80 protein-coding genes, 3 tRNA genes and 9 pseudogenes (1 of these 92 running past the window's edge) are annotated in these 92,730 nt (G+C 69.2%); 34 read left to right on the plus strand and 58 right to left on the minus strand.

The genetic code is table 11. The features are described from left to right. The 7 genes from BTZ20_RS25555 to BTZ20_RS25595 all read right to left on the minus strand — a co-directional run. Positions 1-43, minus strand: partial view of a hypothetical protein gene (locus BTZ20_RS25555; protein ID WP_145982418.1) — the beginning only. The gene continues 689 nt to the left of window position 1, outside the view; 43 of the gene's 732 nt are visible here — the first part of the coding sequence; its start codon is at positions 41-43; the stop codon falls past the left edge of the window. After that, entirely contained in the window at positions 43-753 is a 711-nt protein-coding gene (locus BTZ20_RS25565; RefSeq protein ID WP_145982419.1) for a hypothetical protein, read from the minus strand. The genes BTZ20_RS25555 and BTZ20_RS25565 overlap by 1 nt, the downstream gene beginning before the upstream one ends. A gap of 202 nt (positions 754-955) precedes the next feature. Continuing rightward, entirely contained in the window at positions 956-1,270 is a 315-nt protein-coding gene (locus tag BTZ20_RS25570) for a hypothetical protein (RefSeq protein WP_077043286.1), read from the minus strand. A gap of 87 nt (positions 1,271-1,357) precedes the next feature. Beyond that, positions 1,358-1,669: a hypothetical protein gene (locus BTZ20_RS25575; protein WP_077043287.1), complete on the minus strand. Its 312-nt coding sequence runs from the start codon at positions 1,667-1,669 to the stop codon at positions 1,358-1,360. A gap of 255 nt (positions 1,670-1,924) precedes the next feature. After that, positions 1,925-2,209: a hypothetical protein gene (locus tag BTZ20_RS25580; RefSeq protein WP_145982420.1), complete on the minus strand. Its 285-nt coding sequence runs from the start codon at positions 2,207-2,209 to the stop codon at positions 1,925-1,927. 607 nt (positions 2,210-2,816) lie between these two features. Further along, positions 2,817-3,122 (minus strand): hypothetical protein, encoded by a 306-nt coding sequence (locus tag BTZ20_RS25590; protein WP_077043290.1) that lies wholly within the window; start codon positions 3,120-3,122, stop codon positions 2,817-2,819. A gap of 70 nt (positions 3,123-3,192) precedes the next feature. Continuing rightward, complete coding sequence (locus tag BTZ20_RS25595; RefSeq protein ID WP_077043291.1) at positions 3,193-3,432, minus strand: hypothetical protein; 240 nt, start codon at positions 3,430-3,432, stop codon at positions 3,193-3,195. A 276-nt stretch (positions 3,433-3,708) separates the two neighbouring features. Here BTZ20_RS25595 and BTZ20_RS25600 point away from each other — a divergent pair, with 276 nt between their 5' ends. Further along, positions 3,709-4,476, plus strand: coding sequence for an SDR family NAD(P)-dependent oxidoreductase (locus BTZ20_RS25600; protein WP_077043292.1), 768 nt, complete (start codon positions 3,709-3,711; stop codon positions 4,474-4,476). A gap of 150 nt (positions 4,477-4,626) precedes the next feature. On the opposite strand, the gene BTZ20_RS25605 is transcribed toward BTZ20_RS25600, so the two are convergent. Both BTZ20_RS25605 and BTZ20_RS25610 read right to left on the minus strand, forming a co-directional pair. Then, complete coding sequence (locus BTZ20_RS25605) at positions 4,627-4,821, minus strand: hypothetical protein (RefSeq protein ID WP_077043293.1); 195 nt, start codon at positions 4,819-4,821, stop codon at positions 4,627-4,629. Positions 4,822-5,104: 283 nt separating this feature from the next. After that, on the minus strand, positions 5,105-6,667 hold the full coding sequence (locus BTZ20_RS25610; protein ID WP_077044008.1) for a TM0106 family RecB-like putative nuclease: 1,563 nt from the start codon (positions 6,665-6,667) through the stop codon (positions 5,105-5,107). Between the two features lie 237 nt (positions 6,668-6,904). On the opposite strand from BTZ20_RS25610, the gene BTZ20_RS25615 reads away from it, so the two are divergent. From BTZ20_RS25615 to BTZ20_RS25640, 7 genes are all read left to right on the plus strand, one after another. Then, on the plus strand, positions 6,905-7,522 hold the full coding sequence (locus tag BTZ20_RS25615) for a DUF6474 family protein (RefSeq protein WP_077043294.1): 618 nt from the start codon (positions 6,905-6,907) through the stop codon (positions 7,520-7,522). A gap of 54 nt (positions 7,523-7,576) precedes the next feature. Further along, a complete protein-coding gene (locus BTZ20_RS26440; protein ID WP_083742854.1) occupies positions 7,577-7,843 on the plus strand; it encodes a hypothetical protein in 267 nt (88 codons plus the stop codon). Between the two features lie 2 nt (positions 7,844-7,845). Continuing rightward, positions 7,846-8,076: a hypothetical protein gene (locus tag BTZ20_RS26445; RefSeq protein ID WP_083742855.1), complete on the plus strand. Its 231-nt coding sequence runs from the start codon at positions 7,846-7,848 to the stop codon at positions 8,074-8,076. Positions 8,077-8,123: 47 nt separating this feature from the next. Then, complete coding sequence (locus tag BTZ20_RS25625; RefSeq protein WP_077043295.1) at positions 8,124-8,786, plus strand: YcnI family protein; 663 nt, start codon at positions 8,124-8,126, stop codon at positions 8,784-8,786. Further along, entirely contained in the window at positions 8,783-9,313 is a 531-nt protein-coding gene (locus BTZ20_RS25630) for a copper resistance protein CopC (RefSeq protein ID WP_077043296.1), read from the plus strand. The genes BTZ20_RS25625 and BTZ20_RS25630 overlap by 4 nt, the downstream gene beginning before the upstream one ends. Before the next feature lie 92 nt (positions 9,314-9,405). Continuing rightward, a complete protein-coding gene (locus tag BTZ20_RS25635) occupies positions 9,406-10,281 on the plus strand; it encodes a CopD family protein (protein ID WP_083743008.1) in 876 nt (291 codons plus the stop codon). 38 nt (positions 10,282-10,319) lie between these two features. Then, a complete protein-coding gene (locus tag BTZ20_RS25640) occupies positions 10,320-10,679 on the plus strand; it encodes an MmcQ/YjbR family DNA-binding protein (protein WP_077043297.1) in 360 nt (119 codons plus the stop codon). Here the strand turns inward: BTZ20_RS25640 and BTZ20_RS25645 are convergent. From BTZ20_RS25645 to BTZ20_RS25665, 5 genes are all read right to left on the minus strand, one after another. Next, positions 10,676-12,313, minus strand: a complete 1,638-nt coding sequence (locus BTZ20_RS25645) for a DHA2 family efflux MFS transporter permease subunit (RefSeq protein WP_077043298.1) — start codon at positions 12,311-12,313, stop codon at positions 10,676-10,678. The genes BTZ20_RS25640 and BTZ20_RS25645 overlap by 4 nt on opposite strands. 155 nt (positions 12,314-12,468) lie before the next feature. Next, positions 12,469-12,924 carry an SRPBCC family protein gene (locus BTZ20_RS25650; RefSeq protein WP_077043299.1) on the minus strand — a complete coding sequence of 152 codons (456 nt, stop codon included), beginning with the start codon at positions 12,922-12,924 and terminating at the stop codon, positions 12,469-12,471. 4 nt (positions 12,925-12,928) lie between these two features. Continuing rightward, positions 12,929-14,482 carry a succinic semialdehyde dehydrogenase gene (locus tag BTZ20_RS25655; protein WP_077043300.1) on the minus strand — a complete coding sequence of 518 codons (1,554 nt, stop codon included), beginning with the start codon at positions 14,480-14,482 and terminating at the stop codon, positions 12,929-12,931. A gap of 81 nt (positions 14,483-14,563) precedes the next feature. Then, positions 14,564-16,153 (minus strand): acyl-CoA synthetase, encoded by a 1,590-nt coding sequence (locus BTZ20_RS25660; protein ID WP_077043301.1) that lies wholly within the window; start codon positions 16,151-16,153, stop codon positions 14,564-14,566. A 100-nt stretch (positions 16,154-16,253) separates the two neighbouring features. Next, a complete protein-coding gene (locus BTZ20_RS25665) occupies positions 16,254-17,123 on the minus strand; it encodes a class I SAM-dependent methyltransferase (protein ID WP_077043302.1) in 870 nt (289 codons plus the stop codon). Between the two features lie 47 nt (positions 17,124-17,170). On the opposite strand from BTZ20_RS25665, the gene BTZ20_RS25670 reads away from it, so the two are divergent. The 3 genes and pseudogenes from BTZ20_RS25670 to BTZ20_RS25680 all read left to right on the plus strand — a co-directional run bounded on the left by BTZ20_RS25670 (position 17,171) and on the right by BTZ20_RS25680 (position 20,870). Continuing rightward, positions 17,171-17,767, plus strand: a complete 597-nt coding sequence (locus tag BTZ20_RS25670) for a helix-turn-helix domain-containing protein (RefSeq protein ID WP_077043303.1) — start codon at positions 17,171-17,173, stop codon at positions 17,765-17,767. Positions 17,768-17,836: 69 nt separating this feature from the next. After that, positions 17,837-19,350 (plus strand): annotated as a pseudogene (locus tag BTZ20_RS25675) (adenylate/guanylate cyclase domain-containing protein). Between the two features lie 77 nt (positions 19,351-19,427). Then, on the plus strand, positions 19,428-20,870 hold the full coding sequence (locus tag BTZ20_RS25680) for an adenylate/guanylate cyclase domain-containing protein (protein WP_223263528.1): 1,443 nt from the start codon (positions 19,428-19,430) through the stop codon (positions 20,868-20,870). A gap of 11 nt (positions 20,871-20,881) precedes the next feature. Here BTZ20_RS25680 and BTZ20_RS25685 read toward each other — a convergent pair whose 3' ends face one another. From BTZ20_RS25685 to BTZ20_RS25695, 3 genes are read right to left on the minus strand one after another with little or no spacing between them, the layout of a single operon-like run. Next, the gene (locus tag BTZ20_RS25685) at positions 20,882-21,163 is read right to left on the minus strand and encodes a hypothetical protein (RefSeq protein ID WP_077043304.1); all 282 of its coding nucleotides are present in this window, start codon (positions 21,161-21,163) and stop codon (positions 20,882-20,884) included. A gap of 6 nt (positions 21,164-21,169) precedes the next feature. Continuing rightward, positions 21,170-21,916, minus strand: a complete 747-nt coding sequence (locus tag BTZ20_RS25690; protein ID WP_077043305.1) for a hypothetical protein — start codon at positions 21,914-21,916, stop codon at positions 21,170-21,172. A gap of 36 nt (positions 21,917-21,952) precedes the next feature. Further along, positions 21,953-23,119 (minus strand): hypothetical protein, encoded by a 1,167-nt coding sequence (locus BTZ20_RS25695; protein WP_077043306.1) that lies wholly within the window; start codon positions 23,117-23,119, stop codon positions 21,953-21,955. Positions 23,120-23,628: 509 nt separating this feature from the next. Between BTZ20_RS25695 and BTZ20_RS25700 the strand changes: the two genes are divergently transcribed. Beyond that, the gene (locus BTZ20_RS25700; RefSeq protein ID WP_077044011.1) at positions 23,629-24,027 is read left to right on the plus strand and encodes a DUF5313 family protein; all 399 of its coding nucleotides are present in this window, start codon (positions 23,629-23,631) and stop codon (positions 24,025-24,027) included. Positions 24,028-24,061: 34 nt separating this feature from the next. Further along, a complete protein-coding gene (gene rraA, locus BTZ20_RS25705) occupies positions 24,062-24,541 on the plus strand; it encodes a ribonuclease E activity regulator RraA (RefSeq protein WP_077043307.1) in 480 nt (159 codons plus the stop codon). A gap of 60 nt (positions 24,542-24,601) precedes the next feature. Here rraA and BTZ20_RS25710 read toward each other — a convergent pair. The 3 genes and pseudogenes from BTZ20_RS25710 to BTZ20_RS25720 form a co-directional block, all read right to left on the minus strand. After that, positions 24,602-25,006 (minus strand): annotated as a pseudogene (locus BTZ20_RS25710) (L,D-transpeptidase); the annotation flags it as partial. Between the two features lie 278 nt (positions 25,007-25,284). Next, the gene (locus tag BTZ20_RS25715; protein ID WP_077044012.1) at positions 25,285-26,712 is read right to left on the minus strand and encodes an alkaline phosphatase PhoX; all 1,428 of its coding nucleotides are present in this window, start codon (positions 26,710-26,712) and stop codon (positions 25,285-25,287) included. Between the two features lie 259 nt (positions 26,713-26,971). Beyond that, complete coding sequence (locus tag BTZ20_RS25720; protein WP_145982421.1) at positions 26,972-27,562, minus strand: TetR/AcrR family transcriptional regulator; 591 nt, start codon at positions 27,560-27,562, stop codon at positions 26,972-26,974. 95 nt (positions 27,563-27,657) lie between these two features. Between BTZ20_RS25720 and BTZ20_RS25725 the strand changes: the two genes are divergently transcribed. Next, complete coding sequence (locus BTZ20_RS25725; protein ID WP_077043309.1) at positions 27,658-28,065, plus strand: VOC family protein; 408 nt, start codon at positions 27,658-27,660, stop codon at positions 28,063-28,065. 245 nt (positions 28,066-28,310) lie between these two features. Beyond that, positions 28,311-29,102 (plus strand): methyltransferase, encoded by a 792-nt coding sequence (locus BTZ20_RS25730; RefSeq protein ID WP_077043310.1) that lies wholly within the window; start codon positions 28,311-28,313, stop codon positions 29,100-29,102. Between the two features lie 12 nt (positions 29,103-29,114). On the opposite strand, the gene BTZ20_RS25735 is transcribed toward BTZ20_RS25730, so the two are convergent. Beyond that, the gene (locus tag BTZ20_RS25735) at positions 29,115-29,333 is read right to left on the minus strand and encodes an RNA-binding S4 domain-containing protein (RefSeq protein WP_077043311.1); all 219 of its coding nucleotides are present in this window, start codon (positions 29,331-29,333) and stop codon (positions 29,115-29,117) included. Positions 29,334-29,380: 47 nt separating this feature from the next. Here BTZ20_RS25735 and lysX point away from each other — a divergent pair, with 47 nt between their 5' ends. The 4 genes from lysX to BTZ20_RS25755 are packed head-to-tail and all read left to right on the plus strand — an operon-like array spanning position 29,381 to position 34,868. After that, entirely contained in the window at positions 29,381-32,737 is a 3,357-nt protein-coding gene (lysX, locus tag BTZ20_RS25740; RefSeq protein ID WP_077043312.1) for a bifunctional lysylphosphatidylglycerol synthetase/lysine--tRNA ligase LysX, read from the plus strand. Continuing rightward, positions 32,734-33,435, plus strand: coding sequence for a DUF998 domain-containing protein (locus BTZ20_RS25745; RefSeq protein WP_223263529.1), 702 nt, complete (start codon positions 32,734-32,736; stop codon positions 33,433-33,435). Before lysX ends, BTZ20_RS25745 begins: the two co-directional genes overlap by 4 nt. Continuing rightward, the gene (locus tag BTZ20_RS25750; RefSeq protein WP_223263530.1) at positions 33,432-34,196 is read left to right on the plus strand and encodes an alpha/beta fold hydrolase; all 765 of its coding nucleotides are present in this window, start codon (positions 33,432-33,434) and stop codon (positions 34,194-34,196) included. Before BTZ20_RS25745 ends, BTZ20_RS25750 begins: the two co-directional genes overlap by 4 nt. Before the next feature lie 57 nt (positions 34,197-34,253). Further along, a complete protein-coding gene (locus BTZ20_RS25755; protein WP_077043313.1) occupies positions 34,254-34,868 on the plus strand; it encodes a histidine phosphatase family protein in 615 nt (204 codons plus the stop codon). Between the two features lie 22 nt (positions 34,869-34,890). Here the strand turns inward: BTZ20_RS25755 and BTZ20_RS25760 are convergent, their stop codons facing one another. Then, positions 34,891-35,187 (minus strand): putative quinol monooxygenase, encoded by a 297-nt coding sequence (locus tag BTZ20_RS25760; RefSeq protein WP_077043314.1) that lies wholly within the window; start codon positions 35,185-35,187, stop codon positions 34,891-34,893. 296 nt (positions 35,188-35,483) lie between these two features. On the opposite strand from BTZ20_RS25760, the gene BTZ20_RS25765 reads away from it, so the two are divergent. Then, positions 35,484-36,569 carry an alpha/beta hydrolase gene (locus BTZ20_RS25765; protein ID WP_223263531.1) on the plus strand — a complete coding sequence of 362 codons (1,086 nt, stop codon included), beginning with the start codon at positions 35,484-35,486 and terminating at the stop codon, positions 36,567-36,569. Here BTZ20_RS25765 and BTZ20_RS25770 read toward each other — a convergent pair. Then, positions 36,566-37,855: a PucR family transcriptional regulator gene (locus tag BTZ20_RS25770; protein ID WP_083742857.1), complete on the minus strand. Its 1,290-nt coding sequence runs from the start codon at positions 37,853-37,855 to the stop codon at positions 36,566-36,568. The genes BTZ20_RS25765 and BTZ20_RS25770 overlap by 4 nt on opposite strands. Positions 37,856-38,044: 189 nt before the next feature. Next, positions 38,045-38,964 (minus strand): annotated as a pseudogene (locus BTZ20_RS25775) (cutinase family protein). Positions 38,965-39,159: 195 nt separating this feature from the next. Between BTZ20_RS25775 and BTZ20_RS25780 the strand changes: the two are divergent. After that, positions 39,160-39,342, plus strand: a complete 183-nt coding sequence (locus tag BTZ20_RS25780; RefSeq protein WP_077043316.1) for a hypothetical protein — start codon at positions 39,160-39,162, stop codon at positions 39,340-39,342. Positions 39,343-39,418: 76 nt separating this feature from the next. On the opposite strand, the gene BTZ20_RS28755 is transcribed toward BTZ20_RS25780, so the two are convergent. The 6 genes from BTZ20_RS28755 to BTZ20_RS25805 all read right to left on the minus strand — a co-directional run bounded on the left by BTZ20_RS28755 (position 39,419) and on the right by BTZ20_RS25805 (position 50,133). Further along, on the minus strand, positions 39,419-39,946 hold the full coding sequence (locus tag BTZ20_RS28755; protein ID WP_223263532.1) for an Ig-like domain-containing protein: 528 nt from the start codon (positions 39,944-39,946) through the stop codon (positions 39,419-39,421). After that, positions 39,943-41,133, minus strand: a complete 1,191-nt coding sequence (locus BTZ20_RS25785; RefSeq protein ID WP_223263533.1) for an Ig-like domain-containing protein — start codon at positions 41,131-41,133, stop codon at positions 39,943-39,945. Before BTZ20_RS25785 ends, BTZ20_RS28755 begins: the two co-directional genes overlap by 4 nt. Before the next feature lie 91 nt (positions 41,134-41,224). Then, the gene (locus tag BTZ20_RS25790; protein WP_223263534.1) at positions 41,225-43,003 is read right to left on the minus strand and encodes an Ig-like domain-containing protein; all 1,779 of its coding nucleotides are present in this window, start codon (positions 43,001-43,003) and stop codon (positions 41,225-41,227) included. 225 nt (positions 43,004-43,228) lie between these two features. Next, positions 43,229-44,680 (minus strand): glutamate synthase subunit beta, encoded by a 1,452-nt coding sequence (locus tag BTZ20_RS25795; RefSeq protein WP_077043318.1) that lies wholly within the window; start codon positions 44,678-44,680, stop codon positions 43,229-43,231. Beyond that, complete coding sequence (gltB, locus tag BTZ20_RS25800; RefSeq protein ID WP_077043319.1) at positions 44,673-49,274, minus strand: glutamate synthase large subunit; 4,602 nt, start codon at positions 49,272-49,274, stop codon at positions 44,673-44,675. The genes BTZ20_RS25795 and gltB overlap by 8 nt, the downstream gene beginning before the upstream one ends. A gap of 286 nt (positions 49,275-49,560) precedes the next feature. Beyond that, positions 49,561-50,133 carry a TetR/AcrR family transcriptional regulator gene (locus tag BTZ20_RS25805; RefSeq protein ID WP_077043320.1) on the minus strand — a complete coding sequence of 191 codons (573 nt, stop codon included), beginning with the start codon at positions 50,131-50,133 and terminating at the stop codon, positions 49,561-49,563. A gap of 54 nt (positions 50,134-50,187) precedes the next feature. Between BTZ20_RS25805 and BTZ20_RS25810 the strand changes: the two genes are divergently transcribed. Continuing rightward, the gene (locus BTZ20_RS25810) at positions 50,188-51,240 is read left to right on the plus strand and encodes an FAD-dependent monooxygenase (protein WP_077043321.1); all 1,053 of its coding nucleotides are present in this window, start codon (positions 50,188-50,190) and stop codon (positions 51,238-51,240) included. Positions 51,241-51,672: 432 nt separating this feature from the next. Here the strand turns inward: BTZ20_RS25810 and BTZ20_RS25820 are convergent. Next, positions 51,673-51,755: transfer RNA gene (locus tag BTZ20_RS25820), tRNA-Leu, on the minus strand. Positions 51,756-51,917: 162 nt separating this feature from the next. On the opposite strand from BTZ20_RS25820, the gene BTZ20_RS25825 reads away from it, so the two are divergent. The 7 genes and pseudogenes from BTZ20_RS25825 (at position 51,918) to pknB (ending at position 61,446) form a co-directional block, all read left to right on the plus strand. Then, positions 51,918-53,135 carry a DUF3662 and FHA domain-containing protein gene (locus BTZ20_RS25825; protein ID WP_077043323.1) on the plus strand — a complete coding sequence of 406 codons (1,218 nt, stop codon included), beginning with the start codon at positions 51,918-51,920 and terminating at the stop codon, positions 53,133-53,135. A gap of 166 nt (positions 53,136-53,301) precedes the next feature. Next, positions 53,302-53,766 (plus strand): FHA domain-containing protein FhaB, encoded by a 465-nt coding sequence (locus BTZ20_RS25830; RefSeq protein WP_077044015.1) that lies wholly within the window; start codon positions 53,302-53,304, stop codon positions 53,764-53,766. Then, positions 53,763-55,220: a protein phosphatase 2C domain-containing protein gene (locus tag BTZ20_RS25835; RefSeq protein ID WP_077043324.1), complete on the plus strand. Its 1,458-nt coding sequence runs from the start codon at positions 53,763-53,765 to the stop codon at positions 55,218-55,220. The genes BTZ20_RS25830 and BTZ20_RS25835 overlap by 4 nt, the downstream gene beginning before the upstream one ends. Further along, positions 55,220-56,674: an FtsW/RodA/SpoVE family cell cycle protein gene (locus BTZ20_RS25840; protein ID WP_077043325.1), complete on the plus strand. Its 1,455-nt coding sequence runs from the start codon at positions 55,220-55,222 to the stop codon at positions 56,672-56,674. The genes BTZ20_RS25835 and BTZ20_RS25840 overlap by 1 nt, the downstream gene beginning before the upstream one ends. Beyond that, a complete protein-coding gene (locus BTZ20_RS25845; RefSeq protein WP_077043326.1) occupies positions 56,671-58,164 on the plus strand; it encodes a peptidoglycan D,D-transpeptidase FtsI family protein in 1,494 nt (497 codons plus the stop codon). The genes BTZ20_RS25840 and BTZ20_RS25845 overlap by 4 nt, the downstream gene beginning before the upstream one ends. Continuing rightward, on the plus strand, positions 58,164-59,525 hold the full coding sequence (locus BTZ20_RS25850) for a serine/threonine-protein kinase (protein ID WP_077043327.1): 1,362 nt from the start codon (positions 58,164-58,166) through the stop codon (positions 59,523-59,525). Before BTZ20_RS25845 ends, BTZ20_RS25850 begins: the two co-directional genes overlap by 1 nt. Then, positions 59,522-61,446: pseudogene (pknB, locus tag BTZ20_RS25855) on the plus strand (Stk1 family PASTA domain-containing Ser/Thr kinase). The gene BTZ20_RS25850 and the pseudogene pknB overlap by 4 nt, the downstream one beginning before the upstream one ends. Positions 61,447-61,457: 11 nt before the next feature. Here the strand turns inward: pknB and BTZ20_RS25860 are convergent. After that, positions 61,458-62,351 carry an AraC family transcriptional regulator gene (locus tag BTZ20_RS25860; RefSeq protein WP_077043328.1) on the minus strand — a complete coding sequence of 298 codons (894 nt, stop codon included), beginning with the start codon at positions 62,349-62,351 and terminating at the stop codon, positions 61,458-61,460. Next, the gene (locus BTZ20_RS25865; RefSeq protein ID WP_077043329.1) at positions 62,348-63,016 is read right to left on the minus strand and encodes a TetR/AcrR family transcriptional regulator; all 669 of its coding nucleotides are present in this window, start codon (positions 63,014-63,016) and stop codon (positions 62,348-62,350) included. Before BTZ20_RS25865 ends, BTZ20_RS25860 begins: the two co-directional genes overlap by 4 nt. Positions 63,017-63,263: 247 nt before the next feature. Between BTZ20_RS25865 and BTZ20_RS25870 the strand changes: the two genes are divergently transcribed. Both BTZ20_RS25870 and BTZ20_RS25875 read left to right on the plus strand, forming a co-directional pair. Continuing rightward, positions 63,264-64,478: a cytochrome P450 gene (locus BTZ20_RS25870; RefSeq protein WP_077043330.1), complete on the plus strand. Its 1,215-nt coding sequence runs from the start codon at positions 63,264-63,266 to the stop codon at positions 64,476-64,478. A 34-nt stretch (positions 64,479-64,512) separates the two neighbouring features. Beyond that, a pseudogene (locus BTZ20_RS25875) lies at positions 64,513-64,889 on the plus strand (limonene-1,2-epoxide hydrolase family protein). Positions 64,890-64,906: 17 nt separating this feature from the next. Here the strand turns inward: BTZ20_RS25875 and BTZ20_RS25880 are convergent. The 3 genes and pseudogenes from BTZ20_RS25880 to BTZ20_RS25890 all read right to left on the minus strand — a co-directional run bounded on the left by BTZ20_RS25880 (position 64,907) and on the right by BTZ20_RS25890 (position 67,306). Beyond that, a pseudogene (locus BTZ20_RS25880) lies at positions 64,907-65,597 on the minus strand (alpha/beta hydrolase). Positions 65,598-65,807: 210 nt separating this feature from the next. Further along, positions 65,808-66,467, minus strand: a complete 660-nt coding sequence (locus BTZ20_RS25885; RefSeq protein WP_077043331.1) for an aminodeoxychorismate/anthranilate synthase component II — start codon at positions 66,465-66,467, stop codon at positions 65,808-65,810. A gap of 83 nt (positions 66,468-66,550) precedes the next feature. Then, the gene (locus BTZ20_RS25890; protein ID WP_083743011.1) at positions 66,551-67,306 is read right to left on the minus strand and encodes a DUF881 domain-containing protein; all 756 of its coding nucleotides are present in this window, start codon (positions 67,304-67,306) and stop codon (positions 66,551-66,553) included. 209 nt (positions 67,307-67,515) lie between these two features. Here BTZ20_RS25890 and crgA point away from each other — a divergent pair, with 209 nt between their 5' ends. Next, positions 67,516-67,779: a cell division protein CrgA gene (crgA, locus tag BTZ20_RS25895; protein ID WP_027502149.1), complete on the plus strand. Its 264-nt coding sequence runs from the start codon at positions 67,516-67,518 to the stop codon at positions 67,777-67,779. A 91-nt stretch (positions 67,780-67,870) separates the two neighbouring features. Beyond that, on the plus strand, positions 67,871-68,350 hold the full coding sequence (locus BTZ20_RS25900) for a PH domain-containing protein (RefSeq protein WP_223263535.1): 480 nt from the start codon (positions 67,871-67,873) through the stop codon (positions 68,348-68,350). Positions 68,351-68,362: 12 nt separating this feature from the next. On the opposite strand, the gene BTZ20_RS25905 is transcribed toward BTZ20_RS25900, so the two are convergent. Further along, entirely contained in the window at positions 68,363-69,283 is a 921-nt protein-coding gene (locus tag BTZ20_RS25905) for a rhomboid family intramembrane serine protease (protein WP_077043333.1), read from the minus strand. 13 nt (positions 69,284-69,296) lie between these two features. After that, complete coding sequence (locus BTZ20_RS25910) at positions 69,297-69,857, minus strand: peptidylprolyl isomerase (protein WP_189636554.1); 561 nt, start codon at positions 69,855-69,857, stop codon at positions 69,297-69,299. Positions 69,858-69,983: 126 nt separating this feature from the next. On the opposite strand from BTZ20_RS25910, the gene BTZ20_RS25915 reads away from it, so the two are divergent. Then, positions 69,984-70,361 carry a hypothetical protein gene (locus tag BTZ20_RS25915; protein ID WP_077043335.1) on the plus strand — a complete coding sequence of 126 codons (378 nt, stop codon included), beginning with the start codon at positions 69,984-69,986 and terminating at the stop codon, positions 70,359-70,361. On the opposite strand, the gene BTZ20_RS25920 is transcribed toward BTZ20_RS25915, so the two are convergent. The 20 genes and pseudogenes from BTZ20_RS25920 to dnaN all read right to left on the minus strand — a co-directional run bounded on the left by BTZ20_RS25920 (position 70,288) and on the right by dnaN (position 91,985). After that, entirely contained in the window at positions 70,288-71,097 is an 810-nt protein-coding gene (locus tag BTZ20_RS25920; RefSeq protein WP_083742859.1) for a CPBP family intramembrane glutamic endopeptidase, read from the minus strand. The genes BTZ20_RS25915 and BTZ20_RS25920 overlap by 74 nt on opposite strands. 81 nt (positions 71,098-71,178) lie before the next feature. Continuing rightward, positions 71,179-72,467: pseudogene (locus BTZ20_RS25925) on the minus strand (lipase family protein). Positions 72,468-72,787: 320 nt separating this feature from the next. After that, positions 72,788-73,444 carry a hypothetical protein gene (locus tag BTZ20_RS25930; RefSeq protein ID WP_077043337.1) on the minus strand — a complete coding sequence of 219 codons (657 nt, stop codon included), beginning with the start codon at positions 73,442-73,444 and terminating at the stop codon, positions 72,788-72,790. Between the two features lie 191 nt (positions 73,445-73,635). Then, positions 73,636-73,708, minus strand: a tRNA-Ala gene (locus BTZ20_RS25935). A gap of 7 nt (positions 73,709-73,715) precedes the next feature. Then, entirely contained in the window at positions 73,716-73,826 is a 111-nt protein-coding gene (locus BTZ20_RS28760) for a DLW-39 family protein (RefSeq protein ID WP_209927981.1), read from the minus strand. A 27-nt stretch (positions 73,827-73,853) separates the two neighbouring features. Continuing rightward, a tRNA-Ile gene (locus tag BTZ20_RS25940) sits at positions 73,854-73,927 on the minus strand. 112 nt (positions 73,928-74,039) lie between these two features. Continuing rightward, complete coding sequence (locus BTZ20_RS28765) at positions 74,040-74,570, minus strand: DUF3566 domain-containing protein (RefSeq protein ID WP_223263536.1); 531 nt, start codon at positions 74,568-74,570, stop codon at positions 74,040-74,042. An 832-nt stretch (positions 74,571-75,402) separates the two neighbouring features. Further along, complete coding sequence (gene gyrA, locus BTZ20_RS25950; RefSeq protein WP_077043338.1) at positions 75,403-77,916, minus strand: DNA gyrase subunit A; 2,514 nt, start codon at positions 77,914-77,916, stop codon at positions 75,403-75,405. 277 nt (positions 77,917-78,193) lie between these two features. After that, the gene (locus tag BTZ20_RS25955) at positions 78,194-78,745 is read right to left on the minus strand and encodes a GTP-binding protein (RefSeq protein ID WP_077043339.1); all 552 of its coding nucleotides are present in this window, start codon (positions 78,743-78,745) and stop codon (positions 78,194-78,196) included. 16 nt (positions 78,746-78,761) lie between these two features. After that, the gene (locus BTZ20_RS25960; protein WP_077044017.1) at positions 78,762-79,136 is read right to left on the minus strand and encodes a DUF742 domain-containing protein; all 375 of its coding nucleotides are present in this window, start codon (positions 79,134-79,136) and stop codon (positions 78,762-78,764) included. Between the two features lie 13 nt (positions 79,137-79,149). Further along, positions 79,150-79,560 (minus strand): roadblock/LC7 domain-containing protein, encoded by a 411-nt coding sequence (locus tag BTZ20_RS25965; protein WP_077044018.1) that lies wholly within the window; start codon positions 79,558-79,560, stop codon positions 79,150-79,152. A gap of 38 nt (positions 79,561-79,598) precedes the next feature. Further along, positions 79,599-82,442: an ATP-binding protein gene (locus tag BTZ20_RS25970; RefSeq protein WP_077043340.1), complete on the minus strand. Its 2,844-nt coding sequence runs from the start codon at positions 82,440-82,442 to the stop codon at positions 79,599-79,601. 312 nt (positions 82,443-82,754) lie between these two features. After that, entirely contained in the window at positions 82,755-84,764 is a 2,010-nt protein-coding gene (gene gyrB / locus BTZ20_RS25975; protein WP_077043341.1) for a DNA topoisomerase (ATP-hydrolyzing) subunit B, read from the minus strand. 175 nt (positions 84,765-84,939) lie between these two features. Then, a complete protein-coding gene (locus tag BTZ20_RS25980; protein ID WP_083742860.1) occupies positions 84,940-85,893 on the minus strand; it encodes an alpha/beta fold hydrolase in 954 nt (317 codons plus the stop codon). A 16-nt stretch (positions 85,894-85,909) separates the two neighbouring features. Continuing rightward, the gene (locus tag BTZ20_RS25985) at positions 85,910-87,007 is read right to left on the minus strand and encodes a PDR/VanB family oxidoreductase (protein WP_077044020.1); all 1,098 of its coding nucleotides are present in this window, start codon (positions 87,005-87,007) and stop codon (positions 85,910-85,912) included. A 16-nt stretch (positions 87,008-87,023) separates the two neighbouring features. Further along, positions 87,024-87,931 (minus strand): annotated as a pseudogene (locus BTZ20_RS25990) (metal-dependent hydrolase). A 104-nt stretch (positions 87,932-88,035) separates the two neighbouring features. Further along, a pseudogene (locus BTZ20_RS25995) lies at positions 88,036-88,622 on the minus strand (DUF721 family protein). 41 nt (positions 88,623-88,663) lie between these two features. Next, positions 88,664-89,854 (minus strand): DNA replication/repair protein RecF, encoded by a 1,191-nt coding sequence (recF, locus tag BTZ20_RS26000; RefSeq protein ID WP_077043342.1) that lies wholly within the window; start codon positions 89,852-89,854, stop codon positions 88,664-88,666. Then, positions 89,855-90,766 carry a phosphogluconate dehydrogenase (NAD(+)-dependent, decarboxylating) gene (gnd, locus tag BTZ20_RS26005; protein WP_317616064.1) on the minus strand — a complete coding sequence of 304 codons (912 nt, stop codon included), beginning with the start codon at positions 90,764-90,766 and terminating at the stop codon, positions 89,855-89,857. Between the two features lie 34 nt (positions 90,767-90,800). Then, the gene (dnaN, locus tag BTZ20_RS26010) at positions 90,801-91,985 is read right to left on the minus strand and encodes a DNA polymerase III subunit beta (protein ID WP_077043344.1); all 1,185 of its coding nucleotides are present in this window, start codon (positions 91,983-91,985) and stop codon (positions 90,801-90,803) included. Positions 91,986-92,730: the final 745 nt, after the last annotated feature.

Raw genomic sequence — 92,730 nt, forward strand, 5'->3', positions numbered from 1 at the left:
TGGCCGCCGCCGAATAACCGGAAGCGACCACCGCAAGGTTCATCAGGAACCGGAACTGCCGAAGGCATCCCCGTACGGGTTGTCGATTTCGGTCGACCCGAGCTGCGACCAGCCCTGGGTTCCCGTCAGCCCGGTCGCTTCGAATGTGACACCGGCGGTGACGAAACCGGGTCTGACGTTCAAGGGAACTCGGTAGGTGACACGCACCTCGAGTTCCGGACGGCTGGTGTCGGTCCGGCGCGGGATGGGCCACCCCTCGCCCGGAGGGGTGATGGTGACGGTCCCCGTGGTGGGATCCTGACCCACCTGGCCCACCTCGATCGGTGTGCGCTTGGGCACACCGTTGATCCACTCCACCAGATCGACCACCACGCCGGTCATCGCGTACCCGGGCGGTCCATTGCTGACGAGCTTCGTCAGATTCCTGGCTGGATCATTGCTCAGACTGAAGCTGTAGGTGTAGCTCATCAAGTCACCCGCCGTGGCCCCCGGCTTGTACCCCTGGACCACGTCGACATTCTCGACGGATCGGCTCAGATGTTCGGTGAACCACGAGCAGTACCGGCCAATCGACTCGACACCCAGCGGTTCCGTGATCGACTGGAGTCGCTCCAGGCCTCCGCTTGCGATGCAGGACGCACTCGCGGTACCCGCGCCGACTGTGAGTCCGCCGGCAACGACGGCCGCGGCGGCAAGGATCGATGCTCCGCGGCGCATCATGTTGTTGGACAAGGTGTTTCTCCACTTCGACATGTGATGACTGGGCGCCACAGCCACCCGACGCCCCCGACCGCGTCAGCATAGGAGGAATCGGTCAGTCCGGTAGTTCAAATGGGCAGATATTTCCGCAGGTCAAAGCGTTAAACACGACCCGGGTTGCAGCTCACTGCAGGAAAGACGGGCGCAGCTGCGAGGGCGCGAAGGCGCCCCTGCAACCATGCGATAGGTGCCTCGCCTAAATCGGGCAATCAATGGTGTTGGCATCACACCCAAATTTGACAGTGCCAGTGTCAATCAAGCCGTTGTTGATCCAGGCGTCCATCAACATTCCAGCGGTAATGAACACGGACCCGGTCGCCTCGGCCGACGCCGTGTTCACGTCGCGCAGCAGTGGGACATCCTCAGCCGACCCCGTACCAATACCGAGGGCCAGGCCGCTATTTGGGACTTCCTCAGCCGACGCCGTGCCCCCACCGAGGGCCAGACCGCCACCGAGCACAGCCGCGGCAATAAGGACGGACGCGCCACGGCGCGCCAGATTTCGCAACATGCAAACTCCTTCGTTCGAAGTGGTATGAGGGGCGACTACACCCGCCCGGAAACCCGAGCGGGCGGCGTCACGATCGAGTGGGTACGGCTACAGCGTGTGAGGATCGCGACCCTGCAACAGGGCGAGCAGGATCTCCGAAGGGGTGGGGAAATCGCAGTCCGCACCCTGTTTGGGGTTGCACCCAAAGGTGAGGTCGCCGACCGAGCCACCCGCCTGCCCCGCGGCGAGCACTCCCATGGCCACCCAATCGAGTGGGCTGCCGAACATTTCGGTCGAGCCACTCGCGCTGCCGGGGGCCTCCTCGGCCGATGCCGTGCCTGCGCCCAGGGCCAGACCGCCACCGAGCAGAGCCCCGGCGACGAGGACGGATGCGCCGGCGCGCACCAGATTTCGCAACATGCAGATTCCTTCGTTCGAGTGTGATGGCGGGACGAAGGCGCCAAGACGAACGCCCCCTCCGACCGCGCCAGCATAGGGTGAAACGACCCGACCTACAGCCGAACGGAAGCTCGACTCTTCGCAGGTCGAAGCGTTAAACCCCGACTGCAACGGGTGCGTGAACTCGACGCGCCGAACGTGCGCTGCGTCCCCAGCGCACGAAAACGCCCGCCCAGGATTCCTGGGCGGGCGGAATCACGGTCGACTGGGTGGCACCTAGAAGGTGATCGGGCACGGGGCGCCCTGCATGGCGTTGCACCCGGCGAAACCGACGCTGTCGGAATCCGACGAGCCGGCGAGAACCTTTGTCACACCGAAGAAGATCACCACGGGAGCACTGGTGACCGCGTTCAGAAGGTCGAAGGAGCCGCTGGCGAGACCCTCCACGCTGCCGGGAGTTTCCGCGGCCGACGCCGTGCCCCCACCGAGAACCAGACCACCACCGAGCAGAGCCGACGCCAGCAAGACGGACGCACCACGACGCACAAGATTTCGAGACATACAGATCCCCTCATTCGAAAGCGAAATGACGGGGCGCCACCATTCGAACGCCCCCGACCGCGTACAGCATCGGGCGAAACCACAACGCCGACAGCCGAACTGGAACTCGACCTTCCACTGGTCGAAGCGTTGAACGCGAAACACGCGTCAACACGCACTCACGTCGTACGGCACGAACACGTCGACCGGCCTATCAGCACATTCGGGCCTGTCCTTGACACCCACTGATGACGCTGTCGGTGTCAGACGAGTCGCCGAGAGCAGCCCCCACACCAATAAAGATCATGAAAGGGGCGCTGAGAACCGCGCTCAGGATTTCGTCGGACCCAATGGCCAGACCCTCCCCGCTGCCGGAAGCTTCTGCGGCCGACGCCGTGCCCCCACCGAGGGCCAGACCGCCGCCGAGCACAGCCGCGGCCAAAAGGAGGACGCGCCGCGGCGCGTCAGAGATCGCAACATGCAAATTCCTTCGTTCGAAGTGTGGTGACGGGACGGCTATACAATCGGGACGCCCCGATCGCTCCGGAATAGGCGGATCAGCCAGTCCGGTAGGGAATTGGACTTCGACATTTCGCAGCTGAGTCGTCAAACGCGAGAAGTGCCTCGCCTAAATCGGGCAATCATAGGTATTAGCGGTGCACGTGATCTCCCGGCTGCCGGTGTCAAACAAGCCGTTGTTGATCCAGGCGTCCATTAGATCTACACCGCTGATCAGCCCGGAGCCGGTCGCCGTGTTCAGGTCGCGCAACAGTGGGACATCCTCGGCCGACCCCGTACCAAGAGAACTGAGGTCCAGACTGCTGTTCTGGAGTTCCTCGGCCGACGCCGTGCCTCCACCGAGGGCCAGACCGCCGCCGAGCACAGCCGCGGCCAAAAGGAGGGACGCGCCGCGGCGCGTCAGATTTCGCAACATGCAAATTCCTTCGTTCGAAGTGTGATGACAGGGGCAACCACACCCAACCAGCGGACTGACGAGGTTCTTGTCAGGACCCGAGGCCCCGCAGCAGGGCCTTCACAAACTGGTTGGCCATTTGAACCTCACAGGGCGTTTCGCTTTGTACCGCATTGCAACCGACAGTGATCATGAATGGCTCGGCGGAGCCGCTCGCGTCGCCGGGTGCTTCCTCGGCCGACGCCGCGCCCCCGCCGAGGGCCAGACCGCCGCCGAGCAGAGCCCCGGCGACAAGCAAAGACGCGCCGCGGCGCGTCAGATTTCGCAGCATGCAAATTCCTTCGTTCGAAGTGTGATGACCGGGGCGGCCACACCCAACGGAACGCCCCCGACCGCGTCAGACTAGGGCCGGCCGGCCATCGCCGCAGCGAAATCGAGAATCGGCATCGTCGCAGGTCAACCGTTATACGCAACGACTACCGCCGGCTGGAGCAGCACAGCTGGCACACTGTTCGGTGAACCGTCGTTAACCAGACTCACGACCGGGCGCTATCGTTCAGGTCACTACCGGTCGGCCAACGGTGGCCGCCAGAAAAGAGGATCGACTGTGGAAATCCAGGGAACCGCGGCACTGGTCACCGGAGCTGCCTCCGGCCTCGGCGCTGCGACCGCCAAGCGCTTCGCCGACGCGGGCGCCACCGTCTTCGGGCTGGACCTGGCCCAGTCCATCGAGCGCGCGGGCGACAGCGTCCCCGCCGGCGTCACCCTCATCCCCACCGACGTCACCAGCGGCGACGAGGTCCAGGCCGCCGTCGAGCAGATCGTCGCGTCCGGCGTGCCGCTGCGCACCGTCGTCAACTGCGCGGGCGTCGGCTGGGCCGGCCGCATCCTGTCCAAGAACGGCCCGCACGATCTGGAGCTGTTCCGCACGGTCATCACCGTCAACCTGCTCGGCACGTTCAACGTGATGCGCCTGGCCGCCGACGCGATCGCCAAGACCGACACCGTCGACGAGTCCGGCCAGCGCGGCGTGGTCATCAACACCGCCTCGGTCGCCGCGTTCGAGGGCCAGATCGGCCAGATCGCCTACTCGGCCTCCAAGGGTGGCGTGCAGGGCATGACCGTGCCCGCCGCCCGCGACCTGGCGCAGTTCGGCATCCGCGTCAACACCATCGCCCCCGGCATCATCGACACCCCGATGCTCGCGGGCGTCACCGACGAGTACCGCAAGGGCCTCGAGGCTGGCGTGCCGTTCCCGTCCCGCCTGGGCAACCCCTCCGAGTACGCGCAGCTCGCGCAGATGATCGTCGAGCACGACTACCTCAACGGCGAGACGATCCGCATGGACGGCGCGCTGCGCATGGCGCCGCGGTAACGACCCGTTCACGGATTCGATCGGGCCCCCGCATCCGGACCCGATCGAATCCGCACGCCGAACCTCATCCCGGACCCACCCGATAATTCAATGCCTCACCGTCGCCAAACGTGGGTGGTCGCGCCAATGCAGCGCGACTACCCACACCGGTCAGGAGGAGAAGTACGGCAGAATGCCTGTGCGAGAGATGTCCGCGAGGAACTCGCCGACAACCCCCGGGAAGATCGGTGTGTCGTTGGCACATCCACCATTGCCATCCTCGATACAAGCCGCATTCGCGGTCCCCGCCCCGACGACCCCACCCGCGACAACCCCACCCACGACGATCGCGACGGCACCGATCATCGATACACCCTGACGCACAATGCTTTTGCCCACGATGGCACTCCCCTTCCACGAGCGATGACGGGCATCCAACCAATTGGACACCCCGACGGCGGTACGCTAGCACCCAACATCCCCACCCACACCGGATGTCGAAAAACCACATACTTGCAGCTCAAGCGTCTTACGCAACACTTTCGCATCCGCGGTGACCTCATCGACCCCGCAACGAAGATCGCCCTCCCCACGATCAGGAAGTTCTGCACACGGCGGGGCCGAGGGCTACCCCCGGGCCCTCGTTCGACTACAGGTCCGAGGCGAGCGGGACCTCAAGATCGGCGCGGTCGGTCATCCACTCCCGCAGCACCCGCGTCGCCTGCACGTCGTCCTCGTTGTAGACGAACAACCGCTCCCGCTGTTCGAGATCCGGATCGTGGTCGTAGCCGACCGCCTCCCGATACCAACTCATCGACGCCTCGCCGCCGGCGTCCGCGTCCCGCCAGTTGAACCCGGCGACGGGCGCAATCTTCTTGAGCCCCTTACCGTTCGGGCAGATGAACTGGTCGCTCACCGCCTGATAGACGTCCACCCAGTCCGGGCTGTCGATGAAGGCTCGGATCTGCGCGACCGTCGGGATCCCCGGCATCCCGGCAAACCGGGTCGCCGAGTCGAGCAGCCACTTGTCTTCCGCCGCACGGGAATAGCAGTAGGCCGCGAAGGTCTTGCCCGCCGCGAGGGTCTCCTCCCTGACCCCCATCAGCCAGCCCCAGAACTCCGCGAACGACCTGCCCTCGTCCCGGGTCGGCAACGGGTCCCAGGTGACGAACGGCCGGTACGGCTGGGTCACGCCGTCCGCGGTCAGCAGCGTGCCCCACAGGTAGGCGCCGTGCTCCTGGTAGCTCTCCATGTCCACATCGACCTCGACGTCGGCCCGGCGGACCGTGACCTCGGGCCGCCGCCGCACCAGCGGGACCTGCCCCAGCCAGGCCTTCGCGATCACCACCACGTCCTCGAACCCGTTGCCCTGCCACTCCTCCGGCGCAGGTCCGTCCCATGCCGCCAGGTCGTCGATGGTGTAGACCCCGGCCGCGCGCAGCGCCTCGGCCCGCGAGCCCGTCGCCACCAGGCTGACGTCCCGCGCGGCCGTCAGGTTCTCCTTGCACCGCGACCACCAGGGGCAGGACCGGCACTCACCGATCTGCGACGGCGAGGTGAAGCGTTCGCCGCGCGCGACGGCCAGCCGGTCGGCGAACCGCTCGTCGTACACGTCCATCACCGCGGCGAGGTCGTGCACGAGGAAGCGCTCGCCGCCGTACCCGATGACGCCGCCGAGCATCGACGGGCTCGCCACACCCTGCGCCTGCAGCATTCGCTGCAGATGCGCCAGGCGGAGCTGATCGCGGAGCTGGGCGCGCACCTTCCGGTCCGGGTCCACGCCCGGCGCCCAGTCGTCCAGGCCGGAGGTGACCGCGCCGCTGCCCGGATCGGTGACCTTGTGGTTCACCACGATGGCCGGGATGTATCCCCCGCGATCGGCATCCCGGATCAACAGCTCCGCCCGCCCGCGCCTGCCGGTGTCGAACTCGAGCGGCAACACCGCGCCCCAGATCCGGTCCGCGCCCTCGGCGCAGGCCCGCAGGGTCGCCGCCGCCCGCTCCCGCGTCGGGACGGACTGGTCGATCAGCACCCAGGTGTGACCGCCGGGCGCCATCAACCGCCGGAGCATGTCCTCCCGGTGCGCCTGGGCCGATTCCCGGCGCTGCTGGACGCCGATGTCCTCCGGCGCCGACGCGATCAGCTCGGGATAGGCCGAGTCGAGGTGGACCCGGTGCCGGCACGTGGTCAGCGTCCTGGGATCGATGAGCACCGACCGAGTGCCGTTGCGGCCCGGCTCGGCGTCCTGGTGCGGATCCCGGAGGTCCTGCGAAGAGTTCACGATGACGAGATTATGGTCCGTCGCACCGACAACCCGCACCGCGCCCGCCTGCGCGGCGGCCAGAACCAGCGCTGCCGGACTCGCCGCCGCCGCCCTTGGCGGTCGCGGATAGGCTGTCGGGGACGAGGTGTGCCGACGCTCGAGCGCCAAGAATGAGGGGCCTTACGCATGGGTTTGTTCAGGAAACGTAAGACACGCGCGACCCGGCGTGCCGAGGCGAAGGCCCTCAAGCACAAGGCGAAGGTCGAGGCGAAGCTCGGCGCCCGCAACGACCGCAAGAAGATGCGCACCGAGGCCAAGTCCGCGAAGAAGGTCGAGAAGGCTCAGCTCGCGACGCTGAAGGCGCAGGAGAAGGCCGCCACCCGCGGCAAGCTCAGCGTCGGCCAGATCCGCAAGTACCTCGGCATCGCCCGGCTGCTGACGCCGGTGCTCGCCCCCCTCGTCTACCGCGGCGCCACCATGCTGCGCGCGCAGCTCGACCAGCAGCGCGCCAACAAGATGGGCATCGCCCCCGAGGAGCTGGGCACCTACACCGGGCACGGCGCCCACCTCAGCGCCCGGATCGCCGGCGCCGAGCGGTCCGCGAACGCCATCGCCGCCCAGTACCCCGACCCCGAGGCCACCCGGTTCACCGGCGCCGTCCTCGGTCGCCTGGCCGAACTCAGCACGGCCGTCCGGGCCTCCGAGCAGATGCCGGTCCAGCGCCGCAGGGCCGCCCACCACGCGATCTCGGCCGAACTCGACGGCGTCGAGGCCGACCTGCTCGCCCGCCTCGGCGTCCGCTGACCCCAGGCCCGACGCTCCGACGATGCCGACCCCCGCCCCGACCACACCGCCCGCATGCGCGGCGCGGCGGTCGGGGCGCTCACCGCGGCGCTCGCCGTGGCCGGCCACGGGGTCGCGGGCGGCGGCTACCCGGACTCCTCGGCCCTGACGCTGCTGGTGCTGTGCTGCGCCGCCGTCGGCGCGCTCGCCGGCGGCCTGGGCGGCGGCCGCGGCGCGCTGCTCGGGGCGCTGGCGGCCGGGCAGCTCGTCGGGCACCTCGCGCTGTCGACCGCCCTCACCGCGCACCAGTTCCACGGCCCGGAGCTCTCCCCCGCGGGCTGACGATGCTCGCCGCCCACGCCGTCGCGACGGCTCTGTGCGCGGCGCTGATCCTGGCCGCGGAGGCCGTGTACGGCCCGATCACCCGGGTGCTGCGGTCCGTCCTGCGTCGGTGGAATCCGCTGCCGCGCACGACCTTCTCGCTCCGCGCCGCATCGACTGACCCGATCGCGACCGTGACGCTGCTGCACTTCTGCATCTCGAGACGGGGACCGCCCGCGGCGGTGCCCGCATAACGGACTCAGCGACCCGAGCCCGCCCTCCCCTCTCGAGAAAGAACCCCATGACCACCCTCATTTCCCGCGCCCTCCTCACGGTCGGCGCCACCGGCGGCGTCCTGCTGCTCGGCACCGGCCTCGCCTCCGCTCACGTCTCCGTCAGCGCCCCCGGCGCCGAGCAGGGCGGCTACACCGTCCTGACCTTCAAGGTGCCCACCGAGTCGGAGACCGCGGGCACCACCAAGCTGACGGTGGCGCTGCCCAACCTGGCATCCGCCCGCACCGAGCCGATGCCGGGCTGGACGTCGCAGGTCACCAAGGACGCCGCCTCCGGCGAGGCCACCTCCGTCACCTGGACCGCCGATCCGGGCGTCAGCGTCGGACCCGGCCAGTTCCAGCAGTTCCTGCTGTCCACGGGACCGCTGCCGGAGCAGGACGAGGTGTCCTTCGCCGCCACGCAGACCTACAGCGACGGCCAGGTCGTGAACTGGGATCAGCAGCCCGGCCCCGACGGCAGCGAGCCCGACAAGCCGGCGCCCGCCCTCGCGCTGGCCCCCGCCTCGGAGTCCGAGGACGGCCACCACGGCGCCTCGACCGCATCCGCCGCGACCACCGACGACGACGGCGTGGACACCACGGCCCGTTGGCTCGGCGGCATCGGCCTGGTGCTCGGCGCACTCGGCGCCGCGCTCGGCGTCGGCGCGACCGTCCGCGGACGGCGCTCATGAGCACCCGGATCCGCGTCCTGGCCGTGACGATGTTCGCGGCGGTGGCCGCGCTGCTCGGCGCGGGCGTCGCCGGGGCACACGCGGTGGTGACCAGTTCGAACCCCGCGGACGGCTCGTCCGTCGCGGTGGGCCCCGAGCAGGCCGTCATCACGTTCAACGAACCGATGCAGCCCAGCTTCGCCACCCTCACCGTTGTCGGCCCGGACGGCAACCTGTGGTCGAAGGGGGAGCCCACCGTGCAGGGCCCCTCGGTCAGCGTCCCTGTCGGTGAGCTCGGCCCCACCGGGGACTACACGATCGCCTACCGGGTGACCTCCGCCGACGGCCATCCCGTCAGCGGTACCCGCACCTTCACCCTCACCGAGCAGGGCTCGGGCACCCCCGGCGCGAAGCCGGGTGGCGACAAGGCCGACGCCGAGGGCGGCGATTCGGACGGGCTGCCGATGTGGCCGTTCATCGTCGCGGGCGTGCTGGTGTTCGGCGGCGGGCTGGCGTTCGCGCTGCGCCGTCCCAGCGGCAAGAGCTGACCTCGGTGGCCTCGGCGGGCGCGCGGCGGCGGTGGCAGATCTCGCCACGATGGCTGCTGTTCGCCGCGCCCGCCGGCCTGGCCGGGGTCGGGATGGCCTGGCTGCTGGCCCGCCCTGCCAGCCCCGACCCGTCGAGCCTGATCCGGGTGCTCGCCGTCCTCCTCGGGTCGACGGTGCTCGGCCTGACGGCACTGGAGTGGCTGCAGCGATCCGAGCCGCGGCCGGTGATCGCGCGCGGCCAACTGTGGCGGCCGATCGCGGCGCTGGCCGGGGCCTGGACGCTGGCCGAGGTCGCCCTGGTGGTCGCCGCGGCGGCGGAGACGACCGAGACCGGGGCAGGCGCGCTCTCCTCGACCACGTTCGGCCGGTTTCTCGGTGACGTCAACGCGGGCCAGATCGGCGGCGCCACCGTGGCCTGCACCACCGCGATCGCGGTGATCGCGGCGCTGGCGTTCCGGCGGGGCGCCGACTGGCCGATCACCTCTGTCGCGGTGCTCGCCGCGGTCGCGCTCGCGGCCCGTCCCGTCACCGGGCACATGTCGGCGCAGACCCTCGGTTCGCTGCTCGGCGCCGCGCACGCGCTCGCCGCCGCGCTGTGGCTGGGACCGCTGGTCGCTATGGCACTGCTGCTGCGGGCAAGGGGCGCCTGGGCCACCCTGCTGCCGAGGTATTCGGAGCTGGCCTGGCGGTGCGTCGCGGTGCTGACGGTGACCGGTGTGATCGACGCCGCGGTCAAGCTCGGCGGCGTCGGCGCGCTGGTCGACACCGGTTACGGGCGGATCGTGCTGGCCAAGACCGCGGCGCTGCTCGCGCTCGGCGCGCTCGGCTGGTGGTGGCGCCGGACCTGGGTGCCCGCGGCGGGTGCGCACCGCATGCAGGCGGAGGATTCGCTGCGGCGCGCGGTGCTGGAGGTGCTGGCGATGGCCGTCGCCTTCGGCCTGGCCGCCGCGCTCGCCACCACCGCCTGAACCATGCGGGTGTCGGCGAGCGGCGCTATAACTACCCCATGCCCTCCGAGCAGGATGTACGCGCGCTGATGCTGGCCCTCCCCGAGGCGGAGGAGATCGTGGTCGACAACTGGGGCAACCAACCGACCTTCCGGGTGCGCAAGAAGATGTTCGCGATGGTCGGATACGGCGCGCCCACCGCGTGCCTCAAGGCCACCCGCGACGATCAGGCCGCGCTGCTCGAACAGGACCCCGAGACCTTCCTGGTGGCCCCTTTTTTCGGGCGCTGGGGCTGGATCGACGTCGTCCTCGACCGGGTGGATCCGCAGGAGCTGGCCGAGCTCGTCGAGGAGGCGTGGCGGCTGACCGCCCCGAAGCGGGTGGTCGCCGCCTACGACCGCGACCGGGCGGCCGGCTAGGTCTCCTTGCGGGACCGCGCGTTCAGCGCGGTCGCGCTGACCAGGCCGAGCGCCAGGAACCCGGACGCCACGAACAGCGCCGTGCGGGTCGCGTCGCCGAAGCCCTCCGACAGCGCCGCGGTCACCTCGGGCCCGGACGGGCCGAGCTTGCCGTCCTCGCCCTGCTCGCGGAGCCCGGAGATGGTGCCGCCCGCGGAGTCCCTGGTCGCGGTGACCAGCTGCTCCTGCACCGGCGGTGGCACCGACGTGACCGGCTCGAGGCTGTCGGAGAGGTTCTGCGCCAACGAGATCGAGAGCACCGCGCCCAGCACCGCCGACCCGAGTGCGGCGCCGAGCTGACGCACGGTGCTCTGCGTGGCCGAGCCCTGCCCGGACTTCTCGGTGGGGATGTCGGCGAGCACCGTTCCGGTCAGCTGCGCCGACGCCAGCCCGAGGCCCGCGCCGTAGATCGCCAGCAGCGCGGCGAGCAGCCACGGCGACACCGTCGAGGACAGCGCGAACGCCACCACCGCCACGCCGACGGCCTCGAGCGCCAATCCCAGGATCACGGTCTTCGGCGCACCGAGCGCGGCGGCGACGTGCCGGGCCGCTGCGCCGGAGGCGAAGGCGCCCAACGCCATCGCGGCCAGCACCAGGCCCGCGCCCATGGTGGTCAGGCCGAGCGCGTTCACGAGGAACAGCGGCAGCACCAGCAGCAGGCCGAACTCGCCGATCGCCACGGTCAGCGCGGTCAGGTTGCCCCAGCTGAACGTCGGCACGGAGAACAGGCTCAGGTCGAGGATCGCCGAGCGGTGGCTGCCGCGGGCCCGGTGTCGCTCCCAGACCACGAACAGCACGAGGGAGAGCACGCCGATCGCGCCGACGACCGGGACCACCGACACCGGCGCGTCCTGCGGCCACTCGATCCCGAACACGCTGAACGGGGCGATCGGCTTCCACCAGCCGAGGCTCTGCCCCTCGATCAGGGCGAAGATGACGCCGCCGAAGCCGATCGCGCTGAGCAGCAGCCCGTCCACGTCGAGGCCCGGCTCGGTGATGGTGGCCTTGGTCTCCCGCACCGCGTACAGGGCACCGATGATCACCGCGATGCCGATCGGGATGTTCACGATGAAGATCCACGGCCAGGTGAAGTAGGTGGTGAGCCAGCCGCCGAGCAGCGGTCCGACCGCCGCCATGCCCGAGATCACCGCTCCCCACACGGCGAACGCGACGATCCGGTCCTTGCCGCGGAAGGTCGCGTTCACGCTCGAGAGGGTCGTCGGGAGCACGAAGGCGCCACCGACGCCCTGGATGACGCGGGCGATGATGAGCGAGGTCGCGCTGGTGGCGAGCGCGGCGAAGACGCTGCCCAACAGGAACACCAGCACGCCGAGGATGAACATGCGGCGGCGGCCGAGCCGGTCGCCGAGCCGCCCGGCGGTGAGCAGCAGCGCGGCGAACACCACCGAGTAGACGCTGTTGACCCACTGGGCGTCGGTCAGGTCGAGGTCGAGGTCGGTGATGATCACCGGCAGCGCGACGCCGACGATGGTGCCGTCCACCACGATCATGGACAGTCCCGCGGCGAGCACCCCGAGCCCGATCCAGGCGCGCCGATCGGCCCTCGGCTCCAGGTCGGTCGACTCGGCGGCCATGGGGTGCCCCTTCCACGTGACAGCGGGCGCCGAACGGCGCCGCCACGATTCCATCACCGTCGCCACGCCCTGTCGCCGCGAAATGCCGGGGGCGCGCCGAGTTTCATACTTTCGATGGATTCGCCGCGGCGCCGAGCGGGATCCGGGCAAGTGCCCTAGACCTCCAGGTGCGCCTCCAGGTGCGCCTTCATCCGCTCTAGCGTGGTCTGCATGCCCGCCCGCATCAGCGTGTCCCGGTCCCGACCGAGCACCTTCGAGCGCTGCACGATCCGCACCCACAGCGCGGGTGTCCCGTAGATCTCCCTGGTCTCGGTGAGCCGGGTGCCGGTGCCGGACGGCTCGAGCAGGTAGCTCCAGCGTGCCTTCGGCTCGTCAGCCTCGAACGAGAACCGCTCGCCCGGAACGACATCGACCACCGTGCAATGGGTGGTCCACCGCACGGGGCCGTGCCGGTTGCTGCCCGTGAAGGTCGCACCGGTGGTCATCGGCTCGCCACCGGTCCACCGCCCGCCGGTGTTCTCCGGGCTGAACCGGCCCATGCGTGCGATGTCGGTGACCACATCCCACACCGCCGACGGCGCGGCCTCGATCAGTACGCTCGCGTGATCCATCCGGTCAGCGTCCGGGGACGTACTGCAGCACCTTGATGAACGGCGCCAGCACCTTTGCCCAGACCTTCGGCGGAAGCCCGCGGGGCCCACCGAGATTCAGCACCCGCGTGGTCGCGATGGTCTGCGACTCGGTGTACTTGAGCAGACCATCGGGACCGTGCCTGCGGCCGACGCCGGACACACCCATGCCGCCCATCGGCGCCGCGGTGCTGCCCCATGCGGGCGCGTAACCCTCGTCGACGTTGACGGTGCCCGCGCGGACCTGGGCCGCGATGGCCTCCCCCTCGGCCTTGCTGCCCGCCCAGACGCTGGCGTTGAGTCCGTACTCGGTGTCGTTGGCCTGCCGGATCGCCTCGTTCACGTCGGCGACCGGGTAGATCGACACCAGCGGACCGAAGGTCTCGTTGCGGGCGCACTCCATCTCGTCGGTGACGCCGGTGAGCACGGTCGGCTCGTAGAACAGCGGGCCCAGGTCGGGGCGCGCCTTGCCGCCCGCGACCACGGTGGCGCCCTTGACCACGGCGTCGTCGACGTGCCCGGAGACGGTCTTGACCTGCGCCTCGGAGACGAGGCTGCCCATCTCGATGCCGAACTCGTAGCCGGCGCCGAGGGTCATGTTCCGGACGCGCTCACCGAAGAGCTTGGTGAACTCGTCCGCGACCGGCTGCTCCACGTAGATCCGCTCGATGGAGATGCACAGCTGGCCGGAGTTCGAGTAGCAGGCGCGGACGGCCGCGTCGGCCACCTCGCGCAGGTTGGCGCCCTTGGTGACGATCATCGGGTTCTTGCCACCGAGCTCGGCGGAGAAGCCGATCAGCCGGCGGCCGGCCTGCTCGGCGAGCAGCTGGCCGGTGGCGGTGGAGCCGGTGAACATCAGGTAGTCGGTGTTCTCGACGATCGCGGTGCCCACCACGGATCCGGGGCCGGGGACCACCGCGAACACCTCGCGGGGCAGGCCGGCCTGGTACATCAGGTCGACGCAGGCGAGCGCGCAGTACGGGGTCTGACTGTCCGGCTTGATGACCACCGCGTTGCCCGCCATCAGGGCGGCGATGGCGTCGGACACCGCGAGGGTCATCGGGTAGTTCCACGGCGAGATGACGCCGACGACGCCCTTCGCGTGGTGGTGCACGACGGTCTTGGTGAGGCCGGGCAGCATGCCCTGGACGCGCTTCGGCTTGAGCAGCTTCGGGGCGACGCGGGCGTAGTACCGCGAGGTCATGGCGATGTCGAGCACCTCTTCCAGGGCGGCGGCCCTGGACTTGCCGGTCTCTGCCTGCGCCATGTCCAGCAGCGCGTCACGGTTCTCCAGCACCAACTCGCGGTAGCGGTGGAAGACTCGGGCGCGGTCGTCGGCGGAACGCTTGGCCCACTCCCGCTGAGCCACCCGGGCGCGCTCGATCGCAGCGACGGCGTCCTCCGCGGTGCCGACCGGGACGGTCGTCAGTTCGCGGCCGGTGAAGGCCTCCACGATGGGGCGGGTCGGGCGGCTCGCCGCGTCCGGAATGGCGATGAGGTCGGCGAGCCGCGCGAAGGTCGCGGCGGACGGAGCAGGCATTTCGTACCCCTACTGGTGAGTAGTTCTTGCGGTTACACACAACTTACCTGGTCCGTGGCCGGCGTCACAGGGGAGTGCGACTCAGCCCTGCGCGACCGTCTCCTTGGCCCAGCGGTAGTCCGCCTTGCCGCTCGGCGACCGCACGATCGACGGCACCACCACGATCGACCGCGGGATCTTGTAGCCCGCGACGTGCTCGCGGCAGTGCTCGGCGATCTCGGCGGTGTCGATGCCGTGATCGCCCTCGCGCAGCTCCACCACCGCCGCGACCCGTTCGCCGAACCGGGCGTCGGGCACGCCGGCGACGAGGGCGTCGAGCACCGCCGGGTGCGTCTTGAGGGCCTGCTCCACCTCCTCGGGGAACACCTTCTCGCCGCCGGAGTTGATGCACATCGAGCCCCGGCCGAGCAGCACGATGGTGCCGTCCGCCTCCATCCGCCCCATGTCGCCGAGGATGGCCATCCGCACCCCGTCCACCACCGGGAACGTCGCTGCCGTCTTCTCCTGGTCGCCGAAGTACGCGACCGGGACGTGGCCGCGGCGCGCGATGTAGCCCAGCTCGTCCGAGCCCGGCGCGACGGCCCGACCCCGCTCGTCGACGAGCAGCATGTTCGGGTTGGCCCTGATCCGCTTGGTGCCGTCCTCGCCGAACTCGACCACCCCGTCGTTGCCGGATTCGGAGGCTCCGAACGCGTCCTTGATGACCAGCCCCGGCACCAGCTCGCGCAGCCGGTCCTTGAGCTGCGGCGAGAACAGCGCCCCGCCGGAGCCGATCAGCTTGAGGGAGGACAGGTCGTACTCCCCCGCGTGCGCCGTCATGGCGTCGGCGATCGGCCGGGCGATGGCGTCGCCGACCACGGTGATGCCGGTGATCTTCTCGGCCTCGATCAGCCGCAGCACCTCGACGGGGTCGAAGCTGCGCGCGATCACCCGCGGTGCCCCCATCAGGAAGGCGGTCAGCAGCGAGTAGACCGCCGCCCCGTGCATCAGCGGCGGAATGAGCATCAGCACGGCGGGATTCGTGTTCGCAACCGCTGCCTCGACCACCTCCGCCACGCTGGTGCGGGGTGGGCCGCTCAGGTTCGCGCCGGACAGCGCGGCGTAGAAGAAGTCCTCGTGCCGCCAGACCACGCCCTTGGGCATGCCCGTGGTGCCGCCGGTGTAGATGATGAAGTGGTCGTCCTGGCTGCGCGGCGGGAAGTCCCGATCCGGCGACTGCGCCGCCAGCGCCGCCTCGTAGTCGGCGCCGACGGTCAGCACATGCCCGACGCCAGGGCAGCGCGACAGCGCGGCGGTAGCGGTCGGGAGGTACTCCTCCTCGACGATGAGGGCGACGATCTCGGAGTTGTTGTAGAGATAGACCAGCTCCGCGTCGGTGTACCGGAAGTTGACGTTGACCGGCACCGCCCGGATCTTCAGGCAGGCGAGCAGGCCCTCGACGTACTCGATGCTGTTACGCATGTGGATGCCGACGTGCTGGCCCGGCCGCACCCCGACCGACTGCAGATGGTGGGCGAGCCGATTCGCCCGGCGCTCGAGCTCCGCGTAGCTGCGCCGCTCAGCCCTCCCCGGACCGGCCCCCGCGGGATCCGGCGATCCGAAGATCAACGGCACGCGGTCGGGGATCGCGTCCGCGACCGCCTCGTACAGATCGGCAATATTGAGCGGCACGACCGAAATCCTTGCTTCAGGTGAAATGGTTCGCGACCAGCTAACACGAATGATGTGCTCACCGAGCTGAATTCGTGTCCGCGTCTCGTCTCCCGGGATCTCAGGGTCGCCGGGCCGCCCAGGCGGTCCGGCTGCCCCGGATGGTCAGGTCGCGGCGGCGCAGGACCGATGCGGGGTGGTCAGCGGCGAGCAGGTGGTCGAGGGTGTCGAGGTCGTCGGCGGCCAGCTGGCCGTCGAGGGCTGCGCGGACACGACTCAGGAAGGTGTGTGCGTACCGTCCCGCGCGCTCCGGTGTCGGATCCGCGTCGACGGTGCTCGCGTCCACAGTGAAGGTGCGCTGCTCGAGGACATCGAAACCGGCCAGCTCCAGGTGCGGCCGCCAGTCCGGGTAGGTGTTCCAGTTCGCCTTGGCCAGGAGCTCGTGGCACCGCGACTCCAGGCCGGAACGGCCGACGCCGATGTCGTCGGGCAGAAACCTCGGCAGCCCATCCATTTCGACGACGACCAGCAGGCCGCCGGGGTTCAGCCCCTCGTGCACCCCGCGCAGCACCCGGTCCGGGTCGGCGACCTCGTGCAGCGACGAGGCCGCCCAGGCGACGTCCACTGAGCCGACAGCTGGCCAGCCGGCGTCCAGGTCGGCCGGGACGACGCGCAGCCGATCGGCCACGCCTGCCGCGCGGGCGGATGCCTGGACACGCTCGAGCATCACCGCCGACCTGTCGACAGCGATCAGCTGCGAGGTCCCGAACCGCCGCGCAAGCGCCAGGCTGCCGGTGCCCGTTCCCGCACCGAGGTCGACGACGGTGTGCGGTGCGTCGGGAGCGTGCCGCTGCGCCCACGCGGTCACCTCGTCGAGGTACGCCCCGAGCACCTCCGCGTCGAGGTCGAGCATGTCCGCCAGGCCCGCCTCGTCATGGTGTCCGTGTCCGTGGTGATGGCCGTGTCCGTGCTGGTGGGAGTGCTGCGTCATGCCTCCACCCTAGGCGCGGCATGCGCATGAGGCATACCATCTTGCCTATGACGCAAGAAGTCACCATGGACGCCATGATCCGGCAGCGCATCCGCGGCCTCCGCCTGGCCAGGGGCTGGTCGCTGGACGCCCTCGCGGCGCGCTGCTTTCTGAGCCCCTCGACCCTGAGCCGCATCGAGACCGGGCACCGCAGGATCGCCCTCGATCAGCTGGTCCCCATCGCCCGCGCCCTCGGCACCACCCTCGACCAGCTGGTCGAATCGGCCGACGACGAGGACGTGGTGATCCGTCCGCAGCCCGAGCACACGCGGGGGGTGACGACCTGGCTCCTCTCCCGCGACCGGGCCCTGCCAGGGGTGACCGTGGCGAAGATGCGCATCACCCCCGAACGCCCCACCACGGCCGAGCAGCTGGGGGTGCACCCCGGTCGCGACTGGTTCACCGTCCTCTCCGGCACCGCCCGGCTGCACCTGGGCGAGCGAACACTGCTGGTCCAGGCCGGTGAGGCGGCCGAGTTCTCGACCATGGTCCCGCACGCCATCGGTGCGCACGAGGGCCCCGTGGAGATCCTCACCATCTTCGATCGCGACGGGGAGCGGGCCCACCTGCACGGCCAGGACGGCGATCCGCACCCGCACGAATAACGGACCACACGCCCCGAAACCGTCGCGCCGGCCTCCCGGCGGGGTCGGTCCGGCGACTAGCCTGGACTCATGGACCCACCGGGTACCAGGTACGTCGAGCGCGACGGTCACGCGCTTGCCTACCAGGTCGTGGGCGAGGGCGGTGCAGACGTCGACGTGGTCCTTTTCCTCGAGATCGGCCTGCACCCGGACCTGATGTGGACCGATCCGCACATCCACTACGTCTTCGAGCGCGCCACGACCTTCTGCCGGATGGTGTACTTCCAGCGCCGCGGCTTCGGACTGTCCGACCCGGTCGACCACGTCCCCACGCTCGAGCAGCAGGCCGACGACGTGCTCGCGGTGATGGATGCGGTCGGCATGGAACGCGCCACCCTGGTCGGCATCGGCAGCACATGCGGCGCCCTGGCGTTGATCGCGGCGCGCACCCCGGACCGGGTGACCGGGATGGTGTTCCAGCAGCCGTTCGTCGAGGGCGCGCTCCGCGGGGGCGTGGACCTGCCGCGGGGCTGGACCGTCGAGGCGCGGGACCGCTTCGTCGACGGGTGGCGGACGGTCTACGACAACTGGGGTCCGGCGGGGTCATCGCGATGTGGGATCCCACCCAGGACTCGCCGTTCAATCGGCGGCTGATGGCGCTTCTCGAACGCTGCTCGGCGACCCCCGCCACCGCCCGTGCCCACCTCGAATGGTTGTTCCGGATCGACTATTTCGATGTGCTCGCCTCGATCCAGTGCGGGACGCGCGTGCTCCACTCCGCCCGGAGCGCGGTCCCGCTGGCGGCCTCGCGGCACATCGCCGCGGCGATTCCGCACGGCACACTGCACGTGCTGCCCCCGCTTCCGCCCGGCACCTCGATGGGCCAGGCCTGGATAGAGGTCCTCGATCACATCGAGGAGGTCGCGACCGGCGTCCATCGGCCGGTCGACGCCGAGCGCTATCTCGCCTCGGTGATGTTCACCGACATCGCCGGGTCCACCGAGACGCTGGCCCGGATCGGCGACGCCCCCTACCGGGACCTCCGCGCCACGCACGAGCGGCAGGTCCGCATCGAGGTCGAGCTGGCGGGCGGTCGGCTCGTGAACGTCGCGGGCGACGGCACGCTCAGCGTGTTCGACGGTCCCGCAGCGGCTGTCCGGTGCGCGCACCTCGTCTGCCGCCAGGCCGAGGACCTCGGACTTGGGGTGCGCGCGGGCGTGCACACCGGCGAGATCGAGGGGATCGGAACGGAACTGACCGGCATCACCGTGCACATCGGCGCCCGGATCGGAGCCGCGGCCGGGCCGGGCGAGGTGCTCGTCTCCCGTGCGGTGCGGGACCAGGTGGTCGGCTCCGGGCTCTCCTTCGTCGATCACGGGACACACGAACTCAAGGGCGTCCCCGGCCGCTGGCGGCTGTACGCACTCGCCGCCACCGACGCCGCGGCCGAGTGCGAGCCCTCGACCGCGTCGCAAAAGACCCTGGGTCTCACCATGCTCGATCGGGCGGTGCTCCGAATGGCCCGCCGCGCCCCGAACGTGATGCGGGCCGCGGCGGGGATGGCCAACGCACGGCAGCGCCGATTGTCCCGTCGGCCCGACTGACGCGACTAGCCTGGATTCATGGACCCCCGGGTACCAGGTACGTCGAGCGCGACGGTCACGCGCTGGCTTATCAGGTCGTGGGTGAGCGCGGCGCCGACGTGGTGCTGTTCCTCGAGATCGGCCTGCACCCGGACCTGATGTGGACCGACCCGCACATCCACTACCTCTTCGAGCGGACCGCGACCTTCTCGCGCACCGTCTATTTCCAACGCCACGGCCTCGGCCTGTCCGACCCGGTCGACCACGTCCCCACCCTCGAGCAGCAGGCCGACGACGTGCTCGCGGTGATGGACGCGGTCGGCATGCAACGCGCCACCCTGGTCGGCATCGGCAGCACCTGTGGGCCTCTCGTCCTGGTGGCAGCACGTGCGCCCGAGCGAGTGACCGGCCTGGTGCTGCAGCAACCGTTCATCGAGGGCATGCTCCGCGACGGCCCGGACATCCCACACGGCTGGGACCCCGACACCCTGGTCCACTACGTCGAGGGCTGGCGGGCCGTCTACGACAACTGGGGCTCCGGCCAGATCATGTCCATGTGGGACCCCAGCCAGGACTCGCCGTTCAATCGCAGGCTGCTGGCGCTGCTCGAACGCTGCTCCGCACCGCCCGCGACCGCCCGCGCGCACCTCGAGTGGCTGCTGCGGATCGACTGCTCCGACGCCCTCCCCTCCGTCCAGTGCACGACGCGGGTGCTCCATCCGGCGGCGAGTTCGATGCCCGAGGCGGTCTCCCGCTACGTCACCGACTCGATCCCGCACGCCACGCTGCACACGCTGGCGGCCGCGGCACCCGGTTCGTCACTCGGCGAGGCCTGGATACCGATCATCGACCACATCGAGGAGGTCGCGACCGGGGTCCATCGGCCGGTCGACGCCGACCGCCACCTCGCCTCGGTCCTGTTCACGGACATCGCCGGGTCCACGGAGATGCTGGCCCGGATCGGCGACGGCCCCTACCGAGACCTGCGGGCCACCCACGAGCGGCAGGTCCGCAACGAGGTGGAGTTGGCAGGCGGCAGGCTCGTGAACGTCGCGGGCGACGGCACGCTCAGCGTGTTCGACGGCCCGGCGGCGGCGGTCCGATGCGCGCGGATCGTGTGCCACCAGGCCGAGGAGCTGGGGCTGACGGTGCGTGCGGGCGTGCACACCGGGGAGATCGAGGGCATCGGGGCGGACGTGACCGGGATGACCGTGCACATCGGAGCCCGGATCGGAGCCGCGGCCGGGCCCGGCGAGGTGCTGGTCTCGCGGACCGTCCGGGACCTGGTGGTCGGGTCCGGGCTCACCTTCGTCGACCGTGGTGACCACGAGCTCAAGGGCGTCCCCGGCCGTTGGCGGCTGTACGCGCTGGCCGCCACCGACGCCGCGACCGAGGGTGAGCCGTACGACGAACCTCGAAAACAGCTGAGCCTCAACATGATCGATCAGGCCGTGTTGCAAACAGCCCGCCGCGCCCCGCACATCCTGCGCGCCGCGGTCAGCATGGCCAACGCCCGGCAGCGGCGCCGCTCCCGGCAGTGAGCGGATATGGATCAGGTGCCGAGCGAAATACGTTCGCTCAGTTCCCGATTCGCCTGCCTGAGCCTGCGGACCTCACTCTCGAGATCCCGGACCCGCTGCGGGAGGTCCTCCTCCGACACGACTCGCGGGCGGCCCAGCTCGTCGTTGACCCAGCGCACCACAGTGTTCGTGTGTGCGCCGACGTCCGCGGCGATGGCGGCGCAGCATTCCAGCCGCGACCGGTACTGGTCGCGGGTCTGCCTGTAGGTGTGGATCGCCCAGGTGCGAGTCGAATCCGTGTAGCCGCGGCTCATGCCGGGTCACTTCCCCTCTCGAAGCGTGATGGACGTGATGGCAGACCCGGTCGGCGACCCCGGGTCCGCCGCGGTGGTGAAGGTGTGGCGGTAGTGATTCGCACTGTTGTCGGGACGCCGGTCGAACACGTCGACCGCGTACCGACCCTCGCCGATCCGCTTGACAAGCAGGCAATGCGTTGTGCCGACAGGGATCTGGGAGATTCCCTGCCCGATCTGCTCCGCGGAGGCGACGAGCGCGTTGGGCGCGACATAGCTGCGGGCCCGGACCCCGTCGCGGGCCACGTAGTAGGCGTCCTCGAACCCTGCGATCGCCGCCGCGCCGCGGTCCGACGAGTCGGGCGTGACCACTTCACCGTCGGCGAACCCGGCGCACCACGTTTCCTCGTCGGCGTCGTCGGCCTCGGCCGCGGCGGGAGAGGTGGCAGGCGAGACCGTGCCGTCTGACGACCCCCGGTCGGCCAGCAGCAACGCGGTCGCCGCCCCGCCCGCGACGACCACCGCGACGGCAGCGGCCAGCGCCACGTCGAACCGGTGCCGCCGCAGCCACCCCGGCTGGGACTGCGGCGGCACCCATCCCGTGTCGATGACCGGCGGCGCACCGTCCTGCGGTTTGTCGAACCAGGCACCGGGTGCACCGGGGTCGGAGGCGCCCGGTTTCGTTCCGGCTATCGGGACCCACGGGGGCGGGCGACGCTGATCTGACGACGATTCGCCGAATCTGCCGCCCGGCGGCGGTTGTCGTGTGCCCACGATGTCGGACCTCCTGTTGCCGGTGCGCTGGCGACCCTAGACGGCCAGGCCGTCCCGGCCCGCGGCCAACGCCTCGCCGACCATGCCCGCGACGGGGCCGAACGCGTGATTCAACTCCACAGCGGCGGCGTCGAGTCCGGCGATGACCTGCTCGCCGCCAGGCTGGGCGAGGGTGGCCTCGCGGGCCGCGACCGCCTGACCGGTGACCTGCTCCGCGAGCTGCGGAGCCGCAACGACAGCATCGACAACGGCGGTGGCCGCGGCGGGCTGCTCCATGGCGAGCCGGGCGTACTCCTCGCCTGCCTGCAGCTTCAGCGCCGCGGCGTCGGGCTCGGTGACGTTCGGGAGGACGAGCTCGGTCGGGGTGCCGAGGCTGTCGCCGGCGCCGAAAGCGGTACCCGCGGCACCGCCCGCCACGCCACCCACGACCGCGCCCACCGCTGCCGCGGGGATTCCGGCCGCGGCGGCGCCGATGGCCGCTCCGGCGGCGGTGCCGACGGGGGCGGCTGCGACCCAGCCGATTCCCGGAATGAAGGCATTGCCGATACCCACGCCGATGTTGCCTCCGATGGTGCCTCCGATGAGGGCACCGCCGACGGCGAACGGGACACCGGCGGTCATCGCGCCTGTGACCGCGCCGGCCGCGGCGCCGCCGATCGTCGCGGCGGCGATGCGATCACTGCGCTCGGCGTCCACACCGATGGACTTCCAGAACGTGTTGACCTGTGCCTCGATCACGGCGGAAGTGTTGTTCGTGCGGTTCAGGTACTCGTCGGAGAGCCAGTTCGGCTGATCGGAGACGTAGTCACCGATCCGCAGCCGCTCCTTCGGCGCCTCGATGGGGGCCACCACCTCGACCGGGACGGGCAGGTGCAGTTCCTGGATCTGAACCGGAGCGACGGGCTCGGAGTACTCGGAGTAGTCGTAGGTGGGCACCGGGCGGGTCGGCACCTCGGCGTACTCGACCGGAGGGGCGATCCAGTAGGTCTTCGACTCCGGGTCGACGGGCTCGGCCTCGGGCGCCGGCGCGGGCTCGGGGGCGGCCTCTGCCACCACGCCAGGCTGCTCGGCCTCCGGCACCATCACGCCGGGCTGGGCGAAAGCCGGTCCCGCGCAGGTGATCGCGATCGCCAGCGGGATCACACCCACCACCGTTGCGCGCTCGGTGCGCGCGCGATGACGGGCGCCTCTGTGGTGGTTCATGGGTTCTCCTTCGATGTTTCGTGGTGGTGGCACCACCACGTGAGGTCGTGATGGTGCCGACGCGATCCGAGGCCGCAGTGGGCCGCGCGGCGCCGCCGATCGGCTGGGCCGCGGATGGATGACGTGGTTGCTGGGTCAGCGAAGTGGAGAAGAACCGTGTCGGTCGAGAGCACGACGGGTCTGCGCCGAACGGCGCTGGACTCGACAGATGACCTGGTCCGGCGCAGAGCGCGGGACTATTCCCCCGAAATACATATTCCCCCCGGAATACATTGCCTGCCCCGAGTCGGAGCCGGTCTCGCTGCGGTGTTGCCTCCGGGGCCGCCACAACAAGCCTCCGGTACCCCCGGATGGGAGCAAACCAGAAATTTAGGACACGTACCGGTCGGTCTGCAAGTTGCGGTCCGCCCGGCCTCGTCCGAGCCGGCGGTTTCGGTGCCGGGTGTCGCCGGACCATCCGCCACCAAGCGGGCGCTCGGGTCCGGCCAGGGGTGCCCTACCCTATGACCATGCCCGACCAGCGCAAACCCTCCTTCACGCAGTACCTCGGCTACCTGTTCGGCCGCACCCTGCCCGACTCCATGCAGGACTGGGTGCGCAACGACCTGGTGGGCCCCGGCGCCTCGGTGCGCTACGTGCTGCGGTTCACACTGCCGCTGATCCCGCTGTTCCTGGCGTTCTACCTGCTCATCCCCGGCGAGCGGTGGATCCCGCTGGCGATGATGGCGCTGTTGTTGTTCCCGGTGCTGTATTTCGCGATCGCGCTGATGAACATCTACCGCAGGCACCGGCTGCTCGCCCACGGCCTGGACCCGGAACTGCTCAACGAAAAGGCGCAACGCCGGGCGGACAGCACCCGCGACGACTATGAGCAGCGCCACGGCCGCGGAGGGCCCGCGGCGAACTAGGGTGGATGCGTTCAACAGACGAAGGGAAGAACAGATGACTGAGCAGGTAGCCACCGCAGATCTGGCCGACGAGATCGGCCCCGACATCCGCAGCTGTGACACTCAGTTCATCCAATTCGGCGGTCGCGCAGTCTTTTCCGGCCGCATCACCACCATCAAGTGCTTCCAGGACAACCTGCTGGTGAAGCAGACCCTCGGCGAGCCCGGCAACGGCGGCGTGCTCGTGGTCGACGGCGACGCGAGCGTGCACACCGCGCTGGTCGGCGACATCATCGGCGGCAAGGGCGTCGCCAACGGCTGGGCGGGCGTGATCGTCAACGGTGCCGTCCGCGACTCGGCGATCCTGCGCACCCTCGAGATCGGCATCAAGGCCCTCGGCACCAACCCGCGCAAGAGCACCCAGACCGGGTCCGGCGAGAAGAACGTGCCGGTCACCTTCGGCGGCGTCACCTTCAACCCGGGCGAGATGGTCTACAGCGACGACGACGGCGTCGTCGTCCGCGCGGAGGACTGACCACCACAGATCAGCGTGTTCGGCCCGGGTGCGACGAAGGTCCGCCCGGGCCGTTCGCGTTCAGTCGACGATGACGACCGTGTCCCCGACCTGCACGTTCTCGTAGAACCACTGCGCGTTCTCCGGGCTGAGGTTGATGCAGCCGTGGCTGACGTTCTCGTAGCCCTGCGAATCGACCGACCACGGCGCGGAATGCACGTAGATCCCGCCCCATGTGAGCCGGACCGCGAACTCGGTGTCGATCCGGTATCCCTCAGGTGAATCGACCGGGACCCCGTATGTCGACGAGTCCATCACCAGGTACCGGTCCTTCTCGAGCACGTCGAAGGTGCCAAGCGGGGTCTCGTGTCCCGGCTTGCCCATCGACGCAGGCATCGTTCGGACCACCTGATCCCCGATGCTGACCGTGAACTGGTGGGTGGAGACGTTCGCGACCGCGGACACCGCGCCGCCCTGCGACCGCGCCATCGGGACGGCCGATGCGGTAACGCCGCCGAATCCCATGTGCAGCACCATCATCACGATCGCCGCGACGATGACCCGAACCGGATATCGAAAACTACTGCGCTGTGGTGTTGTCCTCATCGCCGCGCCGCCCTTCGAGAAGACGTGACCGACCCATCCAGTGTGGCACCGCGGGACTCGTTGCAACAGTGCCCGGACCCCCGGCACGGGCGGGTGACCGCGAGGGAGTCATGGGGTCTCGATCTCCCCCGGCTCCTCCGCGGTCACCCGTCACACCGTCACGAGCCGAACGGGAAGCTCGTCTTCCGACGCCACGGCCCTGTGATCGCAATGACAAGACCGGGCGTCTGGATGTTCGCGTACAGGGTCTTCCCGTCGGCGCTGAACGCCGGACCGCAGAACTCGCTGTCGTTCAGCTCGTTGCGGGCGATCTGGAACGGCTGCCCGTCCTCCGTCACGCCGATCAGGTGGCTGATGCCCTCGCCGTCCTCGGCGAGGATCATGCCGCCGTGCGGGGAAACGGTGATGTTGTCGGGGCCGTCGTAGTTGCCGGTGTCGACGGACGGGTCCGGATTCACGCCGAAAAGGGTCTTGAGCTCGACGGTCTCGGTGGCGGGGTCGTAGAACCAGACCTGGCCGTCGTGCTCGACGACGCTGCCGTCGCTGGTGCGGGCGAAGCTGGCGACGAAGTAGACGCCGCCGTCGCCCCACCACTGACCCTCCAGCTTGCGGCTGCGGGTGACCTGGTCGTTCGTGAACTGCTTGCGCACCGAGGTGGACTTCGCGTCGCGGTCGGGGACGTCGACCCACTGCACGCTGTAGCGGACGCCCGGCACGGTGGCCTGCGACAGGTCCGGCACGTGGGTGCCGCCGGAGAGGCACTTCATCGCCTGCAGGCTGCCCGCGGTGTCCCCGCCGGGCGACTGGGCGAGGGCGTGGAGCGCGCCACGGCCGCCGACAAAGCCCTGTGGCGGCGTCCACCGGTAGTACAGGCCGTTGGGGCTGGATGCGTCCTCGGTGAGGTAGATGGCACTCGTCGCCGGGTCGACGGCGACCGCCTCGTGCGCGTACCGGCCGAGGAACTTCAGCGGAATCGGGCTCTTGTCGATGTTCGCGGCCTGGCCGGCCGGGTCGACCTCGAAGACGTAGCCGTGGGCGAGGGTGAAGCCGTTCGATCCGGCGCGGGCTTCGGTTTCCTCGCAGGTCAGCCAGGTGCCCCACGGGGTGATGCCACCCGCACAGTTGTTCACGGTTCCTGCCACGCTCACGTACTGGCCCTGGCGCGCGCCGTTCGGGCCGACCGTGGCGGTGGTGGTGCCGCCGCGTGCGCCCGGGTCGTAGGTGAGGCCGGCGACCACCGGGACACCGAAGGGCTCGTTACTGCCGACCTCGTGGTTGGTCACGATGGTGGCACCGTTGCCGTTCGCGAACACGCCGTTCGCGTCGGGGTCGCTCGGGACCGGCGAACCGTCGTCGAGCAGGGTCTCACCCGAGCGCGAGACGACCGTGTAGGAGAACCCCGCGGGCAGCGACAGGATCTTGTTGGGGTCGGGAACGAGCGGACCGTACCCGGCCGCCTTCCCCGGCACCGCGGCCGCGACCTGGGGCCGGAACAGGGTGTCGACGCTTCCCGCGAGAGCGACGCCGAGCCCGGTGAGCGCGGTGCGTCCGAGGAACGCCCTGCGGTTGAGTGGTGAGGTGGTCACGTCCGATCCCTTCATCGATGAACAACGATGACCGGACGCTATTCAGCGCACTGACGTACTGCGTGCATGCTTCGTGTCCTCCCCGTGAACCGGGAGGGAATTACTGGCGCCGCGGGTTCACGTCCATGTCACGCGAGGCGAAAACCCAAGGATTCGTGGACAATTCGGACACGCCCGCACGGAACTACCGACCGCGCCGAGTGTGCAATTGTTGGGCATCTGCCGAGTGGGACGTGCGGTAGCTGCACACTCGGCGAGGTCAGCCCTGCCGCAGGGAGCCCAGCAGACGGTCGAGCGTCGCCAAGGCCGAGTCCCGGTCCCGATCGGGGGTCTCCGACTGTGCCACCCAGAGCACCGCCTCGTTCATCGCACCCGACAGCAGGTGTGCGGCCGGTGCCGCGAGGCCGGGACAAATCGTGCCCTCCGTCTGCAACTCGTCGAGCACCTCCTGCAGCAAGCGACCCGAGTTGGCCGCGTCGAGTTCCCGCCAGCGCTGCCAGCCGAGCACGGCGGGCGCGTCGATCAACATGATCCGATGGATCCTGGGATCCGATCCGGCGCGGACGAACTCGTGGCAGCCCTCGACGAGGGCGTCCCACAGATTCCCGGCCCCGGCCGCGGCGTCACTCACCCGCTCGGCGACCTCGCGCTGCACCTGGCCCACGACGGCGTCGAACAGCCCGGCCTTGCTGCCGAAGTGGTGGTAGACCGCACCACGGGTGAGGCCGGATTGCTTTGCGACGTCGTCGAGTCCAACCGCGCCGAACCCACGGTCGGCGAACATCTCGACGGCCACCGCGAGCAGGGCTCGCGTTGTCGTAGCGCTCTGTTCCTTCTTCGACGGACTCAAGCCCACCCCTTCGATGACCCATTGATACATACGCAGTGTATGCGTATGTTCAGACACATACATTGCGTACGTATCTATCTTGAACGGAGAGCTTCATGGCCACGACGAGCTTCTACCCGGTGATCTGCACGGACGCCGTCGGCGAATCGGCGGACTTCTTCCGCCGCTGGTTCGACTTCGAGGCGACATTCGAATCCGATTGGTACGTAAGCCTTCGCCGCGAACCCGACCTCGAACTCGCGATCCTCGACCACACCCACGAGACCATCCCCGACGGGCACCGATCGCGCGCACAGGGCCTGATCCTCAATGTCGAGGTCGACGACGTGGACGCCGAGTACGAGCGACTCGTGACGCTCGGGGGTCGCCGCGCGGTGCTCGACATCCGGACGGAGGACTTCGGACAACGGCACTTCATCATCGCCGGCCCCGACGGCGTCCTGATCGACGTCATCACGCCGACCCCGCCCACCGCCGAGTTCGAGCAGCAGTACGTCGAATAGGACCGGTCCGCGTTCAATTTTCTTGGACGATGCCGAGCGGGGCGTGCCGTCCATTCGTGCGCCCCGCCTCGTCTTCGAGGCCAAACCGCGCCATTGCCAGGGCCTGTCACAAGGGCACCGATCGCGCGATAGCGCCGCGGACAGAATCGAGACGTGGTAGAACGTGTTCCAGTTTGAGCGTCGCCGATCCGGCGTCGCCGCCTGGAACGTGGCCGAGCAGGCCGCTCGCACGATGAAGGATCTCGATGCACTGGTACACCGGGAACACGGTCTACGACACCGTCCTGACGATCGCCTTCGCCTTCGCGGCGTTCGTCATCGTCGGCGGCTTCTTCGCCCAGAGTTCATACGGTCGATTCAGCTCGACCAACCTCGGGTTCAACCTCAACCCGAAGCTGGGCTGGTGGCTGATGGAGATCCCCGCGACGGTGGTGTTCGCGATCTTCTTCCTGACCGGCCCGAACCGGTTCGAGCCCACCTCGCTGGTGCTCGCCGGGATCTGGCTGCTGCACTACGCGAACCGCGGCTGGTTCTTCCCGCTGTCGATCCGGCAGGTCCCTGGCAAGCGCAGCACCTTCAATGTCTCCGTTATCGGCATGGGCATGCTGGTGACCTGCATGCACGGCTACCTCAACGGCGCCTTCTTCAGCCACGACTACCTGAACCAGTACGGAACCGAGTGGCTGACCGATCCCCGCTTCCTGATCGGCGTGGTGATCTACCTGGGCGGATTCGCGCTGCTGGTGTCGTCCGAGTCGATCGTGCGCAATCTCCGGGACAAGCAGAACCCCGGCGCGACGGAGTACAAGATCCCGTACGGCGGCGGGTTCCGGTTCGTCACCAGCCCGGCGTACCTCGGCGAGCTCATCGCCTGGGCCGGGTTCGCCCTGCTGACCTGGTCACTTGCCGGCGTCGCCATCTTCCTGATCACCGCGGGCAACCTGATCCCCCGGGCCATCGCGACCCACAAGTGGTACCGCGAGAAGTTCGACGACTACCCCACCGACCGCAAGGCCCTTGTCCCGCTCGTGGTCTGACCGCCGAGCCCCCTAGCGGGACACCCGCACGCTGATCCCACCGATCTCCACCACGTCGCCCTCGTGCAACTGGCGGCCACGGCGGACCTCTTCCTCACCGTTCACGCTGACCAGACCGTCGGCGATGACACCCTTGGCATCGGCGCCCGATTCGATCAGGTTCGCCAGTTTGAGGAACTGGCCGAGGCGGATCGACTCGTCGCGGATCGGTACATCTTGGGGCGCAGGCACTCGTTCATCATCCCCCACACCGACGGAGAACCCTTCACACTGGGTAGATGACGCCGACCACCACGACCGAAACGTCGCTCGAGTCCGCTCATCCCGCACCCCGGCGGCTGGGCAGACCGACCACCGGGCACTTCAGGCAGGTGCCGCACATCGCCGGCCTGGTGATCGGCGTCTACGCGACCCTGGTCTTCCTGTGGAGCATCTCGCCCGTGCTGCGGTACCTCGTCCGGACGCCGCGCGAGTACGTCAACAATTACTACTTCGACGCACCGGACACCAGCATCGTCTGGGCCCTGGTGCTGGCGCTGCTCGCGGCGGCGCTCGCCAGCCGCAAGCGCATCGCGTGGTGGTTGCTCACCATCTACCTGGTCCTCATCGCCCTCACCAATCTCGCCCAGGCCATCGCCGAGCGGAACATGAACGCGGCGCTGGCCCTCGTCGTCCACCTCGCGGTGATCGGCGTGCTCATCGCCGCGCGCAAGGAGTTCTACACGCGGGTCAGGCGCGGCGCGGGCTGGAAGGCGCTCGGGGTGCTGCTCCTCGGCCTCGCCATCGGCACCCTGCTCGGCTGGGCCCTGGTCGAGCTGTTCCCTGGCACCCTGCCGTCTGATCAGCGGCTGCTCTGGTCGCTCAACCGTGTCTTCGGCGGCGTCGTCTTGGAAAACGAGCAGTTCGACGGGCGCACACACGGTTTCGTCAGCACCCTTCTCGGGCTGCTCGGCGCCCTCGCGTTGCTGGCCGCGGTGGTCACCCTGTTCCGATCACAGCGCTCGGACAACGCCCTGACTGGCGACGACGAGTCGGCGCTGCGCGGACTGCTGGCCCGCTCTGGCGCCGACGATTCGCTCGGCTACTTCGCGACCCGCCGCGACAAGGCGGTGATCTTCGCACCAAGCGGCAAGGCGGCGGTCACCTACCGGGTCGAGCTCGGCGTCTGCCTGGCCAGCGGCGACCCGATCGGCGACGAGGAGGCCTGGCCACACGCGGTGGACGCGTGGCTGGACCTGGCCTCCAATTACGGGTGGACCCCTGCGGTGATGGGGGCGAGCGAGCTCGGCGCCACCGCCTACGCGCGCGCGGGGCTGACCGTCCTCCAGCTCGGCGACGAGGCGATCCTGCACACCCGCGAGTTCAACTTGAGCGGCCGCGAGATGCGTCAGGTCCGGCAGGCGGTCAACCGGGTTCGCAAGCAGGGCGTCACCGTTCGCATCCGACGTCATCGCGACATCCCACCCGAGGAGATGGCGAAGGTGATCGCCAGGGCGGACGCCTGGCGCGACACCGAGACCGAGCGCGGCTTCTCGATGGCCCTCGGGAGGCTCGGCGACGTCGCCGACGGCGACTGCCTGCTGGTCGAGGCCATCGGCGAGACTGACCCGGACGGCGACGGCACGTCCGACGGCGAGGTCCTCGGCATGCTCTCGCTGGTGCCGTGGGGTCTGACCGGGGTGTCGCTCGATCTGATGCGCCGGAACCCGAAGGCGCCCAACGGTGTCGTGGAGCTGATGGTGACCGAGCTCGCCACCGGCGCGGACCGGTTCGGCGTCAACAAGGTGTCGCTGAACTTCGCGGTGTTCCGGTCGGTCTTCGAGGAGGGTGCCCGGATCGGCGCCGGGCCGGTGCTGCGGGTGTGGCGATCGATCCTGGTGTTCTTCTCCAAGTGGTGGCAGCTCGAGGCGTTGTACCGGTCCAACGTGAAGTACCAACCGGATTGGGCCCCGCGCTACCTGTGCTTCTCCGACAGTCGGGTGCTGCCGAAGGTCGGCATGGCGTCCGCGGTGGCGGAGGGCTTCGTCACGCTGCCGCGGTGGCGGCGCCGCGACATCAGCAAGCACACCGGCACCCGCGTCGCGGTGCCGCAGTCCGTGGCGGCGGCGGGATTGCTGCACTCGGACGGCAGTGCGCCCGACGATGTCGCCGCGCTCGCCACCGAGACGGTCGGACCCCGTCGCCCGGAACAGGTCCGGGTGCGGATGGACAAGCTGGACCGGCTGGCCGCCCATGGCATCGATCCGTACCCGGTGGCCTACCCGCCCACCCACACCGTCGCCGCGGCAGCCTCGTCACCTGAGGGCACCCGGGTCCGGATCGCCGGGCGGCTCATGCGGATCCGCGCCTACGGCGGCGTCGCGTTCGCCGAGGTCCGCGACTGGTCCGGCGACCTGCAGGTGCTGTTCGACCGCACCACCGTCGGCGACCGGCTCGACGAGTTCACCGCCGACTTCGACCTCGGCGACCTCATCGAGGTGAGCGGCACGATCGGCCGCAGCCGCAAGGGCGAGCTGTCCGTGCTCGCCGCGGAGTGGCGGATGAACGGCAAGTGCCTGCACCCGCTGCCGGACAAGTGGAAGGGACTGTCCGACCCGGAGACCCGGGTCCGCCAGCGCTACCTGGACCTCGCCATCAATCCCGAGGCCAGGGACCTGCTCACCGCCCGCAGCGCGGTGGTGAAGTCGCTGCGGGACTCGCTCACCTCGCGCGCCTTCATGGAGGTCGAGACCCCGATCCTGCAGCAGGTGCACGGCGGCGCGAACGCGGCCCCGTTCATCACCCACATCAACGCCTACAACCTGGACCTGTACCTGCGCATCGCGCCGGAGCTCTACCTCAAGCGGCTGTGCGTGGCCGGCATGGAGCGGGTCTTCGAGATCGGCAGGGTGTTCCGCAACGAGGGGGTGGACTTCAAGCACAACCCAGAGTTCACGATCCTGGAGGCGTACGAGGCGCACAGCGACTACGAGCGGATGATGGTGCTGTGCCGGGAGCTGATCCAGGCGGCGGCTGTGGCCGCACACGGCCGGGAGATCATCCTGCGCCCCGGGCCAGACGGAACCCCGGTCGAGGTCGACATCTCCGGCGACTGGCCGGTCAAGACCATGCACGGCGCGGTCGCCGAGAAGCTGGGCGTCGAGGTGACCCCGGAGACCCCCATCGAGGAACTGCGACGGCTGTGCGACGAGAACGGGATCCCGCACCAGTCCGACTGGGACGCAGGCGCGGTCGCGCAGGAGATGTACGAACACCTGGTGGAGGACCAGACCGAGTTCCCCACCTTCTACACCAACTTCCCCACCTCGATGTCGCCGCTGACCCGGCCGCACCCCACCATTCCCGGAGTCGCCGCGAAGTGGGACCTGGTGGCCTGGGGTGTCGAACTCGGCACCGCCTACAGCGAGCTCACCGATCCGGTCGACCAGCGCAGGCGGCTCACCGAGCAGTCGCTGCTGGCGGCGGGCGGCGACGAGGAGGCGATGGAGCTGGACGAGGACTTCCTGCAGGCCCTCGAGCACGCGATGCCGCCCACCGGCGGGATCGGGATGGGTGTGGACCGGATCGTCATGCTCATCACCGGCGGCAGCATCCGGGAATCACTGGCGTTCCCCCTGGCCAAGCCACGCCAGTGACCGACACCGCGCCCGACACCCAGCGGTGGATCCGCCGGATCCTGATCGGCCTGCTGGTGCTGGGGGCGGTGCTGTACTCGTCGTGGATGCTGGAGTGGGTGCTGCCGACGGGCCTGGACCCGAGCCGGGCCTACGTCAGCGAACTGGCCGCGCTGGATCAGCCGTACGGATTCCTCTTCCGCACCGGGGACCTGCTCACCGGCATCGTGCTCGCCACCGCGGCGGGATTCGGCCTGGCGCTGCGCCCGCGCCGGCTGCTCACCACGATCGGCTGGATCGGTCTGGCGGTGTTCGCAGTCAGCACGTTCCTCGACTCCCGGATGCCGCTGGCCTGTTCCGCCCACGCCAGCAGCGAGTGCGCGGGCCGCGAGGAGGCAGGCCTGTTGCACGCCGTCCGGTCGCTGCACGCCGTGACCAGCTCGGCCGCCGCGACCGCCGCGGCCGTGTCGGTGTTCGCCTTCATCCTCGCCGCCTACCGCTACGGATGGCCGCACCCGCTGCGTTGGTTCGGGCTTGGCGTCGTCGCCCTCTATTCGGTGGGCACCGTGTGGACCCTCTTCGCCGTCGACATGGACGGGCGGGGCGACGAGGTCTGGCTCCTCGGCTACGCACAGCGACTGCAGCTGATCTCGGTCACCGCTTGGATCGTGTTCGCCGCACTGCTCACCGCCCAGGAAGGCCGACGGAGTTCCACGTGAAACCACCAGGAACCCTCGTCGAGGTCGGCGGCCGATCCCTGCACGTGGTGGTGGAGGGATCCGGGCCGCCGGTGGTGCTCGTCGGCGGGCTCGCGGGCAACTGGTTCGACTGGGACGGGGTCGCGGCCCTGCTCACCCGGGCCTGCACCGTGGTGCGGTTCGACCGGCCCGGGTTCGGGCTCAGTCCCGCCTCCGACGAGCCGCCGACGGTCCGCGGGGAGGCCGACCGGATCGGTGCGGTGCTCGACGCGGCCGAGGTGCGCGGGCCCGTGACGGTGGTGGGCCACTCGATGGGCGGCTGGTACGCCGAGGGATTCGCACGGACGCACCCCGGGCGGGCCGCGGCCCTGGTGCTGCTCGACGCCAGCATCGCCGCGCGCCACCCCCTCGCACTCCCCCGCCGATGGCGGCTCGACGTCTCGACCGGCCTCGCTCGGGGCGCCTCGGCGTGCGGGCTCCAGCGCCTGGCCGGGCCGTGGGTGCGCCTGGTCACCCACGGCGCTCCCGACGCGGAAGCGGTCGAGTGGATCCGACAGACCTTCACCGACCCCGACTACCTGCGATCGGCCCTGATCGAGAACGCGGCGTACCCGGACCTGGGCGCGGAGCTCGAGCGACTCCGCCCGCTCGGCCCCTGCCCGCGACCCTGGTCGTGGCCGCCGACTCCGGCCGGTCGCGGCGCTGGGTCCGGGAGCAGCGACGGCTCGCCGACCGGCTCGGCGCCGGGTTCGAATCGCTGCGGCCCGCCCGGCACAACATGATGGCGGACCGCCCGGCCTCGGTCGCCGCGCTGATCGCGAGCATGACAGTCTGACCGGGTGCAATTGCTGTTGATCCGTCATGCGCTGCCCGAACGAATCCTCTCGGCCGAGTCCGCCGACGGCGCGGACCCGGGCCTGACAGCGGAGGGTCACGCACAGGCCGGACGGCTACCCGGCGCCCTCGACCCGTACCCGATCTCGGCGATCGTCAGCAGCCCGCAGCGGCGCGCCCTCGAGACGGCGGCGCCGGTCGCGGCGGCCCGCGGGCTGACCGTGACCGCCGATGCCCGGCTCGCCGAATACGACCACGGCCGTGCGCACTACGTGCCCATCCACGAGGCCAAGACGATCGCGCCGGACGCCTATGCCCGCATCCTGGCCGGGCACCTCCCCGACTTCGTCGACGAGCGGGAGTTCCGGTCCCGGGTCCACGAGGGCCTGGACCGGGTGGTCGCGGGGGCCGACCACGAAGACACCGTGGCCGTGTTCGCGCACGGCGGCGTCATCAATGTGTACCTGCAGGGCCTGCTCGGCCTCGACCGCCCGCTGACCTTCCCGATCGACTACGCGTCGATCACCCGTGTCCTGGTGTCCCGCAACGGCAATGCCCGAGTGGCCTCGGTGAACGAGACCGGCCATGTGCGAGACCTGCTGATCCGGCACCGCCCGTAACGACCGGGTCCGGATACCGGACTCAGACCTCGATCGGGGTCAGCGGGTGGATCTGCGGCGCACCCGCCAGGTGGGCGCCGAACGTGCCCAACGCGGCCTGCAGGTGCGGCGTCGCCATGTGCGCCTGCAATGCCTCCTGGCCGGTCCACACCTCGACCGTGACGAACGTGCCGGGGGCGGCCGACGATTCGTACAGCTCATAGCCGAGGCAGCCGTCCTCGTCACGACTGGCGGCGGCGAGGGTGGACAGGCCGTCCCGCACGATCTCCTCCGAACCGGGCTTTGCGGCGATGGTGGCCACCACCTTCAGATCCGACATCGGCTCCCCTTCTCTCAGGCCACCCCGTGCGGCCGTTTCCGGTCACGCTACTTGCCCGCAGACGCCCTCCGCGGGGTTATCCAAACCCCGAACTGGACGCTTGTACGTAAAAACTGGACGCTCAGTACAGAAGCGGTCGGATTTCTCGTGCGGTGCGCCCGGTGGCAGGGCGGGCGATCCGCCCTAGTGTCCTTGAAATGTCAGTGACCGCCATCACATTTTGACCGCGCAGGCGGCCTCCGCGCCGCGCGCACCGATGACGATCGCGTTCCCTGCGAAGCCCCAAGGATGTCTACGTGACCAGCAGTGAAGTTGTGGAGTTTGTCAATGCCGGCGACCGCGAGTTCGGTTCTGTGCGGGCCCGGTTCGTCGACGGCGCGGTCGCGCCGCAGCCGGGCCACCTCCCGACCACGGTTGATCGCCAGGAGATCCACGGCACCAGCATGCAGTCGCGCGTGCTGGCCCAGGCACTGCGGATGACGGTGCGCCCTGTCATCTCGATGTGGGCGAAGGCGTCGGCCCTGCCCTGGCCGTTGAAGTTCCTCGACGACTTGGGTGCGCTGATGCATCCGCCGATCGAGGGCACCCGCAGCCACACCATCCTGCTCGACAACTGCAGCGCGCAGTGGGTCGAGGCGGACGGCGCCGACAGCGATCGCGTCGTCCTCTACCTGCACGGCGGCGGATTCATGTTCTGCGGGGTCGGCACCCACCAGCGCCTGGTCTCCCGGATCTCCTCCGCCGCGCAGGCGCCGGTCCTGATGGTCGACTACCGGATGCTCCCGACGCACAGCATCGGCAACGCGGTCGACGACGGGGTCAACGGCTACCGCTGGCTGCTGGCCAAGGGCTACCGGCCCGATCAGATCGTCATCGCGGGCGACTCGGCGGGCGGCTACCTGTCCTTCATGATCCCGCTGGCCCTCCGTGAGCAGGGCCTGCCCGGTCCGGCCGGCATCGTGGCGCTCTCGCCCCTCACCGAGATGGATCCGGCCCGCAAGACCGAGCACCGCAACGCGGGCCGCGACGCCATGCTCCCGAGCCACGCGCTCGACGAGCTCGCCCGGATCTCCGACCGGGCCGACAGCCGGTCGGGGTCGCTCCGCGACCGTTCACGGCTGTGTCCGGTCGACAGCGACCTGCGGGGACTGCCGCCGGTGCTGATCCAGGTCGGGTCGCACGAGCTGTTGCTGCCCGATTCCGAGCTGATGGCCGACCGGCTGGCCGAGGCGGGCGTGCCCTGCGAGCTCCAGGTGTGGCGCAGGCAGGTGCACGTGTTCCAGGCGGCCGCCGACGTGGTGCCGGAGGCACAGCGCGCGATCGACGAGATCGCCTACTTCGTCAAGACGGCGACACGGGAACCGCTGAGCCTGGTCCGCTAGCCGCCTGCGCTCGGGGCGGCCGAATCCGGTCCCGCCTCGAGCACGGCCGCGCCGAGCCAATGACACAGCGCCAGAGCGATTTCCAGGTCGAGGTGGCCGTCCCGGAGCTTGTGCCCGAGCTGATCCTCCGCCTTGCGGAGCCGGTACACCACCGAGTTCTTGTGCATGTTCAGCTGTTCCGCGGTCGCGGTGTAGCTGGCGCCGTTGGCAAGGAACACGCGGATCGTCGCCCGCAGCCGCTCGCTTGCGGCATCGTCCACGGCCAGCGGACCGAGGACGTCGCGCACCCACCTCACGGTGGCGGGCATGTCCGCGCACATCAACGCGATCGCGCCGACCTCCGCGCTCGAGACGACGAGCGGGCCACGACGCGCCGAGTTCTGCGCCACCAACTGCGCCGACATCGCCTGTTCGTGGGTGCGACGGAATCCGGTCACCCCGTCTGCAGGCACCCCGACCGCGAGCTTGACGGGGTGCTCCCAGGCGGCCGCGATCGGCCCGATCGCGGAGAGGTCGACCGACGGCCCGACAGGCAACCAGGCCCACACCTCGTTGTCGGCGCGCGGCAGGACCAGCGGTGGGCCGTTGCAGCCGAGTCGTTCCGCGAGGGCGCCGACCGACCGCTCGAGAAAACTCGTCCCGCCGTCCCGGGATTCGGCCCGCTCGGTCCACACCGCCAGCGCCAGATGCCGCTGGGCCAGCCGATATCCGAGTGTCAGTTCGGCGGCGGGCAGGTCCGTGGCCCGGCCCGTCAGGAGCTGTCCGATGCAGGCCTCACGGGAGATGCTGCTGCGACGCAGCCACAGCGCGCGCTCGGTCTCGTAGGCGGCCGCGAGCTGGTGCGCCACCCGATCGCCGTAGCCGGCGGTGTCGGTCATGATCAGCAGCGCGGCCTGCGCGACCACCGCGGCGTCGTCGCTGAGCAGTTCCATCTGTTCGAGGCACCACCGCATCACGGTGTCCGTGGACAGGCGGTTGGCCCGCTCCATAGCGGCGAGCGAGACCCCGCGCTGCGCGAGCTGCCGCGCGTACTCGATCGCCGTCGCGGGCGCATCGGTGCGCCCAGCCTCGATCCGGTGCTGCAGGATCTGGCGGATCGATGCCAGCGACTCCACGGTGGTGGCGACCTGCATGGTGGCGATCAGCGGATCCCTGGCCTCCTCGATCTCGGAGGTCAGCCGATCGATCACCCGCGACGCGAGTTCCTCGCTCTGCGCCTCCATCGCCGAGGCGAGCGCGATAACGAGCTCCCGCGCGCCCAAGGCCGCTTCACCTGACGATCGCATGCCGCTGCTCCCTCGCGCCCGACAACGTGGCGGGTCTGTCCGCCGTGTCGCAGGGCATTGTGCCGGACCCTGGCCCCACTTGACCAGAAATCCGGTGTCGCCCCGGCCCGGGGCCGGTCGATCACGCGATGAGCAGCGGATTCATCGCGTGATCGCAACGAGGTGATCGGCGGGGCAAGCCCCTGTCGATCAGGCGCGGTCGCGCAGCCAGCCCGCCAACCAGGTGGTCGGGGTGTTCCCCGCTCCGTCGACCGCGTACCCCTGGTAGTCCTGGTGCGCGCCCGACCCGTAGAACCGCTCGAGCTGCTTCCTGCGGCCCTTGTTCGCCTCATCGGTGAGCTGGTTCTGCAGCGTCGGGATGCCGCCAGCACCGAGCAGGTCGTTCCAGATCATCGTCGCCTCGTCGCCGTAGCGCGGGGAATCCGAGGAGCCCGGATCCGAGTTCTGGGCGAGGAAGCCGGCCAACCTGGTGACGAAGTCGGTGCGCTCGGTCGCGCAGTACAGGTCCCCTGGCGCGCAGAAGGTCACCGTGCGATCGCTGAGCCAGCCGAAACCGCCGATCCGCGGGCCGCCCGAGCCGATGCCCGGCACGCGCGGGCCGATCAGCACGTCGGTGTCCGCGCGGCGCGGGTCGGAGAGCAGGCCGACTGCCGCCACCTTCTCGGGCGGATGGTGCTGGTTCCTGTGCCGATCTCCGCGGCCAGATCGCCCGCCGCGTCCGCTCCCTGGCTGTAGCCGATGATGCCGAAACGCGTGTTGGCGCAGGCCTTCTGCATCGCCTCCAGCATCCCCCGCGCGTTGTCGGTGGCCTGCTTCTTCGATGCCCCGTACACCTCCGCCTCCCAGGGGAACGCGGTCGCGGCATAGGTGACGTAGTCGGACCGGATCTTCGACGCGGGAAGCGCGTTCGTCACGGCAGCGAGCATGCCGGGGCCGGGACGCTTGTCCGGCTGCGTTGACGTCTCCCAGGTACCCGGGACGGCCACCACATACATGCTCGGGCAATTGCCTCCGGCCGGATCGGCCTGGGCGGCCGTGCCGGAGAGCACCGTCCCCACGGTGGCAGCAGCGAATGCGGACAGTACTGCGATGGACTTCTTCAGGCGCATTGTGCGAGCCCCCTCTTTCCTTCCGATTCCCGGTCCGGCCAGCCCATACTGCCCGCGGGAGGTATCAAAAAGATGCACAGACGATGAACCAGACGCTACCGCAGACCCCGGGGTTTTCGCGCACCGAGATCACCCTCCGCGCGATACCCCCGGGGTGCACGCGGGCCCACCCCCGAAGCGAGGCAGAATCGAACCATGGTCGATGCCGCCGTACTCGTGACGATCGCCTCCGTCTGCGTCGGGTTCGTCCTGTTCGTGACGGCGGCCAGCGGCGCCCGCGGCCGCTGGAATCGAGGGCTGGTCATCACCCTGTTCGCGGCCGCGATCTGCTGTCTGACGGTCGTTCCGCTGACCGTTGCGCTCACCGCTGGGGTGTAGCGGGACCTCCCCGCAGGGAGCGGCGGGTGCGCCGCCGGCCGTGAGCCGGCGACGCACCCCGAGCGCTCGGCCTCGATCAGGAGCCGAAGATGCTCTCCAGGCTGCCGAGTCCGCCGCCGTTACCCGGACCGGTGGCGCCGGGCACCGTCAGCGTCTGCGGAGCAGAGGCGGAACTGGTGAACCCGGCGTCACCGGTGAACTCCGCCGTGACGTTGTAGGTGCCGGAGTTGTGGAACGTGGTGGGCAGCGTCGCGACACCGTCGACCACGTCGACCGGGCCACCGATCAGCGCGGTGCCGATCTTGAACTGCACCTTGCCCTTGGCGTTGGCCGGATCGACCGTCGCCCTCAGCGTCACCGGGACGTTCTTCTCCACTGTGCCGGGTGCCGCGAGGGTGGTGGTGGTCTCCACGTCCGCGGGCGCGGGCGTCGTGACGCTCACCGGGAAGGCGGGCGAGGTCGACGGCGCGAAACCCTGTGCGCCGCTGAACTTCGCAACCACCCGGTGGGTTCCGGTCGTGGTGAAGGTGTACGGCGCCACGGCGATGCCGTCGGTGCCGACCATGCCGGTCACCGGGGACCCGCCGTCGACGATGAAGTTCACCGTGCCACCGGTGCCCTCGGGGTGACCCGCGCGGTGAGGTTCACGTCCTGGCCGACCTTGGCGTTGGCCGGGGCCTCGACCGTGGTGGTGGTCGCCGTTTCCGGCGGTGCGTCGGTGGTGACCTTGACGATCTTGACCGCAGAGGTGGATCCCACGAATCCGGGTGCGCCGGAATAGACCGCGGTGATCGGGTGGTCGCCATCGGCGGTGAACGTCGTCGTGAGGGCCGCGTTACTGCCTGCCAGCGCGATCGGATCGCCGAGCAGGGCGTCACCGTCCTTGAACTGCACCGTGCCGCCGTTTGCCGCGGGTGCGACGTTGGCGGTCAGGGTGACCGGGGTGCCGTTCTTGGCGCTGCCCGGGCCTGCGAGGGTGGTGGTGGTGGCCTTGTCCGCCTCGGCGATGCTGGTCGTCGCCAGCGGGCCTGCACCCGCGTTGAGGGGCGCGCTCTGAGCGTCACGCGGGGTGCACTGGGTCGGGGCCCAGGCGGTGATGAACACGGCACTCGCCTTCGGCAGGAACGTCAGGAAGTTCTTGTCGTTGGCCCACGCCCCCGCATCACCGCCGGTGCGCAGCTTGATCTGGACGTTCCCGGACGCACCCGCCCGCAGCCGAACCTTGACCTTGGGCAGCTGGAAGGTGGTGTTCGCGCCGCTCACCGCGGGCGCGACGATGCCGCCCTCGGAGTTCTTGCTGGAGTTGGGACCGTTTCCGATGGTGGCATTGTTGCCCGAGAGCCGCAGGATGGTCCCGTTCGGGTCGACAGTGCCGTTCTCGTTGACCCGCAGCACATTAGGTGCAACGCCACTGAGCCCGGAGCTGGTACCGGGCACGATGTCCGCACCGAGGAAATCCGCATTCTGTGGCACGTCGATGTCGATCTTGATCCGCGAGACGTTCTGCACGTTCGCCACCGACACCGCGTTGGGATAGGTGATCGGCGGGGGCGCGATGATGGCCTCATACTCCTGGCCGGCATCGACGCTCGCGGGAGCATCGACAGTCACCGACGACGGCTGCGACTGCGTCTGCGGGCCTTCGACGGCCGACGGGGTCGCGAGGCAGGTGGCGGTGAAGTTGGTGGTGATCGGGGCGGCCTGGGCAGGCATGCCGCCGAACACGGTGATCCCGACGACGGCCGCCGCGGTGATCGGAGTCGCTATCCGCCGAATTCTCTTGTTCTGCATGAATTCTCCTGAGATAGGGAAAAGTCTGGATCCCCACCCGGGCCCGGGGTGTGCACGCGGCACGCCCCGGGGCCGGCTGGGGGTGGGTCGGCTAGCTACCGAAGAGGCTGGACAGCGATCCGGTGTCGAGGCTGCCCGTGCCACCGGGGGTGCCCGCGACCGCGACGTTCACCACGGAGGGACCGGAGACCGAGTCCTTGAACCCGGCGCCCCCGATGAAGGTGGCGGTGACGCCGTAGGTGCCCTCCTCCGCGAAGGTGTGCGACATGGTGGCCACACCGTTGACGACTGCCACCGGGCCGCCGACCGGCGTGGTGCCGACCTTGAACTGCACGGTGCCGTTGGCACCCGCGGGCGCGACGGTCGCCTTGAACTGCATGGCCTGTCCGACGGCCGCGTTGCCGGTGACCGCGAGGGCCGTGGTGGTGGCCTCACGGGTGTCCGGGTCGTTCACTGTGACGGTGAAGCCGGGCGAGGTGGATCCGGTGAAGCCGGTGGTGCCGGTGAACTCGGCGACCACGTTGGCGGTGCCCGCGGCGCCGAAGGTGTGCGGCAGGATCGCGACGCCGTCACCGGTGCCCACCGGTGCGGTGCCAACCTCCGCGCCGTTGACAAGGAACTTGACGGTGCCGCCGCTCGGGATCGGGTGCACGGTGGCCGACAGGTTCACCGGGGTGCCGACGACCGCGGTGACCGGCTCGAGCACGGTGGTGGTGGTGCCCCAGTCGGGGTCCTTCACGATCAGCTCGGCCGGCGGCGACACCGAGTCGGTGTATCCGGCGGTGCCGGTGAAGACGCCGACGAAGCTGTGGGTGCCCGCCTCGTCGAACTTGCGGGTGATCGAGGCCGTGCCGTTGACCACGGGGACCGGTTCGCCGACGTTGGTCGCGCCGTCCTTGAACTGCACGGTGCCGACCGCGGTCGCGGGGGTGACCGTCGCGGTGACCTGGACGTCGTCGCCGACCAGCGCGGTGGCCGCCACCTGGATCGCGGTCGTGGTGTCGGCGGTGACGTCGACCGTCTTCACCCCGGAGGTCGAGTCGTGGAAGCCCGGTCCCCCGGTGAACACCGCGGAGATATTGTGCGCGCCAACGGAATCGAAGGTGTGCGAGAGGGTCGCGTTGCCGTTGGCCACGCCGACGGGGCCGCCGATGTTCGCGGCACCGTCCTTGAACTGCACGGTGCCGACCGCGTTGGCGGGCCCGACGTTCGCGGTGAGGTCGACAGGGGTGCCGGTCTTGGCGGTGGCCGGGACCTGCAGGTCGGTGGTGGTGTTGACAGCGGGGTCGACGACACGCACCCACGCGCCTGCCGGGTTGGCGCCCGACTGCGTGCTGAACGCAAAGACGTCGAACACGAAGCCGGCGTTGTAGTCACCGAAGGGCTGGGTCGTGGGGATCTTGTAGGTGACGTCGAAGTTAACGTTGTCGAGGTAGCCCTTGTTGCCCAGGATCGGCACCGAGTTGCAACCGCCCCCCGTGCACGTCGCCTTGACGCCCGCGGCGCCCTCGTTGCTGATGTTCGACTGCTTGCTGATCGTGTGCGAGAGGTACTGGAAGCCGGCGGGCTGGATCTGCCGGATCGCGGTCATGTACCGGCCGATGCCCGCGGTCTTCCAGATCTTGGCGGTGTAGGTCACGGTGTCGCCCGGGTGGACGATGTTGACACCCGGCGTGGCGGGATCGACCGCGGTCCCGTTCACGGCGGTCAGGCCGAGGTTCCATCGCAGGTTGTCCGCCGACTGGTCACCCGACGAGGCCGGCGGCGGCGGATCGGCGGCGGCGGTGGCGGCGCCGCCGAGCAGCAGTCCCATCGCGGCGGTGGCCGCGACGATCGGTGTCGCAAGGCGACGGGTCATGGACAAGAGCACGGTTACCTCCTGAACGGCCCACCGAAGTGGGTTGCAGTGGCGTGACTCACATCACAGAATCGCCGGAAGCCTAACCGTCACAAAACGGATACGTACCCGCTTTTCTGAACATTCGTCCATATGACCGACATACCGGGAAATCCCCCCGTACGCAGCGAACCCGCCGCCCCGAACTGTCGGGACGGCGGGTTCGCCGTTCAGTGGTTGGCCGTTACCGGCCCGTGATCATCGCTGCGGTGCCGCCGTGGGAACGATCGGCGAGGGCAGCGCGGTCTCGCCCTCGAGGAACTTGTCGACGGCGGCCGCGCAGGCGCGACCCTCCGCGATGGCCCACACGATGAGCGACTGGCCGCGGCCCATGTCGCCGGCCACGAACACGCCGTCCACGTTGGTCGCCCACTCGCCGGAACGGGTCACGTTGCCGCGCTCGTTCAGGTCGACGCCCAGGTCCGTCAGCAGGCCCGGCTTCTCCGGTCCGACGAAGCCCATCGCCAGCAGCACCAGGTCGGCCTCGAGCTCGAAGTCGGTGCCCTCCTGCTTCTCGAAGCGGCCGCCGACCATCTTGACCTCGTGCGCCCTGAGGCCGGTGACCTTGCCGTCCACGCCGGAGAACTGCTCGGTGTTCACCGCGAACACCCGCTCGCCGCCCTCCTCGTGTGCCGAGGAGACCCGGTACATGAGCGGGTACGTCGGCCACGGGGTGGAGTCCGCGCGGGCCTCCGGCGGACGCGGCATGATCTCGAACTGGTGCACCAGCTCCGCGCCCTGGCGCAGCGAGGTGCCCAGGCAGTCGGCGCCGGTGTCGCCGCCACCGATGATGACGACCTTCTTGCCCTCTGCGGTGATCGACGGTGCGTCCGCATCGCCGAGCTGCACGCGGTTGGCGATCGGCAGGAACTCCATCGCCTGATGGATGCCGTCCAGCTCGCGGCCGGGGATCGGCAGGTCGCGCGCCTCGGTGGCGCCACCGGCCAGCACGACGGCGTCGAAGTCCGCACGCAGCTGCTCCGCCGAGATGTCCACGCCGACATTGACTCCCGGGCGGAAGATGGTGCCCTCGGACTCCATCTGGACCAGGCGCCGGTCGATATGGCGCTTCTCCATCTTGAACTCGGGGATGCCGTAGCGGAGCAGACCACCGATACGGTCGGCCCGCTCGAACACGGTCACGGTGTGACCGGCCCGGGTGAGCTGCTGAGCCGCGGCAAGGCCGGCAGGCCCGGAACCGACGATCGCGATCTTCTTACCGGTCAGGCTGGACGGCCGCACCGGCTTGACCCAGCCCTCGTCGAAGGCGCGGTCGATGATCTCGACCTCGACCTGCTTGATGGTGACCGGATCCTGGTTGATGCCGAGCACGCAGGACGCCTCGCAGGGCGCCGGGCACAACCGACCGGTGAACTCCGGGAAGTTGTTGGTCGCGTGCAGACGGTCGATGCTGTCGCGCCAGCGATCCTTGTGCACCAGGTCGTTCCACTCGGGGATCAGATTCCCGAGCGGGCAACCGTTGTGGCAGAACGGGATACCGCAGTCCATGCATCGGCTGGCCTGGGTGCGGAGGGTCTTCGAATCGAAGTCCTCGTACACCTCCTTCCAGTCCATCAGTCGCAGCGGCACCGGCCGCCGAACCGGCAGTTCGCGCGAGGTGTGCTTGAGGAAGCCGCTTGGATCACCCACGAGCTGCCTCCATGATTGCCTCGTCCACGTCAGTTCCGTTCTTCTTCGCGGTGTCGATCGCCACGAGCACCTTCTTGTAGTCGCGCGGCATCACCTTCACGAAGTGATTCACCTGCTGAGACCAGTCCGAGAGGATGCGCGCGGCAACCTCGGACCCGGTCTCGTCCCGGTGCCGTTCGATGGCACCCTTCAGCCAGCCGAAGTCCTCGTGCTCGAGGTCCTCGAGATCGACCAGTTCCGTGTTGAGGTCCTTCTCGAAGGACTTCTCCGGGTTGTAGACGAACGCGACGCCACCGGACATGCCGGCACCGAAGTTGCGTCCGGTCGCGCCGAGCACGACCACCCGTCCACCGGTCATGTACTCGCAGGCATGGTCGCCCACGCCCTCGACCACCGCGGTCGCGCCGGAGTTCCTGACCGCGAAACGCTCACCCGCGATGCCGCGGATCAGTGCCTCGCCGCCGGTGGCGCCGAACAGGATCACGTTGCCCGCGATGATGTTCTCCTCGGCGACGAACCCGTCGGCGGCCTGCAGCGGCGGGCGCACCACGATGCGTCCACCCGACAGTCCCTTGCCGACGAAGTCGTTGGCGTCGCCGTGCAGCCGCAGCGTCATGCCCTTCGGGACGAAGGCGCCGAAGCTGTTGCCCGCCGATCCGGTGAAGGTGATGTCGATGGTGTCCTCGGGCAGGCCCGCACCGCCGTACACCTTGGTCACCTCGTGGCCGAGCATGGTGCCGACCGTCCGGTTGACGTTGGTGATCTTCGACTCGAACTTCACCGGCTGACCGCTGTCGATGGCCGCACGACTCTGTGCGATCAACTGCTGGTCGAGCGCCTTCTCGAGCCCGTGGTCCTGCGAACCGGTGCAGTACAGGTCCTGATCCATGAAGGACGACTCGGTCTTCGCCAGGATCGGCGACAGGTCGAGCTTGGATGCCTTCCAGTGCTCGAGCGCCTCGGTGGTGTCCAGCGCGTCGACCTGGCCGACCGCCTCGTTGATGGTGCGGAAGCCGAGCTCGGCGAGGAGCTCACGCACCTCCTCCGCGATGAACATGAAGAAGTTCTCCACGAACTCGGGCTTGCCCGCGAATCGCTTGCGCAGCACCGGGTTCTGGGTCGCGACGCCCACCGGGCAGGTGTCGAGGTGGCACACGCGCATCATGATGCAGCCGGAGACCACCAGCGGCGCGGTGGCGAATCCGAACTCCTCGCCGCCGAGCAGCGTGGCGATGATCACGTCGCGGCCGGTCTTGAGCTGGCCGTCGACCTGCACCACGATCCGGTCGCGAAGACCGTTGAGCAGCAGCGTCTGCTGGGTCTCGGCGAGGCCGAGCTCCCACGGCGCGCCCGCGTGCTTGACCGAGGTCAGCGGGGTGGCGCCGGTGCCGCCGTCGTGACCGGAGATCAGCACCACGTCGGCGTGTGCCTTGGAGACACCCGCGGCGACGGTGCCGACACCGATCTCGGAGACCAGCTTGACGTGGATACGAGCTGCGGGATTCGCGTTCTTCAGGTCGTGGATCAGCTGCGCGAGATCCTCGATCGAGTAGATGTCGTGGTGCGGCGGCGGCGAGATGAGGCCGACGCCAGGGGTGGACCCGCGCACCTCGGCGACCCACGGGTACACCTTGTGCGGCGGCAGCTGGCCGCCCTCGCCGGGCTTGGCACCCTGCGCCATCTTGATCTGGATGTCCGTGCAGTTGCTGAGGTAGTGCGCGGTCACACCGAACCGGCCGGACGCGACCTGCTTGATCGCGGACCGGCGCCAGTCGCCGTTCGCCTCCACCTCGAAGCGCGACGGATGCTCTCCGCCCTCACCCGAGTTGGAGCGACCGCCGAGACGGTTCATCGCGATGGCCAGTGTCTCGTGCGCCTCGGCGGAGATGGAGCCGTAGCTCATCGCACCGGTCGAGAAGCGCTTGACGATCTCGGAGGCGGGCTCCACCTCGTCGATCGAGATCGGCTGGCGCACACCGCTCTTGAACTTGAACAGGCCACGCAGGGAGGCCAGACGCTCCGACTGGTCATCGACGAGCTTGGTGTACTCCTTGAAGATCGAGTACTGACCGGTCCTGGTGGCGTGCTGGAGCTTGAACACCGTGTCCGGGTTGAACAGGTGGTACTCGCCCTCGCGGCGCCACTGGTACTCGCCGCCAACCTCGAGCTCGCGGTGCGCGCGCTCCTCGGGACGGTTCAGGTACGCGGCCGCGTGCCGGATGGAGATGTCCGAGGCGAGCTCGTCGAGGCCGATACCGCCGAGGCTGGAGTTCAGTCCGGTGAAGTACTCGTCCACCAGCTCCTGCGACAGGCCGATCACCTGGAACAGCTGCGCGCCCGTGTAGGACGCGAGCGTGGAGATGCCCATCTTGGACATCACCTTCAGCACGCCCTTGCCTGCGGCCTTGATGTAGTTCTTGACCGCGTCCTCGAAGGCGATGCCGGTGAGGTCGCCGCCCTCGATCATGTCCTCGATCGTCTCGAAGGCCATGTACGGGTTGATGGCAGCGGCACCGAAGCCGACGAGCGTGGCCATGTGGTGCACCTCGCGGGCGTCACCGGTCTCGATGACCAGTCCGACCTTGGTGCGCGAGCGCTCCCGGACCAGGTGGTGGTGCACGGCCGAGGTCAGCAGCAGCGACGGGATCGGGGCGAACGTCTCGTTCGAGTTCCGGTCGGAGAGCACGATGATCCGAGCCCCGCCCGCGATCGCCTCGGACACCTGGTGACGGATGTCGTCGAGCGCCTTGCGCAGGCCCTTGCCGCCGTCGGCGACCCGGTACAGGCCGGGCACGACAACCGAACGCAGGCCGGGGAAGTCACCGTCGTCGTTGACGTGGACCAGCTTGGCGAGGTCGTCGTTGTTCAGGATCGGCTGCGGCAGCGCCAGCAGGCGGCAGGAAGCCGGGCCCGGGTGGAGCAGGTCGCCCTCCGGTCCCATGCTGCCGCCGAGGCTGGTGACGACCTCTTCGCGGATCGCGTCCAGGGGCGGGTTGGTCACCTGTGCGAACAGCTGCGAGAAGTAGTCGAACAGCAGGCGCGGGCGGGCCGACAGGACCGCGATCGGGGTGTCGGTGCCCATCGAACCGAGCGCCTCACCGCCGGTCTTGGCCATCGGCGCGATGAGGACGTTCAGTTCCTCGTTGGTGTACCCGAACATCTGCTGACGGATCAGCACCCGCTCGTGGTTCATGTGCACGTGGTCGCGCTCGGGCAGGTCGGCCATGTGGACGAGCCCGCCGTCGAGCCACTCCTGGTAGGGGTGCTCGGCCGCCAGCTCCGACTTGATCTCGTCGTCGCTGATGATCCGGCCCTGCGCGGTGTCGACCAGGAACATCCGGCCCGGCTGAAGGCGGACCTTCTTGATCACCTTGGCGGGATCGATGTCGAGGACACCGACCTCGGAGGCCATCACGACCAGTCCGTCGTCAGTCACCCAGATGCGGCTCGGGCGCAGACCGTTGCGGTCGAGCACGGCGCCGATGACGGTGCCGTCGGTGAAGCACACCGAGGCGGGTCCGTCCCAGGGCTCCATCAGCGTGGAGTGGTACTCGTAGAACGCCCGGCGGGCCGGGTCCATGCTCTCGTGCCGCTCCCACGCCTCGGGGATCATCATCAGCACGGAGTGCGGGAGGCTGCGGCCACCGAGGTGCAGCATCTCGAGCACCTCGTCGAAGCGCGCGGTGTCGCTGGCACCCGGGGTGCAGATCGGGAAGATCTTCTCGAGCGCGCCTGCACCGAACACGTCGGACTCGATGAGCGACTCGCGTGCGCGCATCCAGTTCTCGTTGCCGGTGACGGTGTTGATCTCACCGTTGTGCGCGACGCGCCGGAACGGGTGCGCCAGCGGCCACGACGGGAAGGTGTTGGTGGAGAAGCGCGAGTGCACGAGGCCGAGCGCCGACTCCATCCGCTCGTCCTGGAGGTCCAGGTAGAAGCTCTTGAGCTGCGGCGTGGTGAGCATGCCCTTGTAGACGATGGTCTGTCCGGACAGGCTCGGGAAGTACACCGACTCGCGGCCAGGGCCGTCCTCGCCCGCCCCGCCGTCGCCGAGCTCGTGCTCGACGCGCTTGCGGACCACGTAGGCGCGCCGCTCCAGGGCCATGCCGGTGATGGACGCGTCGGCCGCCACGACGAAGACCTGCCGGAACGTCGGCATCGCGTCGCGCGCCATCGCACCAAGCGAGGAGTCGTCGGTCGGGACCGCGCGCCAGCCGAGGACCGTCAGGCCCTCCTCCGCGGCGATCTTCTCGACGCCGGCGGCGGCCTCGTCGGCGGCCGCGGCGTCCTGCGGGAGGAACCCGATACCGGTCGCGTAGGCACCCTCGGCGGGCAGGTCGAAGTCGACGACCGCGCGCAGGAACGAGTCCGGGACCTGCAGCATGATGCCCGCGCCGTCGCCGGTGTTCGGCTCGGAACCGGCAGCACCACGGTGTTCGAGGTTCACCAGCGCGGTGATGGCCTTCTCGACGATGTCGCGGCTGCGGCGGCCGTGCATGTCGACGACGAACGCGACACCACAGGCGTCGTGCTCGTTCGCGGGGTCATAGAGGCCCTGGGGTCCGGGAGACCTGTGGCCTGGAAATTGCTTCATACCTAGCCTTCGTGTGCGTCAGATGCACAGACGACCAGCAACGCTGATGGCCATCACGTGGCAATACAAAGCGCCGACGCAACACTGGGCCGGCGCGCCCATTCAGCTGCGGCGGCAGACGGTGATCGGGATGTGTCCCCGCCTCCGCCGACGTGGCTGAGTGACTATCTGGACGGTTGTGTGTCCAGCATGTTCCGAACACGATAATTCAGCACCCCCGTTGAGCGCCAACTTAGGTTAGCCTTTTGGCCGCCTGACCAGTGCATAGGTCGGGAATCCCCGACGCTCAGGAGCGGCAGGAATCCGCCCCGAGCAGGGCCCGCACGACCGCCTCGATCTCGCCCCCGGGATCGAATTGTGCTGCGGGCGTTGACAACTGATGCAGTATCAGCCCGTCTACGTAGTCCGCCAGGATTCGGCACAGCCGCTCCGGCTCGGCCGCTCCTAGCCCCGCGAGCAGGCCGGTCGCCCAGGAGAGGAGTTCGCCCCTGGCCCGGCCGAGCGGGGTTGCCAGCGCCGGCTCCGCCACCGCGGCGACGACCAGCGCGTACCGAGCGGCGGTCCGAACCCGGTCCGGTCCGGTCGCCGACCGGACGAACGCGGTCATCCCCGCGACGAACTCGTCCACCGAGGCCGGCTGGGGCACCGCCGCGAGCACGCTCCAGTCCTCGCGATCGCGCTCGACGAGCCGGAGCATGACCGCCTCCAGCAGCGATTCCCTGGTCCGGAAGTAGTTCGAGGTGGAGCCCTGCGGGATACGGGCGACCTCATCCGCGGCCCGGTGCGTCAGCCCACGCAGGCCGCGCGTGCCGAGCACCTCGATGGCGGCATCGAGGACGCGCTCGCGCTTACCGGACATGCCGCGACACTACAACAGTAGTATCGACACTACATCCGTAGTAGCGTGTCGGATATGAGGCGAACAGCAACCGTCGTCGGCGGCGGCATCGGCGGCCTCACCGCCGCGAACTACCTGATCCGGGCCGGATGGGTGGTTCAGGTGCACGAGCGCGCCGACGCGCTGCCCCACACCGGCACCGCGCTCGGCCTGTGGCCGCAGGCACTCGCCGCCCTCGACGCGATCGGACTCGGCGACCGGGTCCGCGAACTCGGTGTCTCGCAGTCGTCCGGCGCAGTGCTGCGCCCGGACGGCACCGCGATCGCCCGCATCACGGTGCGGGGCGGGTCCACCACCCTGCTGTCGCGGCCTGCGCTGCTGAGCACCCTGGCCGCGCCGCTGGCGCCGGGGGTACTGCGCTACGACACCACCGGGGACCGAACCGGCGGCGGGGCCGACGTCGTGATCGCCGCGGACGGCATCAACAGCCGGATCCGGGACGCGGTGTTCGGCGAGCGCTACCGCCCCCGCCCGCTCGGGATGGCCGCCTGGCGGGGCTGGGTGTCCGGCACCGCCGACAACTCCGCCGAGACCTGGGGCGACGGCGCGCTCTTCGGGATCAGCCCGCGCGACGGTGGCCTGACGAACTTCTTCGCAGCGGTCCGCATGAAACCGGACATCGCGGGAGTGGAGCCTGCGGAACGACCAGACAACTCCGACGGCGGCGCCGCCTTCCTGCGCGAGCGGTTCGGCAGCTGGCACCCCGACCTCCGGGCGATCCTCGACCGGCTCGACCCCGCCGCGCTGCTCCACCACGACCTCTACGAGAGCCCGGCACTGCCGTCGTACGTACGGGGCAACGTGGCCCTGATCGGCGACGCGGCACATGCAATGGCGCCGAACCTCGGCCGCGGAGCCTGCGAGGCGATGGTCGACGCGGTGGCCCTCGGCAGGGCGCTGACCGAGAGCGCGGACGTGTCCGAGGCCCTGCGTCGTTACGACCGGCGCCGTCGGCGGCCCACGCGTGCGCTGGTACGCGCCTCGAGGACCATGGGAAAGGTGGCGACCACCACCCGGCTGACGCCGCTGCGGGATGTCGCGATCGGCCTGGCGACCAGGCTCGGATGACGCGGGACCGCGAAAGGCCCCGAAATGACGACTGACCGCAGCGATCAAGTCAGCTGCGGTCAGTGCTGCGGTAACCATAGCGTGACCGGATCGTGACCTCATCGGATTGTGAGGGACGTCACGAGCTTCGCGTCGGTGACCCTCCCGATCGCTGCAGAGTCGTTGGCGCGCGCCAGGTCCCGCGGTCGACGTGGAGCCCAGGCGACGGCATTCCCGACACCACCCGTCTCCCCGCCGAGCAGGTAACGGACCTCCAGATCACCGCCGACCACGCCTCGCGGGAGCCCGGTAGCGGGGTGCAGCGGCATCGGGCGCAGGTCGGTGCGGAGTATTCGCGATGGCATATGGGCCATATCAACCAAAAAAAAACGAGGTCACGAACTCTTTCGAGTTCGTGACCTCGTTTTGCGCAGTTCATCGAACTGCTCACGGTGGGCGAAGGGGGACTTGAACCCCCACGTCCCGAAGGACACTGGCACCTGAAGCCAGCGCGTCTGCCATTCCGCCACTCGCCCGAGCGACGCCGGAAACATTAACACGCGCCGGCCGGGAATGACGATTCGCCCCTTCGACCTGCGAAGGAAGCGATCACCCACACCGGCATCCGGCAAAGGTAGATATCATGCAGTGGCGGCATCGAGGCCGCGACACGCCACCGGGACCGGAGAGGAGCCACGATGGGGATCGTCCAGCGATTCGAGCGCAAGCTGCAGGGCGCCGTCGGGGATGCCTTTGCCCGGGTCTTCGGAGGCGGCGTCATGCCCCAAGAGGTGGAATCCGCACTCCAGCAGGAGGCCACCGACCGGGTTCAGCACCTCGATGGCGGACACCTGCTGGCCCCCAACATGTACGTGATCACCATCAACGAATCCGATCACGACGAACTGGCGACGGACCGGGACTTGACAGTCAAGGCCTTCGCCCGACACCTTGAGGGCTTCATCCGCGACCAGGGATGGCAGACCTATGGCCCCATCACCGTGCGGTTCGAACCGAGCCCGGCGCTGCACACGGGCCAGTTCCGGACCAGCGGGACGGTGGACCCCGATGCGGGGCGGCCACCGGCTCGTAGCCCAGGCCCGGAAGTGCACGCAGTCCCGCTACCTCGACCCTCCGCTCATCCGAACCCAGGAGCTGGCCCCATGACGCAGAACTCAGGCTACGACGCCAACCGCGAGCCCGCGGACAACGAGGGCCGGCCCGAATACCAGCCGGCGTACGCCTCGAACGGGTACGCCAACGGCAACAGCTACCCCAGCGAGCAGCCGCGCAACAACGGCTACGCGAGCGAGCAGCCGCGCAACGGCTACGAGCGCCCCTACGGCGGCGGCTACCAGGATCCGTACGCGCAGGGCGGCAACGACCCGTACGCCCAGCCCGCCAACGACCCCTACGCGCAGCAGGCCGGCTACCAGCAGAGCGCGCCTGCCTACCCGCCGCAGGCCCCCGCCTACCCGCCGCAGCAGCAGGGCTCCGGCTACCCGGCCCAGCAGGCCCCGCAGAGCTACGACTACCAGCAGGGCGGGTACGGCCAGGACTACCCGGCCTACGACCAGCAGCCGTACGGCGCGGGCGCGGGCGCATACTCGGGCTTCGATGCCGACCGCACCTTCACTGTCACCCTGCAGCTCGAGGACGGCAGCGGCCGCAACTTCCAGCTCCGCGAGGGCCGCAACGTGATCGGCCGCGGTCAGGAGGCACAGTTCCGGCTGCCCGACACCGGAGTCTCGCGTCGGCACATCGAGATCCGCTGGGACGGCCAGGTCGCGATGCTCTCGGATCTCGGCTCGACCAACGGCACCACCGTGAACGGCGCCCCCGTTCAGGATTGGCAGCTCGCCGACGGTGATGTGATCCGCGCAGGAAACTCCGAGATCTTGGTCCGTATCCTCTGATCCGCCACGGCGGTAACAACCGAACCAGCGGAAGCCTCTTCGGATTCCGTATGGTGGTTGCGCACCCATATCGCGATCGACACAGGCCGCATCGCCATAGGATGCTGCCTATAAAATGCCGGAGTTCGGGACCACCCGATCGCCACGAATGAGGAGGTGGACCGCCGTGCAGGGACTCATCCTGCAGTTGACCAGGGCGGGCTTCCTGCTGTTGCTGTGGCTGTTCGTCTGGGGCGTACTCCGGGCCCTGCGCAGTGACGTCTACGCCGCCTCGGGTGTGCGTGTCCCGCCCCGGTATTCGCGGAGCGCCTCGGTGCTGCCCTCGTTCGGCAAGCCGAAGGTGGCCAAGTTCCTCATCGTCACGCAGGGCGCACTGGCGGGCACCCGCATCACGCTCGGCGCGCAGCCCGTCCTGATCGGCCGAGCCGACGATTCCACCCTCGTGCTCACCGACGACTACGCCTCCACCCGGCACGCCCGGCTGTCCCAGCGCGGAACCGACTGGTACGTGGAGGATCTCGGATCGACCAACGGCACCTATCTGGACCGGGCGAAGGTGACCACCGCGGTGCGGGTGCCCCTCGGCACCCCGGTTCGCGTGGGCAAGACCGTGATCGAGCTGCGCCCGTGACCCTCGTCCTCCGTTACGCGGCGCGCAGCGACCGCGGCCTGGTGCGCTCGAACAACGAAGATTCCGTGTACGCGGGCGCCCGTCTGCTCGCGCTCGCCGACGGCATGGGCGGCCACGCCGCGGGCGAGGTCGCCTCCCAGCTGATGATCGCGGCCCTCGCGCATCTCGACGACGACGAACCCGGCGAGGACCTGCTGGGCAAGCTCGAGGCCGCCACCCGCGCGGGCAACGCCGCCATCGCCGATCAGGTCGAGGAGGAGCCCGAACTCGACGGCATGGGCACCACCCTGACCGCGATCCTGTTCGCGGGCAGCAAGCTCGGCCTGGTGCACATCGGCGACTCTCGCGCATACCTGCTGCGCGAGGGCGTGCTCACCCAGATCACCCGCGACGACACCTTCGTCCAGTCCCTCGTCGACGAGGGACGGATCACCGCCGAGCAGGCGCACACCCACCCGCAGCGTTCCCTGATCATGCGGGCGCTGACCGGCAACGAGATCGAGCCGACGCTCACCGTCCGGGAGGCCCGCGCGGGCGACCGGTACCTGCTGTGCTCCGACGGACTCTCCGATGTCGTCAGCGACGAGACCATCTCGGAGGTGCTCGGCGAGGGGGAACACGGCGAGTCCGCCGACCGGCTGATCGAACTGGCACTGCGCAGCGGCGGACCGGACAACGTCACGGTGGTGGTCGCCGATGTCATCGACCTCGACTACGGCCAGAGCCATCCCATCGTGGCGGGCGCCGCCTCGCACGAGGACGAGGACGACTCCCCGCCGCCGGACACCGCCGCCGGACGGGCCGCCGCCATGCGCCCGCCGCGGGCGACCCCGCGCCGGGTGACCGGCCCGGTCGACACCGAGGCCGCGAAGCCGAAGCGACGACTGACCTGGATCCTGTTGGGACTGGGGCTCATCGCCGTCGTGGTCGTGGGACTCGTGGTCGGACGCAGCCTGATCCGCAGCAACTACTACGTGGGTGCGGACGACAGCCGGGTGACCGTGCTGCGCGGCGTACCCGGTTCCGTGTTCGGGTACTCGCTGCAGGAGGCGAACCTCGTCGGGTGCATCACCAACAGCGGTTCGCTGAGCCTGGTGACCCCGGATGCCGAGCCGACGAACTGCACCCTGCTGATGGTGGACGACCTGCAGCCCTCCGCGCGTGAACAGGTGCGGGCCGGCCTGCCGTCCGGGAGCCTCGACGACGCCAAGCGGCAGATGAGCCGACTCGCCACCGCCGACCTGCTCCCGGTGTGCCAGAGCGCCACCGCCGCGCCCCCCGCTCCCCCGGCGACCGGTGCCCCCGCCGCGCCGACCATCCCGGCCGCGCCGACCACCCAACCGCCGCCGTCAGCGGTGCCGCCGACGCCCACCACCACTGCGGCGCCGCCGCTCAGCCCCTCCGAGTTGGCTCAGGCACAGGTGCCCGGGCAGAACTGCAGGACCGGCCGCTGATGTCTGTCTCCGCGGCACCGTCGGGGCCCTCCTTCCCGAGTCCGGCCGGAGGGTTCGCGCCCGCACCCGTGCAATCGAACCGACGCAACGTCGAACTGGTGCTGATCGGCTGCGCCATCGCGATCACCACCCTGTCGCTGATCCTGGTCGAGGCGAGCCAGGAGCAGAAGATCACCCTCGACCTGGCCAAGTACGCGCTCGCGTACGCGGTTCTGTTCGTCATCGCCCACCTCGCGGTGCGCAGGTTCGCGCCGCACGCCGATCCGTTGCTGCTGCCGATCGTCGCGCTGCTCAACGGTCTCGGGCTGGTGCTCATCCACCGACTCGACCTCGCCGACGCCGCGACCGCGGCCTCCTTCGGGTGGGAGATCCCCTCCCCCGACGCCAATCAGCAGGTGCTGTGGACCGCGCTCGCGATCGCCGGCTTCATCGCAGTGCTGGTGTTCCTCGAGGACTACCGACTGCTGGCGCGCTACAGCTACACCCTCGGCCTGGCCGGCCTGGTGCTGCTCGCACTCCCCGCGGTGCTGCCGTCGTCGATGTCCGAGGTGAACGGCGCGAAGATCTGGATCAAGTTGCCGTTCTTCAGCATTCAGCCAGGAGAATTCGCCAAGATCCTGCTGATCATCTTCTTCGCCTCCGTCCTGGTGTCCAAGCGCGAGCTGTTCACCACGGCGGGCAGGCATTTCTTCGGCATGGACCTGCCGCGCGCCCGTGACCTCGGGCCGATCCTCGTCGCCTGGATCGTCTCCATCGGCGTGCTGGTGCTCGAGAAGGACCTGGGCACGTCGCTGCTGCTGTTCGGCACCGTGCTGGTGATGCTCTACATCGCCACCGAACGGGTCGGATGGCTGCTGATCGGCGGCGGGCTGCTCGCGCTCGGGTTCGTGTTCGCCTACCAACTCTTCGGCCACGTCCGGGTCCGGGTGAACACCTGGCTCGACCCGCTTGGCGACTACAACAACACCGGGTATCAGATCTCGCAGTCGCTGTTCGGGCTCGCAACCGGCGGGCTCGCCGGAACCGGACTCGGCAGTGGGCGGCCGTCCCAGGTCCCGTTCGCGAAGACCGACTTCATCGTCGCCACGATCGGCGAGGAGCTCGGGCTGATCGGCCTGGCAGCCGTGCTGATGCTGTTCCTGATCTTCGTCATCCGCGGGCTGCGGACCGCGCTGGCGGTGCGTGACAGCTTCGGCAAGCTGCTCGCCGCCGGGCTCTCGTTCACCGTGGCGATCCAGGTCTTCGTGGTCGTCGGCGGTGTGACCAAGCTGATCCCGCTGACCGGCCTGACCACCCCGTACATGTCGTACGGCGGCTCCTCGCTGCTGGCGAACTACCTGCTGCTGGCGCTGCTCATCAAGATCTCCGACTCCGCGCGGACCCCACCGAAGCCCACGAAGAAGGGACCCGCCCCCATCGCGGACGCACCGACCGAAATGCTGAGGCGCCCATGAACACGCCCCTGCGCCGCGTCGCGATGGCGGTCATGGTGATGGTGGTGGCACTCCTGGCCAACGCCACGTACGTGCAGGTCATCAAGGCCGACGACCTGCGCACCGACCCGCGGAACTCCCGGGTCCTGCTCGACGAGTACTCGCGTCAGCGCGGACAGATCTCGGCGGGCGGTCAGGTGCTGGCCGCATCGATCCCCACCGACGACCGGTACAAGTACCTGCGCACGTATCCGCCGAACCCGGCGGCGCCGTCGAGCCCGTTCGCGAACGCGCCGGTCACCGGCTTCTACTCGATGCTCTACGGCAGCACGGGACTCGAACGCACCGAGGACCAGGTACTCAACGGCTCCGACAACCGACTGTTCGGGCGACGGTTCTTCGACCTGGTCTCCGGCCGCGACCCGCGCGGCGGCAATGTGGTCACCACTCTCGACCCGGTCGTCCAGCAGGTGGCGTACGACGAGCTGACCGCCAAGGGCTACACCGGCTCCGTGGTCGCGATCCGGCCCAGCACCGGCGAGGTGCTTGCGATGGTGAGCACGCCCAGCTACGACCCGAACCTGCTGGCCAGCCACGACGGCGCGGTCAGCACCGAGGCCTGGGAGACGCTGAACGAGGACGAGGACAAGCCGCTGCTGAACCGGGCCATCTCGCAGACCTACCCGCCCGGCTCCACGTTCAAGGTGGTGGTCACCGCCGCCGCGCTGAGCAACGGGGCGAACCCGGAGGAGCAGCTGACCGCGGCGCCGAACATCACGCTGCCCGGCACCAACACCACGCTGGAGAACTACAACGGCAGCACCTGCGGAAGCGGTCCGACCGCCTCGCTGCGGGAGGCCTTCGCCAGGTCCTGCAACACGGCCTTCGTCGAGCTGGGCATCCGGACCGGCGCCGACGCCCTGAAGGACGAGGCCGCCGGGTTCGGCATCCAGCCCGATTCACCCGGCATCCCGATGCCGGTCGCGGACGGCACCGTCGGATCGATCCCCGACGACGCCGCGCTCGGCCAGTCCAGCATCGGTCAGCGCGACGTCGCGCTGACGCCGCTGGAGAACGCCGTGATCGCCGCGACCGTCGCGAACGGCGGCGTCCGGATGCAGCCGCACGTGGTGGCCCAGTTGCAGAGTCCCGACCTGTCGAACCTGGCGACGACGCACCCCGAGTCGCTGGGACAGGCGGTGTCCCCGCAGGTGGCGGCGACGCTCACCGACCTGATGATCGGCTCGGAGAACAACACCGGCGGCGGCAACAAGATCCCCGGCGTCCAGATCGCCTCCAAGACCGGAACCGCCGAGCACGGCAGCGATCCCCGCAACACCCCACCGCACGCCTGGTACATCGGGTTCGCCCCAGCGGCGAATCCGGAGATCGCGATCGCCGTGCTCGTGGAGAACGGCGGCGACCGCGCCCTTGCCGCGACCGGAGGCTCGGTCGCGGCACCGATCGGGCGGGCCGTCATCGAAGCCGGACTGCGGCAGGGGGCTGAGTGATGAGTCTGAACAACGGCGCGGTGATCGCGAACCGGTACCGGCTGCAGCGGCTGATCGCCACCGGCGGCATGGGCCAGGTCTGGGAGGGCGTCGACAACCGCCTGCACCGCCGGGTCGCGGTCAAGGTCCTCAAGTCGGAGTACTCCGCGGACCCCGAGTTCCTGGAGCGCTTCCGCACGGAGGCGCGCACCACCGCCCAGCTCAACCACCCCGGCATCGCGGGGATCTACGACTACGGCGAGACCCTCGACAGCGTCGGCCAGTCCACCGCGTACCTGGTGATGGAGTTGGTCAACGGAGAGCCGCTGAACGCGGTGCTGGGGCGTGTCGGCCGGCTGGCGCTGCCGCACGCGCTCGACATGCTCGAGCAGACCGGCCGCGCCCTTCAGGTGGCGCACGAGGCGGGCGTGGTGCACCGCGACGTCAAGCCCGGCAACATCCTGATCACCCCCGCCGGCCAGGTGAAGATCACCGACTTCGGCATCGCGAAGGCCGTCGAGGCCTCCCCGGTGACCCGGACCGGCATGGTGATGGGCACCGCCCAGTACATCGCGCCCGAACAGGCCCTCGGACAGGACGCCTCGCCTGCCAGCGACGTGTACTCGCTCGGCGTGGTCGGCTACGAGGCCCTCTCCGGCCGCCGCCCGTTCGTCGGCGACGGCGCGCTGACGGTGGCGATGAAGCACGTTCAGGAGGTGCCGAGCCCGCTGCCAGCGGATCTGCCACCGAACGTGCGCGAGCTGATCGACATCACGATGGCCAAGGACCCGGCCGCTCGGTACGGCAGCGGCGGCGAATTCGCCGACGCGGTCGCCGTGGTCAGGTCCGGTGCGCGGCCGCCGCTGCCCGGGGCGGGCCTGCCCGCGCGGCAGGCGACGGGGGCGGTGCCGCCCATCGTCGGGACCCAGATGTTGCCGACGTCCCAGCGCGAATATGCTGGCCCCGATTCCGGGTCGGTGCCTGCGGTGGCGACGGGCATGACCAAGGGACAGAAGATCCTGGCGTGGGGCGGCGGCGGACTGCTGCTCGCAGCCCTGCTGATCTCCGTGTGGATTCTCCTGTCCGGCGGTGGCGGAGCGCCGAGCAATCCGACGCCGCCGCCGGTGACGACGACGCGACCCGTGGTCACCACCACCACCCGCCCGCCCGTGACCACCACGACGGAACGGACGACCACGACCGAGGAACCGACGACCACCACGACGGAACCCAGTACCACCACCGAGGAACCGACGACCACCACGGAGCCGACGACCACCACGACGGAACCGACCACGACCACCACCACGACAGCGCCCCGCACCACCACCGCCACGACCACGCCGGACGTCCTCGAACCGGCCCCGCAAGGACAGCCATGACCACACCCCGCAAGCTCTCCTCCCGCTACGAGCTGGGCGAGATCCTCGGCTTCGGTGGCATGTCCGAGGTGCACCTCGCCCGCGACATGCGCCTGAGCCGGGATGTAGCGATCAAGGTGCTGCGCGCCGATCTCGCCCGCGACCCCACGTTCTACCTCCGTTTCCGCCGCGAGGCGCAGAATGCGGCGGCACTGAACCATCCGGCCATCGTGGCCGTCTACGACACCGGCGAGGCCGAGACCGACGGCGGTCCGCTGCCGTACATCGTGATGGAGTACGTCGACGGCGACACGCTGCGCGACATCGTCCGCACCGAGGGCCCCATGCAGGCCCGGCGCGCGATGGAGGTCATCGCCGACGTCTGTGCGGCGCTCGATTTCAGCCATCGCAACGGGATCGTGCACCGCGACATCAAGCCGGCGAACATCATGATCAACCGCGCGGGCGCGGTGAAGGTGATGGACTTCGGCATCGCCCGCGCGATCTCCGATGCCTCCAGCCCGATGACGCAGACGTCCGCGGTGATCGGCACGGCGCAGTACCTCTCGCCCGAGCAGGCGCGCGGCGAGCAGGTCGATGCCCGCTCGGACGTGTACTCGCTCGGTTGTGTGCTGTTCGAGATCCTCACCGGCGAGCCGCCGTTCAAGGGTGATTCCCCGGTGGCCGTCGCCTACCAGCATGTCCGGGAGGACCCGGCCCTGCCCTCGAGCGTGAACCCGAACGTGCCGCGCGAGCTCGACTCGGTGATCCTCAAGGCGATGAGCAAGAACCCGGCCAACCGGTACCAGAGCGCCGCCGACATGCGCTCCGATCTGGTGCGGGTGCTCGGCGGTCAGCGTCCGGGCGCGCCGATGGTGATGAACGACGAGGACCGCACCACGATCCTCGGCGCGGTGGACGCGCCGAACCGGTACGGCGCGCCCCCGTCTCGCCCCCGCCGGTGGCGCAGGCGGCCGCACCTGCGCCGGAGGACGGCCAGCCGCGCAGCCGCAAGGCCATGCGCGCGGTGCTGCTGTCGGTGGCCGCCCTGGCGGTGATCGGCATCGTCGGTGCGTTCCTGTGGTCGCTCGGCCCCGGCTCGAAGGCCGCGCAGGTCACGGTCCCGAACGTCGCCAACCAGTCCGCGCAGGATGCCCAGAACGCGCTGCAGGATCTCGGTTTCCGCGTGCAGAGCCAGCCGAAGCCGAGCGACGACGTGGCCTCGGGCAACGTCATCGCCAGCATCCCCGTCGCGGGCACCAGGGCCGACGAGGGCACCACGGTGACCCTCGACGTGTCCACCGGTCCGCAGGAGGTGGAGGTCCCGACGCTGACCGGAATGTCGCAGGCGCAGGCGGCGCAGGCACTGAACGCGATCGGCCTGCAGGTGGACCCGACGGTGAGCACGGCGGCGTCGACGCAAGACCAGCTGGACAAGGTGGTCGCGCAGAAGCCGGAAGCCGGGTCGAATGTCGCGCTGGACGGCACCGTGAAGATCACCCTCGGCAGCGGACCGGAACAGATCCGGATCCCGAACGTCGTCGGCCAGACCCTCGACGTCGCGCAACCGAACATCGAGGGCGCGGGCTTCAAGGTCCAGGTCGAGAACATCGACTCCGGCAAGCCCAAGGGCGAGGTCGTCTCCACCGACCCGACCGGCGGCAGCGCGGCGGCCAAGGGCGCCACCGTCAAGATCCGGGTGTCGAACGGCAACATGGTCACGATGCCCAACCTGAACAACCAGAGCGTGTCGCAGGCGCTGGACTCACTGCGGCGCGCCGGTTGGACCGGATCCTCGAGCCAGCTCGTCCAACATCCGGAGGCCACCCTGGAGACCGATCAGGTCGGCAAGGTGGTCACCCAGGCACAGCCGGCGGGCTCGGAGATCTCCAAGACCTCGACCATCTCGGTCGGGATCGGTCAGCTCGGCATTCCCAGGTAGTCGGGACCGCCTCACCGCTCCGGGTCGGACGACTGGGTTCGTCGCCACCGGAGCGGTGAGGTGCCGAAGCGCTTCCGGAAGGCCCGGCTGAACGCGGCGTCGGACTCGTAGCCGACCAACGTCGCGATGGTGCCGACCGGCGTCGAACTGTGCCTCAGCAGCTCGGTGGCGCGGTCCAGTCGGCGCTCGGTGACGTATGCGCCCGGCGTCTGCCCGACGAGGCGGGTGAACCGTTCGGCGAAAGCGGAACGCGACAGCGTCGCCAGGTGGGCAAGCGCCGCGACAGTCCAGGCGCGCTCCGGATCCCGGTGGATGGCCTCGAGCGCCATGCCCACCTGGGGATCCATGGCCGCGGCCAGCCAACCGCCGTCGGCTACCCCACTGCCGGCCCAGGCGCGCAGGATCTGGACGAAGAGCAGATCGAGGATTCGGGACACCATCACGGCGGATCCGGGCCTCGGGTTGGTGACCTCCTCGCCGAGCAGTCGGCCACTCACCTCCAGCCACTCGAACCGCGCTCCCGGCCCCTGATGGAGCTCGATCGCGGTCGGCAGGACCGCGAGAAGGCGAGCGGCGGGCACCTCGTCGAGGGTGAACGTGCCGCGCAGCCACCGCGCGGCATGGTCGCGATCGGCCGCGCCGGAGCCGCTCTCCACCGAATGCGCACTACCGTGCGGAAGCAGGGCCACGTCCCCCACCCCGAGAGTGATGGTGGCGGCGGTCTCGCCGAGCCGGATGATGACCTCGCCGCGCTCGACCAGGTACAGCGCCCGCAGGTCGCCCGCGGGTGCGACGGCGAACGGCGCGACGGGCTCGCAGCGGTGGATCTGGTCGCCGCGCAACCGGATCGTCTCGAGAACCTCCGACAATGCGTCCGGCTGGACCCGGCCCGTGTCGACCGTCATCCGTCTCCCGTTCCCGTATGGCGCGCGCCGTGCGCTCGCGTCCGTCCAATCTCGGCGCGGCGGGCCCCGTCGTCAAGCGGCGTTGTCCCGGCCACAGCCGTGGAGTCCTGGCGGAACGCCGGTTCCACAAATCGTTCGACCATCCGGCGTTCCGTCTCCGGGTCGCCCCCGGGCACGGTGAGCAGCGAGATGACCACCCGCACGATCCATTGCGCGGCGTCCGCATCGGCTGCGATGCCCGTCAGTGCGGTGGCGACCCGGCCGAGTTCCGGCGATGACGCGAGATAGTCGTCGCCGCGGCCGGACCGTGAGTTCCGCACCCACTGGGCGAGCGCCGGATCCGCTCGTACCGCGGCGACGGAGACCAGGATCGCCTCGACGATCCGGCGGGAACCGCGGAGCGGTTCGACCGCGACCGCGACCTGCTGGGCCACCGCCGCGGCGGCCGCGGAGACGACACCCCCGACCAGAGCGGACTTACCGCCGACATAGCGGTACAGCGTCGCGCGCGAACACCCGGCCCTTGCCGCGACATCCTCGACGCTGACCTGGTCGATCCCCCTCTCCAGGAACAGCTCCGCGGCTGCGGCATGGATCCGCTCCACCCCGATCGCGCGCCGGTTCCCGCCTGCCAGCCAGTCCCTGGCCGCATCCGATTCACGCACGGAACACCTCCTGGACGTCGTCTCACCGAGGTCTCACGATGAGACAAAGTTGTCTCTCAGTCTACGTCGGGGTCTGCGATGCAGCGTCGTGAGCAGCGTGGGGCCGTCATCTTCTCGAAGGCGTGAGATTTCCTGTTTGAGCAGGTCACGAGGCCTGATCTCAACTTCTTCGGGCCCTTGACAGGCCGCCGTCGGCAGGTGGACGGTGGTGGCGCTGAAACAGGTTCTACTACCGGTGGGAGATTCGATGACCGCGTTGCCACTCGAGGGGATCGACCTCTTCGATCCGGCGAATCTCGACGACCCGAACGGGCTGTACCGCGCGCTCCGAGAGACCTCGCCCGTCCATCGGGTCCCGGGAACCGACTTCTATCTCGTCTCCACCTGGGATCTGGTCACCGAGGCGGCAGCACGCGTCGACGACTTCTCGTCCAACCTGACCGGGGTCCTCGTTCAGCAGCCCGACGGGCCGCCGGTGACCTTCGACATGGACGGCGGCGGACGGGCGGTGCACGTGCTCGCCACCGCCGACGACCCGACGCACGCCCACCACCGCAAGCTGGTGCTGCAGACGCTCGGCAAGAGGATCCGAGCGCTGGGCCCGACGGTCGCTCTCCTGGCCGATCGGCTGTGGGCCGATGGATTGCGGCACGGCCGGATCGACTACGCGACCGACATGGCCGACAAGCTGCCCCTCGCCCTCATCGCCGACCTTGTCGGGCTGCCCCAGACCGACGTCCCGCAGCTCCTGACGTGGGCGTACGACAGCACCGAACTGCTCGGCGGAGTGGTCACCCCGGACCGGCTCGGTCAGCTCGTGACTTCGTCCGTCGAGCTCGCCGGCTACCTGCACACCCACTTCCTCCGTTCCAAGGAAGATCCGCAGGACGATTTCATGGGCGTCCTCGCGCGTGCCTGCGCCGACGGCGACCTCACCGACGACGTCGCGGTGCTCATCCTCGTTCAGTTGGTCGGCGCGGGCGGCGAGTCGACGGCCGGGCTGATCGCCAGTTCGGCAAGGCTGCTCGCCACCCACCCGGAGATCCAGCGCACGCTCCGCGAGAACCCCGCCCTGATCGACCCCTTCCTCGACGAGGCGCTCCGGCTGGAATCCCCGTTCCGGGCCCACCACCGACACGTCGTCGCGGACACCACGCTGGGCGGGGTCGCGCTACCCGCGGGCAGTCACGCACTCCTGCTGTGGGGGTCGGCGAACCGCGATCCCGCCCGGTTCGAGCGTCCCGACGAGATCGTCCTCGACCGCCCGGGCATCCGTTCCCATCTCGCCTTCGGCAAGGGCACCCATTTCTGCGTCGGGTCGGCGCTCGCGCGGATGGAGGCCCTCGCCGCCGTCACCCTGCTCCTCGAACGCAGCACCCGGATCTCCATCGCCGACGAGGCGAGCTGGGTGCCGAGCATCTTCGTGCGGCGACACCTCCGCCTGCCGCTCCAGATCACCTGACCCACAGCCCGACACGATCCCGACAGGACATCGAATGAACACCTCTCCGAGCGACCTCGTCACGGCCTTCTGCGCGGAATGGAAGGCGGGTGACGCGGCGTCGATCGCCGGGTATTTCAGCGAAGACGCTGTCTACCACAACATTCCGATGGAACCACTGTGCGGACGCGCGGCCATCGCCGACTTCCTGCAGGGCTTCATCTCGGCTTTCGGGGAATCGAGTTCACCATCCACCACCAGGCGGCGAACGGGACCGTCGTGCTCAACGAACGCACCGACCGGTTCACCCTAGGAGACAAGCACGTGGAGTTGCCCGTGATGGGTGTCTTCGAGATCGAGGCGGGCGAAATCACCTCGTGGCGAGATTATTTCGACATGGCCCCGATCACGACGCTCCTGTCGGCCGGCTGACAGGAGCGTCCGGCGCGTCAGGCGACGGCTGCGGCCGCCGCGAGGATCAGCTGAGTCACCTCGTGTGGATGCGAGGCCAGCGAGGCATGACCGGCGTCGAGTTCGATGGTCTCGCGGGCACCGATGCGCTCGGCCATCCACCGTTCGGTCTCCGGCGGGATCATCCGGTCCTGACCGGAGACCAGGTACCAGCTCGGCTTCTGCTTCCATGCGGGCGGGCCCGACGGGTCGGAGAAGCACTGACCCGAGATCGGCTTCTGCGTCAGCGCCATCACCAGCGCCTCGGTGTCGTCGAGGTCCTGGCTGAAACTCTCCTGGAACTTGTCCGGTGCGATCCACAGGAAGCCCTGCGCATCGGGGGCGATGTTGGCCGCCCCGCGGGCTGGTCGGTGCGGGCGAAGATGCTGCCGAGACTGTCGCCCTCATCGGGCGCGAAGGCCGAAATATATACCAGTCCAACCACATTCGCAGCGTGTCCGGCCCCAGTGATGACGGCGCCGCCGTAGGAGTGACCGACGAGCAATGTCGGTCCGTCGAGCGATTCGGCCAACTTCCGCGTGCGGTCCACGTCGTCGGCGAGCGAGGTCAGCGGATTCTGCACCGCGACCACCTTGTGCCCGGCATTGTGCAGTGTCGGGATGACGTGACGCCAATGCGAGCCGTCCCCCAAGCGCCATGCACCAGAACGATGTTCACCTTGTCGGCCATGGTGGCCCACCTCTCGGGTCGAGTGTACGAACGGTGGTCACGGCCCACTGTCCGATCGGGGCCGTCGCGCAGCTCGAACTCTTCTGCGGCGCGAAATCCACGCTATTGCAGACTCTGAGGCAAAGACCATGACCAGATCGCCATGATTTCGTGCCCAAACGCCGGAGGTGCCGGCACCGCCCGCTCGGGCCGTACCGACCGGGTGGTGGCTCAGTTGTGGGTGAGCGCGGACCCCAGCGCCTGGGCGACCTCGGCCTCGAGCGTCGAGACGAGCGCCTCCGGCGGCCGCTGCCCGCACACCTCGAGCCAGTTCGCCAGCATCCGGTGCCCGCCCTGGGTGAGCACCGACTCCGGATGGAACTGGACGCCGTGGATCGGCAGCTCCCGGTGCCGCATCGCCATCACGATCCCGGTGTCGGTGTGCGCGGTGGCGATCAGCTCGTCCGGCATCGTCTCCGGCAGCACCGTCAGCGAGTGGTAGCGGGTGGCGGTGAACGGGTCGGGCAACCCGGCCAGCACCCCGGTGCCGTCATGACTGACCTGGCTGGTCTTGCCGTGCAGCAGTTCCGGTGCCCGGTCGACGGTGGCGCCGAACGCCGCGCCGATGGACTGGTGCCCGAGGCACACCCCGAGCAGCGGGGTGCGGGCCGCTGCGCAGGCCGCGACCAGGTCCATGCTCGCGCCCGCCCGCTGCGGCGTGCCCGGTCCCGGGCTCAGCAGCACCCCGTCGAACTGCGCCGCGACCGCGTCGCGGTCGGCGAGCTCCGGGTCGTCGTTGCGCCAGACGGTGGCCTTGGTGCCGAGCTGGCCGAGGTACTGCACCAGGTTGAACACGAAGCTGTCGTAGTTGTCGACGACCAGGATGCGCATTGCAGCAGGATATGCGGCTTCGCCGCCTGTGCGCGATCTGCACCCCACCTGGGGTACGGATCACGCACGGGCGGCGCAGCCGCCTAGTTCGCGAATTTGGTCCGCAGCTGCCCGGTGTAGGCCGGCACGGTGAACGTGTCCGACGCCTCCTGGGTGTACCCGAGTCCGTAGCGGACCGCGTACTGCTTGAAGGTGCGCACGCCGGGCTCGGCGGCGAGCGCGGCCTCGATCCGGGCCGGGTCGCCGATCGCCGTCATCTGATACGGCGGGCTGTAGGTCCGCCCGTGCAGCAGCAGCGTGTTGCCGATACAACGCGGCGCCGAGGTGTTGACGATGCGCTGGTCCTGCATCCCGACCGCGACCGCCCCGCCCGCCCAGAGCGCGTTCAGCACGCTCTGCACATCCTGCTGGTGCACGACGAGATCATCGGGCGAGGCTCCGGCGGGGAACTTGCCGTCGGAGTCGCGGGGCGCGTCGGTGAGGATGACCCGCACGCCGGGTCCGGTGACCGCGCTCAGGCCCGCCGCGGCCTCCAGCGCCCGGCTCTGCTCGAGGGCGCCTGCCACATCGGAGTCGGAACCGGCCGCCTCGTCCTGGAGGGCGGCCAGCTGAGCGGCCAACCCGTCGCGCACCCCCGCCGCGTCATCCGCGTCTGCCTGGGCGCTGCGCACGAGGTCGGAGAGCCTCGTGGTGTCCCCGCGCCGCAGTTCGTTGCCCTCCGAGACCGCGCGGGTGGTCGCCAACAGCAGTCCGGTCACCACGCAGACCACCGGGACGCAGATCTTCCAGAACAGTTGCCTGCGCCGCGGCGCCGCGTGCGCCGCAGGCCGGTGGGACACGGTCGGATCGGGTTCGGTCGGATCGGGTTCGGTCACAACCCCCGCCTCCTCCCCTGTCCGCGCTCGCAGGTCCAGCCAGCAGACCCTGCCCGGGCACGTCTGTGCTCGGCTAGCGTGTACTCACCACCGGTAATCTCGAATCTACCTGGTGGGCGTCGACGCCGACGCCGACGCAATCGCACGATCCACACTGAACCAACGAGGACGTCATGCCCAAGTCGAAGGTCCGCAAGAAGACCGACTACACGATCAATCCCGCGAACCGCACGCCTGTGAAGGTCAAGGTCGGCCCCTCCAGCACGCTCTACGTGTCGGTGATGCTCGGCTTCATGCTGCTCGGGCTCGCGTGGCTGATCGTCTACTACCTGGCCGCGGACCAGATCACCTGGATGAACGACCTGGGGGCGTACAACTTCCTGATCGGCTTCGGTTTCATGGTTGTCGGCCTCATCATGACGATGAGATGGCGCTGAGCTGGGGATATCCCCATTCTGGCCCCATCAATTACATCGTTGTCATTCATCCCCAATGTGGATAAACCCTGTGGATAGCTGTGGAGAGCCTGTGCACAACCCCGAAAACCCTGTGCACAACCCCGAGCTCGCATGGTCCACACCCACCGGTGCGCTGATCGCGACCGGTGTCGGCGGGGTGGCGATGCTCCTCGCCGCCGCAGCGGTGCCGTCGGATCCGGCGGGACGGGTGCTGATCGGCCTCGGCGCGCTCGGGCTTCTGGTGATCACCGCGCTGGGGCTGCGCCAGCGGCCCCGGCTCGCCGTGCTCGACGGCGCTAGGGGGATCGCCGTGCAGCGGCTCAGCGGGCGACACGAGTACCCGGCGTCGGAGCTGAGCCGGGTCCGGATCGTGCGCTATCCGCGGCTGGGCCGTCGGGTGCCGATGCTGGAGATCGACGTGCGCCCGCCTGGCGCCGACGACGACAAGCTGATGATCTTCGGTCGCTGGGACCTCGGCACCGATCCCACCGATGTCTTCGAGGCGCTCGCCGGCCGCGGGCTGGTGCCGCAGGAGCGGCCGCGCCCGTAGCCGGCGAGGCGATTACATCCCGAGTTCGGACCGCAGCTGCGCCATCCGCAGCGCGATGACGCCGACCGAGACGACCGTGACGGCGGCGAGGCCGCCCCAGCCGAGCGTGCGCGCCTTCTGGCGCTCCGCGGGGGTGCCGAGGCTGCCGGGGGCGAACATCAGCGCCGCGGTGGCGGCGGCGCCCGCGACGAGCCCGCCGAGGTGCCCCCACAGCGAGATCCCGGGGATCGTCACGCTGATGATCACGTTGAGGGCGATGATCGCCAGCACCGGGCCGGGGCTGCGCTTGAGTCGCAACAGGATCACAGCCTGCGCACCCATCAGCCCGAAGACTGCACCCGAGGCGCCCGCGGTGACGGCGTTCACCTGGAAGGCCATCACGGCGGCCGAGCCACCGAGGATCGAGACGAGGTACACCGCGACGTAGCGGGAGCGCCCGAGGATGATCTCGGTGTCGCGGCCGATCACCCAGAGCGCGAACATGTTGACCAGCAGGTGGACCGCACCGAAGTGCAGGAAGCCGCTGCCGACGACGCGAACCAGGTCGCCGTCGGCGACCGCGGGCGGCCACAGCGCCCAGCTGGTGAACAGCGGCGAGCCGAGATGGTTGTTCGCCACGTTGCCGGACTGGAGCACCGTGATCGCGTAGATCAGGACGTTGAGCCCGATCAGGACATAGGTGACGATCGGGGTCGGCAGGCCGGTCCGGAGCGGCGCACCGGCGACGGTGCGGGCCGAGCGGGTGGTCTTGGCGTCGGCGGCGATGCAGTCGACGCAGTGCTGGCCGACGGCGGCCGGTCGCAGGCACTCGACGCACGCGGGACGGCCGCAGCGGGTGCAGGAGAGCGCGGTGGGCCGGTCCGGGTGCCGGACGCACCGCGGTTGGGGCGGCGTGCCGTCACCGGACACGCCACCCCAACCGGGGTTGGTCATCTCGCGGTACCGATCAGGAGATGGTGATGCTGTTGATGACGACCGCCTCCAGCGGGCGGTCCGTGCGGTCCACCGAGGTTCCGGAGATGGCGTCGACGACCTTCTTCGACTCCTCGTCCACGACCTCACCGAAGATGGTGTGCTTGCGGTTGAGGTGCGGGGTCTTGCCGGTGGTGATGAAGAACTGCGAGCCGTTGGTGCCCGGGCCGGCGTTCGCCATGGCCAGCAGGTAGGGCTTGTCGAACTGCAGTTCCGGGTGGAACTCGTCGCCGAACTGGTAGCCAGGGCCGCCACGGCCGGTACCGGTCGGGTCGCCGCCCTGGATCATGAAGCCGTCGATCACGCGGTGGAAGACGGCGCCGTCGTAGAACGGTCCGGTCTTGCCGCCCGAGGCGTTCTCGGTGCTGTAGTCCTGGGTGCCGTCGGCGAGGCCGACGAAGTTCGCGACGGTCTTCGGCGCGTGGTTGCCGAACAGGGCGATCTTGATGTCGCCGCGGTTGGTGTGCAGCGTTGCGGTTGCGGTCTGATTCGGTGAGGTCACTCCACCATGGTGCCATTCCGTCGTACGGAACATGTGCGACAGTGGACAGATGACTCGCGCGACGAAGTCCACCCCGGTTTCTGTCCCCGCCCCGGCCGAGCAGGCGCCCACCCTCGAGGTGGTACCCCCGCCCCCGAATCCACCACGCTCAGTAGCGCATTGAGGCTCGCGCAGCTCGCGGCGCTCGGATTCGCCAGGGGCACGGGAGGTGTCGCGAAGGGCACCGGAGTGGTGGCCAAGGGCACCGGGGCGTTGAGCCTCTACCTCGGCCGTCAGGGCTACACCCTGGCCAGGAAGGCGCTGTCGTCCCGGCCGAAGGCCGCCCCCGCCCTCGCGCTGGTGGACGAGCAGGCCGTCGCGGCCGTCGCGGCCGAGCAGGTCAAGGGTCGCGGCCGCAAGCGCGGCAGGCGTGCGTTGCTCGTCGTCGGTCTCGGTGCCGCCGTGGCGGCTGGCGCCGTGTACGTCAAGCAGCGTCGGCGCGAGGTGCCGCCGGTCGCGCCCGCACCGCCGAGCCTGCGGGACGTCGAGAACTCCTGAACGCCGCCGTCGCCGCGGCACAGCCCGCCGCGGCGACGGCCATCGACGACCACAGCAGGGGCTCACGGCCCCCGGCGTCGCCGAACACCAGCAGGCCGAGGTTGACGGCCGCGTGGAACACGGTGGCGATCAACAGGCTGCCCTTGCGCCCGTTGTCGAGGAGCACGGCGAGCAGTACGGACATCGCGATCGTCGCCGACAGGAAGGCCGCCGCATACGCGGCGCCCGCCGCGAACACCTGGACGTGCCACACCCCCCAGACGGTCCCGACGAGCACGCCGGTGACCAGCACGGAATACCTCGTGCGCAGGTAGGGCTGCAGGAACCCCCGCCAGCCGAGTTCCTCCCCACACGCCCCGATGCACTGCGCGAGGACCAACAGGCCCAGTGGCGCCGCGCCGGCGGGGACTTCGGAGAGAGCGGGACCCTCACCGAGGGTGACGAGCACCGCCGCCGGCAGCGCCAGGATGATCAGCACCGAGCCGATCGCGGCCGCCAGGGCGGCCGGATCGGGCCGCCACAGGCCCACCGCCAGCGGCGGACGCCATCTGCCACGCCACACCAGCAGGACCGCAGCCACCGCGATCGCCGGTGCGAACTGCACCAGTTCGAGCAGGTCCGGGTCGGGACCGGTCACCGACTGGAGCGCCACGAGGACGCCACCCGCGAGAAACGCCACCAGCACGTACACCGTCATCGGCGCCCACCTGCGGGGCGGGGCTGCGTCGGTCGTCATGCCACGAGCATCGCGGCTCGCAGGCGGCAGCACATCACCCCACGGTATCGGTGGCACCTGCTACCGGAGGGCCAGTAGGTGTCAGGACGAACAGGTGCTCGGTGCCGGTCGATCGTGGAACCGGTCGACCATGTAGGTCAGTGCCTCGGGCAGGCCGAGGACCAGCGGCGCAGCGTGGTTGATCACGGAGCCAGGCAGGACGCTCGGGAGCGGGTTCTCGGTGAACTGCACCGTCGCGCCGCGCCCGCACCAGGCCCCGGCCAGCTGTTCGGCCTGGCCGAAGGGCACCACGTCGTCGTGGTTGCCGGACTGGATCAGGACCGGCCCGGTCGGCGTCCGCGTGCCGATCCGCTGCCGCTCCAGCAGTTCCTTCGCCAGCGGCAGCCGGGCGAGCACCACGGAGAGCGATTCGCCGCTCCGGGTGTACTCGCTTGTCTTCTGGAAGGCGAAGCGCGCACCGGTCTCGACAACGCAGTAGTTCCGCGTCTCGGCCAGCATCGCCTTGCCCTTGTCGTTGAGCTCCGCCTCGATGAGCGGCCGGGACTCGGGTAGGCCTGGGCAAGGCCGTTGATCGCGTACCCGATCGCGCCCGTGAGGAAGGACCCGTCGATCTGTGCCAGGGTCGCGCCGAGGTCGGCGGGCGGCGCCCCGGCGTAGGTGCCCTTCACCTGGAGTTCCGGCGCGTAGTCGGCGGCGAGCTCGGCCGCGGCCGCCGCGGCGCCGCCACCCTGCGAGTATCCCCAGAATCCGACCGGGCCTGCCGGGGTGATCGAGGTGCCGGGCAGGTTCCTGGCGGCCCGGGCCGCGTCCAGCACCGCGTGCGCCTCGGCCGCGCGGTTGACGTAGGTGTGCATGCCAGGCGTGCCGAGGCCGTCGTAGTCGGTGACGACGACCGCGATGCCCTGCAGCAGCAGTGCATTGATGCCGAGCACCTCGTACTCGGTCATCAGCCCGATCGGTGCCTGGAAGGTCAGGAGCTGGTTCAGCAGCTTGGAGGGGGCGCACTGGTCGCCCTGGCCATGGGTGCCGACCGCGAGGCTGACCAGGGGCCGGGGTCCGGGACCCTCCCACGGCCGCTGCGGCTCGAGGTAGGTGCCGGTGACCGCGTTGGCCGCGCCGTTCGCGTCGGTGCTGCGGTACATGATGCGCCGTCCGTCGGCGGGGAACGCCCCGTCGGTTCCCGGCACCCGGAGCGCGAGTTCGGACGGCTCGGTGCGGATCAGGTCGCCGGGTGCGCTCGCCGTCAGATCGGCAGGCGGTGTGTAGAAGTCCGCGGTCGGGGCCGCCGCCGCGGTGGGCGACGCGATCGCTGCCACGACCACCGACAGGGCGGCCGCCACGACCGCACCCCGCCACCCGATTGCGCGCACACTCTTGTCCACCGTCGACTCCGCCCGTGTTCGTTGACTCCGAACACGAAGCCGAACGCACGGTAACACATACTTTCCCGTCCGCGGACGGGCCGATTCGGGGCCACGGAGGTCCGGCCGCGCGGCACCGAAACCAATTGCTGCACAGGTTTGTTCACAATTGCACAGGCACCGCGTGCGCCGTCGTGTGTGCAGCTACCGTCCGCCCCTCTCGGCGTTTACGCCAATAACTGCACACTCGGCGGTGCACAGCGCACAGCCCGCGACCAGGAGCTGATCGCGGGCTGTGCGATTGCCGTGTGTTGCTGCGCGGGCGCGAATCAGGGCGCCGCGGGTGCCGGCATCCCCGGGAGGGTCGGAAGCGGCCCGACGAAGTTGAAGAACGCCGCCCGCAGCGGTTCCCCGCCGACCATGTCCAGCCCGATCACACCGCCGATGAGCGAGCCGATGATCGATCCGGGGAAGCAGCCTGCGAGCACGCCAACCACGCAGCCGACGAGGAGCCCGATGATCCCGCCGACGGTCTGCCCGACGATCCCGCCCATCTGAGCCTTCTGGATCTCCCCCATCAGGCGCTGTTGGTCCGCGGGGTTGTCCCAGGCGACCGGTTGGACGGTCGACGGAAGCAGCGTCGGCGTCAGCGTCAGGGACCGGCCGCCGTCACCGATCACGGGCGCGATCGAGTGCGTCTCACCGTTCACCCGGTACGCGAGGGGAATCGTGCCGATGGACGATCCGTCGCCCCGGAGCACGCTGACCCCGGTCCCGTCGCCGGAGACCCGGAACACGCCTGCGTCGAGCAACGTGACGACCGAGTTCCCGGCCGGCGTGAGTCCCGTGCTGTATTCGACGCCCTGGTCCCTGCCTTGCATGTGGGCACCGACCAACGCGGCTGGGTCGGCGTGCGCGGTGACCGCCCCGGCGCCCATCGCGGCCGTCACGAACAGTGCAGTGGCGACAATCTTCCTGAGTTTCATGTCGACTCCCGGGTTCGGTTGCGATTTCCCCCAGCCGAACAGTAGTCGAGCGCATGTGATCTCAAACACAATTCGATGAACTTGCCCCGGCATGCGATCCGCTTGTGACCTTTGCCCACTCAGCAAAAAACACCCCCCACCGGAGAGTGAGGGGTGTTGATGTGACGCTGTGTCCGATCGCGTTCCTGCTGTGGAGCCTAGGAGATTCGAACTCCTGACATCTGCCTTGCAAAGGCAGCGCTCTACCAACTGAGCTAAGGCCCCGTCCGCGCTAGCGGCTGGTGACCTCGTGCCAGACATCCTGACTGCGGCGCTGCGACCGCAGCTTCGTCAGCCCGAAGAGAACGGTCACAACGGCTGCCGCGAGAAGCAGTACCTTCATGCTCGAACCCTTCGTCGGCACGGGGAGTGGGCCTAGGAGGACTTGAACCTCCGACCTCTTCCTTATCAGGGAAGCGCTCTAACCGCCTGAGCTATAGGCCCTTAACCTCGGTCCCGGGGACGCATCGAACTTGTCTCCCTGAACCGAGGCATGAGATTACCCCACCGACCGGCCGCGACCAAAACCGGCCCGGCGGGGAACCAAAACCCCTGGTCAGTCGCGGTCGGCGAGGGTCACTTCGACCCCACCGACAAGGTCCGTGCAGAGGTTGTAGATGAACGATCCGATGGTCGCGAGGGCGGTGAAGAGCACCACGTTGATGGCACCGATCAGTGCGGCGTAGCCGAACACCTGTCCCGCGCTGACAAGGCCCTCGTCGCCCGTCTCCGACACGATGTCGGTGAAGGCGTTGTTCAGGCGATCCCAGACACCCATGCCGTCGAGCACGACGTACAGGAATCCGACGGCGAACATCCACACGAAGAACAGCGCCACCGAGATCACCAGGGACACCTTGAGCGTCGACCAGGGGTCGACCTTGCGCACCTGGATGGTCGCTCGCAACGGGTCGCCCGAGACCACATCGACCGGCACCGCCACCAGCGCGGGCTGCGCGCCCGTCTTGGGGCCCGCGCCGGCCGCCGCGGGAGCGTCGCCGGGCAGCGGATGCTTGACCGCGGACAGGTCCGGCAGGTCCTTCGCCAGATCGGAGCGGTCGATGTGCCGGGTGGGGCCGTCGATCACCGCCGACTTGGCCTTGGCGGCCTCCTTACGGGCCGTCTTCGCCGCGTCGTCCCCCGACGGGGCTCCCGCTGGCTTACCGGCCGCGGGGCACCGGGACGTGCGCTCTGGCCGCTCGGGGTCGAGACAGGACGCGTTGCGGGTGCGCCTGCCGGAGCGCCCGTACGCGCTGCCGGACCACCTGCGGGTGTCGCGGGGCGCGTACCCGGACCGCTCGTGGGCGATGCCGGGCGCGTACCCGGCGCACCCGCGGGGGCACCCGGACGCGTTGCGGCACCACCGGCGGGCGACGCCGGACGCGTGCCCGGCGCGCCGGCCGGAGCACTCGGCCGCGTGCCCGCGCCGTTGGCCTGGCCGCCGTTCTGCTGGGGACGCTGGCCGGGCGCCTGGGTCGGAGCCTGTGCCGGCCGACCACCCTGCGGGGCTGCCGGTGCGGCACCGCCCTGCGGTGAAGCACCTGCGGGCCGCGATCCCTGCGCGGGCGTTGCCGGTGTCGTGCCGGACGGCGCAGCCTGCGCCGGACGGGACGGTCCGGTCGGCTGCTGCCCCTGCGGCGCCTGCCCCTGCGGGCGCGGCGGGGTCTGGCCCGTGCCCTGTGCGGGCGGGGCCGGACGGTCCTGGCCGGGAGCCGTGGCGGGGGCCTGCTGCGCGGGGGCGGCAGGCTGTCCCGGTGCCGCCGACGCCGCCGCAGGAGCGTCGGGCTTGGCCGGAGCCGGGGTCGACGGCGCCGGTGACGGAGTCCCGTTCGCCCCCTCCGGCTTACCTGCCTGCGGCTGAGCGCCCGGACCGGCAGGTGACCCCTGCCGGTCGCTGCCGGGCTGGTTGGGAGTGGTCACTACGACTCCTTCGATCCGTCACTCGCGGCGGTGTCGGACTCATCGGGTTCATCGGCGTTGCGCGCGATCGCGAGCAGGGTGTCACCGTCCCCGAGATTCATCAACCGCACGCCCTTGGTCTGTCGGCCGGCCTTCCGCACCTGCTTGGCCGCGGTGCGGATCACTCCCCCGCCGGAGGTGATGGCGTAGAGCTCGTCGTCGTCGTCGACGATGAGCGCCCCGACCAGGGTGCCACGGCGCTTGTCGTACTGAATCGTCAGCACGCCCTTGCCGCCGCGGCCCTGGACCGGGTAGTCCTCCATCGCGGTGCGCTTCGAGTACCCGCCCGAGGTCGCGACCAGGAGGTAGGTGCCGTCACGCACGACGTTCAGCGAGAGCAGCTCGTCGTCGCCGTTGAAGCGCATGCCCTGCACGCCGGAGGTGGCGCGGCCCATCGGCCGCAGCGCCTCATCGGTGGCGGAGAAGCGGATCGACTGACCCTGCGCCGACACCAGCAGCAGATCGTCCTCCGAGGAGGCGAGCACGGCGCCGACCAGCTCGTCCTCGCCGCGCAGGTTCACCGCGACGATGCCGCCGCTCCTGTTGGAATCGAAGTCGGTCAGCTTCGACTTCTTGACCAGGCCGTTGCGGGTGGCGAGCACCAGGTACGGCGCGTCCTCGTAGGTCTTGATCTGGATGATCTGGGCGATCCGCTCGTCCGGCTGGAAGGCGAGCAGGTTCGCGACGTGCTGGCCGCGTGCGGTGCGGCTGGCCTCGGGCAGCTCGTAGGCCTTCGCCCTGTACACCCGGCCCTTCGTGGTGAAGAACAGGATCCAGTCGTGGGTCGAGCTGACGAAGAAGTGCTTGACGATGTCGTCCTGCTTGAGCCCGGCGCCCTGGACGCCCTTGCCGCCGCGCTTCTGCGACCGGTAGAGATCGGTCTTGGTGCGCTTGGCGTACCCGGTCTCGGTGATGGTGACCACCACGTCCTCGCGGGCGATCAGGTCCTCGTCGTTGACGTCACCGTCGGCCGCGATGATGCGGGTACGCCGGTCGTCGCCGTACTTGTCGACGATCTCCTTGAGCTCGTCGCGCACGATCGCGCGCTGACGCTCCGGCTTGGCCAGGATGTCCTGGTAATCCGCGATCTCGCGCTCGATCTCGGCGAGTTCGTCGATGATCTTCTGACGCTCGAGGGCCGCGAGGCGGCGCAGCTGCATCGCGAGGATGGCATCGGCCTGGATCTCGTCGACGGTGAGCAGCTCGATCAGCCCGGCCCTGGCGATGTCGACGGTCTGCGACGCCCGGATGAGCGCGATGACCTCGTCGAGCGCGTCGAGCGCCTTGACCAGGCCGCGCAGGATGTGGGCCCGCTCCTCCGCCTTGCGCAGCAGGTACCTGGTGCGCCGGACGATCACTTCGAGCTGGTGCGTGGTGTAGAGACGGATCATCTGATCCAGCCGCAGGGTGCGCGGCACCCCGTCGACGATGGAGAGCATGTTGCAGCCGAAGCTGGTCTGCAGCTGGGTGTGCTTGTAGAGGTTGTTGAGCACCACCTTCGCCACCGCGTCACGCTTGACGGTGACGACGATCCGCATGCCGACGCGATCCGAGGACTCGTCGTGGATGTCGGAGATGCCGGCGATCTTCGCGTCCCGCACCTGCTCGGCGATCGAGGTGATCAGGTTGTCCGGGTTCACCTGGTAGGGCAGCTCGGTGATCACGATCGTGGTGCGCCCCTTGGCGTCCTCCTCGATCTCCACGACGCCGCGCATCCGGACCGAGCCGCGGCCGGTGTGGTACGCGTCGCTGATGCCCTGGCCGCCGACGATCAGGCCCGCGGTCGGGAAGTCAGGTCCCTTGATCCGCTCCATCACCGCCGCCAGGGTGGCTTCCTCGTCGGCCTCGTAGTTCTCGAGCGCCCAGTAGATGGCCTCCGCGACCTCGCGCAGGTTGTGCGGCGGGATGTTGGTGGCCATACCGACGGCGATGCCGCCGGAACCATTGATCAACAGGTTGGGGATACGGCTGGGGAGAACCGTCGGCTCTTGCGTCTTGCCGTCGTAGTTCGGCGCGAAATCGACGGTGTCGTGGTCGATTTCGCGGAGCATCTCCATCGCGAGCGGCGTGAGCCTGCACTCGGTGTAACGCATCGCGGCCGCGCCGTCGTTGCCACGGGAGCCGAAGTTGCCCTGGCCGTCGACGAGCGGGTAACGCAGCGACCACGGCTGGGCCATACGGACCAGCGTGTCGTAGATCGAGGTGTCGCCGTGCGGGTGGTAGTTACCCATCGTGTCGGCGACCGGTCGCGCGGATTTCACGTAGCCGCGGTCCGGGCGGTACCCGTTGTCGTACATCGCATAGAGCACGCGGCGGTGCACGGGCTTGAGGCCGTCGCGCACGTCCGGCAGAGCACGGCCCACGATCACGCTCATGGCGTAGTCGATGTAGCTGCTCTGCATCTCTTGCTGAATGTCGACGGGCTCGATGCGGTCGTGCCCCGTCCCCTCAGGCGGCAACGTGGTGTCGGTCATGAGCTCCTCTTCTACTCGGCTTCGCGTCTCCTCGCGGACTGGCCGCCTCGCAGGATGTCGCGCAACCACCCGAGTCTATAGGTGCAGGTCAGCTAGACCCGGCATCACTCGCGGATTGTCGGCAGTTACCACGGCGAACACACCGCGACGGCGCTCGAGTCCGCAGGTCGATCCGTCGATCACCGGGTCACCCGAAGTCGGAACCGGCCCCCCGTCGAGGACGGGAGGCCGGGGGCGGACACCACGCATCGCGGCACCGAACAGCAAGAAAGGAGAGTTACCCGACCGGCTGACCGAGCCGACGCAGGGCGTACTCGGTGATCGCGACCAATCCACCCTTGGCCGACTCCCGATCGCGGGCGTCGATGGACATGATCGGCACATCGGCCGACACCGCGAGGGCCTGCCGGATGTCCTCGAGCGGGTAGCGCGGTGCGTCGTCGAACTCGTTGACGGCAACCAGGAACGGCAGCTTACGGGCCTCGAAGAAATCGACGGCGGCGAAGCTCTCGTCGAGCCTGCGGGTGTCGATCAGCACGATCGCGCCGATGGCGCCGCGGATCAGGTCGTCCCACATGAACCAGAACCGGTGCTGTCCCGGCGTCCCGAACAGGTACAGGACCAGGTCGTCGGCCAGGCTGATGCGGCCGAAGTCCATCGCGACGGTCGTGGTGGCCTTCTGCGGGATCCCGGTGAGGTTGTCGACGCCATCGGAGGCGTTCGTCACCAGCGCCTCGGTCCGGAGCGGCACGATCTCGGAGACGGCCCCGACCAGGGTTGTCTTGCCCACGCCGAATCCGCCGGCGATCACGATCTTTGTCGAGGTCACCCGATTCTGCTGGGCGCTAGATTTGGCGAAGTCCACCGAGGACCCTTTCAATGAGTTCCCGACGCTCGCTGTCGCTCGCGTCTTCTTGCAGAGTGGCCAGGATTCGTAGGTGGCCGGCCTCGACGAGGTCCGCCACCAGCACGCGCGCGACCCCGATGGGGACGCCGACCCGAGCGGCGATCTCCGCGAGCGAGGGCGATTGCGCGCACAACACCACGATGGTCGCCTCGATGTCGCCCAGCTCCCAGTTCCGGTTCTCCGGATCGGGCAGAACCTGGATCAGCGCCTCAAGCGCCAGCTCCACCGCGGGTTTCGTGCGCCCTGATGTGAGGGAGTACGGCCGGACCAGGCTGGGCCCGGTCCCCGTCTCTGCGTTGTGCTGCTCGTCCATGGCCACCTCGGAATCAGGTCCCGATACCGGCTCGCGGCGTCGCCTGCACGGAGGCGCCGACGCGATCGACCAGGAGTGCCATCTCGTAACCGACCTGGCCGATGTCGCAGCCCGACGAGGTGAGCGTGGCGAGGTGCGAGCCGTCGCCGACGCTCATCAGCAGCAGGTACCCGTGCTGCATCTCGACGACGGACTGGAGGACGCCGCCGCCCTCGAACAGCCGGGAGACCCCGGCCGACAGGCTCGCCAGCCCCGACGTGACCGCCGCCAGCTGCTCGGCGCGGTCCAGCGGCAGGTGCGCACTTCCGGCCATGAGCAGGCCGTCCGCCGACACCAGCACGGCGTGCGAGACGCCCGGCACCTCACGCGCGAAGTTCGAAACCAACCAATCGAGCGAGTAGCCGCCCGCGGATCCCTGATCCATGTTGAGCGCGGATCCCTGATCCATGTTCATCTGTCTCCTTAGATGCTGTTGCGTTCGGCATGGCCGGCGGCACGACCGTCGCGGATGCCCTTTTGGTGGCGGCTGAGCTTCTCGCGGATGGCCTCCGGGTCGCGCAGCTTGACAGTGATCTTGTCAGCCCCGTCGACTCCACCAGGAACCAACTGGTGTCCCGGCTGCCGCTGCGGGAGTCCGGACTCGGTACGGGCCTCGACCCGAGGGGCGCTGGCGCGCTCCGCGGCGTTCCAGCCCTCGTCCGCGGCCGAGGTCCAGTTCTTGTTGCCCTCCCCCGGCGTCGGCGTCGTCAACCAGTCCGAGACCATGCCGCTGAAGATCGGCGTGGTCTCCTGCGGGTGCAGGATCGGGCGCAGCGGCTCGACGTTCGCGCGCGGCTGGAAGAACGACGCGGTCTTCTGCGAGTTGACGCGGTAGCGGTGCTGCGTGGTGCCCGCCGCTTCCACGCTCTCCGGCTTTGCCGCCGGAGCCGCCGGAGCCGCCGGAGCCGACTCGAGAGTCGGCGCGGCCGGAGCCGGAGCGGGCACGGGAGTGCTCACCTCGGGATTGAGCTGAGGCAGACCGGTCGTCGCTCCCGGGGTGCGCTGAGGCAGACCGCTGGCACCGGGGGTCCGCTGCGGGAGACCGGCAGGCGGCGCCAGTGGACTCGGCTGCGGCGAGGGGCTCGGCGCGGACGGACCGCGCTGAGGCAGGCCCTCCGGCTCGACCGGGGCGCGCTGCGGCAGAACCCCCAGCATCGCCGGGGTGCGCCGCGGCAGACCGTTCGGCTCGACCGGGGCGCGCTGCGGCAGACCGTTCGGCTCGGCCGGGGTCCGCTGCGGCAGACCGTTCGGCTCCGCAGGAGTGCGCTGCGGCAGACCGATCGGACCCGTGGTCAACGGTCCGGGACCAACGGTGACGGTGACCGGGACGGAAGGTTCCGCGACGGCGGCCTGTTCGCCGGTGACCGGGTATCCGTCGGAATCGACCCTGCCCTGCGGGCCCGTCATCCCCATCGTCATCGACGAGACGAGTGCCGTGTGCGGAATGTGCACGCTGACCGTCACGCCCTGGTTGCGGACGGTGTCGAAGGTCGGCCGCATCCGCACGGTGAGCCCGTGCTGGTCGGCGAGCCGGCTGGCCACGAACAGACCCATGTGGCGGGCCGTCTCGGGGCTGACCTCGCCACCTGAGGCGAGGCGGTCGTTGATGACCGCCATCTCCGCCGCCGGGATGCCGATTCCGCGGTCCGTGATCTCGAGCAGGAGCCCGCCGTCGACGGCCCGCGAGAAGTTGAAGGTCACCTTGCTGTCCGGCGGAGACGCCCGCAGCGAGTTGTCCAGCAGCTCGGCGAGCAGGTGCACGATGTCGGTGGCGACGGCGCCGCTGATGGCACCCTGCGGCGTTGCCTTGACCTCGACCCGCTGGTAGTCCTCGACCTCGGACATCGCGGCACGCACGACGTCACCGACCTGAACCGGTGCGGAATGACCGCGACGGGTCCTGGTGCCCGACAGGATCAGCAGGTTCTCGCCGTTCCTGCGCATGCGGGCGGCGAGGTGGTCGAGCCGGAACAGGCTCTCCAGTCGCTTGGGGTCCTTCTCCTCGAACTCCAGGTTCTCGATCAGTCCGAGCTGCTGGTCGACCAGCGACTTGCTCCGCCGGGCCAGCGTCTCGAACATGTCGGCGATCCGCAGGCGCAGGTGTGCCTGCTCACCGGCGAGCCGCAGGGCCTGGCCGTGAATATCGTCGACGGCGCGTGCGAGCTGACCGATCTCCTCGGTGGTCTGCACGGGCACGGGGTCGAACTCCATGACCCCGGTGTCGTCGCCGTCCTTGATGCGATCGATCGCATCGGGCAGGTCGTGGTTGGCCACCTGGAGGGCGCCGCGGCGCAGCCGGCGGATGGGGTTGATCAGCGACCGGGCCACCAGCAGTCCGAGCACCGTCGCCGCGATCAGGGTGCCGAGAACGACGAGCGAGTCACGGATCGCGGCGCTGGTCGTTTCCTGCTCACGCTCGGCGACCGTGGACGCGATCGTATGGGTGGATTCCTCGAGCATCGTGCCGTAGATCTTGACGCTCTCGAGCATCGAGGCGCGAAGCTCGAGCAGCGGCAGCGGGCCGCCAACGGCCCCGTCGATGATGTCGACCCGGGCACGGTTGCGATCCCGCAGTTCCTGGATCTGTGCGTCGGCATCGGGGTACGACCGGGCGAGAACGTCGATCATCGCCCGCTCCGCGCCCGCCGCCGCGTACAGGGCGTTCAGCGGGGCGTTCGGGTTCTTGAGCACGTCGAGCGCCGCGGTGACCTGGTCGGCGAGCCGGCGCTGGGCCGCCCAGACACCCACCAGACGGTCGTGCGCGTTGAGGACCTCGGCATCGTCGATGGGGAGGATGACCTCGTCGACGATGTCGGTCATGTCCGCACGGATGGCTGCGGTCTTGGCGGGGAGCTCGGGGTCGTTGACGCCGTTGTTGACGTCATCGCGGATCTTCTCGATCCCGACCAGTGCGTTCTGCAACTTCTCGGTGACGGAGCCGGGGAAGGACGGGTTGAAGGTCGCAGCCTTGGCCGCGACGATCGCCTTCTCCATCGCGACGATGTCCTCGTTGGTCACCGTCTTCGTCGCGTAGCCCGCGGAGACGGTGCCGAAGATGGTGCCGAGGTCGACGATCTCGGGAATATCCGCGACCTGTTTTGCCTGGTTGCGGAACTCCAGCGCCTGACTGACCTCGTTCTGAACCCGCAGTCCGCCCAGCACGACGGCAACGGTGAGCGGGACCGCGAGCACCGCGGCGACCTTCCACCGCAGGCCCCAGCCCTCGAGGTTCCACAGCCTGTTCGGCGGCGGCGTCTCAGTGTTCATGTTGCAAACTCACTTTCCTCCCAGGTGCGGCACGACGGCCTGCATTCGTGCCGTACGCCCGATCGCGGAAAGCGAGTTCGCCGGGGTACGAGTCGAGACAGACGCCTAGGCGGTACAGAAGTGTAGATGCCCAAGCGTTACACGTCGACATTTGAATGTTCCCAAGAAGTTATCGTTTCGTTATACAGGTAGTTGAAGCCGAGAAAATAGCGACGTAACCGGCATCACTGGCACCACAGGCACCAGGACGCAATCAGCCGGGTCGAGCATTGTGACTCAGATCACAATACTCGACCCGGCTGATGGGACTGATCAGACGTCCAGGAAACGGACATCCTTCGCATTGCGGGTGATGAAGCTGCGCCGGGCCTCGACGTCCTCGCCCATCAAGACACTGAACAACTCGTCGGCGGCGGCGGCATCGTCGAGGGTCACGAGGCGGAGCACCCGGACGCTCGGATCCATCGTGGTCTCCCACAGCTCCTTGGCGTTCATCTCGCCGAGGCCCTTGTAGCGCTGGATGCCGTCGTCCTTGTTGATCTTCTTGCCCGACTGCATGCCGGCCTCGAGCAGGCCGTCGCGCTCACGGTCGGAGTACGCGAACTCCGGCTCGGACCGCTGCCACTTCAGCTTGTACAGCGGCGGCTGCGCGAGGTAGACGTGGCCGTGCTCGATGAGCGGCCGCATGAAGCGGAAAAGCAGCGTCATCAGCAGCGTCGAGATGTGCTGGCCGTCGACGTCGGCGTCGGCCATCAGCACGATCTTGTGGTACCGCAGCTTCGCGATGTCGAACTCGTCGTGGATGCCGGTACCGAACGCCGTGATGATCGACTGGACCTCGTTGTTCTTGAGGACGCGGTCGATCCTGGCCTTCTCGACGTTGATGATCTTGCCGCGCAGCGGGAGGATCGCCTGGTACATCGAGTCGCGGCCGGACTTCGCCGAGCCGCCTGCGGAGTCGCCCTCCACGATGTAGATCTCGGACTTGCTCGGGTCGTTCGAGCGGCAGTCGGCCAGCTTGCCCGGCAACCCGCCCAGGTCGGTCGCGCTCTTGCGTCGCACCAACTCGCGGGCCTTGCGGGCCGCGACGCGCGCCTGGGCCGAGGACACCGCCTTGTTGACGATCGTCTTCGCGTCGGCCGGGTTGGACTCGAACCAGTGCGAGAGGTGTTCGTTGCAGGCCTTCTGCACGAACGACTTGACCTCGGTGTTGCCGAGCTTGGTCTTGGTCTGACCCTCGAACTGCGGCTCGGCCACCTTCACCGAGATGATCGCCGCGAGGCCCTCGCGGATGTCGTCGCCGGTGAGCTTCGGGTCCTTGTCCTTGAGCAGCTTCTTGTCGAGGGCATACTTGTTGACGGTCGCGGTGAGCGCCGCGCGGAAGCCCTCCTCGTGGGTGCCGCCCTCGTGGGTGTTGATGGTGTTGGCGAAGGTGTGCACCGACTCCGAGTAACCGGAGTTCCACTGCATCGCGACCTCGAGCTCGTGCCCGGTGCCCTTCCCGGTGAACCCGACCACCGAGTTGTGGATCGCCTGCTTGGTGCGGTTGATGTGCCGCACGTAGTCCTCGAGGCCGCCGGGGTAGTGGTAGGTGCGGGTGCGCACCGACTGCACCTCGGGCGTCTTGGTCTCGCCCGTCTCGTACTCGACCTCGGCGGCGACCTCCTCGTCGGTGATCCGCTCGTCGGTCAGGGTGATGGTCAGGCCCTTGTTGAGGAACGCCATCTCCTGGAGCCGGCGGGCGACGGTCTCCGCGCTGTAGGTCGTGGTCTCGAAGATGTCCGGGTCCGCCCAGAACCGGGTGGTGGTGCCGGTCCGCTTGGTGGCCTCGCCCTGGACCAGCTCGCCCGGTACCGCCATCGTGTAGGTCTGCGACCACTCGTGACCGTCGCGCGCGATCGTGAGCTCGACCTTGGTCGACAGCGCGTTCACCACCGAGATGCCGACGCCGTGCAGGCCGCCGGAGACCGCGTACGAGTCGGAGTCGAACTTGCCGCCTGCGTGCAGCTGGGTCATGACGACCTCGACGGTGGGGACACCGGAGGCGTGCATGGCGACCGGGATGCCACGGCCGTCGTCGACGACCTGGATGCCGCCGTCCGCCAGGAGCGTGACCCCGACGGTGCTGGCGTAGCCGGCCATCGCCTCGTCGACCGAGTTGTCGACGACCTCCCAGATCAGGTGGTGCAGGCCCCGCTCACCGGTGGAACCGATGTACATGCCGGGGCGCTTGCGCACCGCCTCGAGCCCCTCGAGAACGGTGATGGAGGAGGCGCCGTAGTCCTTGTTGGGAGTGCTCTTGTCTGATTTTTGGGCAGCCACGGGCGGGTTGCACTCCTTCTCGTCTCCAAGGCGGTCGCGGCCTGTCGAGCTCGGCCGCGTGGTACTCCGGCCCATCTTACTGTTACGTGCGTGGTCGGGGCCGCCAATGACACCCCTGACGGCCCCGTGGGCGCATTTTCGACCTCTTCGGTAGGTCGGAAGCTGGGTGGCGCGATCAGAAGTTGGCGGCGGTACCGTCCCCACTGTCCCTCGCGATGACGCCGTCGACGAACTCCACGGTCAGGCGAGCGAGGTCGGCCGCATGGGAGATCGGGGACCAGTGACCGGCCGGGATCTCGCGGCGCCGCAGGTCCGACACCCACCGATCGATGTCCTCGTAGCCGACGGGACGCACCGCGCGGTCGCGCGTGCTCAGGATCAGCTGGACAGGAACCGTGGTGCGCCGATCCGCCGGGTGTCGCAGCTTCGGCCGGATGTTGGCCCGGTACCGCTTGAGTCCGTTGATCATGTCCGAGCGCAGGGTCGGAGCGGGGTGCACGAGCGCCGGGTCCAGGCCATCGAAGAAGCGCAGGAAGGTCGGCCAGATCCGCGACATGCCGAGGCGGAACGGCAGTGGTCCGAGCCCCGGCGTCTGGAACAACACCGTGTACGCCGAGGCGACGGCCTGGGTCAGGCGCTTGTAGACCCCTCGCGGGGTCGGGTTGGAGAACCCGGCACGCAGCCAGGTCCCCAGGTGGTCGAGGTTGGGACCCGAGACGGAGGTGTACGACGCGATCCGGCGCTCGGCGCCCGGCTCGCACACCGCCTGCCAGCTCTCCACCGATCCCCAGTCGTGGGCCAGCAGATGCACGGGCCGATCGGGGCTGACGGCATCGAGCACCGCGAACAGATCCTGGGCCAGGAACTCCAGCCGGTAGTCCGCGACCGCGGTCGGCACCGTGGACCGGCCCGAACCGCGGGTGTCGTAGCTGACCACCCGGAACCGGTCCGTCAGGTGCGGGACGACGTGCTCCCAGAGCTGGTGGGTGTCCGGCCAGCCGTGCACCAGCACCAGTGTCGGTCCGGTCGGATTGCCCTGCTCGAATACCGCCAGCTCGACCGAGCCGCTGCGGACGGTGCGGGCAACTGCCGGCCTGACCGAGTGAGAGTCGTTGGCACTGTTGGTCATTGGATAGTCCTTACCGTCAGAGATCGAGGACCAGGCGCTCGGACCCGGTCGATCGGGACACGCAGATCAGCATCGAATCCTCGCGCTCCTCGTCGGTCAGACGGGTCTCGCGATGGTCCGGTTCGCCCGAGATGACCCGGACCTTGCAGGTCCCGCAGAATCCCTGCTGGCACGAGTACCCGACGCCGGGCAGCCGCTCCTTGATCACCGACAGGGCGGAGGCGTCGGCGGGCACGGCGAGTACCTCGCCCGTGCTCGCGAGCTGGACCTCGAACTCGGATCCGTCCAAAACCGGTGGCGCACCGAACCTCTCGAAGTGCAGCGAGGTCGCGGCACTGTCCGCGAAAGCCCTGCGCACGGTCTCGAGCATCGGGGTCGGGCCGCAGCAGTAGACGGCTCCTCCCGCGACCGCGCGACCCAGCAGATCCTCCTCGGTCGGGATCCCGTACTCATCATCCGGGCGTACGAAAACCCTTGCTGGATCCCATGATTCGATCTCGTCCAGGAAGGGCATCGACTCCCGCGAACGGCCGGAGTAGACGAACTGCCAGTCCATCCCGATCGCGCGAGCGGCCCGCACCATCGCCAGGATCGGCGTGATGCCGATGCCGCCCGCGATGAACAGCGCCTTTCCCTCACCGACGAACGGGAACCCGTTGCGGGGCCCGCGGACGGTCACCGTGGTCCCCGGCTGCAGACCGTGCATCTCGATCGAGCCACCGCCGCCGTCCGGAATCGAGCGCACCGCGATGCGGTAGTGGGTCCGGTCCGCCGGATCCCCGCAGAGCGAGTACTGCCTGCGACGCCCGGACGGGAGGTGGAAGTCCAGGTGGCAGCCGGGCTGCCACGCAGGCAGCTCGGCGCCGTCCGGTGCGGCGAAGGTCAGCGCCGCGACGTTCTCGTCCTGGGCCACGATCGTCCGCTCGGACACCACCAGGGTCATCGCGGTGTCCGGGTTGTGGCCTGCGTGCTCCGGCTTGTAGTCGAAGCGGGCCACCACCCCGAGGTACCTGTCCACGAACGAGCCGAGGGCCGTCATCACCCGATCGTTGCGGTCGCGTCCGCGCAGGTCCCGGGGCCGGCCCTCGATATTGCGTGCCCGTTCGGCGCTCATCGTCGTCATCTCGGCGCTACCGGACCGCGGCCTGGGCGGCGGGCGAGGAGGCGAGGTAGGCGACGGCCTGCGCGGTGGATCCCTCCTGCGACGGGTGGTACGAGCGGCTGAAGTAGCGGCCCATCCGCACGGCGAGCTCCCTCGGGCCGGGCAGGACACCTCGCCTGCCCGCTGCCAGGTAGTCGGAGAGGTGCGGCTTGCGCCGGTGCGGCGCCCACTGGGCGAGCTCGGGATCGTTCGCCATCAGGAACCGGGTGCCCCGAACCCAGAGGTACACGATCGCCGGGGTGGCCACGAGCTGGGTGCGGAGTCGTCGGGATTCGCGCTTGTCGAAGTAGCGCATCAGGTCGTAGGCGACGCTGCGGTGCTCGACCTCCTCCGATCCGTGCCAGCGCAGCAGGTCGAGCATGGTCGGGTGCGGGTTCGCCCGGTCCAGCCCCTTGGCGTTGAGCACCCAGTCGCCGAGGAAGGCGGTGATGTGTTCGATCGCCGCGATCAGGGCGAGGCGCTCGATCAGGTAGTTCTCCTTGCGCCGGGCGGTGAACGGCCGCGGTCCGAGCAGCCGGAAGAACACCCATTCCATCTGGGACGTGAAGGGGGTGGGATCGAGGCCCTGCTTCTTGAGGTGCTCGAGGACGCCTGCATGCGACTGCGAGTGCATGGCCTCCTGGCCGATGAAGCCGGCGACGTCGTCCCGCAACTTCTCGTCCTCGATCAGCGGCAGCGCTTCCTTGAACGTCTCGACGAACCAGTCCTCCCCGCGGGGAGCAGCAGGTGCAGCACGTTGAAGACGTGGGTGGTGAACGGATCCCCCGGGATCCAGTGCATCGGCAGGTCGGTCCAGTCGAATTCCACATCACGGGCCTGCAAAAGGATGTGATCCGGCTCGGTGACGGCGGTGAGGTGCGCGCTCTCGATGGACATCGGAATCTCCTCCGGCACCCGATCCCGGGATGCCTGTGACACGGGTCATTCACTGTATGGCGAAGTAACCGTAACACGGAGTTATACGTACATCTAGGGGTCGATCAGCCGTAGGTGTCCCGCGGCCCGCGGCCCTTGATGTGCCGTTCCCCTTGCGCCAGCTCGGAGCGCTCGGCCCGGTGATCCGCAGGCTCGTCACGATCCCGTCGCCGACCGCGGCGGCGATCTTCGCCAGGATCTGGGACTGCATCATCCGCAGCTGGGTGGCCCAGGCCGTCGACTCGGCGGAAATGCTCAGCACGCCCTCGCGCAGCGCGACCGGTTCGGCATGCGCCGAGATGTCCTCGCCGACGACCTGCGGCCAACGACCGAGGACCGTGCCCTCGGCCACCCGCGGCGACCAGCCCCGGTTCTTCGCCACCAACCCCGTCAAGGCCCCGAACGGTTGCGGATCTCGTCCGTCCGGTCCCGCGCCCGACCAGCCCCGTCGACCGGTGCCCGCACGCAACCGCGGCTTCGGCGACGACCTGCCCTGTCCGACGGATTTCCCGCTCGCCTTCGCGGCCGCGCGCGCCTCTTCCAGCGCCCGCCGGGCGAGGTCGATTCCGCGCAGCTCGGGCACCGGTTCGGTGCTCGCGGGCTGCCCCGGTTCCGGCACCGCACCCCCGGCCGGGCTCGACTCGTCTGTCATCCGCGCTCGCCTCCGTTCGTCCGTCGATGATAGGGGCAGGCTCACACGAGTCGGGAGATTCTTCCGGCTGCGGTGCTGACGGCCTCGATGCCGAACCGTCGCGCTTCCAGTTCCGCGGGCACGTCCTCCGAGACGGCCGCGGTGATGAGAACCTGCTCCGCGTCCGCGGCCACCGCGGCCAGCGCTGTCCGCCGGGTGCGGTCGAGCTCGGCGAAGACGTCGTCGAGCATCAGCACCGGATCGGCGCCGTCGGCGCGCAACAACGCGAACGCCGCGAGCCGCAGTGAGAGGGCGAACGACCAGGACTCGCCGTGACTGGCGAAGCCCTTGGCCGGCTGATCGCCGAGATGGAGCTCGAGGTCGTCGCGGTGCGGTCCGACCAGACACACCCCGCGATCAATCTCGCGCTGCCTCGACACGGCCAGCTCGTTGAGGAAGCTCGCCTCGAGCAACTCGACGTCGTCCCTGATCCAGTGGTGGTCCGGATCGACGAGCTCGGGCGGCATCGAGTCGCCGAGGCTGCTCCGGTACCGGATCGAGGCCGGCCGGGACTCCGGGGCGATGCCGCGATAGGAGCTCGCGACGTGCGGGCCCAACTCGGCAACCAACCGCAACCGGCCCGCCAGCAATTCTGCCCCGTGCGCCGCGAGGTGCCCGTCCCAAACATCAAGGGTGGCAAGGGCACTCGCACCATCGGTCGATCGGGTACCACGCCGCAGCGCGCCGCCCGCGGTCTTGAGCAGGGCGGATCGCTGCCGCAGCACCTTCTCGTAGTCCGCCTTGACCGCGGCCATCCTCGGCAACCGGGAGCAGAGCAGTTCGTCGAGATAGCGGCGCCGATCCCCCGGGTCGCCCCGCACCATGGACAGATCCTCGGGCGCGAACAGCACGCTCCGCAGGACACCGAGGATCTCGCGCGGCCGCCGCACCGGCGACCCGTTCATCCGCGCGCGGTTGGCCCGGCCGTCGTTGATCTCGAGATCGATCGCCAGTTCGCGGCCGTCGTTGACGACCACCGCACCGATCTGGGCCTGGGGCGCGCCCGCCCGGATGAGCGGAGCATCGGTGGAGACGCGGTGCGAGGACAGGGAGGACAGGTAGCCGAGTGCCTCGAGCAGGTTGGTCTTGCCGTGCCCGTTCGGCCCGACGAACAGGGTCACCCCGGGTCCGGGTTCCAGCGCGATGGCGTCCCAGGAACGGAAATCCCGGAGCGTGAACTTACGAACGAACACCTATCCGGATTCCGACACCCGCTGCACCGCGTGACCACCGAACTGGTTCCGCAGCGCCGAGACGGCCTTCATCGCGGGCGAGTCCGACTGCCGCGATGCGAACCGGGCGAACAGCGCCGCGGAGATCACCGGGGCAGGAACGGCGTGGTTGATCGCTTCCTCGACGGTCCAGCGACCTTCGCCGGAATCCTCTGTGTAACCAGAGATTTCGGCAAAATTGGGGTCTTCGTCCAGCGCCTTGACCAGGAGATCGAGCAACCAGGAACGGACGACGGTGCCCTTGGTCCAGGCCCGCAGGACGCCGTGCACGTCGGTGACCAGGTCCTCGGCCTCGAGCAGTTCGAAGCCCTCGGCATAGGCGTGCATCAGGCCGTACTCGATGCCGTTGTGGATCATCTTCGAGTAGTGCCCGGCGCCGACCGGTCCGGCGTGCACGAATCCATCGGCCCGCTCACCCTCGGGACGGAGGGCGTCGAAGATCGGCATCACCCTGGCGACGTCCTCGTCCGAGCCGCCGACCATCAGGCCGTATCCGTTCTCCAGACCCCAAATGCCACCGGACACACCGCAATCGAGGTACCCGATGCCGTGTTCGGCCAGCAGGTCGGCATGAATCTTGTCTTCGGTGAAGCGGGAATTGCCGCCGTCGATCACCAGGTCGCCCGCGTCGAGGACGGTGGCCAGCGCGGTGATGGTCTCGCGGGTTACCGTGCCGGAGGGGACCATCACCCAGACCACCCTGGGTGCCTGCAGCGCGCCTGCCAGTGCGGCCAACGACTCGACGTCGGTCACCTCGGGACGGGGGTCGTAGCCGATCACCTCGTGACCGTGCGCGCGCAGTCGATCGCGCATGTTGAAACCCATCTTGCCCAGACCGACCAGTCCCAGCTGCATTGTTCGGTGTCCCTTCACTCGCGGTCGGTGCTGCTACGGCGGCCTTCCCGGGTCAGCCGGGCAGGCGGACGGGCATCAACAGGTAGGTGTAATCGGTTTCGGGCGCAGCGAACGTGCCGGATTCGCCCGGCACCGGCTCCTCTTCGGGGGCGGGGCGCAGCACGGCGGGCCTGCTGGGGGTGGTGAACCCGAACGAGACCCGCTCGGTGTGCAACGAACCGAGGCCGTCGATCAGGTATCCGGGGTTGAACGCGATGGTGAGGGGTTCGCCAAGGAACTGCGCCTCGAGCGCCTCCTCGGCGCGACCGGCGTCGTCACCACCGGCGGCGAGCAGCAGCCCGTCCGCGGAGAACTGCATCCGGACCTGGGCACCACGCTCGGCGACGAGGGACACACGCTTGATCGCCTCGACCAGCGGTGTCACCTCGACCGTGGCGATGGCGGTGTGTTCCGTCGGCAGCAGCTGGCGGAACTTCGGGAACTCGGCGTCGAGCAGGCGGGTGGTGGTGCGCCTGCCCTCCCCGACAATGCCGAGCAAACCTTCGGATCCGACCGAGGAGCCCACGCCAAATGCCAGTTCAACGGGTGAACTCGAAACTCCACCAAGGGTTTTCGCGGACTCGGAGAGGGTTTTTGCCGGGATCAGGACGGCTGCGGAGGTGTCGGGGTTTGCCGGGGTCCACTCGATCTGCCGGACCGCGAGACGGAACCGGTCGGTTGCCGCGAGCACCACGTTGGTGCCCTCGATCTCGACCCGGATACCGGTCAGCATGGGCAGGGTGTCGTCCTTGCCCGCGGCGATCGCGACCTGGCTGATGGCCTCGGAGAAGACGTCGACAGGCAACGATCCGGTCTGCTGTGGCAGTTCCGGCAACTGGGGGTAGTCCTCGACCGGCATCGTGGGCAGCGAGAACTTGGCGCTGCCACAGGAAATGAGAACTCGGGTGCCGTCGACGGTGACGTCGACCGGCTTCGCAGGCAGCGAGCGGGTGATGTCTGCGAGCAGCTTTCCGGAGACAAGGGATTTTCCTGGAACGGAGACCTCGGCGGAGATCCGTACCTGCGCGGAAACCTCGTAGTCGAAGCCGGAGATCGTCAGACCCTGGTCATCGGCTGCGATCAGAACACCGCCGAGAACAGGTACCGGAGGCCTGGACGGGAGGCTGCGGGCCACCCACGCGACGGAATCCGCGAAATCCTCCCGAGCGACACGAAACTTCATACTTCCAAGCTCCATCGCTCGGCTGATCCTCTCCGTAGGCATGGACATCTGCGGATGCCAGCAGTGTGACACGGCAGAAGCACACCGTATGCCCTTCGCGGCGAAGTTGAAAGCCGAAAGCCGCGCCGGAACGGGGGTCAGCCGGCTGGTTCGGTCGGGTGTGAGCAGTCGCGGTCCACAGGACCTGTTTTCAAAGAGCGAATTACAAGTAGAGATCAGCAGTAGTAATAGGCACTGTGGATTCTGTGGACGAAGCGTGTAATCCGCTGGTCCGCCGGTGTGGCGCCATGGGGATCAGTCCAGGTACGAAACGTGGACAGATCGGGGTCCGCTGTGGATGAGATTTTGTTGTTCACCACTCGATCCCGGTTCATCCACAGGTTCACGGGGTTGTCCACATGTTTGTCCACAGGTGTGAGTAGTTTTCACGAAGATCACAAAAGACGGCGAGTCGCGGGCTCGGCGGGTCCGAGGACGGGCCATGGAAACGGTCGAATGCGCCGAGGCGGGTGAATTACCGGTTCGGTGGAGGGCTGTCATTCCGGTGACGACACGGAGTTGCCCAGGTGACACGGAGCCGGCGGATAAAGGTGTGGGGCGTGCGACCCCCTGCGGCGCACGCCCCACCTATAACGATGGTCGTCATCGTGGGGGCGGGACGCACGCGTAGTGCACTACCTGTTCCGCGGCCGGACTACCTGCGGGTACCGCGCGGGTAGTCCGGTTTCCGCACGTCGCGGGATTGCGTCAGGGATGAGCG

This window comes from Rhodococcus sp. MTM3W5.2 (assembly GCF_001984015.1).
Classification (GTDB): Bacteria; Actinomycetota; Actinomycetes; order Mycobacteriales; family Mycobacteriaceae; genus Rhodococcus_G; species Rhodococcus_G oryzae.

Bases quoted from the DNA above. Each gene is read 5' to 3' on its own strand.
- BTZ20_RS25565 (WP_145982419.1), bottom strand. From the start codon at position 753: ATGTCGAAGTGGAGAAACACCTTGTCCAACAACATGATGCGCCGCGGA.
- BTZ20_RS25570 (WP_077043286.1), bottom strand. From the start codon at position 1,270: ATGTTGCGAAATCTGGCGCGCCGTGGCGCGTCCGTCCTTATTGCCGCG.
- BTZ20_RS25575 (WP_077043287.1), bottom strand. From the start codon at position 1,669: ATGTTGCGAAATCTGGTGCGCGCCGGCGCATCCGTCCTCGTCGCCGGG.
- BTZ20_RS25580 (WP_145982420.1), bottom strand. From the start codon at position 2,209: ATGTCTCGAAATCTTGTGCGTCGTGGTGCGTCCGTCTTGCTGGCGTCG.
- BTZ20_RS25590 (WP_077043290.1), bottom strand. From the start codon at position 3,122: ATGTTGCGAAATCTGACGCGCCGCGGCGCGTCCCTCCTTTTGGCCGCG.
- BTZ20_RS25595 (WP_077043291.1), bottom strand. From the start codon at position 3,432: ATGCTGCGAAATCTGACGCGCCGCGGCGCGTCTTTGCTTGTCGCCGGG.
- BTZ20_RS25605 (WP_077043293.1), bottom strand. From the start codon at position 4,821: ATGATCGGTGCCGTCGCGATCGTCGTGGGTGGGGTTGTCGCGGGTGGG.
- BTZ20_RS25615 (WP_077043294.1), top strand. From the start codon at position 6,905: ATGGGTTTGTTCAGGAAACGTAAGACACGCGCGACCCGGCGTGCCGAG.
- BTZ20_RS26440 (WP_083742854.1), top strand. From the start codon at position 7,577: ATGCGCGGCGCGGCGGTCGGGGCGCTCACCGCGGCGCTCGCCGTGGCC.
- BTZ20_RS26445 (WP_083742855.1), top strand. From the start codon at position 7,846: ATGCTCGCCGCCCACGCCGTCGCGACGGCTCTGTGCGCGGCGCTGATC.
- BTZ20_RS25625 (WP_077043295.1), top strand. From the start codon at position 8,124: ATGACCACCCTCATTTCCCGCGCCCTCCTCACGGTCGGCGCCACCGGC.
- BTZ20_RS25630 (WP_077043296.1), top strand. From the start codon at position 8,783: ATGAGCACCCGGATCCGCGTCCTGGCCGTGACGATGTTCGCGGCGGTG.
- BTZ20_RS25635 (WP_083743008.1), top strand. From the start codon at position 9,406: ATGGCCTGGCTGCTGGCCCGCCCTGCCAGCCCCGACCCGTCGAGCCTG.
- BTZ20_RS25640 (WP_077043297.1), top strand. From the start codon at position 10,320: ATGCCCTCCGAGCAGGATGTACGCGCGCTGATGCTGGCCCTCCCCGAG.
- BTZ20_RS25645 (WP_077043298.1), bottom strand. From the start codon at position 12,313: ATGGCCGCCGAGTCGACCGACCTGGAGCCGAGGGCCGATCGGCGCGCC.
- BTZ20_RS25650 (WP_077043299.1), bottom strand. From the start codon at position 12,924: ATGGATCACGCGAGCGTACTGATCGAGGCCGCGCCGTCGGCGGTGTGG.
- BTZ20_RS25655 (WP_077043300.1), bottom strand. From the start codon at position 14,482: ATGCCTGCTCCGTCCGCCGCGACCTTCGCGCGGCTCGCCGACCTCATC.
- BTZ20_RS25665 (WP_077043302.1), bottom strand. From the start codon at position 17,123: ATGACGCAGCACTCCCACCAGCACGGACACGGCCATCACCACGGACAC.
- BTZ20_RS25670 (WP_077043303.1), top strand. From the start codon at position 17,171: ATGACGCAAGAAGTCACCATGGACGCCATGATCCGGCAGCGCATCCGC.
- BTZ20_RS25685 (WP_077043304.1), bottom strand. From the start codon at position 21,163: ATGAGCCGCGGCTACACGGATTCGACTCGCACCTGGGCGATCCACACC.
- BTZ20_RS25695 (WP_077043306.1), bottom strand. From the start codon at position 23,119: ATGAACCACCACAGAGGCGCCCGTCATCGCGCGCGCACCGAGCGCGCA.
- BTZ20_RS25700 (WP_077044011.1), top strand. From the start codon at position 23,629: ATGCCCGACCAGCGCAAACCCTCCTTCACGCAGTACCTCGGCTACCTG.
- rraA (WP_077043307.1), top strand. From the start codon at position 24,062: ATGACTGAGCAGGTAGCCACCGCAGATCTGGCCGACGAGATCGGCCCC.
- BTZ20_RS25725 (WP_077043309.1), top strand. From the start codon at position 27,658: ATGGCCACGACGAGCTTCTACCCGGTGATCTGCACGGACGCCGTCGGC.
- BTZ20_RS25730 (WP_077043310.1), top strand. From the start codon at position 28,311: ATGCACTGGTACACCGGGAACACGGTCTACGACACCGTCCTGACGATC.
- lysX (WP_077043312.1), top strand. From the start codon at position 29,381: ATGACGCCGACCACCACGACCGAAACGTCGCTCGAGTCCGCTCATCCC.
- BTZ20_RS25760 (WP_077043314.1), bottom strand. From the start codon at position 35,187: ATGTCGGATCTGAAGGTGGTGGCCACCATCGCCGCAAAGCCCGGTTCG.
- BTZ20_RS25770 (WP_083742857.1), bottom strand. From the start codon at position 37,855: ATGCGATCGTCAGGTGAAGCGGCCTTGGGCGCGCGGGAGCTCGTTATC.
- BTZ20_RS25780 (WP_077043316.1), top strand. From the start codon at position 39,160: ATGGTCGATGCCGCCGTACTCGTGACGATCGCCTCCGTCTGCGTCGGG.
- BTZ20_RS25785 (WP_223263533.1), bottom strand. From the start codon at position 41,133: ATGCAGAACAAGAGAATTCGGCGGATAGCGACTCCGATCACCGCGGCG.
- gltB (WP_077043319.1), bottom strand. From the start codon at position 49,274: ATGAAGCAATTTCCAGGCCACAGGTCTCCCGGACCCCAGGGCCTCTAT.
- BTZ20_RS25805 (WP_077043320.1), bottom strand. From the start codon at position 50,133: ATGTCCGGTAAGCGCGAGCGCGTCCTCGATGCCGCCATCGAGGTGCTC.
- BTZ20_RS25810 (WP_077043321.1), top strand. From the start codon at position 50,188: ATGAGGCGAACAGCAACCGTCGTCGGCGGCGGCATCGGCGGCCTCACC.
- BTZ20_RS25825 (WP_077043323.1), top strand. From the start codon at position 51,918: ATGGGGATCGTCCAGCGATTCGAGCGCAAGCTGCAGGGCGCCGTCGGG.
- BTZ20_RS25840 (WP_077043325.1), top strand. From the start codon at position 55,220: ATGTCTGTCTCCGCGGCACCGTCGGGGCCCTCCTTCCCGAGTCCGGCC.
- BTZ20_RS25845 (WP_077043326.1), top strand. From the start codon at position 56,671: ATGAACACGCCCCTGCGCCGCGTCGCGATGGCGGTCATGGTGATGGTG.
- BTZ20_RS25850 (WP_077043327.1), top strand. From the start codon at position 58,164: ATGAGTCTGAACAACGGCGCGGTGATCGCGAACCGGTACCGGCTGCAG.
- BTZ20_RS25860 (WP_077043328.1), bottom strand. From the start codon at position 62,351: ATGACGGTCGACACGGGCCGGGTCCAGCCGGACGCATTGTCGGAGGTT.
- BTZ20_RS25870 (WP_077043330.1), top strand. From the start codon at position 63,264: ATGACCGCGTTGCCACTCGAGGGGATCGACCTCTTCGATCCGGCGAAT.
- BTZ20_RS25885 (WP_077043331.1), bottom strand. From the start codon at position 66,467: ATGCGCATCCTGGTCGTCGACAACTACGACAGCTTCGTGTTCAACCTG.
- crgA (WP_027502149.1), top strand. From the start codon at position 67,516: ATGCCCAAGTCGAAGGTCCGCAAGAAGACCGACTACACGATCAATCCC.
- BTZ20_RS25905 (WP_077043333.1), bottom strand. From the start codon at position 69,283: ATGACCAACCCCGGTTGGGGTGGCGTGTCCGGTGACGGCACGCCGCCC.
- BTZ20_RS25910 (WP_189636554.1), bottom strand. From the start codon at position 69,857: ATGTTCCGTACGACGGAATGGCACCATGGTGGAGTGACCTCACCGAAT.
- BTZ20_RS25920 (WP_083742859.1), bottom strand. From the start codon at position 71,097: ATGACGACCGACGCAGCCCCGCCCCGCAGGTGGGCGCCGATGACGGTG.
- BTZ20_RS25930 (WP_077043337.1), bottom strand. From the start codon at position 73,444: ATGAAACTCAGGAAGATTGTCGCCACTGCACTGTTCGTGACGGCCGCG.
- BTZ20_RS28760 (WP_209927981.1), bottom strand. From the start codon at position 73,826: ATGAAGGTACTGCTTCTCGCGGCAGCCGTTGTGACCGTTCTCTTCGGG.
- gyrA (WP_077043338.1), bottom strand. From the start codon at position 77,916: ATGACCGACACCACGTTGCCGCCTGAGGGGACGGGGCACGACCGCATC.
- BTZ20_RS25960 (WP_077044017.1), bottom strand. From the start codon at position 79,136: ATGGACGAGCAGCACAACGCAGAGACGGGGACCGGGCCCAGCCTGGTC.
- BTZ20_RS25965 (WP_077044018.1), bottom strand. From the start codon at position 79,560: ATGGATCAGGGATCCGCGGGCGGCTACTCGCTCGATTGGTTGGTTTCG.
- BTZ20_RS25970 (WP_077043340.1), bottom strand. From the start codon at position 82,442: ATGAACACTGAGACGCCGCCGCCGAACAGGCTGTGGAACCTCGAGGGC.
- BTZ20_RS25980 (WP_083742860.1), bottom strand. From the start codon at position 85,893: ATGACCAACAGTGCCAACGACTCTCACTCGGTCAGGCCGGCAGTTGCC.
- BTZ20_RS25985 (WP_077044020.1), bottom strand. From the start codon at position 87,007: ATGAGCGCCGAACGGGCACGCAATATCGAGGGCCGGCCCCGGGACCTG.
- dnaN (WP_077043344.1), bottom strand. From the start codon at position 91,985: ATGGAGCTTGGAAGTATGAAGTTTCGTGTCGCTCGGGAGGATTTCGCG.